The organism is Pseudoalteromonas sp. P1-13-1a, assembly GCF_001401875.1.
GTDB lineage: Bacteria > Pseudomonadota > Gammaproteobacteria > Enterobacterales > Alteromonadaceae > Pseudoalteromonas.
Genome location: NZ_LKDV01000005.1, coordinates 1 through 115343 on the forward strand (window position 1 = coordinate 1; position 115343 = coordinate 115343).

The window sequence follows — 115343 nt, forward strand, 5'->3', positions numbered from 1 at the left end:
GTTATATTCCATTACTTCAACCTTAAAAATTAATTATTACCTTATTTACATTAACATAAAGTAGCTAAGTAAACCTTATCTCACGATACACATATCGCTCCTGATACAGGAGCAAAATTACTTCAAGCCAGGAAAATTTTAAATGCATTTGATATAAAAAGGTGACCGTTGGCTATCGCTCAAATAAGATCTAGAAACGGAAGTTTGCTTCCGTAATATCGCTATATAAGCTTACAAACCGTGAGTTTACTCACGTTTTGTACTTTTAGATTATAATCCTGTATCTATTGAGCACTGGGAAATACAATTTGTTATTTAACCTATACTACCAGCCATAAAATCAAATAGTGCTGGCTACAATTTGCCAACCATCCTCCGTGAAGGCGTTATAAATATTGGAAAGTTTAAGCAATTAAACCACGCAATGTACAAAGGGTTAAAGTGGTGATTAAAGCTGGACTTAGTAGAGGTAATTTACGAATTAAACCTGCAACATCTACAGTGCCAATAGGTGCTCGTAAAATACCATAAACTGAGTTCCTGAATTTATGATTTATTAAAGTACGCTAGCTAAATCATACAATCTAGGTAAAGGGTTTAAGTGAGTGTTGTTTCAAATTTAACGTGTATTTTACCAAGTCCTTCATACGTAATTTGTATCGGTTTGTTCATCTCCACCTCCATAAGGCCATTATATGAGCCGGTTATAAACACTTGGTTTTTTTCTAACTTAAAGCCATTTGCAGATAAAAAATTAATGGCCCAATAAAGTGGAAGTTGCGGTAACTTGCCTGGATGCTGCCCTGCAACATTAACGCTATTGTCGCCTTCCTGCTCCACTATAAGCGTTATATTATTACTCTCATAAGCTTTTTTCTGGCTTATTTCTGGGCCGATATACACACCTTGATTAGATAAACCGTCGGCAAGTTTTTCAAACTGTGTAGCTTCGTATTGCTTGCTAAACCTGTTTTCAATAAGCTCTAATGCTAGATGTGCACGACCTATAGCATTATCTATTTGTTCATTTGTGTATGGCTTTAATGCACTTAAGTCTTTATTTAAAACAAAAGCAATCTCTGGTTCTATCAGCGCTTTGCAATTTTCACTATTTATCAAGCACGTGTCAGTGCCTTTAATAGGTTTATGAAGCAATGGGGCTAGAGTAATTACGCCATTGCTTGATGGAAGCATACATTTCCAACCGTAAACGCTCTCATCATTGAGCTTTATCATCAATTTTTGAATTACTAAAACGTCTTCAATCGAGTCAAGCGTAAAACCTTTAGGAAGATCTGAAGCGCCACTACCGCACTTTCTTTTGCTCAATAAATGCTCTGCTATATGTTGAAGTTTTTCTGAGTTGTTCATTTTGTTGCCTTCGGGTAATACACTACTTGTGTCATGATGAAAAATTAATAATACATTGAACACACCAAAAAACATACTACCTTTGCATTTATAATATATTAGTATTTATTGTAATCTTTCAAGCAAATGTGCCCGCAATTTAGAGCTATGGATTTGCTCAATTAATTCATTCATATTTGCGCTAGATGTGCCTGTATAGTCGATATAGCTTTTGATAGCGAAATACTTCGATTGTTCGCCTTCTAGGGTAAATATCCATTCTCGTGCATCACTTAATTCATGTTCTGGCCATTGACTGATAACAGAATAAGCTAGATTAGGTTGAAATGATGAAGGATAACTATAAAACTCATCTTGTACCTGCTTCGAGTTATTTTTAGTAAGAGTTTGCGCTAGTTGGTGTTGAATAATATGTCGATTGTTACCGGCTATCTCAGTGTGGACTTCAAGGTAATTTAATAGCTGCATAGGGCCTAATTTAGCCCAGGTTTGTAAAAGCCTAAGCTCTGCCTCTTGTTTAATTTTTTCATTGCTTAAGTTATTCAACCATTCGATCCCATCATAGGGTGATACAGCCACTTGACTGCTCAAATAGTCATCAACAATACTTTGATCTGAATGAAGTATTTCAAAATTTAAAATAATATCCCCAGCGACAGGTAAATTATCTGTAATTAAGAAATGTATTACTTGGCTTATATATAACATGTGCTCTGGCGCTTTATATTGCTCACTCAGCCAATGGACACATTCTAATGGCGCTTCTTTGGCCCAATTAAGTAAATGGTTACTTATGGTTTTTATACGTAACTCTTTATCTCTAATTAACAAAGCCTTATCAAGTATGGCCGTATAGATTGGCTTTTCTGTTTCAACATCTTCGGCAGGTGAAGCTTTAGGCTTGAGCGTTTCTATTGCGTGTTTTGTATTATTTATTTCAAAATGCATTTGCGCAGAAGTTTCTTCGATGACTTGCTTATTGTCGTTTACTTGTATTAAATAAACATAACCGCAAATGATTAGTAAACTAATGCTAATTATCCACTTGCCGTATAAATTTACCTTTTTCATACCCCCTCCAAAAAGTAGAAGCCTGAGACTATAAATAAAGTGCCTCAATCCTTCGAGGCTAATTTAAGTTAGCTTAATTCACCGTGATGGTTAATTTATCTAATTTACCTTTATTTTTAGTTTTAACCGTAATCGTCGCAGTACCTTTACTCCTCGCTTTTACAACACCAGCACTGTTCACAGTTGCCACATTTTTATTGCTTGATGAATAAATGACTTTTTTATTGGTTGCACAGTTAGGCAGTACTGTACTTTCAAGTGTTATAGATTGACCCTTTCTAAGTGTCTGTTTTGCTGAACTTAGTTGCACACTATTGACAGCGACAAAGGTGTTCGGACATGACTGTCCCTCGCCAGGATCAGAGTTGTTATTGCCCACCTTTACCCAGGTTCTTACATAATCAACTTCCATTGAGGTTGGGAAGCCTTCTGCTGATTTATTCGCTGATGGGTAAAATTGATTACATTTCCATTGTGTATGCGGCGCGCGTAAGCCTTGTGATAATGTGAGGTTCATTTGACGATGCCAGTATAAATTTTCCTTTTCACCTACTACTTTACCATCAACATACCAAGTGATCTTGTCTTTAGTCACATTGACACCATAAGTGTGAAAGTCATTTCGAGGATCGAAAGGTAAATGGTATCCGTTATGATTCGTTTGCGGAAAAGACCCTGGACGCATCCATGTTGGTTTACCATTTTTTACTACAATATTGTGTAAGTCATGATCAGATTCTCTCACGGCACTTTTTTGAGTAAGTTCTACTACGTCTATTTCGCTATATTGAACATCCCCTTCTTTCGTTAATGAACGGTCAATGGTGCTATACATCCAAAAAGCAGGCGATACGCCAGGAAATGTACTCGCTCCTTTGATTCGAGCTTCGTAATAGCCATAATTACCTGTAGCTCTTGATTTAGCGACTCCCGATGTATAATAAAGTGGGTAATTTGCAACTTGCTGCTGATTACAGCCATCCCAGAATGTACGCTGATGAGATTCTCGCTTAGTGGTTAATTTTAGTTTGCCATTAGATACTGTCGCATTTTCATTTTTCCATGACCAAACCCCATAGTTTTCTGTTTGAAAGTTCCACTTTGTCGCATCTTTTACGTTAAATTCGTCAGAGCGTTTGGCTTGTAAAATCCATGTTTCACCAGGTTTGGCGATGGGAGGTTGCATAGATGCTGCTTGCGATGCTGCACTTAAAAAAAGCATACTCATAGCTGATATAGGGAATGCCACGATACTTATAGGTTTCATTTATTTATCCATCCTTTGTTGGTGTGAACTGAGCCGCAGCCCAGTAATAGTTGCAGTGTTATAATCGATGAATTTGAATTTACAGATATGTGCTTCTTACCTGTCAGTCTAACTCTCGTTACTCGCGCAAAATTAAGCTGAGCGAGTGGAGATATTTAATATTTATATACAACACCAAACCTCAAAAAATGGTTTTACTGTTCTCTAAAAATGGCTTTTAATCGTTATTTAGTTGTAGTTTTAGCTGGAAAAAGTACGTTTAAATTGCTTCGGCGTGTAGTTTGTTCGTTTTTTAAAAACCGTAGCAAAGTAGTTTGAATTATTAAAACCGACCTCGTAAGCGGTTTCTGTAACAGATTTTTTTAGTAATACTTTTTTAGCCTTTTCTATTCTTATTTCAATAATTTTATTATTGATTGTCTCATCCGTAGCTAACTTAAATTGCTTTACAAGGTAGGAGCGACTTACGCCAACGGAAAGAGCAATCGTGTCTATATTTATATCTTTGAAGTAATTGTTTTCTATATATAAAAGTGCATTGTTTACAACACTATTATTAATATGAACCTGCTTTGCTTTACTATTAATGCACTCATTTTTATCGTCTTGTTGCTGGCTACTGTTATAAAGCGCTGTGTTTACATTCCCGCTGAAATTAACTTTATTAGCGTTAGAAGAGGAACTAAGTATTTGGCTATTCTGATAAGTGGTTATTTCTAAAGGGTTACTAAAATGACTTTTATTTTTAACAGCATAATTTGCTATTTTTATATCTTTTAACATGGTACCTAACCAAATCAATCCACATAGACTAGTACCTGAATAGTACATAACCCAATGCGCTGATGTACTGCCTAAAATGGCGATACAACCTAAACTAATTGCGCTGTATATATAACCTTTGTTTTGTGCTTTTGGTGTGTGCAACAATAAATAGCAACATGGTGTAATTAACAAAACCATAAAGGTAATGCTCTGCAAGTAGTAAATATGAGTGAGTTTAAGCCAATCAATAGGCGGTATTATTACCCCAAAATCTTCAAGCACGTTAATTTTAGGATGCTGTAACTCTGTTAAAACTAAAAAGCACAATGAAAAAGCGATGCCAAAGCTATAGCTAAAACAGGTAACAGATTTGGGTAATCTAACATCGGAAAATTTAAAAAGTGCAATTAACAGTGAAGGTAAACCTAACCCAAAAAATAAAATTGTTCGCCCTAATTGGATGTATGGTTTGGCGTGTTCAATAGGAAGAATATTGAAAGCGGGACCACATAAATAAAAAATAAAGGTTGCGAAAAACACAGCAAAATAGTTATACGACGAACCAAAACGCCGTCGCTCTATAGAAAAGTACACAATTGCAGTAAAAAAAATAGTCGCAACTAACATCGGCACAATGCAGCGCAAAAATACGCCCCACGTCAATAAATTGTCTAACACGCCCTTTCGCCTTATACCCAAAAAGAATACATAGTATGTTTATATAAATATAACAAATAGGCCAGATATAAATTGTAACTAAGTAGTTAATTTATAGTTATTCAACTCTGATAATTTTTAAAAAGCAGCTGACTGGAACAACAAAATATTGAAGCGAAATAAATTCTTTACTTGACGCATAAACATATGATGTTTAGATTCGTAAAATGTTACCTGTTTTTTATTTATACACTGACTTCTATCTATAACAATAAGGAGAGTTACAATGCACACTAAAAAGAAACTAGTACTTGCTATATTAACGTCACTATCAAGCTATTCGTACGCGCATGCGTCCGATGTTTCTGCTACCGCTAAGGACAATGATGATACAGAAATAATTGTCGTAACTGGTGTACGATCAAGTCTCGAAGCCGCATCATCACTAAAACGCTACAGTGATAGTGTTCAAGATAGTATTGTTGCTGAAGATATTGGTAAATTTCCAGACCAAAATGTTGCCGAATCCTTACAGCGTATACCTGGTGTTTCAATTAATCGCGTTAATGGCGAAGGCTCAAAAATAACAGTGCGTGGTTTTGGCCCCGAATTTAACGTTGTTACTTTAAACGGACGCACACTGGCAACGTCTGAAATTGGCCGCTCTTTTGATTTTCAAGTATTAGCTGCAGAGCTTATATCGGGTGCAGACGTCGTAAAATCTCCTACAGCTAAAACGCCTGAAGGGAGTATTGGCGCGTATGTTAACGTTAAAACAGCACATCCATTAGATAACCCCGGATTGCATGTACTGGGTTCAATTAATGCTAAATACAGTGATCTCTCTGGTGAGAGTAGCCCTGAATATTCGGCTTTGTTTAGTAATACCTTTGCAGATGATACTCTCGGCTTTAACATTGCGCTGTCGCAACAAAAAAGTGATAACCGATATGACTCAATGGGTACAACTCGTTGGTTATTACTTAACAATGAGCCAGGGGTTATTGAAGGTGATATTTATAATTTAAATGGGAATGTGGTTACACCCAGTATACTCCGCCATGCTGGGCGAATTGAATACGCCTTGGGTCAAGAAAGCCGTGAGCGCATAGGTGTTAACACCAGTTTACAATGGGCGCCAGATTCAAGTTTTACCAATACATTTGATTACATGTATACCGACCTCTCAGTAGAAACGCAAACGCAAGGTTTACAAGCGGGTCTACAGTATCCTAATTGGCGAAATGTAGTTGTGTCAGACAATGGCACCATTTTATCGGGTACTAAGTTTTCAGGTAGAACACAGGGAGGAACCGGTGAGAATGTTGATTTTAGAATTGATGGTTTATTCCAAGAGCTTGAATCAAAATCAAAAACGCAGGCATTTGGGTTTAATTCTGTAAAGGAATTTGATGTATTAACGCTTGAATTCGACATAGCCCATTCAACATCTAAATCAACGCCGCGTAGCGATCTATTGGTCCCTAATTATATTTCACCAGAGCGAAACGATAGTTTAAATTTTGATTTTAGAAACACAGATACCGTCAATTTAGATACCACGATCGATTATGCTTCGCCTTCAAGCGTAAGAGCACACTGGAACTTAGTTTCACATTATGAATTAGAAGACACAATTACGGAGCTACAAACAAAAGGTAAATACCTATTCGATTTAGAGTTTACTGAAAGCCTTACCTTGGACTCAATCGATTTTGGTATTGCGTATTCGGACCGTGAAAAAATAAGAGATCGCTATGAAACTTTCCATGAAGATAACTGTGGTTTAATTGTTCCTGGTGCCGATATTTGCGGTGAGCTTAGAGACATGCCAGATGATATATTTTCAGCAAGCCCCTATTCAGACTTTTTAAGTGGCGAGCAAGGTAATTTCCCTCGTGATTTTTTATTTGCAGATATCAATAAATATCATAGTGCAATTGCCCAAATGACAAAAAACCCCAATTGGCCAAATGAGCAATATAATGAGATCGCATCATCAAAAGTAACTGAAGAAAAAATAAGTGCTTATAGTCAATTTAATTTTAGCGGCTTGGTTAATGATTATGATTGGCGTGGTAATTTCGGTGTTCGTTATGTAAAAACTGAAACAAAATCTTCGGGATATGGAAAACGCCGCTTAGGGTATACAGGTGAGCTTGATAATGGCCAACCATTATTAGTTGTAGAGTATACAGATTCAGGAATTCTTGAAGCAGAAAATAGTTATACCAATTGGCTACCCAGCGCTAATTTTAGTATTAACTTATCAGATAATTTATTAGTCAGAGCAGCAGCTGCAAAAGTGATGTCTCGCCCTGCCATCGACGATATTGGTGTGCAAACAACCTATACTGATATGCAAGCGGGCAGTTTTTCGCAAACAGGTGGAAACCCTTATTTAGCGCCTTATAAAGCCAACCAATATGACTTATCTTTTGAATATTACAGTGACAGTGGGGATGCATACGCAATTAACTTTTTTAGAAAAGATATATCGAGTTCAATTGGGCAAGTTACCTACCTAGATAGTACCCCTGATATTTGGGATGGAGAGCAATATGTTGATTCTTCAGTTAGTATCGATGGGTACGGAAATGTTAACGAAACGATTAATACTAAACAAAACCAACCTGGCGGAACAATTAGCGGGGTAGAGTTAGCTTTACAACATAATATGGACTATTTACCGCGCTTTTTAAATGGCTTAGGGATACAAGCAAACTATACGTGGGCCGAGACTAAAAACAATAACACTCAAAAAATAGATCTCCCAGGTGTAACTGACCCAGGTGATAAATTAGAGGGGTTTGCCGAAAACTCATATAACATTGTCGCCTACTACGACAAAAACGCATTTCAGGCACGCTTAGCCTACAACTGGCGGGATGACTTTTTAAGTAGCCGAGCTGGTGTAAAAAGTGGCGGATTACCCGAGCATACTGCAGCCTATGGTCAGCTTGACTTTAGTATGTCTTATGCACTAAATGATAACTTTACGATCACAGGTGAAGCAATAAACATTACTGATGAACGCGTTTATCAGTACGCGGATATAAAAGAAAGAGTGATAAATGTGCAGTACACAGGCCCACGATATCGAATAGGCTTACGCGCCAAGTTCTAAGTACTAAAATAAATATTCCAAATTGCAATAAAGATCGCTTTTACGCGATCTTTTTTCGCAAAAGCAATAGGCTTAAATTATGTATATTAGCCATCAATATAGGCTTTTATCCCCGCCCCTGTATTTAAATCCATAGAATTAATATTCTATATAATAGGTTATGTTACGTTGACTATATAAACATATTATGTTTATATAGTAAGTATGAGTGAACTTATATATTACGACCTTAAACAAACATCTGGAATGGCAGCAAGCCTTTCTGTGCAAGTTGCTAAAGAAATAGGCAGACGCATCGTCTCTGGCTCATTTGAAGCTGGTAATTTAATTGATGATGAAGATGCATTAGCTAAACGCTACCAAGTGAGTCGTGTAGTTGTGCGCGATGCTGTTAAAATTTTAGTTAGCAAGGGGCTCTTAGATGTACGCAGAGGCATTGGTACGCGCGTGCTACCTCGAGATAGATGGAATATGCTCGACGATGATGTTTTAGCATGGCATTTATCAGCGCCACCTAATCGCAAGTTTTTAGAGCAATTAATGGATGTGCGTTTGGCTTTTGAGCCAAAAGCTGCTCGCTGGGCTGCAGAGCGCGCACGCCCTGAAGATTTGATCGAAATAGCCGCTGCTTGCGAGCGCATGGCTAAACCCGACAACAGCGCTGAAGATTTTATTATTGCAGACTCCCTTTTTCATAAAGCCATTATAAAAGCCGCTCAAAATAGCTTTTTAGCTTCAATGGAAGGCGTTATTTATTCCGCTCTATTAGTGAGTATTAAAGTAACAAATAAAGATCCACGTGATAACGGTGCATCTATTCCATTTCATCGTGAAGTGTACGAAGCCATTGCAGCCAAAGATGGTGAAAAAGCTGAGTTACTTACCGAAAAACTCCTCAAAGACGCCAGCTTTCGTCTTTCTGCGACAGTAAATAATAAATAGCCATTGTTTATTGTCGCGAATTCGTATAAATAGTACGTATAAATAAATTATACGGACACTAAGATACTATGAGCGAACTAACGTACTACGATCTAAGACGCAGCAACGCGATGTCACCGAGTCTACCTGTTCAGGTGGCAAAAGAATTAGGCCGTAGAATAGTCGCTGGCACCTACACTCCTGGTTCACTTATTGATGATGAAAACCGTTTAGCTGAACGCTTTCAAGTAAGTAGAGTCGTTGTTCGAGATGCTGTAAAAATTCTTGTTGGTAAAGGCCTTTTAGACGTACGCAGAGGCATAGGAACCCGCGTAAAAACCCGTGACAACTGGGCTTTACTTGATGACGATGTATTGGCTTGGCATTTAAGTGCCCCGCTTAACCCTGAGTTTTTAACTCAATTAATGGAGTTTCGTTTAGCATTTGAACCAAAAGCGGCAAGTGTTGCTGCTCAGCGTGCAACCCCTGAAGATGTTAAAGCCATAGAAGATGCGTTAAATGAAATGCAAAGCTCAGTAAGCGATTTAGATAAATTTGTTATTGCTGATGCACATTTTCATGGTGCTATCCTTCGCGCTTCACACAATGAATTATTTATATCTATGGAGTGTGTGATTTTTTCAGCTTTACTTGTGAGTATTAAAGTAACTAACCAAAGTGCAGAAAGTAACCATGCTTCTATTCCATTTCATAAAGAAGTGTTTGATGCAATTGCAACAGGTGACAGCAATAAAGCGCATGCTTTAACCGAAAAACTATTAGCAGATGCTAAAGCTAATTTAGCCAAATTAATGAATATCTGAATTAAATAGCGGCACTAACAAATCATTTAAAGTGAGAGGAATGATTAGCTAATGCCGCAAACACACAACGCTTTTAAAACTTAATTACTTACAGGTAGTATGCTGCATACTTCTTGGCATTGGCTGTAAATTCTTCTAAGCCCATGCCTGCTTTGTACAAGCCACTACCTAAGCCAAAACCAGATGCCCCCGCATTAACAAATTCATCTTGATTTTTCGGTGACACACCGCCAACAGGGTAAATATTAATACCCGAAAGCACGGCAGTAATTGCTTTTAAACCTTTTGGGCCGGCTGTATCTGCTGGAAAAAACTTAAGCGCGTCTGCACCGGCATGTAATGCAGCAAACCCTTCAGTCGGCGTGTAAAACCCTGGTACGCAGTACAGTCCTTTTGATTTACTAAAACGGATCAGCTCTACATCGCTGTGTGGCGAAATAATAATACGCCCGCCCGCTTCAATCACTTTTTCAACTTCGTTTTTGGTAACAACGGTGCCTGCACCAATAATCGCTATATCAGCGTATTTCTTGCTTAACAGTTCAATGCTTTTAAAAGCATCTGGAGAGTTTAATGGCACTTCAATAACGCGGTAACCGATATCAATAAGCACCTTTGCATAATCGAGTACTTCGTTGGGTGTAATACCGCGCAAAATAGCAACTAATGGTAATTGCTTCATTGCTTGTGTGAGTGAAATTAATGACATTTTTGACTTTCCTTATCAGTGATAAACCCTGCTTTTACAGCAAGCGTAAACATGCCTATTGTAGAAGCGGTTGCACTGCTTAAAATAGAAGACGTAAATCCGAGCTCTTTTAGGGCTTCGCAATAAAGTGTGTTTAAACTTGAATTACCAATCAGATAGACATGTTTAATATCGTTAAGCTGGGTTTTGATACCCGCAAGCTCGGCGCCAATCAATAAACCCGAAAGGTAACTTGGCACATGTTCTGCTAATAACTGCTTATCTAATTTTAATGTACGTGCACTAAATAAAGCGCTCAATAAGCTAGTTTGAGTTTGACTAACACCTACTCCTTTTATAAAGCTAGGTATGTCTGTCTGTGTAATATCTAATGAATCTAGGCCATCGCTTAAAATGCTATGCTTAGACAACAAATTAAACATTTCGCCAGTCATATATGTACTTAAACTCGTTATAACCGTTTTTTGCTGAGTATCCTTTGCAACTTCAACCCATTTTGAATGCGTCCCAGGTAAGCAAAACATAGTTTCACTTAATGTTTTATTGCTAAGCTCCCCAGATTGCTTTTCCACAGCTAAAACAGCCCCAAAAACCTGCACCTCTTCACCACGCATTACATCGCAAACGTTATTTTCCATCACATACTTTACGCCAGGAACAATACGAATATCTAAGTTAGATTTATTTTTTGCAAGTTGTAAATTATTTGCCATGTCAGCTGAGGTACAAGGCGCATTTACATAACCTGTATCTTGCCAGCCGATTGCGCCACCCACCATGCCAGCCATCATTATGGGTAGCTTTTTGTTTGCTATCCACGGTGAGATATAACCGAGCAACACGGTTTCTATACAGCCGTTTTTTATATTTAATACACCAAGATCGCCGTTTACGGTATCTAAAATAGCGCCTTCGTTATTGATTAAAAAAGCTCTAAAATTAGAGCTTCCCCAATCAACAACAATCAGCACCGGTAAGTTACTATTGCTGTTGTTCATCAAGCTGTCCTTAACTATTAAATTGATACTTCGTAATGTTTAATAAAGTCAAGATCTGGCTCTATTCCAAGACCTGGGCCTTTTGGAAGTGCAACAGTGCCATTGTTATTTTTAACCTGCTCGTTTATGTTTAACGACTCTTGCAGTAACTGCTCTCTGAACAAGTTAGGTGTTGTATCGTATTCCAGCATAGGCTGTACAGGGTGTGCAGCCCCAGGTAAGTCTGGAAGTGCTGCCAATAAATGAAGGTTTGTGCCTACCGCAATTGCTGAGCCCCACACATGATTTACTACAGGAACAAAATGCGCATGCGCTATAGCCAATACTTTTTGATATTCGGTAATACCGCCAAGCGCACATACTTCGGGTTGTAATAAATCAACACATCTATTTTTAATTAAATCTCTGAAGCCCCAGCGAGTAAATTCAGCTTCGCCACCGGCAATACTCATATCTAGGGCTTCACACAAGTCACGGTAGCCTTGGTGATCTTCTGGCGCAACCGGTTCTTCAAACCAGTAAACACCTAAGTTTTGTAGTTCACGACCTAATGGAATAGCTTCACGCGCAGTATAGGCATGGTTTGCATCAACCATTAAGCGCATATCACTCCCAATACCTTTACGTACGGCCTCAACAAGCTTTACATCACGCTCTGGAGAGAGACCAATTTTCATTTTCATTGCCGTAAAGCCCATTTCTTTAATGCGTTGGCTTTCTTCGGTGAATCGCTCCTCTAAATTAGGAAACTTTTGTAACATCATACCGTAACCATAAGCAGGTATACGCTCTCTATAAGCCCCCCCTAACAGTTTATAAACGGGCTGATTTAAAAACTTACCTGCGATATCCCACAGCGCAATATCAACGCCAGATAACGACTGAATTGGCATGCCTTTTTGGCCATGATCGCGTAATAAGTTGTAAACTTTGTGCCAAATAACGTCCCTATCAAGCGGATCCATACCCAAAATCATCGGTTGAATGACATGTTCAACGATTGTTTTATTGGCAAATGCAACACCGCCACCACCGAAGCACTCGCCCCAACCAGTAATACCTATATCAGTACGTACTTCAACCAAATGTGCAGTGCGTTTTGCATAGTACTGCTGAGAATAACCTAGCTCTTCATCTAGGTCGTATTGTAAAACGTGGCTAATAATTTGAGTTATTTTCATTGTCTGTTCCTTAAACCTTTAACGCACGTGAAACACGTTTGTAGACGAGGTAATCATCTAAAGCTAATAACGAGCAATCAGCCCCAACACCCGATTGTTTAATGCCAAAGTGCGGTAAATTAATACTGTACTTAATCCCGTTTACTTGTACTTCGCCAAAGCGTAAATGCTTAGCAAAATAAGAAATAGTGTCTTCGTTGTTGCTAAAAATAAATGAGCTTAAACCAGCATCTGTGTCATTAGCATCGCTAAGCACTTGCTCGTTATCACTAAATATAATAATGCTAATAACAGGGCCAAATATTTCGTCTTTGTAGATTTTCATGCTCGAATCAACATTTGTGAGCACGGTTGGTTCGTAAAAATATCCAGTAACGCCAGCAGGCTTTTTACCCCCTAATTGTAATTTTGCCCCATTTTGCTGTGCATCCTTCACTAGCTCATCGATACGTTGCCATGAGTTGGCATCCATAACAGGGCCCATATCAATAGCCTCGTTTTTATCAAAACCAACCTTTACTGCTTTTGCACGTGTAAGTACTTTTTCAATAAATTCATCTGCAACGCTTTCGTGTACAAATACGCGGTTTGGGGTCACACAAATTTGCCCTGCGTTGGCAAATTTAACGCCACAAATTACATCTGCCGCGTTATCTAAATTTGCATCGCTACATACAATAGCCGGTGCATTACCACCAAGTTCCATTGAATAACGCTTAATTGAGGTAGCGCCTGTTGCAATGACATGCTTACCTACATTAGTAGAGCCAATTAAAGTAAGTATTGAGGGAATAGTTGATGCTGAAATGGCATCGCCTACAGCGCTATCAGCGCCCGAAAGTATGTTAACCACACCTGCTGGCAAGCCTATTTGCTGACATAATTCACCTACTGCATATGCAGACAAAGGGGTTTTGCTTGACGGCTTTACTACAAGTGGACAGCCTGCTGCCATTGCTGGGCCTAATTTATAAGCTAAATTTAATAATGGAAAATTCCACGCTAAAAAGGCAGCGGCTACACCCGCCGGCTCGCGGCTTAATGTATGACTATGTGTGCCTTCAGTGTCATTTAATTCTTCGTCAACCATATTAACAATAGCGTTGGCATAGAAGGTCAGGCTATCAACCAACATTTGATAGTCATCAGCGGTTGAGTCCCACGGTTTTGCCATTTCTAAATGAACGCATTCACGTAGGTGCTCTTCATTTTCAATTACAGCATCACGCAGTTTAAGCATCCATTGTGCACGCTCTTTTGCAGGCGTCGCTGACCAAGTTGCAAACGCGCTTTGCGCAGCATCAAGTGCTAACGACGCTTCATTTATACCTGCTGCTGATATTTGCCCAACAGCTTCAAGTGTTGCAGGGTTAATAACATCAGTTGAAACATCACTGGTTATCAATTTACCGCCAATATACAGTTGTTTAGAAAGCATTCTGTCGCTCCATTATTATCTACAACACCCACAAGGGCTAAATGATCAAAGAAAGGCACGCCGGCCTTAATACATAACAACTATTTAAACATATGATGTTTGAATGAGCAAACAGAAAATACATTTAGTTAACAAAAAATACTAGTCGCCAAAACTTAGTTTGGCCTTTTTCCACTATGCCATGTTCACTATTTTGAATTGAATGTTGTAAAGAATCGCTATTACCTATACACGGCTCTATCCCCAGTACAAAAGGAGCTGAAGCTCCAGTGGCAGACCAACCATTGTAATTAAACCAAAGCCCTAAGTGACTTATGATTGCTGATGAAAATTCAAACCCACAGCTTTGTTGGGCTTTATCATCTACTAGTTTTACAATTATATTTTGATCTTTATGACTACCCGTATTTAAGTGTTTGCTAAAAATCTTACTTGCAAAACCACTACTATAGGGCATAACTTCATTTAGCGGCGGGACTTTAGTTGAGTACTCACTCCATTTAATAAAAGCACTATTAACGTTATAAAAGCGACTAAGCCCTTCATCAACTTTAAAGTCTATATGTTTGCTATTTATCAAAATACGCATTTGGGGTTCTACGGCAAAAATAGGATGCGCTGACCAAACAAATGGAAGATTATCAGTTGTGTTATTTTTTATTTGGTAGTCAACAAGTAGTCGTTTACTGTGTTTTTTTAAGGTAAACGTTCTTATAAATGTAAACGTAGAGTCAAAAACCTCAGCTTGTAAGTTAAGTACTATTTCTTCATCGCTAATATGAGTATTCGTTATTTGCCATGCTTGGCACCACAGCTCACCATGATCATGTGAAAAATACGTTTTATCGGGGATGTGTTCATACACCTGAGGAGAAATACCCGGGAAACATTCATCCCAGCCACCGTTATCATGCTCAGAAAAATCATTGTTTTTTGTAATTTTTAAAGTGATTTTTTTATCGTCAGCAAGCCACTCTCTATTGTGCTTTAAGCTTACAATAGAGGTGACTTTCGCACCCAGCTGAGGAATAACTGTAATAGCAAGCTCACTATTTTTTAGCAAAATAGCCTCAAACCCATGAGCTTTACAGTGTGTTAAGTTAAGCACCTCAATCGTGATAGATTACAGAACGGCCGCCATCAATAATGAGGCTTTGCCCTGTCATAAAACTCGAATCTGAACTGGCTAAAAACACGGCTGGATAGGCAATTTCTTCAGTTGTCCCATTTCGTTTTAAAGGATGTACGTCCCCCATTGCTTTGCGTGATGCTTGAGGATCGTCTGTTTGCTCCCATGCTTTAAATGCCATAGGTGTTTCTATCATCCCTGGGCACAGCGCATTCACTCGTATGTTGTGCTTTGCGTATTCAACGGCTAAGTTTTTAGTAAGCCCTATAACGGCGTGCTTTGTTACCGCATACGGAAAATATCCCGGTACAATTTTATATGAATGCACAGAACCTACATTTATAATACTGCCCCGGCCTAACTCTTTCATATGCTCAAGCACGGCCGCTGCACACTGCCACATACCTTCAACATTGACCGAAAAGCTATCACGCCACATTTGTGGAGTAACATCATCTACGTTTCGCCCAGGGCTAATTAAAGCGGCGTTATTAACTAAAATACTGGGCTTGCCAAGCTCATTGACTACTTTTACAACCATGTTTTTTATAGCCGTTTCGTCGCTAATATCAGTATGCGCAAAAATAGCATCAAACCCTTTGCTTTTTAGCTCTGCTACAACGCTTTCGCCCATTTCTTTATTTATATCAGCAACACACACTTTAGCGCCTTGCTCACAAAATACGCGTGCTACTGTTTTTCCAATTCCATCGGCTGCGCCAGTGACAATAGCAACTTCGTTTAATAATCGTGATGACATAGATATGTTCCTTATTTATTAAGCCCTGGGACCAAATCGCGTTCAATGGCCTCAATAGACTTGCCCTTCGTTTCGGGAAGTATAAATGCCATAACAATACAGCCCACAATAGCGACGCCTCCATAATATAAAAACGTATTTGCTGCGCCCATGTTCTCTAACTGCCAAGGAAAAAACTGCTGAATACTCCAGCTAGAAATACTCTGTACTAACGCGGCAAAGGGCAATGCAACGCTGCGTACTCGACTTGAAAATATCTCCGAAAATATCACCCACATAATTGGTCCTATCGACATATTAAAAGCGGCTAAAAATGCAAATAATCCAAATAGAACATACGCAGGGCTAATATTTATAGAAGCATTAATAATTGCACCGGTAACAACTGGTAGCTCTTTTTTACTGTAAATAGTGGCTAAATCAGCTTTTAGCGCAACATCAGTGCTGTATATTTTATTTTCGAAAACGTGCAGCTTTGTGATATCTACTTTTTGATCTGCAACTTTGCTTATTGCTTCACTGTTTAGTGAGTAGGTGGCATTCTCAAAGCCATACCAAATTGACATATGTGCAACAGCAATCAGCAGCAAACCGGTAATTGTTAAAGTTCTTCTGCCAAGTTTTTCAACAAAAAATATGGCGACCAATGTAAACAGTACAGATACCGCACCAAGTACTATTGTTTGTAAAAATGAGTTTTCGACACTCATTCCTATTTGTTCAAACACGGTAGGTGCATAAAACAATACAGCATTCATACCGGTTGCACCTTGCACTACTGCGTAACATACAGCAAGTAAGACAACAAAACGCATTGGCTTACTAAATAACACCCTAAGTTGCTCAAGCGCACTGTTTTTCGAATCTTCTTGAATAGTTGCTTTAATATCATTAAGTACAAGCTCGGTATCGTCGTTATTTATTCCCATACCTTTAAATACAGTGCGCGCCTCTTCATCACGCTTTTTGCTCATTAACCAGCGTGGCGATTCTGGAATTGTCAGTAGTAACGAAAACCAAATAATATTAGGCACAATCTCAAAGCCAAGCATATAACGCCAAATATTAACCTCATTTAACCATTCAATTGAGCCCATATATTTAACAAAAAAGTAATTAACAATAAACGCAAATAAACTACCTAAGGTTATAAGCAACTGATTAACTGATACAAATTTCCCTCGTTTATTAGCGGGTGCAATTTCACCAATATACATGGCTGAGACGGTTATGGAGGCAAATGCGACCCCTCCTATAAAGCGGCCAACAACCAGCATGGGGTAACTTACCGCAAAAGCAGAAATAACAGTAGAGAGTGAATATGTTAAAGCAATGCCAACAAGTACCTTTTTACGACCAAATTTTTGGCATAAAGTACCAGTAAAAAACAGTGCGATGATTACGCCAACAATGGCGCAACCCACTACATTACCGGTTTGTAAACTAGTCAGCTCAAACTGCGAGCTAACATAGCGTAACGCGCCGGATATATTGGCCGCATCTAGGCCAAATACAAACCCGCCAAATGCGGCAATGAGAGAGTATTTAATTGCTTTTGTGGATTGTGTGTGTGTGTCTTTCAATGTATTACCCTTAGTTTTATTTTTATGCTTTTACTGTGCTGCTAATCAATGCATCGCACATATAAAAGAATAATACCAATAGAAAAAGTAAAATAATGCAAACATATGATGTTTAGCTATACGATGTACTTTTCATCTCATGTCTAAAAAATGTAAGAGGAAAAGCAAAATTAATATTTAAACTTAATACTTAAAATTAAAAGCCATCTATTTTAACGCAAGGTTCCAGCGCCCCTTTTACGGCATTTTTAAATACAAGCGTAGCGCCGTGAGGGATAGCATCAAATGGCGTATCTTCTAGCCCACATTGCGCTGACGTTACGTAAAGCGTTGTTCCATCATCACCAAACGCTGGGCAGGTAGGGCGAGGTGTTTGCGTCTCTAAGCTTCGAATTACTTTCGCATCTGGCGAAATACAATCTACACGTGCGCCATCCCAAAGTGCTGTCCACATATTGCCTTCGCTATCAATTACCGCACCATCAGGCGAAACCTGTGTATTTGAATAATCAAAAAATATCACAGCATCACCTATCGGGGCTCCTGTATCCGAGTTTACATCCAAACAGTAAATTTTTTGAACTGCGGAGTCTGCGTAATAGGCTTTAGCGCGTTTTTTATCAAAGCAAATGCCATTCGGTATAGTTAAATCACTAACAACTTGAGTAACTACGCCGTTATAAAAACGATATATAGCCCCTTTATTTTCTTTTGCATCGGTATGCATTGTGCTTATCCAAAATCCACCCCAAGGGTCAGCACGCCCATCGTTACTTCTGTTATCGGGTTTATCTGCTTCAACGCTGCACAAAAAAGTGTGCTTATGCGTACTGGTGTTATAAGTATTTAGGCCTTTATCACTTGCTAGTAAAAGGGTTTCGTTGTTTACCCATGCCAGGGCGGTAACCATATCATCTAAGCGTTGCACAGCTTTATGGTCGCCTTTTTTACTGTGCAAAATATGGTTTGGAAAATCGACCCAATAAAGCGTTTGTGTGATCGGGTGCCACAAAGGGCCCTCGCCTACAAAATTTAGTGTGTTATCAAAAACAGTTGCTGTAAGTGTATTCATATAATTCTCTGCGCAAGTTACCAGTTAGTATGTGAGCCATCACGCTTTGATAAATGCGGCGCTTCGGTTTCTACAGGGGTTGCTAATCTGAACGCGGCTTCGTTCACTTCAACACCTAAACCAGGTACTTCAGGAATAGTAAACTTATTACCTGTTAATACATGCTGCTTAGGAAAAAGAAGTGGATCATGGGCGCCAAACTCACTAAACGGACCTTGATGTGTTTCCATTAAGCCTAAATTTGGTAGCGCTGCAGCAAAATGATTTGTGGCCGCTGTGCATACAGGGCCAAGCGGGTTATGTGGCATAACATCTATATAATGTGCCTCAGCCCAACCAGCCACTTTCATCGCCTCCGTTAAGCCACCAATGTTACACACATCAACACGTAAGTACTGAGTTAGCCCCTGCTCTATATAAGGCTTAGCCGCCCATTTAGAGCTAAACTCTTCACCAATCGCAAAAGGAATATGCGTTAAAGTACGCAGCGTTTTATACGCATCAGGGGATTCATGGCGAATAGGCTCTTCAATAAAATCGAGTGTATCGGGCTTTAAACGTTGGCAAAACGAAGCAGCTTCAGCCACGCTTAATCTGTGATGGTAATCAATACCAAGTGTAATATCAGGTCCCAGCACTTTACGCAGTTCATTTAAGCAACGGGCTGTTCTGGTAATAGATTCTTGAGGCTCAAAAAATGCTGGGTCATCAAAACGACTCGGTATCACTCTTATTGTCGTCCAACCAAGTGCAACAAGTGCTTTAGCTTCTTTTACTAAATCATCAAATTTATCTGGGTCGGCCTCAGTATAACAACACGCAAAACATTCTATATGCTCACGTTGTTTACCGCCTAAAAGTTGATACACCGGCACTTGTAAAGATTTAGCCAATATATCGTAAAGCGCAATATCAATTGCTGAAATTGCAGCCGTAATCACACGGCCACCTTCAAAGTAATGGCTTCGATAAAGCTCTTGCCAAATACGACCAATTTTACGTGGGTCTTGACCTTTTAAAAAGCCTGCAAAATGCTGTATGGCACCAATGACTGCATGCTCACGATTTGAAAGACCAGACTCGCCCCAACCAACAATCCCACACTCGGTTACAACTTTAACTAAAAGCTGGTTACGTTTGCCAACGCAGCCAAGCAATGCTTCAACAGATTCTATTTTCATTTATTATTACCTATAAATTGTTAAGGCTGAGTGGCTGGTAAACGGTATTTGTCCATGCGGTCAATATCGTATTTTTCGTATTTTCTTTTTAATAACCAACGCGGACGCTCAAGTGTAAGTTCCCACTCAAATAATGATTTAAACATAGATTTAACGCGTTGCGGATTTTTTGCTGCTAAATTTGTTTGCTCACCAACATCTGTACTCAAGTCGTATAATTCTGCAGGGCGGTCTGGGTATCGAATAAGCTTCCAATCGTTCTCACGAATAACCGCTCTGTTTTCTTTTTTCCAATACATCACTTTGTGCGGGCGCTCTGTATTTTTACCTTGTATATAAGGTAATAAGTCAACGCCATCAATATCACTACCTAACGCTTTACCTTGTGCCGCACTGTAAAAGGTGGGCAGTAAATCGAGTGTACTAACCGGGTAGTCGTAAACAGAACCTGGTTTAATATGCTTAGGCCAACTCATTACAAACGGTACCCGAATACCGCCCTCTAGCTGGTTAGACTTAGTACCCGCAAGAGGTGCATTATTTGATGCGTTTTTATCAGATGGGCCGCCATTATCGTTTGAAAAAACGACAATCGTATTCTCATCTAAACCAAGCTCTTTAAGTTTATCAAGTACGTAACCACTGGCTCTGTCTAAACCTAATGTCATGGCTGCAAGCTCTTTGCGTTTACCCGTTAAATGAGGGAATTTTGCTAAGTCTTTAGGGTCTGATTCAAGCGGGGTGTGTACTGCATTGAATGCTAAGTAGATAAAAAATGGTTCATCTTTATTTGCTTCAATATACTTTACAGCTTCTTTACCTAACTCATCGGTTAAATACTCTTTTGGCTCTTCGTAATTACCAAAGTCGCGTTCTAATTTTTTATCAAAAAAATGTTTGTTTCCATTTTCCATTTCTTGTTCTGAATAGCTAAAGTAGCTTCTGTCACCACCTCTAAACCCTAAAAAGGTATCGAATCCACGGTTTAGAGGATGAAACCTGTCGGCATCACCTAAATGCCACTTACCAAATACCGCTGTTTTATAACCTTGCTCTTTGAGGTAATCTGCCATTGTTTTTTGATCTAGCGGCAAGCCCATATCGGCACCTTTTAGTGCAGAGTTATCACTCATAAAACCCGGTACATTAATTTCTTCATAGCCAAAGCGTTGTTGATATTTTCCTGTCATCAACCCAGCGCGTGAAGGGCCGCAGGTAGAATCACTCACATAGCCTTGAGTAAAGCGCACACCACTTGCAGCTAATTTATCTAAATTAGGCGTTTTAAGTTCGGTACTACCTTGAAAGCCAAAATCACCAAAACCTGCGTCATCTGCAAAAATTAAAACAATATTAGGTTTTTCTGTTTGTACTTTTGCCATTGCATTAGGACTAACGCAAAAGCCTAAACATACACAAAGAAGAACAAGTAGCTTATTCATCATAGTTTCCTATTTAATACCCTGTTTTTGTACATAGTTAAAAAGCATTAATTACACCATCGCTAATATATTGATTGCTTTAAATTATTACGCACAGTTAATTTTATAGTTAAGTTGTAAAAAATACGTTTATAAATCACAATATCGCTACACTAAACAAAACATAGCAATATTGCAAACATATGATGTATGATATTTTAAAATAATTATCACAGCACATCAGTTTAATTGCAGCTCGATTTGAATACTCAGTGATTAGCTGGGTCTATTACCTAATTTATATCATGCAATGAGTGTGTTTGAAGGCAGATTAAAATATGATAAATATAATAAAACGCTTAGTTAGTATGCTTTTTTTATGCTGTTGTTTTTCAGCTATTGCGAACGAGGAATGCCAATCTTGCCATCAACAACAGACACATGATTGGGAACAGTCAGACCATGCTCGTTCAATGGCTATAGCTAACAACGATACGGTGCTTGGTGATTTTAGCAATGCTACGGCGACCCACTTTTCTCAAAAAGCCGTTTTTTATAAAGAAAAAGATACCTTTTTAATTGATTTGACCGAGCAAGGTACTAAAAAAACGTACACCGTAAATTATGTTTTTGGCTTTGACCCACTGCAACAATATTTAATTGAAGTTGAAAAAGGCAAATACCAAGTATTTCCTTTTGCATGGGATAGCCGCGCTAAATCACTAGGCGGCCAGCGCTGGTATGCCAATTACGCTAACGAAGATGTAAAACCTGACGATCGTCTCCATTGGCTGCAACCTCTACAAAACTGGAACGGCATGTGTGCCGATTGCCATTCAGATAATTTAAAGCGTAATTTCAATAGTGAAAAGGAGCGCTTTGATACACACTTTTCAAACATAAATGTGGGTTGTAAATCATGCCACAGTGAGATTACGGATGAACATAAAACTAAAAAAGTGACTAAATCGGCCCAAACAAGCCCCACCAATATGTCGCAGTGGAAAATAACCGGCGATGACACAATCGCCACGTGGCAAGGTGAGCCCCGCGATAACAGCTTTATGCAAGGTTGTTATGCGTGCCACTCATTACGTAGCCCACTAACGGATGGTTTTGACAATAGCCAAGCGTTTTTAGACCAGTTTAGCCCTTCCTTTTTAGAACCGAATTTGTATCATGCTGATGGCCAAATTAAAGAAGAGGTGTATGTATTTGGCTCTTTTGCGCAAAGTAAAATGTACAAAGCCGGTGTTAACTGCCTTGACTGTCACGATAAACACACCATGAAAGTTAAAACAAAAACGAATGGGCTGTGCTTACAGTGCCATAGTGCCAGCGAATACAATAAACCCGAGCATCATCGCCATAAAGAACAGTCAGCCGGTGCACAATGTGTTAGTTGCCACATGCCAACAAACAGATACATGGGCGTTGATGACAGGCGCGACCACAGCTTTAAAATTCCGCGCCCTGACATATCAATAAAATACGATACACCCAATGCGTGTGTGCAATGCCATGACGGCCAAACAAACGAATGGGCAGCAAGCACGCTTGAAAAGTGGCACGGTAAACCGCCTGAATTAAGTGCAAGCGAGCACAGTATGCTTGAACTACGCTCATTAAAAGCGATATCGAAAAATGCACATATGAGCTTGATTAATGATTTTTCGTTAAACGAAATAGACCGTGCCAGTGCAATAAGTTATTTAGGCGGCTCAACTACAGAGCTTAGCGATAGTGACGTAAAAAGTTGGGTAAACTCACCGCTTCCGCTTATCCGCCTAGCGATTGCTAAGGTAGGCTTTTTGCTGCCCGAAGCAGAGCGTTTAAAAAGTTATAAGCAACTATTAACCGACAAGTTAAAGTCGGTGCGAGTTGCTGCAGCACAAAATCTAAGCCAAACAAAAGCGCAGCTAGATGGGCTTAATCAATCAATTAGAGAACTTGCATATGCCAATAAGGTAAATACATGGCGCGGTGAAGGAAATATAAATCAAAGTATGCTCGCACTTAACAAGCAAGACGTAAACGGCGCTATTAAGTCATTACAAAAAGGCATTAGCGTTGACCCTTACTTTGATGCAAGTTATGTAAATTTAGCCGACATTTATTACCGACTAGGCCAAACAGAAAAAATGCAAAGCGTGCTTAATAATGGTTTAACAGCAGTGCCGAGCTCTGCGCCGCTGCATTATGCAAATGGTATGGCGCTTATTAGAAGCGGTAACAAACCCGCTGCTGTTGACTCGTTTAAACACGCAATGACACTTGAGAGTAATAACGTGCAATACGCTTATCTGTACTTTTTAGCACTCGATAGCATTGGCTCAACAGCCAAAGCCATAATAGAGTTGAAATCAAAAATCAGTACCTATAACAATGCAACACAATTAAAAAGTTTAGGGATGAGTTTTGCTCAGAAGCTAAAAAATGCTGAAGATTATCACTTTTTTGCATCGTTAAAATAAGTTTGAATATATAGGGCAAGCTGACTTTTCGTGATTAACTCTGTAATTATGCGTTGGGTATTTAAGAAAAGCAGTCCCTATTTGCACTTATTTTCATACGTAAGCGCAAACGTTACATGTTTATCGTATATACGCTACTCTTTTCTTTCTAGGGGCGAATAACGCAATAGCAGCTCTAAAGTCCACTTGGTTAATTTCTCGAGCCGTGATTGAATAGCCCCTAGGTTGAACAAATTTCAGTGCATACAGTTCACCTCCCTAATAACAACACGACTAATTAAGCCAGCTTTGATGAGCCAAATTAAACTTGTCGATGTTTATACCAATTCACTTAAATAATTGGGCGGTTTTGAACTTATAAAAGTGAGTTGAATAACCGTTACAAACCATTACTAATTTGATAAATATAGTTTTTTAAAAAATCAGCGCGAGTATTTGCCTTTTAAAGTCATCACGTATTATTACTCGTTTTTAAAACTACACATTGCTTATCCATAATCTTAATCTCTTTTAACTAAAGTCATTAATTAACGCTTATCTATCAGAACACTTGCCTCTAACTAAAACAATATTTAATAAACAAGTGATTAACATATTGCAACTGCAAACATCATATGTTTAAATTGTTAGAATGAATTGCGTTGCTTATTTTTATTGACTGTTAATGGTCTTTAAACCACCAACAATGTCTTTTAGTCAACTCGATTCTTCATGATAAGTACTGCAAAGTACTACCTGCACACTGACAACTATAAAGAAATGGAGTGGTTAAAATGCTTAAACACAGTAAATTGCACACAGCTATATTGCTTGCATGCTGTTCTTTATCAACTTTCACACACACAGTCTCGGCCCAAGAGGAAGTTAAGAAGGACGACGATAACTTTGAAATAATCTTAGTGAGCGCGCAAAAACGTGATCAAGCACTAAAAGAAGTGCCCTCTTCAATTGAAGTATTGAATGGTGATTTAATTCAAGAGACCCAGATTGATAATGGTTTTGATTTAGTAACTTACCTCCCAGGCTTTGGCATTGATGACAGCAGCGAAATAAGAACAACGACATTAAAAACGCGTGGTATAGGCACTTTTACAAATTCTATTGGCTTACAATCATCAAACTTAGTGGTAATTGATGGTGAAGTACTCCCCCGCCAATCAATGCTCAATCTCCCGGTATCTGACGTTCAACGTGTAGAAGCTATGCGCGGGCCACAAGGTACACTATTTGGCCAAAATACATCTACCGGTTTACTACATTATGTCACTAAAAAGCCGCAGCTAGATGACCGAATTTCAGGCACTGTTAGAGCACAGGTTACTGAGTTTGATGGCACTGATTTTAGCGGCACTGTAAATGTACCACTTAACGAAAATTGGGCAGCTCGATTTAATGCTCAATACAGCGATATAGATGGTTGGATAAAAAACACCATGCCAGGTGAAGAAAACTATGACATTGGCGCCAAAGAAACTAAAGCAGGCCGCGGACAGCTCTTATACGACAATGGTGAAGAACTCAATGTGTTATTTCGTCTAGAGTACTCAGAAACAGACACTAACTGTTGTTCACTTATCCGTTTAGGTGGCATTAATCCAGATTTTGGCCCACGACCAATCGTTAATGTAAAAGACGACGGCACTATTGAAGGCACTACATATAATCGCATAAACCCAGAGTCGACCTTTGAAGAAGCAGGCGGCCCAGTAACAGCACGAAACGCTGAAGCCAATTACGGTAAAACTGAAAATTTTGGTTTTTCTATGTCGGCTGACTACTATTTAAATGATGAAATTACACTTAGCTATAATGGTAGCTATAGAGACTTTGATTTATATAATAGCTCTGCATTTTTTACAGTAAACTTTCCTGTGCAACGTTCGGCATTTGGCGGTAACGAGTCCGTAGATGTAATTCAACAAGAATTTAGGGTATCGTCATTTAATAATGAAAAATTTGATTGGGTATTAGGCCTCTTTTATCATGATACCGACGGCCAGCGCTCTGAAGTAAGAGATGGTTGTATTGCGGGTAACCGTGGTTTTATTGAAGGAGGCGAGCTAGTTGGTTGTTACTCAGGACCTTCAACAAATGCCTACTTAGATAACTACGCTACAACTGGCGAAGACGACCGTTCTTTGTTAGTTCCATCTCGCTTACTTAACAGTGGTGACTTTACCACCAGCTTTGAAAACATTGCCATTTTTGGTCAACTTGAATACCAAATTACCGAGCAGTTAGATGCCACATTTGGCTTTAGGCTACTTCACGAAAAAGGTGAAGCAACATTTGCACGTACCGATCTTGCGACTCCATCTAATGGAGTCGGTATGGACACCTACGCCGATGTTTTTGAGCTGGCTAAAACTGATCCATCGCTAATAAAACGTCAAGATGATCCTACTAAGTTTTCTGATTCAGATACTGCCTTTATATATAAAGCAGTACTAGGGTATGACTTTACAGCTGATATTCGTGGTTATATAAATTATTCCACGGGCTATAAAGGGGCGTCTTACTTTGTAACAACAAACACAGACCCTGCTGAAGCTGATAACTTTCCTACTGCGCCTGAAAATTCGTCGAACTTTGAGGTAGGCCTGCGCTCTGCTTATTTTGATAACGATTTGCTATTTAACTTTACTTATTTTGATATGTCAGTTGATGATTATCAGGTGCGAGCAACCCGTGTAATTGACGAAGAAAATAACATTGTTTTTGCAGGTTATGTTAACGCAAATGAAGCACGTTCTACCGGTATTGAAGCTGATGTAGTAGTAAAGCTCACAGATAACCTTAAATGGTCGTTTAACTACGCTTATTTTGATGCACGCTACGAAGATTTTGCAGATACGCCTATTAATTGCCCTGCAAATGATGGTGGCTTACTCGCTGCGCGTTGTACAACCGATGAAACAGGCCGTCAGAGTTTTGATCAAACAGGCCTATCTTTCCCTAATAATGCTGAGCAGCAGTTTTTAAGCACTATTTCGTATAGTACTGAAATAGCGGATACTGGATGGCAAGCTAATACTCGTGCTGTTTGGCGGTACAACGGTAGCCACACACAATCAATCAATGAGCTTGCTTTTGGTGAATCAGCAAATCCATCGTCAAGCATTTGGGATGGCTATTTAAGCGTGAGTAAAGAAAACATCAAAATGAGCGTATTTGTTAAAAACTTATTTGATAAGTCATACACTACACGTCAACGCATAAACTCAGAAGGCTTTGGTGAAGCGTTCTATCCACGCGATTGGCAGCGTTATGTAGGTGCAAGCATTGAGTATAGTTTTTAGTAGATTAAGAAAAAATAGCGCTAATTTAGCGCTATTTTTTTCCTAACTTTATTACTTACAACGGCTCTTTTCTTCCAACTAACTCCCCATCAGCATCATTAATAACCGCATTGCTAATATCTACATGTTCATTATTACTCCAACGAACCGATACATTATTTATCTGTGTACACGTACCTAAACCAACGTGTAACTTATTATTTTCGCTTTGTGAAAAGCCAGCACCTGTTGCGCCTACAACACGCTTATAAGTTTGCCCACATGCTTTTATAGTCGCAGTAGCTCCCAATGCCGACACACCAGCTTTAGGCGAGTAACCAATATTTGTGACTAGAAAATTATGCTGCGCGTCTAAAGCTGTGCTGTTGGTGAATAAATGCCAACGGCCGCGCTCATTTGAGTAAATTAAGTCAAGGTCGCCGTCATTATCGTAATCAAAGGCCTGTGCACTGCCCCCTGTTGCTCCAAGTTCAGTTGAAATAACACCATGATTTTTTAAAGCCTCAAAGCCTTTACCTTGCTGATTTAAATACAGTACCTGCTTGTTCGCTTTTGCTGGGTTACCATAACGTAATACAAATAAGTCGCTCCAGCCATCATTATTAAAATCCCCGGTTACAGCACTGGTTGTAGGTTCGCTTAAATTAACATTGAGCTTGGCTGTTGCATCAACAAACTTACCTTGTCGGTTTTCTAATAACACCGCTGGTAATGGCTCAAGCCCTTTTACTTTGGGTGAATTGGTCACTCTTTTAATAACACCAGCGGTCGGCGATTTAGTATCGCCAGCTACGCGCCAAGTGTCGTTACCTAAGTAACCTATATATAAACCTTTGTTATTTAGCTTTTTAGGCCAGCCAGCAGCTTGTTCTTTTGTTACCTGTACCGTACGTTCACTACCGCCATGACCTTTAAGTTTTAACGGCTCACTATTTTTACCAATAAACACATTAAAATGAGGATATGCCATTTGCAGGTTTTCTATTTCAAAATTACCTTCGATTTTAAAGTCTTCAAATTTAAATGCTTCGTTACGAGTAAAGAAAGCAAAATTTTGAGATTGAGCATCATAAAAGGTGTGTTGTTCAAATTGATGTTTAGCGCGGGTTAAAAATAAATCGAAGTCACCGTCATTATCAAAGTCGATTTCGGTCATGCTGCTTACATGGCTAATATTGCGATTATCCCCTAGGACAGTCTTACTTTTATTTTTATAACCTAAATCAGATTTACTCTGCGCTACAACAATGTCATCTCCGCCGTAAAAAAATAAATCATCGTGCCCGTCATTATCAAAATCACTAACTAAGGCCTTATATCCAAGCCATTTTGCAGTAGGTAAGTAATCGACAAACTTAAACTGATTATGTCCTTCGTTTTGATATATGTGGTTGGCTCCCTTTTTTTGCTTCTTAAGCGGAAAAGCTGAGAGCATTAAATCTAAGGTGCCACTGTTATTGCCATCTATTAATTTAACCGCACGGCCGCGTGTACGTTCAAAATCATTAAATGTTTCTCCACCTTCAACAGTTCGGTCGTGATTTATTTGAAACGATACAGGTAAACGAGGTTTTAAGCCGCCACCACCGCCTTGAGCAATTATTAAATCCATTCTTCCATCAAGGTCATAGTCAGCAACAGCGACGCCGTGAGTGTCGCCTTTAATAATTATCTGAGGTGCTGAAAAGGTATTGTCTTTGTTATTCCAGAAAATTTTTACTGCGTGGGTGTGCTCAGTAATTAATACATCTTGATAGCCGTCTTTATCAAAGTCAGCAATGAGTGCACTATCCCATTTACGTCTCGACAAAGGTTCAAAAGGAATAACATTTTTAGTTTCCGAGAACATATTCCCCTTTGTGAAACTATTTTTGTAGGGGTCAACTTTCATATAGCTGCAACCGCTAAGGACAATACTTGTAGCAATAAAAGTTAAGTAAAAAGTTTTATTTACTGGCTTATAATTATTTTTCATTTCTTTAATCCTTAATTAGCTAATTGAGCCGGCTTTTTCTGCCAAACACGGACATACTCAATTTCAAAATCAACCACGCCATCCTCTTTTTTTCCTTCAGGGCTATTACGCTCAAGCTCCTCTTTGCTGGTCGGTACACCATGCCAAGGAAATGTTTCCTGATCGAGCCATAAAAATAACGGCTTAGTGGCTACATAACCTTTATCAACCCCACGATGCTCTTTAGCCCATGCATCTGCTTGTTCAGCGCTAACTTCACTAAATAACTTACCATCAACATAATACTTAATCCCATCAGCACTCCAATCAATTCCATATACATGAAAGTCATCAGCGACTCTAAATCCTAAGTCTTTGCGCTCTGTATAAGTGGGCTTCCCCATTACCTCTTTATTCCAATCGCGAATTGACCACCATAGTTCACTGTCTATATGGTCTTTTTTCGGGTCAAGGGAGTCTCCAAACAGTTCAAAAAAATCAACTTCTAGCTTTTCACCCATTGACCAAAATGCACTGCTTATTTGCGCATCAGCGGCTTTACTTTTAATTTCTATATATCCGTATTGAAATGATCTGCGGCCAATAAAACACGCTGTTGTTATATTTTCGTATTTAAGTGCATCACCAAAAACAGGTTTGTGAATTTTTTCTTCAAAAGGAAAATCGGGCTCCCAACGGGTCTCAAGTTTTAATTTTCCATCTTCTAAGCGATAGTTATTACCCGAAAACTGCGAAGGTGCTCGCCCTTTCCATACTTTTTTATTTGGCTTATCTGGGTGCTTATAAACGGGTTTGCCGTTTTCTAGTTTACCTACAATGTACCAACGCTCTTCATCGATGGCACTGCCTTCAAATTCATCGCTTACTTGGGTGTTAAGTATCCATTTACCTGTATTTTGTGGATCCGATAATGGCAGGAGGTTACTCATAGCTTGGGGAGGCCTTTGCATATTAGCTGTCGAATCGCTGCTACAACCACCAATGGTTATTACCGACAATAATGCTGCTGTGAGCATCAATTTATGTGTTTCTATTTTTTTTTGTGCGCTGTTCATGGTGTCTCATTATTTTGTATATAAATTTGTGTGAAAGTTAAAAATTAATGCGTAAATGAATAGATTTAGTGGCTCATAAGCAGAACGGCTTTAATCCGATAAGTTTAAAGCCGCTCTAATTGATATTATGTTATGCGTTGATTACTCGCTTAAATATCGGTACGCGTAACTGCATAATCGTCAATCAAGATTGAATCACCCGCTGGCAGTCCATACACTTCCCAAAGGGTAAACACATCAGTAACTGAGCTCCACGTTGCTGGAATTGCCCACTCTCGTGTGTTAGTTGAATCTTCTGTAAATTCAATATATTGCCACTGAGTAGTTGCATCCAGTTCAGCGCTGAATAACCCCGCTTGTGAATAACGCCCTGTAAAACCTTGTGCATCATCAGGAATTCCCTCATAAACCCAAGGCACTACAACATGGCGAAGCGTTATAGGCTGTTCAGGTAGTTGATTTAATTTAACCCATGCTGAAAAGCGATACGTTTTACCTACAGACTCAGCACCACGACCATAATTGGCGCTATACCAATTACGTTGTTTATTCCAAACTTGCTGAGTTGCAAAAGAGTACGGTGTATTCGCTTCACCTTGAGTTGCAGTGCCCGCTGTAATTTCAAGCGAACGGCCATTACCCGACACAGAGGTTGCCGATACACTATAAGTGGCATTCCCTTTATAGGGCGCACCCTCTGCATCTAAATTAAAGTCAGTATTAAAACCTGCGGGGTGTTCAGACACGCCCGGCTCACACATTTGGTTATTAACGGTATTTATCGTAATACTTTTTTGTGAAATGAGTGATAAAGGTGTACTTGCTGTATCGCCATCAATAAGTTCAACCGTGACCGTATTTGAGCTGTCTATTGTTGTAGGTGCTTTAACGGCAAGTACTTCTCCAAAGCCACTTTTTGAGGTTAAGCTTTGCGTAAATGAAACTTCATCGTTAAGTGTCCAATCAAAAGTATATTCGCCGCTTAACTCTGCGTTTAATAAAGCCGGTTGTACTTCTATACCGCTTGCTACGCAGATTGGAACGTCCTTGTTTCCGGAAGATGCGCCTAACTCGTTTTTATCATCGTTTGTTATTGCAATACTAAAAGCACCCGTTACTGTAAGCGTGGCGTTTGCTGTTACTTCTGGGTTATCAACACTTGTGGCTGTAATAGTGGTTTCACCCGTATTTTTAGCGCTAATAAGACCATTTTCATCAATGGTTGCAATATCTTCATCTGCAATTGAGTAAACAAGTGCGGGGTTGCACGCGTAACTAGGTATTGCTGATGCAAACACACTTGCCTGCCCACCTACAGGTACTTCTATGGGTGAAATAGTGACTTCAGATACAGGGTCATCAATTGCATTGATGGTTAATTGCAATGTACGGCTAGGCAGTGCCTCCCCTGGTATGCGATTTGCGCCATTATCAATAGAATAGGTAATGTTATAAATAACTTGGCTTGGAAAATCTAAATACCCATCCGCAATGGGGTTACCATCACTGTCGAGTTGACCTCTTATATCTGTTTGATCGCATTGCCTTAATGCTTGTGAAAACGCATCTGTATCGACCACTAATTTAGTGCTATCACTTGATTGCGTGAAAGGTGAAATCCGGTGTGATGCAATGGTATTAGCACTTGTTTGTGGGGTAATGAAATTATTATTAGCCACAAACTCTAACTCACTTACGTTTATGGTTGCTCCTGACTCAGAAGCTGGTTTACCGTCGATTGTTACGCCTTGCAGTAAATCAATTTCATGAACTGCGGACTCTTCATCTAATGCGCTTGTGATCACTGCAGTATCGATTACAAGTGCTAAATCAGATTTAAACTGAGGATCGTAACCTTCATCCGTACCGCCGCACCCTGTTAATACTGAAAATATAACACTGCTAATCGCTGTTTTTATTAGTAAGTTATGTTTCATCTTACTCTCCAAAATCTGTATGACAGCGCGCCTAACGTGGCCCGCTGCTAATAGTTTCTCAATCAAAAGGTACCGCGAAGACCAACACGGAATTGACGACCTGTTTTCCAAACTGATGCTGTACGCGAAGTAGTTACACTGCCATCTTCAATTGCATTACCTTCATCAAGCACAACTTCTTGCGAGTTAGCTTCAAACGCGTTGCGCGTAAAAGAACTGGTGTAATAAATTCGGTTAGTTTCATCAGTTAAGTTAAGTGCCTGAAAAGTTAGACTAAAGTTTTTATTAATTTTATAACTTGAGCTAAAGTCCAAACGATGGGTTGCCTCTTGCCATGTAGCACCGCCAACTAAACCTCGGTTTACTAACTGCTCCCCGGTGTAGCGACTCGCTAAACGTAATTGAATCCCTTTTTGTTCCCAGTACAGTGTTGTATTTAGGGAATGCTTTGGCGTGTAAGGTTGTGGTAGTGGTTTTAAAAATATATCGGTATTACCTACCTGCTGACGGTCAGATTCTGAATCTTGGTAGGTATAGTTCATGTTTAAACCTAAGCCACCCCAATAACTTGGTAAAAAGTCATAGTTTTGGTTGTAACCTAGTTCAACACCTTTAATATCTGCGCCCTTACCATTGGTTACTGTGGTTACGTTTACAACGTCACATTCAATGCGCCATTGGTCAAAAAAGCCCGCAACTTGCCTAAGTGGCATACAGTCTTCTTCGTTACCCGGCGCTCGGTTTTCATCGTAATCAAGCAGTAAGTCTGCCGTTTGTAAATTGTATTCGGTCCTAACGTCTTTGTAGTGATAAGGAACAACTACTGTTTCTTCAAAGTCTTTCATATCTTTGAAAAAAAACGCTGTAGACAGCAAGCCTGAATCACTAAAGTACCACTCGAAAGACAAGTCTAGATTGGTTGATTTAAGCGGTTTTAAATTTGCATTACCTGCTGAGCCATTTGCAGAATCCCATTGTTGCTCAAAAATTTGTGTACGTGGGTTTAATGAATCAAAACGAGGACGCGTCATTGTTCTACTAACAGCAAAACGTGCAATCATTTCGTCGTTAACTGCATAATTTAAGTTTAAGCTAGGTAAATAAGCGTCATGTCCGCCCTTTTTAGTTACCCATGCAACGCGGTCTTGTACTTCTCGACCACTGCCTTGAGGACCAGTGAAAGCGGTAGTCCTATCCAAAAATGGCCATATTTGCCCATTACTTGCAAAATGAGCCCATGCATTAGCAGAGGTAGGAACCAAGTTCCCGTTGCTGTCGTAAATTAAAGAAGGCAAAGCATTGTTAGCTATAATGTTGCCATTTTCATCTACAAACACTTGCTGATTTACACCCAGCCCTGTGTTGCCATCAGCCCCGGGAATTACAAATTGACCCGTTTGAGGGTCAACAGGAAAAGTAGCTGGGTTTGAGCGGTTATACGCATGAGTGATTTGCCATGCCCAACAATTTTGTAGCTCAGCATCGTTTGCGGGTGTGTAACGATGATCAGGCTGACCCGTGTCAGATACCCCCATAACAGCAGCAGGGCATGGTTCTAAATTAGTATTAGCTAAACCACGTTCAACTAACAAATTATACGCATCAACCATTTGCGGAAAGCGGATAAAGTTAATGCCGCCTACACCTGTTGCCGTTGTGTCGTCTTTCACATAACGCAGGCCTAGGTTACCGGTTAAGCGGCCATCCATGAGTTCAAAGTTTGCCTTAAAGTAGGCAGCTTTAGTATCCGTTTCTATATTTCGGCTACCGGTAATTGTTTCACGTATACCGACTTCACCCGCATCTTTACCCGATACAATCTCAAGTGCTTTTTCTGCGTCTAGCAGTGGCCAGCCATTAAAAAATTGTGCTGAACGGTCCGATTGAATATCTTCACCAAAGTTATCATATGGGTATGCACTATTTGCAACTATATCGGCTAAGCGAATTGTACCAAGTCCACGTACTTCAAACGCTTGACTGGGGTCTTCTAAATCTATTAAGTCACTGCCATTTGTGGTTGCTCTATTTTGAATAGAGACATCTTTTTTACGATTTGTCCACTTAACACCAAACTCAAGAGAACGTAAAAAATCTCCCTCAAGGGCATAGTCAAAATCAACAAATAACGACTTGTTTGTATCCGCTAACTTATTTTTACGAAGCACTAAACTTCCTAAGTGATTGTGCTGCATGTCATACGGATTAAAACGGCTGTACACCGCATTAGACGTACCATCAAAAGCATCAAACTCCCCTGGTGTAACACCCGTTGAGTAACTACATTCTCCATTAGCGCCGCAGTCGTAGCCAACCATTTCGTGGCTGCCATCAGGCATTGATTCAACTATTTGCCGACCTGCCGTGCCCCATGTAGCTGTACTAATAGAGATGAAACGATCTTTCTCATCATCGTCTGGTGTTTCATCTGTCGTTTTAGAAAAACCAGCGCGCACATTCATATTTAATGAGTCAGTTACCTGATAATCAATATCAAGTGACGCTACGTTTGTATCTATTTCACGTAGACCGTAAGAGCGAACAAAATTTCCCCCCGTAGAACGACTGCTTGACTGCTGTAAGGTATTGGTTGATAAATCAACACCATTGAGTGATGTGTTATCATCTCTTGGATGAATCAAAGGTGTAACAGGCCCCATGTTTAAACGCAGCCTTTGGCTATCAGTGAGTACATCCTGCTCTGTATGGGTAATATCAAGCTGAATATCGAGTGTGTCTGTTGGCCTATATTGAAACCCCGTCGATACTGATAGACGATCTCGTTGGTCGTTATTTAATGTAAAATCAATAACCTCACGCGCTAAAACAAATAAATCACCTTCATGCAATAGTTGTGTTTCAGGATCGTAATTATTGAGCGAGCTAATTGGATTTAATAGCGCTTGGCCGTCATTGCCAAACAGCTTGTTACCATCAGTATCACGTTGATAGCCCAATACTCTAATCGGTTTACCTGTTGCTATATCATGAGCTGTTCTTCCAGTTGCACTATCTAAATCAACAATGGGAATTGCACCATTAGCCCAGTCAGTATTAATACGATCTTGTCGTGTTTTTTGTGTATCTTTAGAAGCAGTTATAATAAAACCAAAGGTGTCGTCGAAGTATTTATCAGAAAAGCTAAAGTTGATACGTGAATCATTTTCATCGGAAAATTCGTTATAACGTCCTTCAACAGTAAATGAACGTCGTGGCTTAGCTAAATCTAAAGGCTTCACAGTACGTAAAACAACAGTCGCACCAAGTGAACCTTCATCGTTATCAGCTGAGGATGTTTTAATAACGTCTATTGATGATAAAATATCTGATGAAAAAGAACTTAAATCTACGCTGTTATCGTTAGTGGCACCTGCACTAGAACCATCGGTGCTAAGCCCACCTGTTAGTGCTACACCATTCATAGATATTTGGTTTAAAGAAGGCCCTGCACCACGCACTGAAATACGTGTCCCCTCTCCACCTTCTTCTTGAATGGAAACGCCAGTTACCCTTGAAAGTGCATCGGCAATGTTTTGATCTGTTGATTTACCTACATCTTCAGCGTGAATTGAATCACTCACGTTCTCGGAAAAGCGCTTTGCGTTTACCGCTTTTCGCAAGCTACTTTTGATACCCTGAACCTCTATTATTTCAATATCTTTTTCTAGTTTAGTCTTCACTTTTTTTTCGTCCTCTTGTGCAAAAGCAGAGGTTGAAATAAGTGAAGCAATGATAGCTGCAGAGACTGCTGATAACCTAAAGTTATGCTGCATTGTGTGCGCTCCTGTTTATCGGCATCGTGTGTCTTAATGCCAGTGTGATGATGTCGTCTATTTTTATAGTTAGTTAAGCGACTCAGAAGAAAGGTAAGGACGATTCGAAATGCTAATTTTTATTTCTGCATAGTGCCTAACTTGCGATCAAGTTAAACATATGATGTTTGTATTTACAAGTTGTTTACTTTAAATTTTACACTTTTGTTTCTAATTTAGAAAATTAGAGTTATGCAATTGTATTCACATGAATTTGATTCAGCGGTCGTAGTAAAGATTGTTTATAAAAAATAAGAATGAGATCTAAAGCCCCTACTAATTAAAAATAATGAGGCTAAAAAAGAAAATTTTTTTGCTTAGGAAGTGGCTTTCTGCAGTTGTAATATTAGTTTTTGTTTTAGCATGCTCAAACTATTAACATGGCCAATTAGTCTTTTTAGAAGTCGATAGCTATATGTATTATCAACGAATAAAGCTCATTTATACAGGCACTTAAAATAAGCCATTTAGTTGAAACGAAGCGCTTAGTCAACTATCAACCTATTTTCTAATTCGCTTATAAATAGTTTCACTGCTTGGCTTCTTAATGTACTAGGCGGGCTCACAATATAAATTCCTCCTTCACGCAGTTGCCAACTTGGTAAAAGTTGTATCAATCTCCCGTTATCCAAATCTTGCTGTATAGCAAAGTCTGGCATGATCCCAAAGTGGTGCCCTTCTAGTAATGCCTGTCGAAGCGCTGATGTAACGTTAAATGTCAGGTTTGAATGAAGCTGTACTTCCGTTCTTTGTATTTGGTTATTGGTTTTATTTTTTTTCGTAAATACACGAGCAGAGTGATCAATACCATAATACGCAGCAAAGGGAAGTTGCTTAAGGTCGCTAGGGGTCTCAGGATACCATTCATTTGCTTTGTTAGGAGCACACACCAATACTTCTTTAAACGTTCCTAGTTTTCTTGCGCGGTTAGAGGAATCACTTAGCCAGCCAATTCGAAAAGATAGGTCGAAGCCCTGACTAACTATGTCGACAATATCATCGTTCAAGCTCAATTCAATCTGAATTTTTGGGTACTTTTGGCAAAAATTAGCTACAAAGGCAGATAATTTAGCTACGCCAAAATCAATAGGAGAGGTTATGCGAATTGTGCCTGTAGGCTCTTGGCTTATCTGAGCTAAGCCTTCGTAGGCAAGCTGTGCATAATTTAGTACGTCCCTACTCTGTAAATAAAATACTTCCCCCGCTTTTGTTGTGTGCATATGCCTCGTATTGCGCACAATAAGGTTAACGCCGACCTCCTCCTCAAGTAGCTGTAATTGTTTACTTACTACGGCTTTGCTCAGCCCTAAACGCTGAGCTGCTGCGGTTATGGTTTTTTCTTCGACTATTGCGACAAAGTAAGCCACGCGATTTAGGTTGTACTTAAGGTGATTGTTCATTGTAAGTAAAAAGCTGACAGTGTTTATTTAAAGTCAGTCTATTACAAACAGTCTCGTAAGCGTATAGTTTTTTACATCAACCAGAGCGATTTTATACAGAGATGCGATATGAGCAAAAACAAATTCATCATCATCTACGACACCTATTGTGGATGGTGTTACGGCGCTGCCCCAATTTTTGATGCTTTGTTAGAAAGCGGCGCAAATGTAGAAGTGTTACATCGTCATCTTTTTCAAGGAGCAAATGCGCCGAGAATGCGAGATGGGAAAGGCGATTATATCGTTGACATGGACGCGCGTATCGCACAGCTCACCGGGCAACAATTCAGCGAAATTTATACGCGTAATGTTATTAGATCGAAAGTCGAAGTTTTAGACTCCAGCTATTCAGCACTCGCCGCTGCGCTTGTGCATGATCAAGGTGCAGAAAAAGAATTTTCTCTTCGTCGTAGGTTAGAAAAATTGCGTTTTGTCGCGGGGACGTCCGCACAAGATAAGCAAGCAGTGACCAATGCGCTTGTTGATGAAGGTGTTGATTACGACCAAGCTGTACAGCTTGACCACCCTTCAAATACTAAAAAAGCGCAGAGCATTTCTCAGCGCGCTGTCGAGCTAATGCGTCTTGTTGGTTCTGCTGGCGTACCAACGATACTGCAAGTTAAAGATAAAAAGATTGAGCAGGTAGATCACAGCGCATTTTATGGTAGACCAGAACTAATTTTAAGCCTCTTAGAAACAAGTGCTTAAAGGTATTTATAGATTTTATTAACTAGGAGTTATATATGAACATTCTTTTAATTGGTGCAACTGGCATGATAGGTAGCCGAATTTTGAACGAAGCGGTAGAACGAGGACATACGATTACAGCGCTAAGCCGTAATATTGAAAATGTACCCGCTCTTGCAAATGTAAACGTGGTAAAAGGCGATGTTTACAATGTTGAGTGTATATCCGAACATGCAGCGCAAGCCGATGTTATTGTCTCAGCACTAAGTCCACGCAATACCGATGATGGTGTAGCTGAAGCCGAAGCCTTCACGCAAGCACTTATCGCAATTCAGCAGAAGTCTAACAAACGCTTGCTGACTGTTGGAGGCGGTAGTTCATTACAAATGCCAAATGGACAAAGTGCGCTGGAATTAACACCAGAAAGCATTTTGCCGGAGGCTACCGGGATGCGCAAAAGTTTTGCTCTGATGACCCTTGCAGACATTGATTTTACTGTATTAGCACCCGGTGGAATGATAGCACCAGGTGAAAGAACAGGCACCTTTCGCATTGCAGGAAGAACCATGCTAACTAACCCTCAAGGCGGCAAAAGCAATATCAGCGCAGAAGATTTTGCTATCGCAATGTTAGATGAAATAGAAAACCCAGCGCACTTTAGAACAATTTTTAATGTTGCATACTAAATAAACTGAGGAGTAATACCAATGATTACACTATACGGTCACCCTATTTCAGGTAACAGCCATCGCGTTGCTAACTTTTTAAATATTCTGGGGGTGGAGTATTCAGACAAGGTTGTTGATCTTTCCAAAGGTGAGCATAAGGCCCCAGAGTACTTAGCGAAAAACCCTTTAGGTCAGGTTCCCACATTTACGCATGACGATGTAACGCTGCGCGATTCAACAGCAATTCTTATTTATCTTGCACGAACGTTTGATACATCCAATAGCTGGTATCCACAAGAGGCATTGGTCCAAGCACAAATTCAACAATGGCTGTCTGTTGCTGTGCACGAAATAATGAATGGGCCATTTGTCTTACGGGCAATTCAATTGTTCGGTATGCCAGCCGACGAGGCTGCAGCAAGAGAAAAAACCGAAAAGTTATTTAATGATTTGTTTGAGCCCCACTTATCTAGCAACAACTGGCTAGTAGGTGAGCATGCGACCATTGCTGATATTGCTTGTTACAGTTATATCGCGCGAGTAAATGAAGGGAACTTTAGCCTTGATGCGTATCCTTCAATTCAAAAATGGCTTCGCGCTGTAGAGGCTATTGATGGCTTCAAAGCAATGATGCACGCCAATTAAACAATAGTGAAAATGAGGAGAGTACTATGCCGGTTTCAACTTATCATTCAGGGGAACTAACCGCACAAAACAAGGCAGGAACTAAAGGCGTGGCTGCTGAACTTGCGGCGGGTAAGCGTAGTGCTCTCAGTTTTGCTTCTGGCCATGACGTATTCTTAGCTGCTCAGTCATTCGCAGTGCTAACCAGTGTTGATGTGAAAAGTGAGTCTGTATGGGTGACCCCGCTATTTGGCAAGCCTGGCGATTTAGCCGCTATCTCACAAAAGCAAATCGCTATCTCTCGCGATTGCATTCCAAATTTAGACATCCTTAATTTCATAGAGGCTGGTATACCATTGTCACTGCTAGGTATAGATCTAAATCGAAGAATGAGGCACCGAATTAACGGGTATGCTGCCACGGCACAGAACAATGCTAAGCATAGTGTTGCTTTGCAAGTTGATGAATATACACCTAATTGCCCTAAATACATTAATCGTCGAAATATAATTCCAGCTTCTGGCGGCATGCCTGCGTTAAACAAAAATGCTAGAGCTGAGACTCGTACTAAGCTTAGTGAGGATGATCAAAAATTTGTCCGAAATATGGATACCTTATGGATAGGTAGCTACGCACCAGGCATAGGTGCTGACAGCAATCACCGAGGAGGCAAACCTGGCTTTATCCGAGTCGTGTCACCTTCATCAATTGAGTGGCCAGAGTACAGAGGTAATGGCATGTTCTTTACCTCGGGCAATTTGGAATCTTATGATAGAGCTGGGGTAACACTTGTTGACTTTGACACTGGCAGCATGATTCAAATGACTGGCAGAGCAACGGTTGATTGGGAGCACGATGGTCGCTATGAGGGAGCCTCAAGAAAAATAGTTTTTCACATTACCAGCCTTGTTCGAACGAATGAGGTGACTAATCATCGTTGGCAACGGTTAGATTACTCACCTTATAACCCTGCGGTGTCGGGGGTAGATATCACAAAGAGTGAAAGTGACTTTCCTCAAGTTGCAACACTTGCCAAAATTGTAGACGAAAACGCCAGTATAAAGACTTTTCGCTTTGTTGTTCCTCGGCGCATTACTTTTTTACCTGGGCAATATGCTACCTTTGAGTTTGCCAATCTTCGCGGCGGTGAGCCTATCGAAGTTCGTACTTGGACGCTATCGGAAACACCCAATAGTATTAATGGTGATAACACATTAGATATCACTGTAAAACGTATCCCAAATGGATTAGTAACAAATTGGCTTCATGACCATGCAAAAATAGGCATGGAAGTGAAGTTACTGGGTATTCAAGGTGAGATGACTGCTCTTACAGTAGATGAAAATACGCAGATACCTACGGTGCCTGAACATCTATTATTATTGAGTGCAGGGATTGGTATTACGCCAAATTTAGCGATGGTACGAGGCATTGGCGCCTTTTCATTGCAGCATAAAACGAAGATTACAATGATCCATATCGAGAGGAGCGAACAAAACTTAATTGCGCAATCTGAATTGCTGCGTCGCTCAATGGAATACCCTCACTTTAACTACACTACGCTTATTAGTCATCGTGATGGGCGACTAACAAAAGAGTCTTTAGCTGGTTTAGTGGCTAATGCTGCATATCAACATGCTTATATATGTGGACCTGCACAGTTTATGAGAGATATGACAGAGCATTTAGTCGATATTGGTGTGCCTGTAGAACAAATTTTTACCGAGAGCTTTACGTTTTAACCTAGCTAGATAGGTAACGTTGAATGTATTGATTAGATTATCACTCTTATAGGTTATTAATTTTTTTAGAAAAAAAAGCAAGGCCTGTTACCAAACCTTGCTTTTTACCTCTCATAGTTAACTCTGTTACCTTAAAGATTAATTACGCTATCTACCCTAACCTTAGTTGTACTTATCACTTCGCCATTGCTGTAACGCAAACTCACACTATCGATTTCGTTACACTGGCCTAAACCAAAATGAACGACGTTATTAAATGATTGTGTATAGGGTGCTGCATCAGGTGATACCCGTCTTGTTAGGGTTTTACCACAGGCTTTAAGTGTGGCTATAGCTCTAATTGCGCTGGCATTATGCTTGAGTGAATTACTTATACGCAGTAATGCATAGTGATTACTGTTATTTGCTTGGTTACTAAATAAGTGCCACTGACCTCTGTCGTTATTCATAATAATATCGACCTGACCGTCTAAATTGTAATCAAGTACATTTGCGCCTGAGCCTATGGTGCCTAAGGTATTTGTTATTAACCCCGAATGAGTAGCTTGGCTAAATGTGTTATCGCCATTATTAAAATACAGTATTTGCGATGTAGGCGTTACCAAGTTGCCTTGTTTAACAACAAACAAATCTTGGTAGCCGTTGTTATCAAAATCTCCCACGCTTACGCCGGTCGTATTTAAATTTGTTTTAATGCCGGCTTTTGCGCTCACATCCACAAATTTTCCATCGTTATTTTTAAGCAGCAAATCCGATGGTGCTATAGGCTTTTTATTTACGGTATAATGTTTAACATCGGTTACTACACCCGTTGTAGGTGAAAAGGTATTACCCGCCATACGCCATTTATTATTACCTATATAACCAACATATAGTCCTTTATTAGGTTGAGTATCCGGCCAGCCTAAGCCGTTACTACTTACAATATTGATATTTTGACCACTATGTCTTTCACCTTCAAACTTGTATTTATAAGCCCCCTCTCCAACAAAAACATCTTGGTTTGGATAAGGTGATTGGTAATTAACTAAATTAAGCGTATCGCCAATAAGTAAGTCGTCGAACTTAAATGGACCACGTTTAGTATAAAAACCAAATGTGTGGCTTTTAGCATCAAAAAACGTATCGCCTGCTTGTAATGGATTAGCTCGACTTATATATAAATCAAAGTCACCATCGTTATCAAAATCGACTTCGCTTACACCCGTCGCATTCATTATTTTATAACGTAAAACGTTGGCGGTTACGTCACTAAAGGTAAAGTCGCCATTGCCTTTTAAAACACGTAAAGCGCCGTCGCCATATATCACTAAATCGTCAATTTTATCGTTATTAAAATCTGTAATAAGAACTTTTTGACCATCTCGATTAGTTTTTGGTAAATCAGTTGCGTGGGTTATATTGCCAGTGCCATCGTTTTTATAAATAAAATTACTGGTTTGTTTACCACTATTCGCCTGCGGGAATCCCATTAGTAATAAATCTAAATGACCGTTGTTATTGGCATCAAAAAACTTACTAGTACGCCCACGTAACGTTGGCAGTTTGGGTGAAAACTCGCCGCCTTCAATAATTTCTCTTTTGTTAAAATGAAACAATTTAGCATTGCGTGCGTTACTACCCGAGCCACCACCACGCGAAAGCAAAATGTCCATTTTGCCATCTTTATCGTAATCGCCTACGCCAATACCGTGCATATCACCCACAATTAGGTCACGGCCTTCATCGTAAACGCCTTTATTGTTCCAATACAAACGGATGGTATAACCATGATCAGTAAGTAATAAATCTGGGTAACCGTCTTGGTCTAAATCGCTTATTAATGCGTTATCCCATTTACGCCGGTTTTTGTTTTCTAATTTAATTGCTTGGTGCTGCTCAGTAAATAATGTACTGCCAGGTATTATCTGAGCGCCCGCTAGGGCACTCGCTTGCTGACAACCTAGTAAGCTTGCACCCATGCATAACAAAGACACATGCCATACAACTGCTTTTACTTTCATAAAACCTCCGTGAATTTGATAAAACTTACTTAGTTGTTTTAAACGTTTTATCAAATCGTGGCATAGCATCTAGCCGCCAGTTCACACCCTCTGTAGTTTCATGGAACCAGCTAGGCTGCTGGTTATCCCAGCTCCATTTTTCCATTTCGCGGACCATGTCGGTTAACAGTGCTTTATTAGATTTACTTACATCGTTTTTTTCAGAAATATCGTTTTCGATATTAAATAACTGCCACGGTTGCTGGTTAACTTTCAAAGCTTTCCATTGATTTAAGCGTATCGCTGCATCACTGTAACCTTTACGATGACGAAGAGCATAAATTGGCTCATCTTTATGTGGGTTTTCATTTTTAATAAATGCAGGCCACATATTAGTGCCATCTAATTGTTGGCTCTCTTCAATTTTAGCGCCCGCTAAAGCTGCAAATGTTGGGTATAAATCAAGTGCCGATACAGGGTGCGAAAAACGCTTGCCCGCAGGTACATGTTTAGGCCAATGAAACAACATAGGTACTCTAAAGCCGCCTTCTTGTGTACTTCCCTTACCGGCTGTGAGTGGGAAGTTATTAGCGCCTTTACTTAATTTTCCACCGTTATCGCTCATAAATACGATAAGCGTGTTATCTAACTGATTATTTTTTTTAAGAGCGCTAACTAATTTACCAATACCACGGTCGAGGGCGAAAACCATACCCGCGTATGTTTTACGATCTTTATTTTTTATATTAGGGAACATTGCCATATCTTCATCTTTAGCTTGTAGTGGTACATGCGGGGCGTTGTACGCTAAATATAAAAAGAACGGGTTAGTTTTTTCCGCTGCTTTATCTACAAAATTTACGGCTTCGCGTGATAGTGCATCGGTAATATATTCTGTTTCTCTAACTTTTTTACCGTTATGTTCAAGCGGTGTTAAGTATTCAAAAATATTTTTTAAACCTTGTGCTTTTTGCTTTTCATAAATTGGCTGGTATTGACTTGGAAAATAATTATGCCCGCCCCCTAAAAACCCATAGTATTCATCGAAACCGCGTTGATTAGGATGATATTTCGGCGCATCACCTAAGTGCCATTTACCAAGAGCACCAGTGAAGTAGTTATTTTCATTTAGTAATTTACTAATAAACTTAGCATCAGTAGGCACGCCTACGTTTGAGCCGCGTGTCGGTAAATTAAATTGTGAGCCAATTTTATGTGGATAACGACCTGTCATTAACGCAGCTCTGCTTGGGCCGCAGAACGGGTGCGCTACGTAAGCGTCTGAAAAGGAAGTTCCTGATTTAGCAAGATCATCAATATTTGGGGTAATAATATCTTTAGAGCCATTAAAACCTACATCTGCATAACCTAGGTCATCTGCAACAATAAGAATAATATTGGGTTTTTGTTCACTTGCATGTATACCCGCAGAGCCAACTAATAGCGCAAGCGATGATAAAGCGCTCAATAATTTTGTGTGTATTTTCATAGTGCCAGTCTCAATTTTGATAATAAAAAATAGTAGGCCAATTAAGGCCCACCAAAGGGCATTTCTCGGCTATAAAAAAGCTTTCATATGATGATTAAATTTAGTTAATGATGGGTCCTCAATACGCTTCAGCTCCCCAGCCATTTTATTAACTAAATCAGTAAGCTGTTTTTTGTATTTAGGATTATCTATTTGGTTTGTGATTTCGTAAGGATCATTTTTTAAATCGTATAATTCATCGCGGCTGTCGCCGGGATTCCATACAAACTTCATTTCAGGGGTACGTATCGCTCTAATACCAAACCAGCCGCCGTTGTACCACTCGTATGCATAAAGTGCTACATCATCTTTGCCAGAATCCGCGCTATCACCCTGCTCCATTAACGGCACGAGTGAACGTCCATCCTCGTCACCATCAAGGGGTAATGACATCCATTGACGAAGTGTAGGTGCAATATCAAGCATAGATACCTGACGATTAATTATTTTAGGCTCAATATTTGGCGCACGAATAATAAGCGGCATACGCATTAATTCGTCATACGCGTAGGGGCCTTTGTCGTACAGGTTATGCTCGCCTAGCATGCTGCCCTGATCGCCGACTAAAATAATGTGCAGGTCGTCGTATAAACCTTCTTCTTTGGCGGTATTAATGAGCTCGCCAACAGCATGATCTATCATGGCGATAGCCCCATAGTAAAAACTGTGTGCTTTGCGCCAATCAGTTTCAGTCATATGGCTTACATCATGCCAAGGCCACCAAATATCGTCTTGTGCCATTGGTTTGTTTTTACGTTCAATACCAAAATTGGGAGGAAGTTTTATATCTTTGTAGTCGTACATGCTGGCGTAAGGCTCTGGTACGCGGTACGGCGGATGAGGTTGCTCAAAACTAACAATCCCAAAAAATGGTTTGTTTGATTTAGCTGCGTTTCTCAGCATTAGTTTGCCTTCGTTTACTTCTTTAGCCGTTACCGTATCAGCATAAGTGCCAGGCAAAGTTTTATAGTAGTCGTGTTTTTCACCGTTTTCATCTCGCTCCCCAGCGTTCATTCGCTCTACATTTTTTTTAGTACCATAAGGTGTAAAGGGCCGGCCATTACGCTCTTCATCTTTATCGTGACCCCACATAAAGTTAGCACCTCGAAGGGTGGGACCTTGAGCGCCTAAGTGCCATTTACCCACATAACTAACATCGTAACCTACGCTAGTTGCACGTTTAATAACGCTTCCCTCACTTAGTGATAGTTCAGAGAGTCTTGAATGATAAAGCCCTACGTTATCGTCAAGCCCCGTTTTATGCCCCCAACGCCCAGTAAACATAGCCGCGCGAGAAGGCGAGCATAACCCCGTAGATGTCATAGCTTGATCAAAGCGCGTACCCTCATGTGCTAACGCATCAATATTTGGCGTCGAAACGGGGCCATTTCTATAGGAGAAAGTGTCGAATCGCATATCATCAAACATTAAAATAAGTACATTTGGCTTTTTCTTTTGCGTATGTTCTTTCCCCGCGTCATTGGCATATACAGTAGATGCAAACAGTGCGCAGTACCCTATTATCATCAGTGATTTAAAATTGAATACTTTCATTATGTGTGTCCTGTCAGGTGAAAGGTTTTACAAATTAACTTACTAAGCATTGTTAAAATAGTTATCCATTTAGCACAATGGTTAGCTTAGCAATATTAATACAAACAATATAAACATATGATGTTTAGGTTTTCAATAAAAAAAAAGGGTTTGTCCCTTTTTTAACAGTTAGAACCTGTGTGAAATATACACAGGTTCTAAGCAGATTAATTAGGTGTAACTTCGAGTAGCAGAACACCCTCAGATGGAATATCAAAAGTACTTTTAAGCTTATTGCTGGTCATCAAGTTTTTAATATTTACATTCTTACTGCCTTTAAGAGATAACTCTATATCTGCATTGCCATGACCTAAATTTAAGATATTAACAAGATATTTCCCATTTTTTTGTTTAACAGTACGCCATGTTACCGTTTTAAAATCTTCCCCATTATCCGCCGTTATTGATACATCTGGTAGACTGTCTGATACTTGCTCAAGTGCCATTTTTTTAATTGCTTTAGTATCAGAACCCTTAGGCATAACAATAAGCTTACCTTTTCCTGGTGCTAACTTAACTTTACGTGATTGGCCATATTCATTTAAAGACAGGCTCTGTTCAGAGTCTAAAATAACTGTACCACCATTATTTAAATAGCCTTGTAGTGTCTTAAATTCATCATCAGTAACAAATTTATTACGATAGACAAGTATCGCGTCCCAATTACTATTATCTTGTTTTTCGATTATATTTTTTGTAGCAAAGCCAAGCGGAAAACCTTCAAAAAACAAATCTTCATAGAGCGCGTAACCTTTACTCATATAGTCATCAATATTAATAGCCGTGGTTTCAGAATAAAATAAGCGAAGCGGACGACGCTGTTCTCTGAGCTCTACAATTTCCTCAGAAAAACTATTAAGATCAAACATTACTTGAGTAACTTCGTTAGTTACATGGGGCTGCATATTGTTAGAACCCGCAAATGCTCCTCCCAAACCTGGGTCAAAAAAGTCTAAGTCACCTTCTAATCGATCCTCTGGCGAACCATCAGGATCGCGTGCCCAAAACCACCCCATATTGGCATCCATACCAAGTAAAGTGGCAAGCCAGTAAACACTTCGTACATAACTAGTACGTGTATCCAAATCACGCCACTGACCCGATGATAAAAAGTGGGACTCTGAATTAACATTAATTTTATTTGGTGCTACTGATTCCATAAAATCATGGAACATAGCCACAATGCCCCAATTATAAGCGTATTTTTCGATCCATTTAGACGATTTACCAGGGCGAATGTTTTCGCTACCAAATGATTTGGCATCGTGCCCAACCATAGTTGTCAATTCAGCTAGAGCTTCGGTATCTATACCTCCAGAGCGAGAGTCTTCCATGAACATACGAGGCATAATTTTAATATGAGTATCGGCGTCTTCATTTACAGAGTGCAGTTCGTTTTGAACATACGTAAACCAATCCGTACTTCTATCCATATTATACCGCGTCCAGTCGTACCAGATGGGTAAGCCTTTTAACGCCGGATCAATAGGGATTTCTATTGCAACACTTTTAAAGTTTTTAAAATTAGTATCCCAATTTTCATTAAGCTTAGTTATATTTCCCTGATATTTAGTGCGCAACCAATTTCTAAATTTATTTAACGTGTACGAAGAAATACTCGTCATTTCTTGGAAATTTTGTGTCCAATGTCCTTTTTCAGCATACCAATGTGGTTCGTTAGCAAGCACAAAACCCACCTCAGTGACTTTTTTACCTTTGGTGAGTTCACCCGTTTTACGAATTATCTTGCCCCATACTTCGCGTGCTAATGGGTTGTCAATATCGAACCCAGTAAATAAAGAACGCCCTTTTCTAACCTCGGGTTCTCGCTCTTCAACCCACTGTGGGATACCCATTAGCCAATAAACTAAAAAACCAATGTTAGTGTCTGGAATACGGGTTAACTCTTTCATTAGCTCCTCGTCAAAGGTACCATCCTCACGCACTAAAAAAGAATTAATAGCGCGATCATGATCAACAGGGTATAAATCTTCACCACCATGATAAAGCGCACCTAAATGGTCGTTGTAAATATCTTTATTTGTAAGCGGTTGCCCCACCGTTTTTGAAAAATAGTCATATAGAAATATTGGCTTACCATTACTTACAAACATGTTGTCTTGTGCTTTAGTATTTTGCCAATCAACTTTATTTACAGGACGACGCTTTATCTCACCAGCCAGCTCTTTAGACAAATCATCTATCCCTTTATCTAAAATTTGAATGACTTTCTTTCGCTCAAAATCAGGAAGGTCTTTTGCTAACTGCTCTTTTTTGTCTTTATAATAACGTTCATAACTAAATAGCTTAACAACAGCGTCGTAATTGTTCTCATCCCAATTAGCAAACTTTAAAAACTGTTCTGCAAACCACACAACGCTCTGCTCACGTGTAACATCTATTTGCTTACGCTTAGCTTTTGCCATTAGCTTTTTAAGTTTATTAATTTTTAGTTGTGCTGCTTTTTCGTAGCTATTCAACGAAGTACTTGCTGCACTTAGCGTTTCAGTGTTTTTTGAGTCTATAACACCTTCTTGCTGTGAACACGCTGATGTAAGTAAAAATAATGGGGCTAGTGTGAAGCCTAATAGATGTTGTCTCATGCTATCTCTCGTTTAGAAAAGTTATTTATAGATCGTATTTATTATGTTTCTAAGGTTTATTAATGACAACATACATCATATGTTTGCATTTGTAATTTGTTTTTTACAACTAAATACTATTTTTCACATAAAAATTAACTTTTATCAAAACGCCAAATTTTCAAAAGTACGTGCTTATTAAAGCGCAAACGACGCTTTTAAAGTTTTTGCTTTCACCATACTGCACGTGTATCTCGGTAATATAATTTTTAGGCACTCTATGGACTCCCCATAGTTTGCTAAAAACCCAATGAGTTTTCTATTGTTGCGATGTGTAAACTATTTAAGCTACACCGTAGTGGCGTTTATGTGTGGTTAAAAAAGCCATTGAGTGACAGAGCAATCGAAGATAATCGTTTGCTTAAGCTTATTAAAGTTTTACGTTGCCTGTGGTGGCACTTACGGTAGTCCTTAGGTACACGAAGATTGACGTGAAGCTGGTGAGTATGCTGTGTTAATCGCGTAGCTAAAATCATGCGCCAACATAAACTCAAAGCGCAAATAGGTTATAAACGTCGCCCTATTAAAGGCGGTAAAACATCGCGCATTGCAGATAACTTGCTAGCTCGACAGTTTAATCCTCCTGCGCCGAATCAAACTTGAGTAAGTGATATTACTTATGTGAGAACCTATGAAGGCTTCTTGTATGTAGCCACTGTCATGAATTTATTCTCTAGGCGCATCGTAGGCTGGTCGATGGATAAAAACATGGACAAACACTTAGTAATTAAAGCATTGCTCATGGCAGTTTATCAGCGCCAGCCGAAAGCTGACGTAATGGTACATAGTGATTAAGGAAGCCAGTATGGTAGCGCTGATTACTTAGCCTTTATGAAAGAATATAACCTTGTACCCTCAATGAGTCGAGCTGGGAATTGTCACGATAATGCAGTTGCTGAAAGCTTTTTTGTAACGATTAAAAAGCGAATAGTTAAGCGTAAGATATATTCGACAAGGGAAGATGCGAAAGCTGAGATATTCAATTTTATAGAAATGTTCTACAATCCAAAAAAACGCCATTCACACACAGGCGGTGTTTCACCTGCTAAGTTTGAGGAAGCGTATTTTTCTGAGTTAGAAACGGTCTAGAGAAAGCTGGGAAGTCCAAGTAAGAGAAACTCACCAGGCTCGACATTCATACTGTATACTTTATTAAATTTATATGGCATTAAGCATTACCTTGAGTCAATAATGAGATACGTTTTTTAAATTGAAAATCTCAGAAACGATTCATTTTTTACAAATATTAAGCAGTGCAGTAACAACCACTGGTTTTATTAAGTAACAGCTGGCTGTTAAATCCAGCTACAAGATTATTTATAACCGTTTCGACAAAACCACTGCCCTGCGCGCAGCCAAGCCCTTGAGAAAGAGGGCCTGCATAAACAAAGTCACCCTTGTCATTAATAACTACTGCCGCGGGGGTAGATGGGAGCAACTTTTGTAAAGAGGCTGTTTGCTCAATATTGATAAGCGCAAAGTTGTGCGCTTTAGAAAACGCCGCTAATTGCTTTAAGTGAGGTTGAGCTTGCTTGGTACAGCCGCAGTCAGGGTCGGTGACTATAATCAACGCATTTTTATTAGTGGTTATAAATCCTATGTGTTGCTTAAAATTGGCAAACCACCCAGTTTGCTCAAGTACACCCACACTATCAAATACACGTAACTGGTTGTATTGATAATAAACCAGCCCTGAGACAGTCACAACTAGCCACAAAACTATTACTATCCTCGTTTTTATGGCTGATTTACTTAAACTTGGCAATGCTCTGCTCTAACACGGCAATACTTACATCTATCATTTGAACTTTGGCGGTTAACTTTTCGACCACCTTGGTGTCTTGATATTGGCTTTGCTGCATTTGTTCTGTGCTTGAGGCTATTTGTTTTGTGTTAACCGCTTGATCAGCAACAACTTGTGAGACAGAGTGAGCACTGTGGTTTACAGCTTTGATTTGCTCACTCATCGCACTTATGTTTTCTTTCAAGGTGGTGCTTATATGCGTTAAATCAACCACAAAATCAACACATTGACTCATAGATTGGGTTGAGGTTTTACTGTTAGTAACTAAATCTTTTAGCGTTAATGCAATTTTGTCTGTCGTCGCTTTACTGCTTGTAGCAAGGGTTCTTACCTCATCGGCTACAACAGCAAACCCTCGGCCATGTTCACCGGCCCTTGCAGCTTCAATGGCTGCATTTAGCGCAAGTAGGTTAGTTTGCTCTGCAATACCTGATATCTCATTGAGTAAACCTGATATTACATCGCCTGCTGCCACTAAATGATTTATTTGCTCTTCGGTATGATTAAGTAAATTAAGTAACTCTGTGCTTTTAGTCGCAGTTTGCATAACATCATTAGATGCATTGTTGGCAGCTTGAGAAATGCTATCTACCTGTTGCTTTAACACATTACTTTCATGCTCAACTGAACTAAAGCCTTGGGCAACTTGCGCGCCTGAGTCAGCTATATCATTAGTTTGTTGCTTTCTTTGCTCAGCCCCGCTTGCTAACTCATCATGTACGTTTATTAATTGCTGAGAGTTTTTCTGCAGTGAAAGAGACTGGGTTTGTACTTGACTAATCACATCCGATAAATAACCTAATAAGGTGTTAAAACCCGCCACGGCATTGCTATTTTTGTCATCCGCTCTGAGCGAAAGTTGTATATGTTCTGGGTCGTGCATAATAGCTTCTGTAGCTTTGGTTAAAGACAGCCCAGCACGCCGCTCCTGTTGCAATGTTTTAGCAATATAACCGGCTACAAACACCTCTACTATTGCATAACCGGCATGTATAAGTACCGTAGTAAAGGCGAGCCTATCTGGGTCAAATACATAAAAACCAGTGTTTTGTATTTGTAAAAAATAAAAGCTTAAATGATGAATGGCCACAAAAATAATGGCAGTGATAAACACGCGCCAGTTCACAAACATGATTAACATGGCCATTAAGATGAATATTTCGAAGTGTATTTCTATTAATCCAAAGGCTTGTTGTATGTGCAAAAAAGAAAACATCATGATTGCTGCTGCAACCACGTGCCCAGTAACGGGGTTATTTTGCTGAGTTTTAAGTAACCAAATGGGCAATAAGCTTAAAGGTAAGCCAACAATAAATGCTTGTGCAAGTGTGCCAAAGTACACCCCTAGAGCTATTGACTCTACAAACAAAAAAATGAATATTATGGTGAATAAACGACTTACACTATTCATAAATACCTTTAGTTATTAGTTTTATAATATAATCGGGTTTTGTACGTATTAGCCGATAATTTCGACCACATTTTATTACTATAGCTTAGCCTGCAAACTTTACTTAATAATTGATAAAACCGCTTTAAATTCTGGCGATGCGGCGTTTTTTGTCCATTGAAAAATAATACTTTCTACGCTGGTAATGATAGCACCTGCTTGTTGTAGCTGCATTAAAGCTAATGATTTATGCTCCGGATCTCGTGAGCCTACCGCATCAGCAGCTACATATACTTCAATCCCTTGCGCTATTAAATCTAAACAGGTTTGTAAAACACATACATGTGACTCTGTGCCTATTACTATAACTTGCGTGCGTGTAAGTTGTTTAAACGTAGCATTAAATGTCGGCTCGTTACATGCACTAAAATGTGTTTTTTCAATACTCTGCGCATTTAAAAGCGCGTCTTTTAATCGTCTATTTGTGCTACCTAGTCCTTGTGGGTATTGCTCTGTAACAATGCTAGGAATTTTAAAAATGGCACTAACTTTGGCAATTTTTATTGACCACTGCAGTAAATCAGAAAATTCGCTAATTGCGGGAGAGAGGTTATCTTGAATGTCTATTACTAATAAAATGCTTTTATCAGCAGATAAATTTTTGTGACTCATCATAACACCCCGTTTTTTACGTAATTATAATTAGCAAGCCTAGCTTAAGTAATTATTAATGACTAAGTTTAGTTGATATAAGTTGTAATCCACAATTCAAAAAAGTGTGCTATATTTAATTTTTAAATGTACATTCCCCCTGCCCTAGAGCGAGTTTATTAGTGCGATTGAGTATTCTGTTTTTTCTCTTCACCACTGTTTATTTTCTTTGTATTAATAGCGTATCGGCCACCACAAATTATGCTCAACAACTACAACGAATATCTACCGATGAAGGTTTATCCCAAAACTACGTAACTAAAATTCTACAAGATGATTTAGGTTACATTTGGATAGCCACAGCGCAAGGCCTAAACCGCTTTGATGGTTACACTGTCACTCCCTTTGATGGCGGATTTAACCTTAACGAAAATTTCATTACTACGCTTTTTAAAACCCATGAAGGCAATATTATTGTGTCAACTGAGCTTGCAGGCGCTTTTTTGGTTGATCCTAAAACGTTAGCTACTCGCAATATATTTTCAGGTAGCCTTGCTGGCAATACAGCAAACTACGCCTCAATTGAAGCTGTTGAACAGTATCAGGATACTTTTTACTTTGCCATTTTAAACAACGTGTATTCACTGAGTTCTAGTACAAACTCACTCACCTTAGAGTTTACAGCACAAAGTGAAGAGACCATGGTACGCGCGCTAAAATATTACCAAGGCACGCTTTTTATAGGCACACAAGCAGGTTTATTTAGTTACGACCTAAAAACAGAATCTTTACGCTCTCTTAGTTTACAAGCCCCCAATAAACAAACAGCCGATAATAATAATGTTAAGTTTTTAGCTATCGACCCCATGCTAGGGTTATTAGTCGGCACAGTTGAAGGCATGTACGCGTTAAGTTTAGATAAAAAAGCTCATACGCCTGCATATCAAAGCACTAAACGTGTTATTGCTGATTACAATATTTGGGATTACACCAATACACCTTATGGCGAATTTATTGCCACAGAGCATGGCTTGTTCGAATTTAAGCGAGCAAAAGGGACGACTGAGCTGGTACTTAGCTTTGATCAAAGCAAATTTAATATTACCGAAAATACCATTAACGATTTAATGGTTGACTCAAGCGGCGTGTTTTGGCTTGCATCGCGCACGCAAGGTGTGCTTACTTGGTCAATAAACACACGACGTTTTAAAAAAGTAACCTTACCCAAAAACAACCATATAAATAGTATTTTCCAAGATGCTGACTTAACTATGTGGTATGGCACCGATAATGGCCTCGCTCATGTAAATGCTGACAATCACACCACTTATCACTTAACCTCGCGAGACCCTAAAGCGGTGTATGGCGAATACGCAATTTTTGCCATTAATAAAGCACATTTAGAACCCAATTCGCGGTACTTATGGCTAACGGGATACTACAATTTAATTTTATTTGATAAAAAAACGGGGACCACGGTTGCAAAAAAAGATTTAAATAACGTTATGTCCAAAGATGCAACTATTTATGGTGTGTCAGAGATAGCTCCAGATACATTTGCGTTTTATAATGATCACGGCTTTTATGTTTATAATGGTAAAACGGGATTAACACGCGAAATTAAAGGCTTAAAACAGCATATAGACCCTCTAAATGCGTACACTTTTCATCGTCCTTTTAACGATTACCCCAATGAGTTTGTAATAAGCACAACCACCCATTTTTATCGATATAACGAGCAAACAAACACCTTAACCGCTATTTATAAAACCAGTAAAAAAGGCAACCAAAGTTACCACACAGTAGAAAACTGGTTGATTGATAAAAACAACATTTTATGGCTTGCCACAACCAGTGAAGGCTTAGTGGGAATTGATGCACAAAGCTATGAAAAAAAACACCACTTTAACGTCACTAATGCGCTAAAAACGCAGTCTATTTATTCACTTATTAGCGATGACTATGGGTATTTATGGTTTAGCAGCAAAAATGGTTTGTACCGCTTAAATACCGACACGTTAAGGCTGCGAGTTTTTACGGTAAAAGATGGTTTGTCGGTTAATTCATTTAGTACCTTAGGGGCCATTACGCTTAAAAATAACAATATTATGTTTGGCAGCAGTTATGGTGCGATTTCGTTTGACCCAGCTGAGTTTTTACAGCAAAGCAAACAAACAACCACGGCAATAACCGATATTAGGTTAATGTCGCGCGACTTAAACTATAAACCCAGTCAGTTTGCCGTCTCTGCGTTGGAATTAACACATGAAGATATGGGCTTAGAGGTAAGCTTTTCAAATTTTGATTTTCAAAATAGCGCGGAAACACGTTACAAAATTACGCTTCAAGGGCCTACTTCACTCGAGTATGATAATTTAAAGACAAATAAAATATTTTTTACAACGCTACCGCCAGGTAATTACCAATTAACGGCCAGCGCGTATAATTTTAATAGTGCGACAGAGTCGAAGCCGGCGCTGTTAAATTTTAAAGTGGCGTACGCGCCATGGAAGTCTCCTTATGCGTATGCGGCTTATATTTTAATTATAAGCACTATATTGTGTTTACTTTTTTGGCAATACAGAAGCAGGCAGCTAGCTATCGCTAATGCGCAAAAAGCGACTATACATTCGCAAAAACAAACCGAGCTTGCCCTTACAAACAATAAAAGTGGCATTTGGGACTACCACTACCACGACGAGTCGGTAAATACTAACCGTGGTAGTGAACTTGGTTATACAAATTTACCAAAACGCATACCACTAAAGCACTATTTAGCTTTGATTCACCCTGAAGATAAACCACGCGTGATTTCTCATTGGTTAAATTTTACAAAGCAAAAAAAGCAAGAGCATTGGCAAGCAACATACCGGTTAAAGCACAAGTTGGGCCATTGGCTATGGTATCAAGATTTAGGGCAAATTATTTATGATGAACAAACACATAAGCCTGTCTCTGTATCTGGTATATACACCAACATTACTGAGCAACGTGCCAATGAACAGCAAGCCAACATTTTAGGTGAGGCGTTTGGACAGATAAATGACTGGTTGCTTATTTTAGATAATAACTTAGTGCCGGTTTCTGCAAACAACAGTTTTATAAAAACCTTCTCACAAAGTCATACGCAACCACTAAGCTTAAAAGTGTTTGTTAAAGCGATAGGTAAAGCGCAATGTAAACGCTATGCCAACACATTAAAAACCTTAACCGCTAAGCAAAACTGGCGAACTGATACCATTATTAAAACCGCGACTAATCAGCACCACCCGATCCATATAAGTGCTACCGCAATCGCGAAAGAAGCAAACAGCATTAGCTATTATGTAATTGTTATATCCGATCTAACCGAGCAAAAAAAGGCCGAAGATGAGCTACGTTATTTAGCTAACTTCGATCCGCTCACACAGTTGCCTAACCGCAGTTTAATGCATCAAAAAATCAGTCAATCTATTGAGATTGCGCGTGAACAACTAACGCAAAGCGCATTATTATTTATTGACTTGGATAAATTTAAACCGGTAAATGACACGTTTGGCCACGCTGTTGGTGATCAGCTTCTATGTAATATTACCCAAAGGGTAAGTTCAATGCTGCCAAGTAATGCCACACTTGGTCGCCAAAGCGGTGACGAGTTTTTAGTCCTTATAGATAAAGTTGAAGACATTTCGATTCTTAATCAAACAGTTAAAGGCATAAGCTCAGAACTTGCTAATAAAGTGATTATTGAAGATTTTTCTATAAATATATCTGCAAGTATAGGCGTCGCTTTATACCCGTATGATGCCAGTTCAACAGATTTATTGATCAGAAATGCAGACGTAGCCATGATGCACGCAAAGCAGGCTGGCAGAAACGGCTTTAAGTTTTTTAATGACTCGATGAACGAGAAAATAAAACAAAAACTCATCCTTGAAAACGATTTAAAAGATGCCGCTAAAGATCAGCTGTTATTTAATCATTACCAGCCCATTATCGATACGCAAGCGCAAACAATTAATGGCGTTGAATTACTAATGCGCTGGGAAAATAACGGTCAATTTGTCTCACCGGCTTTATTTATCCCATTAGCAGAAGAAACAGGCCTTATTGAAGCGTTGACTGAACAAGCTTTAGAGCGTGCGCTATCTGAACTAGCACCTACTTTAGCTAAAAACCCATTATTTTATATCTCGCTTAATTTGTCACCAAAACACATTTTGAGAACCAATATAGCCACCAAACTGATTAATATTTTAAAACACCATAAAATGAGCCCAGTGCAGCTGCGCTTAGAAATAACTGAAAACATATTGCTCGAAGATAAGCAAAAAGCCGCTAAACAATTACAAAAATTAAAGGCTGCTGGCTTTAAGCTTTTACTGGATGATTTTGGTACTGGCTACTCATCACTCACCTATCTAAGTCAGTTCCCTATCGATGTTATTAAAATAGATCAAAGCTTTGTTAACAGTATTGGGAGTGATAAGAGTGATGAGTCTATAATCAAAACCATTTATACTTTGGCCCAAAACCTTGGGCTTTATTGCATAGCCGAGGGCGTTGAAACTAAGCAACAAAAAGCGTTTTTAGAAGGCTTAGGCTGTCATGTTGTGCAAGGTTATTATTTTGCAAAACCAATGCGCGCACAGCAATTGCAAAGCCCAGAAACCATTGAGCATATTCAGAGTTTAATAAACAATTAGCTATGAATATGTTGGCATTCGTGGCTTTCTATTTGCAATACACTGCTTTTAACATTAAAACGAGCCGCAAGGAGCTTTTCTATTTTTAAGCGACAAGCTTCGTCGTGCTTTTCGATAGTACAATGCTGTTTTAACACTACATGAGCGCCGACAATAATATCATTGTCTTTACGCAGTACCGTCACATTATGTACATTATGTACATGCTCTAAGTCGGTAATAGATTGCTCAATGTCTTTTACTTTAGGCAATTTAGCGCTATTAAAAAACAGTCCTTTAATACAACTAGTAATTACTTTACCGCCTGTAAAGAGCACAAACGAGGCTATCAACATGCTCGATAAAATATCAATAATGCTCCAACCTGTATAGTAAATGAGTACACCGGCTATAAACGTAGAAATGGTCGATATAATATCGAAAAACGAATGTAAAAACACAGCGTAAACATTAATGCTCGCTTTGCGCCCTTTGTAAAGTACCCACGCTGCGGCGCCATGAAATAGAAATCCTACAGAGGCAATACTCGACATTAAAAAGCTGTTTATTTCTAAATCATGGCCATCGTTATGATGGGAGATTCTTTCAATACCTTCATATAAAATAACGGAACTAATAGCCAAATACAGCAGACCATTTATAAGACCACCAATAAGTTCAGCGCGTTGGTAGCCATCGTTATAAGTTTTAGCAAAGTGAATGGCTAAGGTAGAGGCAATAAGAGCAATAAATAGCGAGCTGTTATGCACAAATAAGTGCCCCGCATCAGCAAGCACAGCAAGCGAATTTGCGTAATAAGCGCCAATAACCTGAATTACCATAAATGAACATGTGATCGCCAAAGCGATAAGTAGCCGACGACGAGACGCTTGGTGTGTAGTGATTTCTGTCATGAAAAGCTTGAAAAACCTATACTTAAATTGCAAATAAGCCGGCAGATGGCTTAGAGTAGAAAAGGGCAATGATATACAGTTGCAATTGTAATACGAAGCACCTTTAAACGCACTAAAAACTTAGCAAAATTGCTAAAACTGTACTAAACAATACATAAAGGGAATAACACATTCTATAAACAAGCAACTGGAGCAATGAGTGGGCTTAAAACAATTAGAGGATATTTGGAGTACTGTTAAGCTTATTCCATTTGCTGTTGTACTTTATGACGTTAAAAAACACACCTATAAAACAAACTCGCAAGCACAGCTTATATTTGACCTACCTGAAAAACACACCCTAAACAAGGCTGATTTTAAGCACCTTAAGCTCAGCAGCCCTGAGAGTAGAAAACAATTTACGATTGAGCAATTGTTTGAAAAATACTTGGTGATAAATACTAACTGCCACGTATTATTACAAAAACAAACCAAAAGCCTGTTGCTAAATGCCAAACTCGCCCAGCTAAATAAACACTTACATATAGCAACGTTTGAAGTTATTGAGCACAACCAAGATGCGCAATATAACTTTGATAAAATAATCTCAAAAATTTCTACTGATTTAATAGATATCCAAAATGACAATATTGATACGCATATAGGGTTTGCACTTAAAGCCATTGGCACTGTTTGCCATGCCGATAGAAGCTACTTATTTAAATTCTCTGAAGATGGTAAGTCAATGCGTAATACTCATGAATGGGTTAATCAAGGCATTCAGGCGTTTAAAGAGCAGCTACAACATGTCCCAACAAACTCACTCCCCTACTTCGCTAATTTAATGGATACCACGCACTTATTTAAAGTAAATGATGTTGCCAGTCTCCCAATAAAAGCAACTAAAGAAAAACAAGAACTAGAGCGTGAAGGAATTCAATCAGTATTATGTATTGGCCTTCGCTACGATAAAGAGCTGGTAGGCTTTATAGGTTGTGACTGTGTAAAACAAAAACGCGAATGGACAGACCTAGATTTAATTAGAATAAAGCTTGTAGGCGAGATAATTGCTAACGCATTTAAAAATTTAAATTACAAGCAAGAACTTCAACGCATACAACAGCAGCTAATAACTGCGAATCAAAAGCTCAACCAACTTGTAAATACCGACAGCCTCACCTCAATTGCAAACCGGCGATGTTTCGACAAAGCACTAGAGAGTGAAATTAAGCGCTGCGCACGTGCTGAACAACCCGTTAGTTTAATTATGTGCGATATAGATTTCTTTAAAAACTACAACGACAGTTATGGCCATCAGCAAGGCGACGAAGCCTTAGTAAAAGTAGCAGCTGCGCTTAAGGCGCAATGCCGACGCGAGGGCGATTTAACCGCACGCTATGGAGGTGAAGAATTTGCCGTAATTTTACCGGCAACTAATGAGCAAGACTGCCTGCAATTTACCCGCTTAATTCAACAAACAATTAAAGCGGCAGGCATAAAACACAATAAATCTAGTGTAAGTGAGTACCTAACGTTAAGTATTGGTTTTTATTCTGCCATGCCGGATAAAAACAGCACACCGCAATGCTTTATAAATAAAGCCGACCAAGCACTCTACAAAGCAAAAGAAACAGGACGAAATAAGGTGTGCCAATTTAAACCCACTCACTAAAAGCTTGTTTTTGTGGTACAAAAATTTAAGTAGTGATAACCTATACATGCTGACATTATAAACAATACAACAACTCAGCAAGTCCACTCTCATAAGGAATTTTTAAATGGATCCAATCAATCAAATACTAAATATGGTATTTACTGTTGAAGCATTTTTACTTGTTTTTGTAATTGTACTTCTAAAAAGTAGTGTTAAGTTTGTACCTCAAAACCGAGCATGGTTAATAGAGCGCTTTGGAAAATACCAATCAACTAAAGAAGCCGGACTCAATTTTATTGTGCCATTTATAGACCGTATTGCTGCAGACCGTAGTTTGAAAGAACAAGCTCAAGATGTTCCCTCACAATCAGCCATCACAAAAGATAATATCTCCCTAATTGTTGACGGTGTATTGTACTTTCGTGTACTTGACCCTTACAAAGCAACATACGGCGTGGATGACTATGTATTTGCAGTTACTCAATTATCGCAAACAACCATGCGTTCAGAGTTAGGTAAAATGGAACTAGATAAAACATTTGAAGAACGTGACTTATTAAATACCAACATTGTGGCAGCGATTAACCAAGCAGCAGAGCCATGGGGCATACAGGTTTTACGCTATGAAATAAAAGATATTGTGCCGCCTCAATCAGTTATGGAAGCAATGGAAGCACAAATGAAAGCTGAGCGGGTAAAACGCGCGCAAATATTAGAATCCGAAGGTGACAGACAAGCAAATATAAATGTTGCAGAGGGTAAAAAGCAGGCGCAGGTACTTGCCGCAGAAGCAGAAAAAGCAGAACAAATACTCAGAGCAGAAGGTGAAGCCAAAGCCATTATTGCGGTAGCTGAAGCTCAAGCAGATGCTCTGCGTGAAGTAGGTGCAGCAGCAGATACAGAACAAGGACAAAAAGCTATCCAATTAGACCTTGCAACTAAGGCTATCGCTGCAAAAGAGGCCATAGCTAAAGAGTCATCGGTCGTTTTACTTCCCGATAACGCCACCGATGCAAGCTCGCTCGTAGCGCAAGGTATGTCTATTATCAATACATTAAATAAAACGCAAAACCTGCAATAAAGCCTATTAGCTTAATTTAGGAGAATATATGGACCTAATTTCGCAAAACTTACCACAAGCTTTAATGGTTATAGGTATTATTGCATTAATAATAGAAGTCACCGTTTTAGGGCTATCTACTATTATTCTGCTTTTCTTGGGGTTGTCTTTGCTTACTTCTGGGTTGTTAATGGTTGCAGGAGTACTACCCGAAACTATTACAGCGGCACTTTGGAGCAATACCATCATTACCGCTGTTTTGGCACTACTTTTATGGAAACCCATGAAACGTATGCAAGAAAATGTAGATTCTAAGCAAATAAATAGCGATTTCGCCGATCTTACTTTTGTATTAGCAAAAGATGTTTCAGATAAAGAAATAACAACACATCAGTATTCTGGTATAAGTTGGCAGCTCAAAAGTACACAACCTATTAGTGCTGGCACCAAAGTAATAGTGGTTAAAAAAGAGGTAGGTGTTATGTGGGTTGCCCCTGCCCCGTAACGTTTTATATTATTACGGGCGGCTCTAGCTGCCCGTTTTTTATACCTGATATTTTAAATACACTGCCTTGTAATGACTGGTTAGTTTTTACATTACTGTCATCTGCAGACGTTACAAATAGCCACTGTGCGTTATTGCCACCAAACGCCACGCTTGTAGGCTTTTTAGCGGGCAATGGTTGTGTTTGTAAAACTTCCCCATTTGGGGATAAACACATAACGCAGCCCATATCCCACACTGCAAGCCATAAATTCCCTTGTGCATCAATCACACAACCGTCTGGGTCTACTTCAGTGTTTTTAAATTGATAAAAAACACTTGCTGGTAAAATAGGCTCACCACTTTGTGGATTTACATTCAAAGAAAAAATACAACTGGCTTTAGAGTCGCAGTAATACGCGCGTGAGCGTGCTTTATCAAAACATAATCCGTTAGGAATGCTTAACCCTTGCACCACACAATTAAGCGAATTTTGATAAAATCGGTAAATTTTTCCCCCGCCTGAGCGGGCGCTTTTATCCATAGTACTTATCCAAAACCCTCCCCAAGGGTCGGCTCGGCCATCGTTAGCGCGTCGTGTAGGCTGGGTGTTTTCTAAAAATGTAAGCGTTTGGCGCACCCCAGAAGCTATATGGTATTTATAAATACCCGTACTGGTGCCAATAATAAGGTGTGCCTTGTCAAGCCACGCTAAGGCCGAAACCGTATCTTGCATTTCAACTTGAGCTAACGAGTCTGGTTTTGTCAGACACATACTCAGCAAGAGATTTTTTTCTATGTCTACCCAAAATAGCGTTTCAAGCAAAGGGTGCCAAAGCGGGCTTTCACCTAACTTATTTTGTAGATTACTAAATACGGTCACATTTGAGTCAGTCATAAATAACGATTCTTTATTATTAACAAAGCCTTGTATTAATATATACCTTATCAGAAATACCCGACACTTACGATTAATCAAAACACATTAACAACTAGGCACGTTTTCTAAGCTAAACAGTGCACTAATACTAAATAGCTTAATTAAGTGGCTTAGTCTCAAATAATAAACATGTAGATGACGGGGTTAAAGTTTCGTAATTCGTCTGTTTATATCAAAATTTTTAGCGCCGTTATCATCACGTTTCATTCCTTAAATGAATTAAGTAATATGTCAGATGGGTATAATTATTTTAAGCATTTGATCGCGCTTTACTTAGTTAGTTGGTAATATCATCTAAAGGGAGGTAATAGTATGATTAATAATAACAATAAACATTCTTTAGTCGTCGAGGGAGGGGCAATGCGCGGTATTTTTGCCGCCGGGGTGCTTGATGAGTTTTTAGCGCAGCGTTATCAGCCTTTTACTAATTATTTTGGGGTTTCTGCTGGCGCTACCAATATAGCCGCTTATTTATGCCAACAACCTAAACGAAATTACCATGTGATTACCGATTTTTCGTGTCGGCCAGAATTTATTAACTTAGCGCGCTTTATCAAAGGCGGACACTTGTTTGATTTAGATTGGCTGTGGCAAGCAACCATTGATGAGATCCCGCTAAACACAAACACTTTTGCAAAAGCGGCTCATGAATTTTATATCGTCTCCACCGCCATCACCACAGGGCAACCTCAATACCTAAAAGCAACGAGCGATTTAATGATAGAGCAACTTAAGGCATCGTGTGCTATCCCTATTGCGTATCGCAACTACCCTATTATTAATGATATTGCGATGACCGATGGCGGCGTAACAGACTCTATTCCTGTTATAAAAGCTTACGAAATGGGTGCTAAAGAAATAACCGTCGTACTTTCTCAGCCATTAGGTTATAGAAAAAAGCCAAGTAGATCCCAGTGGTTAACTAAAAAACTATATAAAAACTACCCAGCTCTCATAAAAAGCGCGACGAACAGAGCGCACGTTTACAACAGGAGCATAGATTTTATTAATAACCCGCCTAAAGATTGCAAAATCAATGTCATTGCCCCACCGCCTCAATTTAGAGTGGGCCGTACAACCAAAAACGTTAAACGACTCAACGATGGGTATAAAATGGGAATTGATACAGCCAAAGCCTTTTTAACTTAAGCGCTGTTTACCTAAATACACCGTAACCAGTATGCCCATTACGGTAAACGCTGCAATGGTGCATACAACACCCGCTATTATAGCGTAAACATGTATAAAACATGCCAAGGCAATAGCTGTTAAAACAAAACAGTACAGCCATTTATGGGTTACTTTGTAGTGCTTACTTCTCATTAATAATAAAGCAGCTAGTAAACACATTAACGCAATCACTATCGCCAAAGTATTCATGCTGTTTTTACCTCTGTAAGTGGCGTTGCTGCAGAGTGTGTTTTTAAGTACCCCCATAAAAACGCCAGTCCAACAATTAAAAAGCTGATATCGGTAACTACTACCAAGGTACTGTTTGCGTTAATAACATTATTTACACCTAACACGCTATTAAGTGGTAAAACACTCATTAGTGACAGAGCGCAAAATAGCACAGTGGCTTTAAAGTAGCTTTTATAGTTTTGCCAAAATATGGCAATTACTAGCCAAACTAACCACGAGTAAAAAAATAGCGGCCCAAAGTAAGCGTTGTGCTCAACACCTGCCACGGCATAATTTAAAAGTATTTGCATAGGGAATAATACACAACAGGCAAGCACTAAACCGCCGCAACTGCCTATAATAAAGCGGTTCCACTTTGCATATGCGCCAGCGCTAAGCGTTGGTGTGCTACCTCTGCTACGCTTTGCTAACCACATCATCATGCCTGAAAGTGGCATTAAGGCACATGCTAAACCAAGCATTACCCAAAGTAGTTTCACAAATAATCCAGCAAAATTACCAAAGTGTAATGGGAAGAGTATTTCAATAATTTTAATTGATACCCCTGCTATATCGCCAAAGCTACTCATTGAAGCGATGTACTCCCCTTGTCCATTGTAATGCAATAGCTGAGAAGCCACAGCCTCGCCTCCTAAAAGACGTAAATACACTTGTGAGTTTGCATCGTTATGCGCCATTACCGTGGCATCTAAAATTACAGCATGTGGGTAGCGTTGCTGCGCATCACCTAAAATAGCGGTTATGTCAGTCGGCTGATTTACATGACTAATTATAGGTTCAGGAATAGCTGTAAAGGTTTCTATTAACTTATCTTGGTCGCCACCAAAACTAACAAAAGCGGCGGCAGGTAGTAAAATTACGGTGGCCAAGCCTAAAAATGCGCCGCTAAAGCCAATTACAATATTAAAAATACTGCCCCAAATACCCATTACTTTGTGGCCGTCACTAATAGTGACATCAAAACCTTTGAGCCATCTAAAGGTAAACAGTTCTTTAATTAATTTACGATGTATAAATAGCCCCGTTACCGTACTTACTAATAACGTTAAGCCCAAAAAGCCAGTTAAAATAAGACCTATAGGGCGCCCTAAATGTAAGTCAGCATGAAACTCAGCAATGTAACTAGCTGCATCTGTTTTTCTGTTGGCATAATATTGCTTACTTGGACCATAGTAGGTATTTACCAATGCTAAGCTTGCTGGGTCAAATTCAAATGCTCTAAGTACTTCTTGCTGGTAATTTTCATCACCATGGTGAGACTCGAATACTAAAGCAAGTAAGTGAAAATTATGCCCTGTCGGCATAAATACATGAATATTTTCACCAAACTCTTCAGGTACTTGTGCGTGGTAGGTATTTACTAACGAATTAACTTCACTATTAGGAATATGTTGAGTTTGATGCAACGATTGGTTAGCCCAAATTTTAAGCTCTGGTCTGGCAAGTACTGCAAGCGCACCAGTAAAAGCTACAATAAATAATAGAACAGCTGTAACTACACCCACCCAGCTATGTAATAGGAATAGCTTTTTTAATGTAATTGATTTCATCCTTGTCCCTGCACTAATGCTAAATAACTTAAAACTCCATGCACTAAACACAAAGTGATCATGAGTAAAAATGGTTGCCATGCTTTTTCGCAAATGTAGGCATAGATAAACAGCCCTACCCAAATAATGGGAAACAGTAAAATAGGCAGTAAAATTTGTTCACTCATTTGAAAGGGTAAATAGGTAGTCATACCGGTGATCATTACCGTAGCGGTCACCAGTGCTAATACGCACGCCATAAAATGGCGACGCTTTGTAGCGCTAAATGTTTTTTTATTATTCATTTTTAGCTCGTTTAAAAAAGTAGCAAGCGCACATCTTTGCGCATGCAAATAACAATTGTTCGCATTATATTGCGTATTTGTGAATATATGCAACAACTTATCGTTCTAATAAAAAACAAGCATACAATTACCCCTCAATAGCAAACTAAATGCACTTAAACTAAAAGTAGGTAACAGTCCAACACCAACTACAACAATAATGACCAGTCAGGGCTTGACTGCTTTGTAAGTTGTTAGACAACAATGCATGGGGCAGCTACTTTTAAATAGTACAAAGTATGTACCTTTAATGGGCTTAAATAGTATGGCGCTATCGAGCACATTAAGAATCCACGTTAAAAGGTAAGCTTTAATTTTTAGTGTCACTATTACTAATAATTGTTACGTTGTGAGCGCCTAGGCAATAAAAGCCACTGGGCTACGCCTTAAATAAGCTGTAAAATTAACCGTTATACATTTGATTATATGAGAAAAAATTATGAGCGATAAAATTAATCCAGAAGCGTTACACGCGCTAAAAATTGCATTCACTTACATGCCACAAGCGATTGAAGTAACAAAATACGAATATGGAGAGCGCTATCAAACGGTGCTTGACCATATTGAAGCTGTGCGCGAAGTACTACTTATTAACGATGTTGATCCGGAGGAAGTCGGGGGCGACATAAACCCAGAATACACGCCTAATTCAACATATTAAGTAAGGTAAATTTTACTAATGACATACATCCATTAAGCGCGTGTATTAATTTCATAACCGTCTTTACTTCATAAATTTTTCAACGGTTTGTCTCTATTAGTATAAACTGTAACAAACTGGCTAAACAATTATGCCTATCTGCCGATACGCATAGCGATATAAAAAAAAACGAAGGTAATTGCAGTGAATTTTTTAAGGCGTTTTCACGATATAGTCTCAAACCAAACACTAGATTTTGACTCCAAAATAAAAAGTCTACTTGCGTTTGGTCTAGAAGTGTTTAGCCTTGATATAGCAATAATTAGTAAAATTGAAGCCAATACCTACACAGTACTCCACGCCATAACACCCGATAACAGTTTAGTTACTGGTACACAATTTGAGTTAGACGGCACCTATTGTGTTCATACTTTATCTGCAGGCTCAGCGCTTTCGTTTCATAAAGCCTCACAAAGTACGATTGCAAACCACCCTTGTTACATAAACTTTCAACTTGAATCTTACATTGGTGCACCCATAAAAATAGCTGATGAAACATTTGGCACCGTTAACTTTTCATCCCCTAACGAGTCAACTGCATTTAGCGACGAAGCGTACGATTACATAGAGCTATTTGCACAGTGGCTAGGCTCTGAATTTGCAAAAATAGACACCAAAGAGCAGCTTTTAAAAAATAGCTACACCCTATCTAAGCTTGAAAACATCGCTAACATTGGCACTTGGGAAGTCGATTTAATCGAAAATAAAGTGTATTGGAGTAAGCAAACTAAACGTATACATCAGGTTGCCGATGACTATCAGCCAATCATGGATAATGCAATTGAGTTTTACAAAGACGGCTCAAGCAAAGATGCGATAAATCAAGCAGTTGAAAATGCCATTAACAAAGGAGAAAAGTGGAATTTAGAGCTTGAGGTTATTACTGCACAAAACCAAGAAATTTGGATCTCGACCTTTGGAGAAGCCGAATTTCATGAAGGCAATTGCATAAGGCTATTTGGTACATTTCAGGACATAACCGAATCTATATTACTTAGAGAAGAACTTAAAAAGAAAAAAGCCGAAGCAGAGCATATGTTAGAAGATAGAAGTATGCTATTTGCTAAAATTAGCCATGAGTTACGCACCCCTCTAAATGGCATAACAGGCATGCTCACCACCCTAATAGATGAAAAAAACACTGAAAAACGAGACGAAAAAATAAAAATAGCGCTACGCAGCGCTGACATTTTACTTAACATAATTAATGAAGTACTCGATTTTTCTAAAATTAATCATGGTGAGTTAAAGCTAGAGCCAACCGATGTACTGCTAAAAACCATATTTAGTGACTTAGCCTCTTTATATACCCCCTTGTTTAAAGAAACCAGTGTTGAGTTAATCATAGAAAATACGATTGATGATAGCTGCTGGGCTTTTTGCGACAGTACCCGCCTTAGCCAAATTACCTCTAACTTATTAAGTAACGCATTAAAGTTTACCGAGCAAGGCCAAGTAAAACTCAACACCCAGCTCATAAATAATAACGATGCGTTATCTCTTGGTATCACAGTTTCTGATACTGGCCGCGGAATGACCCCCGCTTTTTTAGAGTCTTTATTTTCGCCATTTACACAAGAGGTTGATGCTAAAAACAATAAAGGGGGCACTGGTCTTGGCCTAGCAATTATAAAAGAGCTTGTAGAATACATGGGCGGCACAATCACTGTGACGAGCGAGCTAACAAAAGGCTCTACGTTCAGTATTAATATTCCGCTAGAGCTTGGTAAAGAACAAATAATAGATGATATTCAATCAAAAATTGAGCTAAACAACCACTCGCTCAGTGTGCTTATTGTAGATGACAACGATATAAACCGCCGTGTGCTTGATGCCTCTCTTGATAAGTTAAACGTAAAAGCCGACTGCGCCATTGATGGTCAAGACGCTATTTTTAAGTGCAAGCAAAAGCATTACGACCTTATTTTTATGGATTGCATTATGCCGATTTTGGATGGCTTTGAAGCGACCAGAACACTAAGAACGCAGCGTATTTGCCCTAAAGAAAGCACCTACATTGTAGCCCTTACAGCCAACACCTCCTCGCAAGACAAGTTAGCTTGCCAACAAGCGGGCATGGATATGTTTGTCTCTAAACCGTTTAAGCTGCCGCAGATTGAAAAAGCGCTTGCCAATGCGCTCGAGCATACAACTAACGTTAACTCGCTTTAATTTAGTAAGGACATACTATGAGAAATATAATAAGAACATTACTTTTTACTGTACTGCTGTTAGCCATATTTAAAGGCATTTCTACAGGGCAATGGGGTTCATCAATAACCGTTGTTATTGTATCAAGCGTATTGCTATTAGTTACGTTTATCAGTGGTAAGGCATCACAAGGCCGTTCAACTTATACAAGCACTGACTCTTCAATTTATGCTAGTAATAACTCACACTCTAATAATGATTGCGGTGGGGATTCTGGTGGCTGTGATTAATAGAGATATTGTTATAAACATTAAAAAAGCCGCCTTTGGAGAGGGCGGCTTGGGTTAACAAACAGCATTTGGGTGTACCTTTTGCTGTTACATCAAGAGACGATTTGCCTATTAAGCTGCATTTTGGTCTTGATTACTTTGCTCGCTGTGGCGAATTAAGTAATCAAACGCGCCTAAGCTTGCTGTTGCACCACTACCCATTGCAATAATGATTTGTTTAAATGGCGTATTTGTCGCATCACCCGCACCATAAACGCCCGGTAACGAGGTTGCGCCTTTAGCATCAATTTCTATCTCACCAAATTTGCTTAGTGTAAGGTCGCTCTCTTTTAACCATTCGGTATTAGGGATCAAACCTATTTGTACAAAAATACCTGCAAGTGCTAATGATTTTTCCTCGCCTGTTACACGGTCAGTGTAATTAAGTCCGGTTACTTTTTTACCATCGCCTACCACTTCAGTGGTTTGTGCATTTTTAATAATAGTAATGTTACTTAAGCTATTCGCTTTGCGAACGAGTACTTCATCAGCGCGCAGCGTATCTGCAAACTCGAGTACAGTTACATGCTCTACAATGTTGGCTAAGTCGATTGCCGCTTCAATACCTGAGTTACCACCACCTATAACGGCAACTGGCTTACCTTTAAATAAAGGGCCGTCACAATGCGGGCAGTAAGCGACACCGTGGCCGCGGTATTCTTGCTCGCCAGGTACATTCATTTCACGCCAGCGTGCACCGGTGGCAAGTACTAACGATTTAGCTTTTAAAGTCGCACCGTTTTCAAGGGTAATTTCATAACCATTAGTACCGCGACCAAGCCCTGCTGCGCGTTGGTTATGCATTACATCTACATCATATTCCTTAACATGCTCTTCTAGCTGAGCAACAAGCTTTGGACCCTCAGTGGCTTTAACCGAAATAAAGTTTTCGATAGCCAACGTATCGGCAACTTGACCACCAAATCTATCGGCTACAATACCGGTGTTTAAACCTTTACGAGCAGAATAAATAGCGGCTGAGGCACCCGCAGGGCCACCACCTACGACAAGTACATCAAACTCATCTTTTTCACTTAGTGCTGCAGCTTGCTTAGCTGCGCCCTTCGTGTCTACTTTATTTAAAATGTCGGTCAAGCTTAATGCACCTTGGCTAAATGGTTCGCCATTTAAGTACACAGCGGGTACTGCTAATATATTGCGCTCTTCCACTTCATCTTGAAATAGTGCTCCGTCAATCATTGTCGCTTTAATTTTGCTGTTTGTTGCGGCCATTGTATTTAGCGCTTGCACTACTTGCGGGCACGTTTGGCAACTTAAGCTTATATATACTTCAAAATTAAGTTCTTGTTCGAGTGATTGTATTTGTTCAATGTCTTCGCTTTTGGCTTTACTTGCGTGACCGCCAGTGTGTAAAAGCGCTAACACTAAACTTGTAAATTCGTGGCCCATAGGTACGCCAGCAAACGTAATGTGGGTGTTTTTTTCAGGTGAATGCACAACCATAGATGGGCGACGTGCGCTCGAGTCTGGGTTGTTAATTACCGTGAACTTGTCACTTAACGAAGCTAAATCGTTTGCTAAGCTTTCTACTTCTGCTGATTTTTTGCTGTCATCCAAGGCAATAAGCAGCTCAACAGGTTGAGTAAGCGATTCAAAATGGCTTTTTAATTGATTTTTAATGTTGTTATCTAACATGGCTTAACCCTTTTTAGGAAAATTTAAACAGCAAGCCTCCCATGCCAACTAATGCATGTGCTAATGAGTCCGAGTTGAAATAGGAGGCACCAACAAACGAAATGATGTTGGTTTAAGGGCAGTTGCCTGCCCCTATAAAAGTGGGTAAACCTGTATTTAGATTTTACCAACTAGGTCTAGTGAAGGAGCAAGTGTGTCTTCACCTGGCTGCCAAGATGCAGGGCAAACTTCACCGTCATGCGTTGCAATGTATTGTGCAGCTTGTACTTTACGTACTAACTCTTTAGCGCTACGGCCAATGCCTAGGTCATGCGTTTCGATTACTTTGATTTCGCCCTCAGGGTTCATTACAAACGTACCACGAAGTGCAAGGCCGTCTTCTTCAATCATAACGCCGAAGCTGCGAGTAATACGGCCAGTTGGGTCGCCAATCATTGGGAATTTAATTTTACCAATGGTGTCTGACGTGTCATGCCATGCTTTGTGCGTAAAGTGAGTATCAGTTGATACTGAGTAAACTTCTACGCCCATTTCTTGTAGTTGCTCGTAGTAATCAGCAACATCGCCAAGTTCAGTAGGACATACGAATGTGAAATCTGCAGGGTAAAAGAAGAAGATTGACCACTTACCTAGTACGTCTTTTTCAGACACTTCTACAAAGTCACCATTGTGGTATGCAGTTGCGTTGAAAGGTTGAATTTTTGTGTTGATCAATGAAGTGCTCATAGTATTCCTCATTTATATTTAATGTATTAATTTAAGTTACCAAGCAAAGCTAAATTTATCGGCTAGCTCTGCTGGCTTGATTAATACAATAAGCCCATTGATAAATTAAATAAAATTGATTGTTTAGATTAAAACAATCGATTTTTAGGATTGAACTATCTGGCTGTACTATTCGTAAGTGATTAATTAGCTATAAGTGATAAGAATACTGCTACAATAGCGGAGCTTAAAACATACAAACATAAGGCATGCTGTAATGGAAAAATTTGTTAATCATATTCAACTTGGCTATTTGGGGTTACTGCCCTTTTTAGGCTGTATAGCGTGGCCGCTTATGTTTGGTAGCAACAGTATTAATCTTGAGTTTTTTACTTTTTATAGCATTGCCATATTGGCATTTATGGCGGGCAATTTATGGCGCGCTGGATTGCAAAGTTACGGCGATGCAATTAAAGCGGTTTTGCCCGTTATACCCATACCATTTTTATCGTTTATTCCGCTGGAGTGGGCGCTTGCCTGGTTAGGGGCAAGTTTTTGGTTAGTGCTTATCTTTGAGAAAGCCACACCACAATGGCAAACCTACCATCGTGATTATCAAAAAATGCGCTTTATTCTTACTTCTGTGGTATTTGTGTGCCACATACTCACCATTGGTATGAGCCTTTACCCAAAATAACCTTGCGCTGCTTAACCTACTAGTCGTAATAGTGTAACATCCGCGCACTGCTATTTAAGGACGCACCATGATTGATACATTACGCCAGCAGCTTAACGAGCTTGGCGAAAACTACGTAGAAAAAAACGCCGCTTTTAAAATTAAAGTTATTCCGTTTTTTTGCGCTATTAGCATTAAAAAAGATCACAAAAATGAAGGCCGGCTCAGCTTTTACTCAAATCAATTAATAGAAATACTGTTAGTGGTATTATTTATGTTGTTTGGGCTTACGCTTTATAACCCAGAAGCGGGTTTTACACATGGCCCTGTTCATATTGTGTTTGCTATTTTAATTACCTTTAATTTAATTTTAAAACAAATAGCCATTGAAGGGCTCAAAACACGCCTTGCGTTTTATCGTTTGCAGGGTGCTAATACAGCGCAACATGCGCAAAGTTCAGATCAAAACTCTCACACACCTAATTAAGTTATGTATTTAAATCCTAATTGGCGAATTCTCACCGTAGGCGATGGCGATCTATCGTTCTCACATGCGGTGGTTAACCATATAAAACCGACAAAGTTAGTCGCATCTACTTATGATAGCGCCGAAACAATAGAACAAAAATACCAACATAATGCGCTCAGTAGTTTAAAAAAATGCAATGTTAAAGTTATTAATAGCTTTGATGTAACTGACCCTTTATGTTGGCAAAAACTAGCGGCCCACCAACACAGCTTTGATTTGGTTATTTTTCAGTTTCCGCTTATTCCTGCTTTTGTAGGGCGCGAAGCATTTGAAAGCAACACGCAAAAAACCAGTATGAACGTGCTTAATCGTGCCCTGCTTCATCAATTTATTAAATATGCTAACCATTATGCGCTCGACAAAAGCGGCCCTATGCTATGCTACATAACCTCAAAAGATGTAAAGCCCTACCGCGAGTGGAATATTGAAGGCAGCTTAAGTATTGGCCTTGAAGCTAAATACGCGGGCCAAATGCCTTTTGATATTAACCAGTTCGATGGCTATAAAATAAGAAATGTAGACCGTGATAAGCACGTAAAAGACACCAGCGGCATTACGTATGTGTTTACGCCTAAAGCAACCTCGCTACACACAAACGAGCTAAGCACTCACCTTAAAAAACCTGCGTACTTAGGTGAAAATTATTGCTCGCTTTGTCGGGTAGGCCCTTTTATTGCCACCGAAGATGAAAACAAACACCTTAACGCTAAAAAGCATCAACAAATGCTTAAACTAGAAGATGACTGGCAGGCGTGGCTTACTGACTTTTACAACCGCACCTTATAACCCTGTTTTATAGCTCAATTTAATTAAATCAGCGGCCTTTTCAGCAATGGCGATAACCGGCGCATTCGTATTACCTGTTACTATGGTTGGCATAATCGAAGCGTCAATAACCCTTAGGCTGCGTATACCGTGAACTTGTAGCTTACTATTGACTACCGCCATCTTGTCGTTGCCCATTTTACAAGTGCCAACGGGGTGGTATTCGGTATCGGCCGTTTGGCGTATAAACTCTATAAGTTGGGCATCGTTGTTTACATCAAGCGGGTAAACCATATTGCCCCGAATTTTATCAAAGGCACTGCTTTGCAAAATATGTAACGCTTTTTTAAGCCCCGCAAGCATAAGCGATAAATCATCTGGGTGGCTTAAATAATTAGGGTCGATAAGTGGCGCACTGCGTGGATTGCTATTGGCAAGCCTTATTGTCCCTCGGCTTTTGGGGCGCATAATACTGCTGTGAATACTATAACCATGACCTCGGTGAAGCTTGCGGCTATGATCGTCCACCAGCCCAATAACAAACTCAAGTTGAATATCTGGCGCGGGCGAATTATCCCACACATTAATAAACGCATGTGACTCAGCAAAATTACTGGTTAACACTCCCCTACGTTTATTAAACCACTGCGCACATCCTTTAATAATACTTGCAGCGCCTTTAACGCTTACCCCAAAGGTGCCTTTTGCTGTATTTGCTTTACACAAAGGCACCACAGTTAGGTGATCTTGTAAGTTAGCCCCAACGCCCTCTAGTGCATGCTTAAGCGCAATGTTATGCGCCTCTAAGTGCGCTTTAGGCCCAACGCCTGATAGCATTAACAACTGAGGGGAGTTAATCGCCCCAGCACTTAAAAGCACTTCTTTTTTTGCTAACAACGTCGTGGTTTTACCGCCACGTTCAAGCTCTACCCCGCAAGCAATATTGTTATTGATTATAATTTTGTTAACGTGACTGTGGGTATACACGCTAAGATTTGGCCTGTTTAAGTTTGGTGTTAAGTACGCCTTAGCAGCACTACAGCGCTCACCATTATGTTGTGTAACTTGCGAAAGCCGCGCTCCATGTTGTTCAGCGCCATTAATATCCTCGTTTAGCTGTATACCTTGCTCAACACAGGCGCTTAAAAAACAGTCATTTACAGCACTTGGCTTAGTTAGCTCTTGTACATGCAATGGCCCTTGCGTGCCATGTAACGCGTTATTAAATGTTTTATTATTTTCGGCTTTTATAAAGTACGGTAATAAACTGTTATAGTCCCAGCCTGGGTTGCCATTTTTTGCCCAATTATCGTAATCGTATTTATTACCGCGTATATACACCATGGCATTAGTAGAGCTAGACCCACCAAGTACTTTACCCCGTGGCACAAAGCCACATCGGTTATTTAGCGCCTTTTGCGGTACCGTATTATAATGCCAACTATTTATGCCATATGGCACACTGGCCGCAATACCCGCGGGCATTTGTACTAAAGCACTCTTATCGCTCCCGCCCGACTCGATTAAACATACACTTATATGCTGATCCTCTGATAGGCGTGCAGCCAGCACGCATCCTGCACTGCCTGCGCCAATAATAATGTAATCGAATGTCTGCTTAACCATAGGCACCTTTAAATTAACACTGCACAAAACACTATAGTGCATAGATTAATGCCACAAAACTTGATATTTTTAGACACCCCCTTAATTTACAGCACCAGTGTATGAGCAGCCCAATACGTGCCACCTCTTTATATTCAATCGATTCGTTAATTAAAGAGCTTGGAGCAGAGCCAGCAAGCATACTGGAAAAATGTAAGGTCAATGTCGACTTTAACAACCTCGAAAACCTCTATTTACCCTACCTCAGCTACGCAAACTTATTAGAATACTGCAGCCACACACTTAACTGCCCAAGCTTTGGACTTAAATTAGCAAATAAACAAAACTTTGATATTTTGGGCCACATAGCCATAGCCGCTAAAAGTGGCACTGACTTAAAAGAAGCGCTCGATTGGGTTGTAAAATATTTACACTTACACAGTCCAGCATTATGTTTAACAACCCACGCATTAGATAATGACGATACCTTATTTTTATCATTTGAATTTAACTTAAAGCCACTACCACAAATAAACCAAGCGATAGAGCTGACGTTAGGCTTAGCCATGAGCATAATTAAGAAATTAAGTAATAATCAGTGCAAGCCCCGCACTGTATTTTTACCGCAAAAGCTACCTGCTAATACACACGCATACAAAACCTATTTTGGCTGTAAAGTAATAGAGCACCGGAATAGCGCTGGCATTGTAATAAACAAAGCCGACTTATCAATTAAACTTAGCCACAGTAGCCTCAATAAAACCGATGCCGCGTTAAGCTTTTTAGCTAAACGCGGTGCGCATAGCCATTCGTTGCCTGCCCAAGTAAGCGCATTAATAAGACCAATGCTGCCTATTTATCAGTGTTCAAATCAAACTATCGCCGCGGCTCTTAACATGCACCCACGTACTTTGCACCGAGAATTGGCAAAACATAACACCAGTTTTGTAAAGCTCAAAGACACCACACGTCGTGCGCTGGCGGCGCATTATTTATTACAAAAACACTATTCTATCAGCACTATTTCAATGCTTTTAGGCTACCAAGAACAAGCAACCTTATGCGCAAGTGTTAAACGCTGGTTTGGCGACTCTCCTAGGGCGTGTCGAACTTTGTGGATTGAAATTTATTCAATCTAGGGGCGATTTAATCGCGGCGCGAGGTTTGTAACCTAGTGGGCTAAGTAAGAATCGAGCAACAAAGAGTCAATCGTCCCTAGAAAGAACCCATAGGGCAGCGCATGTTTGGTCTTTATGCTGCGTTATCGCCTATTTATGGGGAATAACCACACTACATAGGCTCTGCCTTGCCTAAAAACCAAACATACTGCTGTAAATTCAACCACCAAAGGTCAACACGCCCTAAAGCATACAGGGCTAAAAAATGTTAAAGTAACGGCTCTTATTATTTAAGCTAAGGAGCAGGCATGAACTTTGTCATTGTCGGTACAAATTTTATTAGTGATACCTTATTAAACGCAGCTAATACGTTACCTGTATTTAATTTATACGGTGTGTGCTCTCGCAAGCAATCAAGCGGCGAAGCCTTTTTATCTAATCACCCTAATACCGATGTAAAAATTTTCACCTCTGTTGAGCAGGTATGCCAAGATCCCAATGTTGATGCGGTTTACATTGCAGCGCCAAACAGCCTACACAAGCAATATGCAGTAATGTGCCTAGAGGCAGGCAAACATGTACTAGGCGAAAAACCTTCAGCTGCAAATAGCCAAGAGCTAAACGCTATTTTAACTGCAGCCAAAGCCAATAAGCGCCTTTATATGGAAGCAATGATGACCACGCATTTGCCAAACTTTGCGCGACTTAAAAGTGCGCTTGAAAAAATTGGTACACCGCGCAAGTTTATTGGGCAATACAGTCAATACTCATCACGATACGATAAATACAAAAACGGCGAGCGTCCAAATACCTTTTTACCCGAATTTGCCAACGGCGCTTTACTCGATTTAGGCGTGTATCCACTTTACCTACTCATCGCGCTTTGGGGCGCCCCACAGCGCGTGAGTGCCAGTGGTGTGCTATTAGATACGGGCGTAGATGGTGCAGGCGACGTATTATTAAATTACGATGATAAACAAGCCGTTATTAGCTATTCAAAAATTTCTCAAGGCGATAACATTACCGAAATACAAGGCGAGCGCGGCCGTTTGCGAATACATGCCGTGTCGCAGTTAAAACACATAGAGTTTGTTTCTAATAGCGGAGAAGTTGAAGTTATTTCTGATGAGTTTGATGAGCACTTTATGAAGTACGAAGTTGCGCACTTTATACAAACCGCCAACGCTAAAAAGCTAGAGTCAGATGTTAATACACATAAGCTTGCCCGCGACGTAATGAACGTACTTGATACCGCAAGAAAACAGCTTGGGGTCGTTTACCCTAATGACACAAGCGCTTAAGCTTACTAAAGTTGACCCCCATCCGTGGGCAATCAAGGTTAGGGCAAATATAAAATTATCGGCTTACTTATTTTTATCGAGTACAGATAATTAATACGCCCTAACTTCTCTTTACTAAAAGAGTAAAGCTAACTTACCACATAAAAACATGACCAATCAAGCTAGCCAATTATTAAAATTTATACTAAATTGGTAACATAAACAGGTTAACACTCATTTATAATATTATATGACCGTTACAACACTTTAGAATTTTGACATAATAGTGAATTTTGGGGTAACCTCTGCTAATAACAGTAGGTTTGGGCTATTGAGGCCTATTAGCCGCTATTCCTTAAGGTAATAAAGGTAGAATATGGGAAACCGTCGCTTATTTTGGCGCATTGTTGATAAAGTTGAAGCTTTGATAAACCAAGGAGAGTTTTCTGCTGGGAGTCGTTTACCACCAGAGCGAGAACTTGCCGACATGTTTGACGTAAGCCGCCCAACAATTCGTGAAGCTATTATTGCATTAGAAGTACGAGGCCGCGTAGAGGTTAAAACCGGCTCTGGCGTCTATGTAATAGAACAACAAGAAACATCTGTAAAAACTAAAGAGATCAGCGCGTTTGAACTAACCCAAGCCCGCGCACTCATTGAAGGTGAAATAGCCGCACTTGCCGCTCAATCAATCACCGATGAAGAACTAGCTCAATTAAAGCAAACGCTAATAGCCATGGAAAAAGGCTTATATGTAGAACAAGCAGACCGAGAGTTTCACGAAATAATAGCGCGAGCTACACGTAACAAAGCCCTTGAGTATGCGGTGGCAAATTTATGGGATTTACGTTTAAACAATTCACAAATTGTGGCTGATTACGGCAGTGTGTGTAAAAACAATAACGATTGCGTAATGGATGAGCACACCGCTATTTATAATGCGCTGCAAACCCACGATGCAAGCGCCGCACGAACGGCAATGCATAAACACTTTAACCGTTTAATTAATGCATTATTTGATGCTGTTGAAGCACGTGCGCTTGAAGAGATCAAACGTAAAAACGATGAAAAACGTGGCCTTTATTCTTTAGATGGCCTAGTTAAAAGTGCTAGCAAAACACACTAAAACAGCCTAAACGTTTTTAAGCCAGTGATCTATTCGCTGGCTTTTTTATTTTAAGGGCACCCAGCCTTTGCTTTTGGTTATTTATCAGTAGTTACGCAAATTCATCGCACATATTAGTTACTCCCTCCCAAATTTAATTTGTACGCCATATAAGCTATTACTTAGCTAATAAAAAACAGATACACTGCGCAAAACTAGACGATTGTTACCAAGGAAAACAATGCAATCATCCACTAAAAACTTTTTGCTCGCGCTTGTGTGCGTAATTTTAGCTATGATCACAATTCAATCTGGCGCTTCATTTGCTAAGCAGCTATTTCCGATTATAGGCCCTGAAGGCACCACAGCGCTTAGGCTTGGCTTTTCTGCACTTATTCTGTGTTTAATATTTAAACCATGGAAAAAGCTGCCGGCTAAAGGTAATCGACTTTCAATTGTAATATACGGTTTAAGCTTAGGCGGAATGAACATTTTATTTTATTACGCCATAGAGCGTATCCCTTTAGGAATAGGTGTTGCGCTTGAATTTACCGGCCCACTCGCTGTGGCGTTATTTAGCTCACGCGCAAAGCGCGACTTGTTTTGGGTAGCGTGTGCCATTGCGGGTATTTTACTATTACTACCGGATATGAGCAGCCAAGAGAGCCTAGACCCAATAGGCGTAGTACTTGCGCTAGGTGCTGGTGCCTGTTGGGCAGCCTATATTTTATTTGGTAAAAAAACAGGCACGCAAAGCTCGGGCGGCGCAACGGTTGCTTTGGGTATGACTGTTGCAGCCATTGTACTTGTACCTTATGGCGGCATATTACAAAGCAGTGCGTTTACATGGAGTGTAATACCGCTGGGCATTGGCATTGCTATTTTATCAAGCGCGCTGCCCTATACGCTTGAAATGGTTGCCCTGCGCAATATGCCCGCTCAAGGGTTTAGTATTATGCTAAGTTTAGAGCCTGCATTTGCTGCTCTTGCTGGGTTTATTATACTTGGCGAGTTATTAACCCTGTGGCAATGGTTGGCTATTTTATTGGTGATTATAGCCTCGGTGGGTAGCTCATTTTCGAGTGTTAAAAAACAATAATCGCTTCTGTAAAAAGGCCGGCACATAACTGCGCTGGCCTTTTAAATAATAAACCCTTTTATGATTTATACCGCGCTACTTTCTACTTGTTATTAAATAGCCGATTAGTGATATAACTGGCATACCCGCTGCCACTAACGCCACGCTTTGCCAGCCACCAGCTTCGTATAGAGGACTTGCCATTAACGAGCCAAGCGCCCCACCTACAAAAATACTGGTCATGTAAATGGCGTTTAAGCGAGCACGGCTTTGTGGCTCTAATGAATATACCACTCGCTGGCCCAGCACCATATTTGCCTGCACAGCAAAATCAATAAACATACCCGTAAGCGCTAAAATAATTACGCCGTGTGGTAGCTCAAATATACTGGGTAAAAAGCACGCTGCAGCAATCACTTTTGCCGATAACGATAACTGATGTGTATAGCCTTTGTCGGCTAAACGCCCAACAATAGGGGCTGCAATAGCACCAGCTGCGCCTACTAAAGCAAATAAGGCTATTTGTGATTGCGATAAACCATACTCTCTGGCTAATACAACCGGTACACTGGTCCAAAATAAGCTAAAAGAGGCAAACATAAGCGCTTGATACAGCGCCCGTTGACGCAGCACTGGCTGCTGTATTATTAACTGCTTAAGCGATTTTAATAACTTAAAGTACGTTGTATTTTGTGTTGGTTGCCTGCTCGGTATCGCAAAATAGATAACACTGGCTATAAATGCCATACAACCTGCGGCAAAGTAAAATACAGCTCGCCAACCAAAGTGATCGGCTATTAAGCTTGAAACTGGCCTCGCTAATAAAATACCCAATAACAGCCCCGCCATTATATTACCCAGTACTTGCCCACGTTTTTCATCTGACGATAAATGCGCAGCAAGCGGTATTAATACCTGCACCGATACAGAGCTTGCCCCAACGAGTAAGCATAAAACTAACATTACACCTGGGCTTTGCGCCAAACCTGCGCCTATTAAACTTAAAAATGTTATCGCTAAAGTAATTAGCATTAAGCGTTTGTTTTCGACTAAATCAGCCAATGGCACTAAAAAAAACAGTCCTAACGCATAACCAATTTGAGTAAGCGACACAATAAAACTTGCGCTATGTGCACTTAAGCCAACATCGGGCGCTAATAACTCAATGATTGGCTGGGCATAATAAATATTTGCCACAATAAGGCCACAGCACAACGCAATAATGCTCACTAAGGTATTACTTATTTGCACAGGGTGTGCAGCAGTTTGGTTCATGAAACACTCTAATTTATAAAAATAAAACCCACTGCAAATAAATGCAGCGGGTAGCCATGGTAAATGTAAAAATATAAGTTACTTAATAGGTGAAGGCTGCCCATGCGGACTAGAGCGCAAATACTGCTTTGGTGCTTTAACAGTTGCGCCAAGCTCGGCTGCGGCATGCCAAGGCCAATGCGGGTTATATAAAATACCACGGGCAAGGGCCACACCGTCTGCTTGCTGCTCGCTAACAATATTTTCGGCTTGTTGTGGCTCGGTAATTAAACCAACGGCTATAACAGGCATGCTTACGGCCTTTTTAATAGCCGTTGCAAATGGCACCTGAAAGTTAGGTTTTACTGGTATTTGCTGTTTTGGGCTTAGCCCTGCTGTACTTACGTGAATAAAATCGCAGCCAAGCTCATCAAGTGCCTTGGCAAGCGCTATTGATTGCTCTAAATCCCAACCACCTTCAACCCAATCAGTCGCTGAAATACGAATACCCACGGGTTTGCTACTGTTAAACTCTGCGCGCACAGCATTAAATACGTCTAGCACAATACGCATACGGTTTTGCAAACTACCGCCATATTCATCATCGCGCTTGTTACTTAAAGGTGATAAAAACTGGTGTAACAAATAACCATGTGCAGCATGTAGCTCAATTAAATCAATGCCTAGCTCATCAGCACGTTTAGCCGCGCTAACAAAGTCGTTAATTAATGAGTCTATGTCGGATTGGCTCATAGCTTTTGGCACTGGGCTATTATCGTCATACGCAACTGCTGAAGGCGCGAGCGTTTGCCAGCCGTTTTCATCCGTTGGGTTTAATGCGCCACCACCATCCCATGGTTTTTCTGTAGATGCTTTACGCCCAGCATGCGCAAGCTGAATACCAATAGGCATAGGGCTATATTGTCTAACCGCTTTTAAACTTTTATCTAATGCTTGCTGAGTTTCGCTGTTCCAAAGCCCTAGATCGCCGTAACTAATGCGCCCCTCTGGGTTTACCGCGGTGGCCTCTAATATTAATACCCCTGCACCACTTAAGCTCAATTGCCCGAGATGGATGGTGTGCCAATCACTAGCAGCTCCATTGTGTGCTGAGTACTGGCACATAGGCGCAATAATAATACGGTTGTCTAGAGTGAGTTCACCGAGCTTTAAAGGTGAGAATAATTGACTCATAAATATTCCTTAATACGCGTACTTTAGTACGAAATGCTATAGCTTACGGTATGAAGGGTTAATGGGGATCAAACTTCACTTTTATAGTACTAAAACGTGAATAAATGCTGTTTAGTAAAATATTCAACAGGGCCTTATAGGTTTTTTAACTGTATTAACACATTTAGGTAATAAACCAATGCGAGCTGCTATTTACATTTACTCAACGAATAAAACATGCTCGCTTGTACCTTAATTAGCCAATTGTTTGGATGTTATACATATTTATATTATCTCCCGCTAAAGTTAACCTATATTTATTCTAAAAAAGTGAATTAAAATTCATTTTAGCATTCCCACCACTTTAACTCCCTGATAAACTAATTAACCTACATTAACTGGTGTTAAATTTTAAATCTGGGGATCACTTTTTATGTTTAAACCAAGCTTACTAACCTTGGCTATTTCGAGCGCTGTATCTGGCGCATTTATATTTTCTAATTCTGCAGTGGCGCAAGAAGAAGTTACCGCTCAAAACAAATCGCTCGAAGTAATCGAAGTTACAGCAACCAGACGCAGCGGCTCTGTACAAAATGCACCGCTAAACATTACCGCACTTGATGCCGATGTAATGAAAGATCAAAACATTGGCGAACTAGCCGATGTAGCGCGTTGGGTGCCTGGTTTAACAATTACCGATCAAGGTGGTCGCTCAGGCTCGCCTATTATTGTACGTGGTTTAAATACAAACTCGTCAGGTCCCTCATCAGATGGTGGTACCGTAGCCACATACGTTAACGAAATTCCAGTGTCAGTAGATATGCGTTTAGTCGACATAGAACGCGTAGAAGTACTTATTGGGCCACAAGGCACATTATATGGCGCTGGAACACTCGGCGGTGCAATTCGCTACATGCTTAAAGAGCCAGAGCTTGATTTTACCTCAGTAGAAGTATTTGGTGACCTATTTCAAACCCAAGAAAGTGACTCATTAGGCGGCGAAGGTGGCTTTATTGTTAACCTGCCAATTATTGAAGATAAATTAGCTGTACGTGCAAGCTTAAACGTATACGAAGACCCAGGCTTTATTGATTATGCTTATACAGTGCGCGAACCAGGTGTATCGCTACCGGACCCTGATTGGAGCAACGCCGACGAAGTAAACAACAATATTAAAAATGTTGAAGATGCTAACGGCGAAACCACCACGACTGGGCGCATTTCGGTACGCTTCAAACCAAGCGAAACATTTGAAGGAACGCTTAATTACTTTTATCAAAACCAAGACAGCGAAGGCCGTTCAATTGTTCATTACAACAGCCTAAACGATGATAACGGTTTAAGCGATATTGTAGGTAAGTACGAGTCGGCTTATCGTTATGAAGAGCCGCGCGAAAAAGAAGATCAACTACTAAGCCTCGAGCTAAAAGCCGACTTAGGTTTTGCAGAGCTTGTATCAGCAACCGGTATTTCGAGCTTTGATGCCGACGGCCAACGCGACCAAACCGATTTACTTATTCGCCTTGATTACGGTTATGAAGAGTTCCCTTCATTCTCAGCATTTACCCGAGAGGTTGATGAAGAAGATACCTTTACGCAAGAGCTGCGTTTAGTATCGCAAAGCGACAGCGACCTAAATTGGATTGTAGGCGCGTTTTACAACAAAACCGAAACAGAAGCATCAAGCAGAGAGTTTACACCTGGGTTTGACCAATTCGCTATCGATAACTTTGGCGGCGCGCAGCTAAGACCTGACTCATTAGAATACTTAGAGCTTACAAAAAGTGAAGTTACTGAGTCCGCACTATTTGGTGAAGTTGGCTATCAAGTTACCGAAAAGTTAGATATTACTATCGGTGCACGTTTTTACGAATACGATGTAGAGTCGCAAGCGGCTTTTGACTTCCCGCTTGCAAATACTCTTTATGGCGATGCAGACCCTGATGCAATCACCGTTGCTTACGAAAAAGACAAAGCCGACGATAACGGTAACTTATTTAAATTTAATGCTAAATATCAATTTACTGATTCAGTAATGGCTTATGTAACAGTGAGTGAAGGCTTTAGAATTGGCGGCTCAAACGGTTTAGTGTCTTGCCCAGATCCAATCCCTGAAGATCAACAAACAGGCTGTGGTAAACCTGACGAATTATTATTTGAAGCCGACACTACAACAAACTACGAGTTAGGCTTTAAAAGCACCTGGTTTAGAAGCCAATTACACTTTAATGCCGCGTTATTTAACGTAGATTGGGATGATGCACAAATTACGGGCGCTACTGATGTAGGCCAATTAACTTATCTTTCAAACGCAGGCAGTGCAAACGCAAAAGGGATTGAGCTATCTACCCGTGCTATTTTATCTGACTCGTTTACCGTGTACGCAACCTATGCTTATACAAAAGCAGAGCTAACCTCAGATGCACCATTTTTATTTAATGCCGATGGCACAGATGGCGCAGAAGACGGCGACCGTTTACCGGGCTCGCCAGAGCATCAGTTCTCAATGGGTGTAAACTACCAAACAGATGTATTTAGCGACAAAACCCTTGATATTAACTACGGTTTAACCGCGCAAAGCGATGTACTTTCAAAAGTAGGTTTGCATGACAGCGGTGAAACACTACCAGGTTATAGCTTAAGTAATATTTCTGCTAAGTTAACAGCCGATGAGTGGTCAACAACTCTTTATGTTGATAATCTATTTAATAAATATGCATTTACATCGGTTCGTCGCTCAGATGCAGACATAACAACTGCAAACGGTGCCGACATACAGCGTAACTACGGCCACTATGTTAACCGCCCGCTTACGGTAGGCGTTAAATTTAACTACAAATTTGAAATATAATTTATAGTCACTTTTAAACAATGTTGTAAGGCTCAAATTTATTTGAGCCTTTTTTCTTTATAAACGCGTAACTAAATAATAAAAATTAAACAATGCAGCCAAATTTAAAACATCTTCATCAAAGTGCAATTAAACATTTAAACCAAGGCAATATTGAGCTTGCTCATAAAGCGTTAGTTGAATTAGTAACGCAAAAAAGCGACTTTGCCGATGGCTACTTTTTACTGGCCATGGTTAATTTACGCGTAGGGCAAATACACAAAGCCATAAAGCTTATAGAAAAAGCCCTTAGCTTTGGTAAAAGCATTGAATACAGCGCCCAACTTGCAAAGTGTTACGCAATTACAGGCGAGCTAACTAAAGCCAAAAACACCGCTTTAGCCATACCCGTTGAGCAAATACAAAAGCCTCTTGATGCCGACACTCTAGGTGTTGCACTTACACAAGCAGGCCTTCACAAAGAGGCACTAAATTACTTTAACTGCGCAATTGAACTGGCTAACCATGCAAATAAACCACAACCACAGTTTTATTATAACTTGGGTGTAAGCGCTAAATTTGTAGGCCAATTTGAACAAGCAAAAAATGCCTTTGAAAGCGCCATTGCGCTCAATCCGCTGCACCATCAAAGCCATTTTGCATTAAGTGACTTAACCAAAGCCACTGCGCAATCTAATCATATAGCGCGCTTAAAAACCGTAGCTGAGCAAATCACTCATCCCGATGCAAAACTACACATTGGCCACGCACTTGCAAAAGAGTACCAAGACATAGGCAAGTTTGATAATGCGTTTAAAAGCCTAGAGCAAGGTAAAACGGCTAAACGCGCTACGCAGCCGTTTGATCATAAAAGATCAGCCGCATTATTTGAACACATTAAACATTTAAGCGAGCAGCATAAACACGCGCTCACACAGGGTAACCCAACACCAGAGCCTATTTTTGTATTAGGTATGCCCCGCTCTGGCACTACATTGGTTGAGCGTATTTTATCGAGCCACAGCGACGTACAATCAGCCGGTGAATTACAAGACTTTGGCCTAAGCGTTAAAAAGTTAAGCCAAACTCAAACACCCCATGTACTCGATACTCAAACACTCACTAAAGCGTATGAGCTTGATTTTAATCAGCTTGGGACAACCTATTTAAACGCAACACGCGTAACCACTGGCAGCCATAAACACTTTATAGATAAACTCCCGTTTAACTTTTTTTATATCGATTTAATAACTAAAGCCCTACCAAACGCTAAAATTATTTGTATGCTGCGCGATCCCATGGACACCTGCATTGGTAACTACCGCCAGTTATTTACAATAAATAACCCGTATTATGCTTACTCCTTAGACTTGCTCGACACAGCCAAGTTTTATAGCCGTTTTTACAAACTCATGCAGCACTTTAGCGCCCTGCACAACAATATAAAAATTGTGAAATACGAAGAATTAGTCGCAAAGCCCGAGCAGCAAATTAAAGAGCTAGTTAGCTTTTGTAATTTAGAGTGGCAAGCACAATGTATAGATTTTCATTTAAACACCGCGCCAGTATCTACAGCCAGTAAAGTACAAGTACGCCAACCACTTAACAACAAAGCAATCGGCCGTTGGAAGGCATTTAAGCCCCATACTGATGCAGCAGTTGAGTACCTTTTAAGCCAAGGTATAAGTGTTGAATAAGCGTTTTATTTTACCGATGGGAGGATTTAAATAGGCGACTTGTGTAAGTGTAGGTCGGATAAGCGAAGCGCCATCCGACGCAGTAAAATACCTTGCAAATTATTATCTCATTTTATGTTGTCGAGTGGCTAAAGAGTGCCAATATCAGACATTTATAACGTCTTCCATAACCGTCCGAGTTGATAAGTTTGTTAGTTATTTTTACCAATCTTTTCCCTCCAATTTTCAACCACTTCTAAGAGCTCATCTGGGATAGTTCCACCTTTATGCCTTTTAAAATAATTATCATTCGTTAAATCAAGAACCGTTCTTGCTGCACCTAACTGAGCCCATTTTATTAATGTATCAGAAACAGCATTTTCCTCTTTTTCTATTTCATCTAGGTAAGTAATAACAGATCGTACTGCGGAATTATAATCAGCTAAATCCATTTCAAGAGAAGTGATCTCACTCACCAGCTCAGATATATCGTTACTTTTTGCTCTATCAGGGAAGTAGTAATTAAGAAGCGCTTGCAAGCTATCAGTGTTGAGCTTATCGCGGGGTATAAACTGGTTCTCACCTTTACTATCAGGCTCGATAAAGCTCTCAGAATACATTTTTCTTTCTAATCTTAATCGTTCAAATTGTTCGTCCGCTAGCTCGAAAAGTGCACTTAACCTAAACAGGTCACGTCTAAATTTTTTTGGCACATCACGTTCGTGCTTGTATGATAATTTGTGGCTTATGGCTGCCCACCCATGCATTAGTATTGTTCTGGCTTGTATCTCAAACTTTAGGTTTTTTAGACCTCTATAATTTGGCGCATTAAGCCATTCTTCTTTTATAGTTGCGATAAAATGAAAAGACCTGTATCCAAAACGATCATCTTCCATTTCTTCTTCCTTGTTGGACGATTCAATCAAATCAAACTCATTTTTAAGAATTTCTTCAATGCTTTTCAAGTCAGAAGGGTAGTAATTAATTATTCTTAAACCGCATATATCTGTAATTTCAACTAAGGGTTCTTTATATCCTTTTCTTTCTATTTTGCTAACGAATGAATCAAATTCTTTAACTCTAGTTTCAATTTCAACAAAGTCTAAATTCTGCTCATTTAAAAATTGTATAAGGGCGGCCTTAACGTTTTCTGCAAGACGCATGTAACTTGGACGAAGTTTATCAAATTCAGTTTTTAAATCAGGTATATTCATATTATTCTACTGTTAACATTTCAAAATGTATGCGACACGTAGTTTATGTTACATAATCGCATGTTGGGCTGAACTGCTACCCGTTCGGTGTGTCAGAGTTGGTGTTGCTTATGTTAAGGGGGTTGCTTTTTAGAGGCTTGAGCTAAGTCAGCTTACCTATTGTAATTTTAAGCTTTCCCTGTATTGATCGGCTTTTATTATGTATCCATTACACCTAAATTCTGCTCGATAAGCAATTATATTTAGCTAATTTCAACGCCCGCTTCTCACTCATAGCGGCCCTTTAAAAACTTAATTTAGTTAGCCTGAGCACCCCACCACAACGCCCATTTACTTTTATGTCGGTTCAACTGCAAATAATGTCGATTCAGATAAACATTAATGAAGCAGGTTAAAAAGCTCGCTAAATTTGTCATCAACAAAACGCCAAATACCTATTTGATAAGGAATATAGTCATGAACATTATTACAAAAACAGTTATCGCACTGAGTTTAGTAAGCCACTTTAGTGCGTATGCCATCGACCTGCGAGTCGACAACATTCGTTTATACCAAAGTAGCTCGCAAAGCTTTTCTAAGCCAAGTTCGCTGTATATTGATGACGGTAAAATTGTAAGTATTACTAAAGCGAGCGACCCACTACAAAACGCCGACAATACTATTAATGCCAACAACCAGTATGCAATACCCGGTTTAATTGATTTACATGTACATTTGGGTTCATCGGGTAGTAACTTTTCTGAGTTTCAGTATTTGCCGGTTAAATCGCACTTTAATTCTAATTTGTATTTAGGCGTAACTAATATTGTTGATTTGTTTTCGTTTGAGCAAACCCTAAACGAAGCCGCACAATTAAAAAAAGCCCAAGTGACCCCTAACCTTTTTTACGCAGGTACTTTGTTTACCAACCCTGGCGGGCATGGCACGCAGTTTGGCGGGCAAGCTTATGAAATTGCAAAAGATGAAGACATAGAAGCGCTATGGGAAAAACATATAAGCACTCACCCCCATGTAACTAAAGCGGTGATAGAAACCTTTGGCGGTGTGGGTAAATCGTTAACTGATAGCCAGTTAAGCGAATTAGGTAAGCGCTCTAAGGCCGCTAATTTACCGTATTTTGTGCATGTTTCTACACTAGATGATGCTAAACGCGCTATTAAAGCGGGTGCAACGGCTTTAGCCCACGGTATTAATAGCGAAGCGATTGATGATGAGTTTATTACGCTTATGAAAAAGCATAACGTAACCTACATTCCTACCCTTGCGGTGTATCATAACCATAGCGATGAAAAGCATAATCATACTATTAGCTCACAAAAAGAGTTACTAAAAACCATTCCCGAAAAGCTTCAAGGGTGTTTGTTTGAAAACGTGCCTGCACCTTCAAAATGGAAAGAGCACGCGTGGGATGAACGTAACACCGCTTATACAAATATACAAAAATTACATAAAGCTAATATCACTATTGGCACAGGCTCTGATGCCGAAACCCTTACACGCTGCACGGTACTGGGTTACACAACGAGTTAGATGCACTTAAAAAAGCGGGCCTAACAAATGGTGAAATAATTAATGCGGCAACGGTTAACGGCGCAAAGGCTATTAATAAAGCCAATAGCATTGGCAAGCTGGCTAAAGGCTTTGAGGCAAGCTTTGTACTGCTTAAGCAAAACCCGCTTGATGATATAAACCATATTCACACTATCTCAGAGGTTTACAAATCAGGTATACAAGTAGACCGCCCAGCGCTTATTGCTCAAAACAAAGCCATAAAGCCAAAAGGCCCTGCTTGTAATGAAGTAATAAAAAGCAGCCAAGCGCAGCATGTTATTGATGATTTTACCGGTGATACACCATGGCAAGCCTTGAGCGACTCGGTTATGGGTGGTCAGTCTGTGGCAACACTTACTACGCATAAAAACAGCTTAACCATAGATACAACCATTACAAAACCAACCAGCTTTGGCGCGTGGGCAGGCGCTGAAATAAAATTTACATCGCCGGTTGATGCCTCTGCATTTAAAGGTATTCGATTAACCTATAAAGGTTCAACCACGCCTTTTGCTATGTCTGTTTATCATAGTGATGTAAAAGATTGGGATCACTTTAGTGTACTTTTAAAGCCGCGGGATGAGTGGACAACGCTTGATATTCCCTTTTCTACTTTTAAACAATTCGGCTTTGGTAGTCCCGTTACGTGGTCGGCCACTCAATTAACTGGGGTTAACTTAATGTGGCGTAAAATGCCAGGCACAAGCAATGAGCCACTAAAAAATACTTTACAAATCAGCGAGCTAACTTACTTTTAAATACGATGCAGTCAAAACACAAAGTCTTTGGGTTTTGACTGTTTTTTGTTATGGTTTAATCACTTACAAAAAGAAGCACCTATTATGCTCAAACATCCTTTCTATAAATACAGCTTTTTTATTCTACTTATAATAGATATTGCTTATGCCATTGGGCTCATAATTGCTAACTCTGCACCTTTTACTGCGGGTAGTGCACTTGCTGCTACCGTGTGGTTTGTTACTTTTTACTGGGTGCCGGTATGGAGTGCGGCAGCGGTTATTTTTTACATGCGCAATAAGCATATTCATAAAATAGCGTTTGAATGGGTAATTGCGGTTGTGTTTATGGCACTCGGTAATGTACTTACTGATACAGTGCTCACTGCGCTTTTTGAAGGGCATAAATCCATGGGGGTATTTGTTGTATTTAACGGCTTACTTTGGGGCTCGTGTATTTACTTTACCAGTATTTTTATTGAGAGCAAAAAGCGCGCAACAGCCGAAAAACACGCACTTAAACAAGCCCAACTTGCTACATTGCGCTACCAGTTAAACCCACATTTTATGTTTAATAGCTTAAATACAATTTCGGCTTATATTCATACAAAGCCCGATTTAGCCGATGAAGTACTGCATGAACTGGCTGATATTTTAAGGTACTCGCTTGATACTGCCGAGCAACAGCAAATACCTTTACAACAAGAGCTGACAATAATAGAAAAGTACCTAAATATTGAAAAAGCACGCTTTGGCGATAAGCTACAGGTTAATTACCACATTCCTAGTACGCTTAAAAACATATCGCTACCACCGCTGCTTATTCAGCCCATAATTGAAAACGCCATTAAACATAATGCCAAACAAACGTCGTTAATACTTAATATAACGCTCAGTGAGCTGCCTAACGGCGTTAAAATACAAATTAGCGATAATGGTAAAGGGTTTTCGAGCGAGGTAATAAAACACGGGCATGGCAGTGGTGTAGGGATGAAAAACATACTAAAACGCGTTAAACAACTTGGCAAAAGTAAGGTATTCCTCAGCAACAATAATGGTGCAGTGGTTACGTTGGAGCTAACACTATGAGCAATAAAAGCCAGCCAAATACAGCCGCTAAAATGCGCGTATTATTTGCTGAAGACGAGCTTCCCGCTCGCGAAAAATTAAGCCATCAATTAAGCTTAATGGAGCATGTTGATGTAGTGGGTATGGCTACAAATGGTAAAGAGGCCATAACATTAATAAATGAGCTAAAGCCTGATGTGGTATTACTTGATATACAAATGCCTGAAATTAACGGCTTAGAACTTATTGATTTACTTAACTACCAGCCCATTATTATTTACACAACCGCGTATGACCAATTTGCGATTGAAGCATTCGAGAACGCCTCAACAGATTACTTACTAAAACCTTTTCCTATTGCTCGGTTAAAAAAAGCACTCGCCAAAGCGCAGCAGCAACTTGAGCAACAGCGTGCCCACTGCCAAGTTAACAGCCAAGAACACGAGCAAACCTTTGCATTAACCGAAAACACATTAAATAAGTTAATTAGTAAAAGTGGTGAGCGTATATTTTTACTCTCCCCAGGTGACATTAAATTTATTAAATCGGAGCAAGGTAATAGTTTGGCATGGAATGGCGACACATTTCATCATTTAAGCGATACGCTCGACCAGCTTGAACATGCCTTAGTAGCAAAAAACTTTGTGCGAATTCATCGAAGTTATTTGGTTAACGTTGACCACATTAAAGAAATACAACGTTGGTTTAACGGTAAGCTAATGGTGATTGTAAATGATGATATTAAATCTGAGCTAAGCACAAGCAGAGCCGGTGCCGATAAACTAAAGCAATTACTACACATTTAACGTATCTAAAAATGCGTTACTGATCATTGCTCGAATACACACTTAAAATAGGAAACTTATATTCCGCAAACGATACCGTTACCGACTGTGTTTGGTTGCCATTAAAGCCTAACTTAAATTCATTGGGTGTTAGCCTGCTGCCATCTGCAAACAGCGCTAATAAATGATCCTGATTAAGTTCACGCTTGCCAGAGGCTAAATTAGTAAGGGTAATAACCGCCCAACGCTCCCCTTCTTCGTTGCTCATAAGTACATAGTTTACAATTGAAAAGTCAGACTTTTTAGGCGTTATATTGTTATCGTTTGGAAACGACAACTGCATACTATTTGGTATGGCTCGGTCTACGTTTAGTACATTATTTTGCGCTGCAAACACATTGGCGCAAAGTATTAATAAAAATAATAAGCTAAAGACAATTTTTGCCACACTTAAAGTCCTTTTAAATTTAGATGCTTGATTAAAATTTATACTCGCAGTTTTTACCTATTATGTAAACACTCTATTAAAAGCTCAGTAAATTAACTAAGCCCTCATTCAGTGTCACCCCATTAGTATTAATACTTTGCGGCACGTTAATAAACACACGGTTATTAAACAGGAGTAAATTACATGGCAACCACACCTAAAAATTCACATGAGGTTAGTAACGCGCAATCGGCTTTATTAAACCCAGAGCACAGCATTCAAGTACGAGGCGCGCGTGTTCATAACTTAAAAGATGTGGATGTAAACTTGCCCCGTAATTCACTTGTTGTTTTTACCGGTATATCAGGCTCGGGTAAATCATCGCTCGCCTTTGGAACATTGTTTGCCGAATCGCAACATCGCTATCTTGATTCGGTATCCCCTTATGCACGCAGATTAATAGACCAAGTAGACGAGCCTGATGTAGATTCAATTGAAGGGCTGCCACCCGCGGTAGCCCTGCAACAACAACGTGGTGCACCCTCGGTACGCTCATCGGTGGGTAGTGTGACCACTATTTCTAACGCGCTGCGAATGCTTTACTCACGCGCAGGCGAATACCCCAATGGGCAAAGCATACTGTACGCCGATGCGTTTTCGCCTAATACGCCACAAGGCGCCTGCCCAGAATGCCACGGTATTGGCCGTGTATTTAACGTAACCGAAGAGCTGTTAGTGCCCGACCCTACTAAATCAATTAAAGAGCGCGCTATAGCCGCATGGCCGCCAGCTTGGCAAGGTAAAAACCTAAGCCGTATTCTCACCTCGTTAGGCTACGATATTAGTAAACCGTGGAATACCCTGCCTAAAAAAGCCCGTGATTGGATTTTGTTTACCGACGACACACCCACAGTGCCCGTGTTTCCTGAGTACACGCTTGAACAAACCCAAGCGGCGATTAAAAATGAAGAAAGCCCTAGCTACATGGGTACATTTACAAGTGCTAAACGCTTTGTTTTACAATCGTTTGCCAGTACGCAAAGCCCACGCACTAAAAAGCGCGTATCGCAGTATATGCAAATATCACAATGCCCGCAGTGCGAAGGTAAAAAGCTTAAAAAAGAGTCGTTATCGGTTAAAGTTTCGGGCCTTGATATAGGTGAGATTTCGCAATTAACACTCAATGAGCTGGCAGATAAATTAAGATTTGCCGTTAATAACCCCGCTAAAAGTAACGCAGCAAACCCCGAAAAAGCCATAGTTGCAAAGCGTATAGCAGGCGACATTCTTAAACGCGTAGAAGCACTCACCAAACTTGGTTTAGGGTATTTATCGCTTGAGCGCACCACTCCATCGTTATCGCCGGGTGAATTACAACGCTTAAGGCTTGCAACGCAAATTCGCTCAAAATTATTTGGCGTTGTGTATGTGTTAGATGAACCTTCGGCAGGTTTACACCCTGCCGATACACAAGCTTTATTAGCCGCATTAGATGAACTAATAGCCGCTGGTAACTCAGTGTTTGTAGTTGAGCACGACGTAAGTGTTATTCGCCATGCCGATTGGGTGGTTGATGTAGGGCCAAATGCGGGCTCCCGTGGCGGTAATATTGTTTATAGCGGCCCTGTTGAGGGCTTAAAGCAAATTAGCAGCTCACACACGAGCCAATACTTATTTAAAAATAACGAATCTCAGCAAGCTCAATTACAAGGTAAACAACGCCCAGCAAAAGCATGGCTTACGCTTAAAAATGTTGAGCGTAATAACTTACAAAAGCTTAATGTAGAATTTCCGCTTGGGGTTATTACAAGTGTTACAGGAGTCTCTGGCTCAGGTAAATCAAGCTTAGTAAGCCAAGCGCTTGTTGAGCTGGTTTACGATGCACTAGGGCAAAAATTGCAGCCACAAATACCTACCGATGAAGCCGAACTGCTCGAGCAAGAGCTCGATATAACAACCGGCGGGCAAATAACTGGGGGCATTGAGCACATAAAGCGCCTAATAACGGTTGATCAAAAAGCCATTGGTCGCACACCTCGCTCAAATCTTGCAACTTATACGGGTTTGTTCGATCACGTACGTAAACTGTTTGCCAATACCAAAGAGGCAAAAGCACGTAAGTACGACGCAGGCCGTTTTTCGTTTAATGTTAAAAAAGGACGCTGCGAAAATTGCGAAGGCGTAGGCTTTGTAAGCGTAGAGCTGTTATTTTTACCTAGCGTGTATTCGCCTTGCCCTGTGTGTAACGCCAAGCGCTACAACCAAAAAACACTCGAGATTACCTATAAAGATAAAACCATTGCCGATGTACTTAATTTAACCGTTGAGTCTGCGCATACATTTTTTGCCGATGAACCCGCTATTTTACGTGCGCTCAATGCGCTTTTACAAGTGGGCCTTGGCTATTTACGTTTAGGCCAACCTGCTACTGAGCTTTCGGGCGGCGAGGCCCAGCGCATCAAACTTGCCACAGAGTTGCAACGCACACAGCGCGGCGATACGCTTTATATTTTAGATGAACCAACCACAGGCCTACACCCAAAAGATGTAGCTATGCTAATGACGCAGCTAAATGGCTTAGTTGATGCGGGCAACACCGTCATTATGGTTGAGCACGATATGCAAGTAGCCAGTAACAGTGATTGGGTTATTGATATAGGCCCAGGTGCGGGCGACGAAGGCGGAGTAATAGTTGCACAAGGTAAACCTGAAAGCGTCGCTAAATCCCCAAAAAGTAAAACGGCACCATTTTTAAAAGCGCAGTTAAATGACGCACGCGCTAATTAAAATGTTAAAAGCAATATGCATAATATAAAAAGAGCCTAGGGCTCTTTTTATTAGTCTAAGGCTAACCAAACGCCTACAAGCATCATTAAACTGCCTGCTATACGGTTCATCCATTTAATATTATCGCCTCGGGCTAAAAACAGACGCAGGCTTTTACCACCCGTTGCGTAAGCTAACATGCTTACAAATTCGGTTACCATAATTACGCTAAGTAAAATCACTAATTGTGGCGCAACGGCCTGATCAACATTAATAAACGGTGGGAGTAGTGAAATCATAAACGCCCACCCTTTAGGGTTAGAAACAGCGGTAATAAACCCTTGCGTAAAAAGCGACTGCCTACTTACATCGGTTGGGCTGTGTGTATTAACCGACATTTTACCTTTAGCGCGCCACATATTTACGCCAATATAAATTAAGTACGCGCCGCCTACCCACTTTAGAATAGCAAACGCATCAGGGTAATTTAGCATTACACTTGCTACACCGAGTACCGCAGCAACGGCAACGGTTGCTACGCCTAATAGCTCACCTATCATCATCCATAAGGTTCGGCGCACACCTATGCTCATGCCGAGTGTCATGGCAAGGGTCATACACATACCTGGAGTAATAGACACAAAAAAGAACGTTGGAATAAAAACCGCAAGTGCTGCTACATCAATCATTAAATTACCTTGTATTAAAAACAAAAAACGCGGCTATAAGTAGCCGCGTTGCTGCTTACTTATGTGATTACTCTTGCCCAGTACTTGCCACTGGCTCAGTAATTACTTCTACTGGCTCTGCTGTATCATTTAACAAATACTTATCTAGCCACTGCTCTTGTTCCCACAGTACATGTAATAAACTTTTACGTGCGCGGTAGCCGTGGGCTTCGTAAGGAAGCATTACTAAACGAGCGTCTTTACCTAGGCCTTTAAGCGCAGCGTACATACGCTCACTTTGCATTGGGAAGGTGCCCGAATTCGGATCTTCTTGACCATGGATCATCAGCATTGGCTCATTGATTTTTTCAGCGTGAAAAAACGGCGACATATTAGCGTATACACTTTGAGCTTGCCAAAAATCACGTTCTTCACCCTGAAAACCAAACGGCGTTAACGTACGGTTATACGCGCCACTGCGGGCAATACCGGTTTTAAATAAATCGCTATGTGCTAATAGGTTTGCCACCATAAATGCACCGTACGAATGCCCTGCTATAGCTATTTTGTTTTTATCGGCAACACCTTTTTTAACCAATACATCAACCGCTGCTTGTGCACTTGATACTAACTGTTTTCTAAAGTTATCGTTTGGTTCACTGCCATCAATGCCTACAATCGGCATTTTAGGGTCGTCAAATACGGCAATACCTTTTGCAAGGTAAGGCATAGGGCCCCAATAGCCAATGTAGGTAAATTCGTATGGCGACTCACGCACTTGTGATGCTACGGCTTTATCTTTGTATTCAAGCGGGTATGCCCACATAAGTACGGGTAACGGGCCTTGGGTTACATCGTAACCTGGCGGTAAATAAAGCGTGCCAGAAAGCTCAACGCCGTCATCACGTTTGTAACGTAGCTGCTCTTTTGTTACGCCTTTAAATGCAGGGTACGGATGAGCAAAGTTAGTTAGTTGGGTAAGTGTATCGTTATCTAAATCACGAATAAAAAAGTTAGGTTGCTCGGTTTTAGACTCGCGCACAGTTATAAAGCGCTCGCCTTCGTCGTCAAGCAATGCACGAACGCGCTCGTAGTATGGCGTTTGTGACTGCCATAAACGCTTGCTGCTATTTGTTTTTACATCGTACCTGTCTAAAAACGGAATATTACCTTGCTCTGATGCGCCATTGCCGCGCAGGTACATATAGCGCCCACCAACAATTTTAATCACGTTGGCGCCTAAATCGTTGCGCTCGTATATAAAGCTACCTGGGTTTTTATACGCATCGTTATAGCTTCGCTCTGAAAACAGCACGCGGTTTTTATCGGCATTACGCGGTTGAATAACAAATGTGCGTACTTGGCGGTCGCTAAAGCGCCAATCAACAAGCATGGCAACATTTTGGTTCCCCCACTCAATACCTGCAAAACGGCGCTCTACTTTAGCAAATAATTTAGGCTCGCGTTTAAATGGCGCACGTAAGCTGTAAATATAATCATGGTGCTTAACATCGGTTTTCATGTCACCGCCATCTTGCGCCTCGGCCCAAATAACTTCAGCGCCTTGATCCGCGCGCCATTCAAAGTTGCGTCGGCCAGTGCGGACACTGTCGTAGCCTTGTGGAATGTTATCGGCAAGCGGTTGTTTTACAAGTTCGGCTAATGCGTAACCGCGCATTCCCCATATTTGCCACGTACTGGCAAAACGGCTGTAAGGTACTTGATACGAAAACGGCTCGTTTATCGCAGCAACTAATATATTGGTTGAATCTGGCGATACCGAAAACGTTTTAAATAACGCTGGGCTACCAATAGCTTGTGTATTGCCATCAAGCGTTACATAAGCTAATTGCCCTTGGCCGTAAAATTTAAACTGTGCTTCGTCAAACGGGCTGGTTAATAAGTTTTGATAGGTACGCGCGGGGGCTTTTTCGCCGGTACTTTGCTGTATAACCGGCACTACATTTTGACTGCTGTTTTTTAACGCGGGTTTATCTATATTAACTGCTAAATTTGCCACAAGTGCGCTGCTATCGGGTAGCCATTGGTAAGGCGTAGCGGTAATAACCGAGTTAAGCGCTGCGTTTGAGAGCATTTTTGCTTGTTTTGTTTCTACACTGTAAAGCCATAAATTTGCTTGGCTTTGTTGCTCTACAACAAACGCTAAATATTTACTATTAGATGACCATTTAGGCGAGCGAATAATACCGTTTGGTAAATTGTTAATATTAATAACGGTGCCGCTTTGCACGTGCTTTAGCTCAACTGCGCTGTATTTTGCGCTAACACGTGAACGCGAAAAGTTAGTCGGGTTAAGTTTAATACCCGCAAGTTTGAGCTCATCTTTGGCAAGCTCATCTAGTGTTACTACGCGCTTTCGCTCAAATAAAGCAAGCCACTGGCCATCGCTCGATAAAAAACTAGTCGGTGCTAATTTGGCATCTACCACAGCAGCAAGCTCTGGCGAAGGTGTTTGATAGCCTTGCTCAGCATAACTGCTTGGCATTATTACAACACAACAAATAAAGGCAACTAACAGCCTAAATGCGTTCATGTTTTTATCCTTTTGTTATTTTTAAGATTATAAAAGGTATATAAACATGTTTTGCCCTGTTCATAAAGTATTAAGCTTTAAATTGCAGGGCTAAAAGATGACTTAAATGCATTATTTACGCTACACTACGCAGCTATTTACTCATTACTGTGCGCTTAAAATTCCATGCCTAATAAAGCTAAATCGGTCACTATTTTTGATGTTGCTCACCACGCGGGGGTGTCTAAATCGACTGTGTCGCTGGTGCTTACGCACAGCAATAAGGTAGCCGATAAAAGCAAACAAAAAGTGTTACAAGCCATTGAAGAGCTAGGCTATGTGTATAATCGTGATGCTGCAGCTATGCGCTCTGGGCGCACTAACTTAGTGGTTGTAGTAATTGACAATTTAACAAACCCGCTTATGGCATTGCTTGCTAAAAATATAGAGCAGGCTTTAAGCGAGGCTTTTTTTCAAGCCATTATTGTTAGTAGTAACAACAGCGTAGAGCGCCAAACGCAGCTAATAAATAATTTAAAAGAATACAAAGTAGCTGCATTTATAATTTGCCCTGTGGAAAATACCTGTGCACAGTGGCTCGACAACCTTACTACTGCCTACCCTGTCATTAGCCTAATGCACGAAGTGGCCTACAGCTCAGCCCCGTGTGTTTTGCCCGACTACACTAAAGCAAGCCACCTAGTCACATTGCAGCTAATAAATGAGTCGCCTAAAAACATGCTGTTTATAGGGGATGAAAGCTTATCGGCACAGGCTTTATTAAGTGGCTTTAATAGCGCGTGTCAAAAACACAATATAACCCCCGAGCCTGCAATTACGTGCACAAAAAGCACCCCATTACATGCTAAGCAAGTATTTAGTAACACATTACTTAATAAGCCGAGTATTGACGCGGTAGTATGCGCTAACACTGTTATTGCACATGGCGTTTTAAGCGCCGCCCCGCATTTAAAAAACAGTATAGTGAGTTGCTTACATATTCCTGATATTACCGAAATGCAGCCTCGCTTTACTAGCGCTAATATAAGCACACAAGAGCTTGCTAAGCGCAGTATTTTAGTGCTGCAAGAACAACTCCAAACACACACAGCACCAGTAAAAACGCTGGTAAATGTAAACCTTCAAATTAGAGAAACACCGTAATGAAAAAAGTGCTGGTAATTGGTTACGTATGGCCAGAACCAAATTCGTCTGCTGCGGGTACGCACATGATGTCGTTATTAAACGCGTTTAAAGCGCAAAATTGGCAAGTAGAATTTGCCACCCCAGCACAACGCACCGAGCACATGGTAAACCTAGACGAGTACGGTATTACCAGCCAAAGCATAGCCCTAAACTGCGAAAGCTTTGATGAGTACGTTAAAGCGTACAATCCAGATATAGTGATGTTTGACCGCTTTATGATGGAAGAGCAATTTGGCTGGCGTGTAGACAAACATTGCCCTAATGCCATTAAAATTCTCGATACAGAAGATTTACAATGCCTACGAAATGCGCGCCACGAAGCGCATAAAGGCGAGCGCGAGTTTACCACCAACGATTTACATTCCGACATAGCAAAACGCGAAATAGCGGCTATTTTGCGCTGCGATCTCAGCTTAATTATTTCAAGCTACGAAATGGAATTGCTCAATAGTGTATTTAAGGTCGAACCAAGCTTATTACACCATTTACCGTTTATGGTCGATTTAAGTGCATTACCTAAAACCACAAAAAGCTTTGATGAACGCGCGCACTTTATGACCATAGGTAACTTTAGACATGCCCCCAACTGGGACGCCGTGCTGTATTTACAAAAAATATGGCCGCTTATTCGCAAGCAACTACCAAAAGCCGAGCTACACATTTATGGCTCTTATCCGCCCCCAAAAGCAACTGCACTTAATAACCCTAAAACAGGGTTTTTAATAAAAGGCTGGGCCGACGACGCCTATGAGGTAATGCAAAGCGCGCGCGTGTGTTTAGCACCGCTTCGTTTTGGCGCAGGTATAAAAGGCAAGCTGCTAGAAGCGATGATAATGCAAACGCCCAGCGTTACCACTAATATTGGTGCAGAGGGAATGCACAACGATTTACCCTGGCCTGGTAAAGTGGCTAATAATACCGACGATTTTGCAAATGCAGCCGTTGAGCTTTACACCAATCAAGCCGATTTTGAACACGCGCAACAAGCTGGCAAAACACTACTTAATACCCTGTACGACAAAGTAAAATTAAGCACGGGGTTAATTAATAAAATTGACTCAATAAGCAAGGATTTAAAAGCGCACAGGGAAAAAAACTTCACAGGACAAATGTTAAAACACCATACTATGCGCAGTACGCAATATATGGCGCAATGGATTGCTGAAAAAAATAAAAAATTAGATTAAAAATGACTAGACTCCTACAAATTTGTGTTTAAAATCGCGCCCATTACAAATGGGCGTTTTAGCCTATACTTTTAGCTAATTTATTTACTCACTGGTCCATACAAGATTTGAAAACTGCAACCTTTACTGAAAAGCGCAAATTTATCGTTAAATTAGGTAAAATGCTACACAAGTACGGCACCCCTGCGTACCGTTTAGAAGCACACTTAATGGAAGTGGCCACCTACTTAGGGCTTAAATCGTCTTTTGTTATGTCGCCAACTTCAGTAACGTTTGTAATTTGGACTGATGGCCACGAAGACGAATACACCCACGTGGCACGCGTAGACCCGGGCGATCACGACTTAGGCTCACTAGCCGATACCGACGATTTGGTAAATCAAATGCTCGACGACAAGCTCACTTTACAAGAGGTTGATGCCCAGCTTGATGCCATTTACGACATGCCAAATCCGTACAACAAACTCGTAACCGGTATTGCGTTTGCAACGTCGGGTGGCGCGTTTGCTATGTTAATGGGCACCAGTTGGACAGACGTTATTTGGTCTGGGTTACTCACCTTAGTTGTATATTTATTTGTGTTATGGTCAAGTCGCTCTAAACGTGTTGCACATATGCTTGAGCCACTTGTAGCCATTATTTCAGCTATATTAGCTTGTGCGGTAAGTGTGTATATAACCCCCGAAATTAATATACGTTTAGTGGTGCTTTCAGCCATTATTGTATTTATACCAGGCCTAGCCCTTGCACTTGGTTTAGCCGAACTTGCAGCTAGGCATTTGGTGTCGGGAACTGCGCGGGTAATGGACTCGTTTATGCTATTGTTTAAATTGTACTTTGGTGCATTTATTGGCATAGGCATTGGCTTTGCCATTTTTGGCCAAGCAGACTTTGTGCAACCTGAGCCTCTTCCTAAATGGACTGCTTGGCTAGCAATACTTCTGCTTTGTAGCAGCTTAGTTGTTATATTTAGAACTAAAATTAAGCATGCGGGCTGGTCTATCGCATCTGGTTTTATAGCCTATGGCACGAGTATTGGCTCAGCAATGTACCTTGATTATACGTTAGGTACATTTGTTGGTGCGCTCTCGGTTGGTGTATTTAGTAACTTATTTAATCGCGTTGCAAATGCCCCAGCCTCCATTGTTGCCATGCAGGGCTTAATTGTACTGGTACCCGGCAGTAAAACTTATATTGGCTTAAACTCGCTTATTGAAGGCCAAGATTTTGTTTATGCTGAACATATAGGCCAGCAAACGTTTTTAATATTTATGTCGCTTGTAGCAGGGCTCATATTTGCAAACGTGGCTTTACCGCCTAAAAAAAGCTTATAAACTCGTTACAACTAATAAGCCCGTTAACTTTGTAACGGGCTGTGTTGTTTAAACTGCTATTCGTTATGGGGGATGGTTAGTACAATTTTTCCTACGTGTAGTTTTTGTGCAAACACCTTTTGCGCCGTAACAATTTCACTCAGTGGGAATGTTTGCGCCACTATGGGCTTAATTTTTTCTTGTTCAATAAAGTTAACTAAGCTTTTAAATACCTCAGGCTCTATAACTGTACAGCCAAAAAAAGTTAGATCTTTTAAGTACAAAGTACGTATATCAAGCTCTACTAATGCCCCGCCTATAGCGCCCGACACCGCATAACGCCCTTTTGGCTTTAATACTTCCAAAAGCGTCGGCCATTGCTCGCCAGCAACGAGGTCAATTACTACATCAACACTGTTTTTACCTATAGCTTGAATTAAATCATCTTCACGAAATATAACCTTATCGGCACCTAACTCTTCAAGCTGCTGTGCCTTACTTTTACTTGTAATAGCAATAACAAAAGCACCACGCGCTTTAGCTAATTGCACCGCCGCAGAGCCAACCCCGCCCGAGGCCCCCGTAATTAAAACAGTTTCCCTTGGCTGTGGGTTTGAGCGAAATAGCATGTTTTCGGCTGTAGAATATGAGCACGGAAAAGATGCCAGCTCAGCATCACTAAAGTTACTATTAATTTTATACGCATGAATAGTGTCAACGCGAGTAAACTGTGCAAAACCACCATCGCACTCTGAGCCAAAGTACCACGGTGCTTTTAGTGTTTCGCCGTTAGCTTTAATTAAACATGGCTCAACTATTACTCGCTCACCAATACGGTTTGGATCTACGTTTTTACCAACAGCCACAATCACACCGCACACATCTGCTCCCTGAATACGTGGAAAAACAAACGCATCACCAGACCAACTTGCATCGTCCTTACTGCTTTGTTTTTTAGCGTACCAAGCTGTGCGAGTATTAAGATCGGTGTTATTAACACCCGCCGCCATAACTTTTATTAGTACATCGGTTTGTGCAAGCGTTGGCAGCGGTAAGTTAGTTGCATACTTTAATACATCAAAATCGCCATGTTCGGTAAGCTGTACGCCATGCATTGTAGTAGGTAAATTTGCCATTAATAGCTCCATTATATTAATTTAAGAATACTGTTTTTTGCTGATGTTACCGCCTCATCGCCCATAACTGGCCACGCACTCGACACGCCTTCGTGTAACAAAAACAGGCTACTAGCCAATGATGAATTTAACCCTTGCTCACCTAGCAGTTTTTTTACGTCATTTTTATGAGTTTGCACCGCATGGCTAATAGCTTCATCCTCAGGAAACGCCGACAGCGCATTGATAGATAAACAGCCGTTAGGCGCAAATTCCACCATCCACCCTTTTAGCTGATCAAACATGTGCAAAACCGCCTCTAAGCCCGGAGCCGGCACATCTTTGAGTAAAAAATTAATATAGCGATTATGGCGGTACTCTAGCGCAGCAATGATCATTGCCTGCTTTGACGGATAGTATTTATAGAGAGTGCGCAAACTAACGCCACTGAGCTTTTGGAGCTTAGCTACGCTTGGCTCAGCAAAACCATGTTGACTAAAAGCCACCTCAAGCGCAGCTGCTATTTCTTGTTTTAGCATAGTGTTCAACCTGTGTAGAATGAATGCTCTACTTAATATGGTAGAGCATTCATTCTACATGTCAACCAATACAGATTTATACAAAATAATTACTTTGACACCCATCTTAAAATTTAAAAAATAATAACTATGACACCCATTATAAAATTAAGATGAGGAAAGCCCTCGAGTTCAAATATAAATAATAATATGATGACACCCATTCTAATTATTTATAACAAACAATGTAGTGAGAAATATTTGGTTGGGGCTATATGTTGAGATGTTGAGTGGTAATAGAGATGTTTAAATTTATAGACTTGAGCTTTTTATCGTAATCTTATGGCCATTAAGAAACTTAACGCAGCGTAAAAGCTCAGCAAAGCTAAGTGACATACTATTTATTTAATGGTTTTATTAGGCTAATAATTTTTTACTGTTTGAATAGCTAGGCCTTCGCTTAATAGCTTGATGTTTACAATAACTATCTAATGAGCTTACACGCCCCACCGCTCCATAAAAAATGTTGCCAAATTTAGTTGTAAGTTTTAACCAGTTCTCTGGCGCTATATTCAAACGTATCAATAATTCAGGTGTTGAATGCGCAATAAAACCTATTTTATTAGCACGAACACACCGGCCTGTTAATTCAACTAACTCTAAATATGTTTTTAATTCGAATGGTAAACCTTTTGGCATGTATTTTTTGGGTTTACCCGCAAAGCGTAATAACTGTTTTGGCTGCTTAACTTTTAACGACTGGTCGCTTTTAGAAGCAATTAATTGTATGCGTTGTTTTACGCTTGTAAAGTGCGAACCCTCAGGCGTGACAGCCGCTTTGGCGCGTATTGGGTTTAAATCTACATATGCCATGCACGCTAACAAAGCAGCTTCATCTAGTAACGCTTGAGATTTAAACCGTCCTTCCCAAAACCGGCCTGTGCAGCCATCTTCTTTGTTAGCTCGCCTTGCAATATTTTCATTCAATACACGCATAAACCAACTAATACTACTTAATCGTTCACGGTACTGTTTTATGCTTTCGTTTAAAAACCAACGCTCGGTAGCCGATAGCTTCTCACCACTTGTAAATTTATGTGTGATAGCAGTGCCTTTAAAAAGCTTATGCCAACGAATTGCTATTGCTCTATCGTTTAACCTATTCGCCTTATTATCATCTACATGCAACACTATATGAGTATGATTACTCATAACGGCATATGCACATACATCTATACAAAAAACCTTTGCGAGGGTGATAAGCTTTTCCTCTACCCATTCTCTTCGATGCGCATAACTTTGCCCAGTAAAGGGGTCTTCACCACACAAATAGGCACGGCGAACACAACGGGAAATACAGTGATAATATTTTGTATCTGCCAAACTTATTTGGCGCTTACGAGCAATAGCCATTACAAAACCCTGTTTATCATTTAATCTAAAGCGTAGTTTGAACCAGTGTTTTATACAATTATCTAATGGGTGTCTTTTTATTATTTAGGTAGGTGTCTAAATTAGTTTTTAGATGGGTGTCATGACTATTATTTTTAGATGGGTGTCATGTCTATTATTTTTAGATGGGTGTCATGACTATTATTTAGTAAATCCCATACTTATTTGCGAGATAAGGCTATATTTAATGTTCGCGATGAGACTGTCCGAATAAAGTATTAACTTATTATTTACAAGCAATGCTATAGTTAGCCAATTAGATTTAAGTTTTAATTCAGAAAACAATAAATGACGAACAATACAATAACAAAAATCAACCCGTTATGCCTTTGCTTGTTCGGGCTCGTTTTATTTTTAATTACCAGTTACTCATCATTTGCTAATAGTTCTTCACTAATTTCATCTGATATAAAGTCAATCCAAAGCCTGCTGGCTGATATAAAATCCAACAAGCTAGATTACCTTTTGCACCAAAAAGAGCTAACCTACGCTTATAATTTCACTAAACATACAAAGCACAAACAGTTGCACCTTGAAGCGGCAGCCTTATATTCAGAGCTACTTTTTAGGCAAGAAAAATACACCGCACTGAGTACTCATTTACTTGAGTACTTAAATAATACTGATCTTATTAATTATAAAAGTAGTCACCTGCTACTTTTAGAGGTTCAGCTTAAGCTTTATGCAATTAACAAAGAGCTAAGTAATGCGCAATCGCTTGCTAAGCAGCTTCAAATCCAGGTAAAACAACTCGCTCCTAACGAGCAAATTATTGTTTTTCGGGCTATGGCCTATTACTACACCGAAACCGACGAACTTAAAAAAACATTAAGCGCAGCATTAATAGGGTTAGAGTTTGCTATAAAAGAAGAAGACATAGCCTCGCAGGGCTACTTTTTCAGAAAAATTGCCGACGCTTATAACTACCTCTATAAAGATGATAAAGAAAAAGCCATTTATTATGCCCAAAAAGCGGTCGATGCCTACGAGCAAACAAACGATGGTCTATTTACTGCAAAGGCTTATTGGAGCTTAGGAAATGTATTACTAGAGGTCGGTCAGCCTAAAAACGCGCTTGTATACTTAAATAAAGCGCTGGCTTATTTTAGTAAAGTTAATATGAAAAAAGGGTTAGCCTTTGCTCAATATTCTATTGCAAATATTCAATACCTGCAGGGTAATTACGATACGGCTTTAATACTCGCAAACAAAAACATTGCACTTGCAAGCTCCGCCGGCATTAACGATATGCATTTAGCCTCAATGATTTTATTATCAGACATTTACATTAAACAAAATTTATTAAATAAAGCCAACCAAGTAAACGACGAGGTATTTTTAAATCTCGATAAATTTAGTCGCAGCATTTATAAGGCTGATTTTTTAAGCAAACGCTATAAATTAAAGCGTCAACTTAACTACACCGAGGATGCCTTTCACGCCATTGAAGATGAGCTTGCTTATACAATAAAACATTACGAAGCCACCAGCGAAACCAATATAAAAACCTTGCAGGTTAAATTTGAAGTAAAAGAAAAAGAAGACAAGATTTTACAGCTAGAATACGAAAAAAACATAAACAAATTGCAAGCTACAGAAGAACACCAACAAAAAATAATTTGGCGGTTAAGTGCATCTATTGCCTTTATTGTGGTGTTCGTATCGCTATTTTTATTTTACCGACAAATGCGCCAACGTAAAAAATACCATGCTATAGCATTAACCGACTACTTAACTAACAGCCTAAACCGACGTGGCATTTTGCAAAAAGCTGATGAGTGCTTATCCCAGCAGAGCCTAGCAATAGCTATTGTCGATTTAGATTACTTTAAAGCTATTAACGACAAATTTGGCCACGATATAGGAGATTTAGTACTTATAAACTTTGCTCAAGCAGCAAAAGACACTCTAAATACTACTAACAAGTTTGGACGCTATGGCGGCGAAGAGTGGCTATTTGTTTTAAAAACGCAAAATCGCGATAAAATAAACAACTTTTTCAAAAATCTTGAAAATAAGTTAGCGCAGTACTGCAGCGATATTGAAGCATTGCCAAGTAAAACATACATTACCTTTAGTGCTGGTGTGGCAATAAGTCATGCTAAAAGCGACTCACTAAGTGAGCTCATTAAACGTGCAGACCAACAGCTCTATAAAGCAAAAGAAAATGGCAGAAACCAAATAGCAATCGCGTAAATATACGTTATTACTGCCCTTCTATAATCATTTGTTTTATTTTTATCGCTTTTTCAAAGTGATCTAACTTATGGGTGTGTATCCACCACGTAGCGGCTTGCATCAGCAGCTCTGGATTGTCGTTTTTATTTGCAAAAAAAGCGTAAAAAGAAAGACCTACGTTTTCGCCTTTGGCTGCTATTTTTTTATCGCATACAGCTATAATTTTTGCTTTTAGTTCTTCCTGCATACATACCTTATTTAATTGTATTTTAATTATCTAAATATACCGTTTAAAAAACTAACAATTAGCTGTAAAAGACTTCTATCAACAATACTATGATTCTCAAACTCTTTATTAGGCGTATTTACTTTTGTAGCTTTGCATTCATTATTTAGCGGCTCATTTTTATGTATATTGGTTTCATAAGCTATATCAGCTTGCTCCATACATTTTGCAGAGCCCGCATAAGGCTTTGCCGCACAGCCCGTTAAAAATATACTCAGCAATAATAAAGCTAAAACCGCTTTCATCATCAATCCTATTTTATGCACCCTTTTGCTTTAGATTATAGCTGTAAGTTTGCTTAGTTAGTCGGTTATCAAAACAAGTAGATCAATAAAAAACACACCTACTTCATCTACAAAAGCGTCGTCTTTAGCATCCTTTTTTATTTGAGCGCTAATACATTCATTGTAAACCTTTAAGCTTGTTTGAATTCCCTTTAGCTCGGTCATTTCAGCTTCTTCTCTACATAAACGGCTACTGTAATGCGATGCTGTAGTACATGCATTTAATAACACACACAATATTAATGCTGTAGTGGGGCTTTTTAAGTTCATCCTTAAACTATCCTAATATCTAAAGTTTTATAAAAAATATATAAGGCGAGTATTTTCAACTCGTACCTAAATAATGCGCCACTTTAACACCCCTTTAAAATACCCAACCAGTAAAAATATGTAAGCTTATGTAGCGTGATAAGCAACCTTCTTCTTTTAATCTGAAAAAATTGCAGCTTTTTATGTGTAAAAGTTACAGAGCAATTCTATAGCAAGCATTTATAATTCATTTAATTCATATATATCAACAACTTAAACTTTGGCATTTCGCTTGCTTTTAAGTTTGTAAAGCAATTACAGCAAGGAAAGAGTTATGAATATTTTTGAAGCACTACGTCACGATCACGACAAACAACGCGAGTTAGTAGATGCTCTTATTCAAACGCACGGCGATACCACTGAACGCCACAAGCTAATGGACAAGCTAAAAACCGAATTAGAAGATCACGCAAAATTTGAAGAGCGTTATTTTTATAACCCACTTATGTTTGAAGATTTAACACATGAAAAAGCACGCCACAGCGTTGCCGAGCATCATGAAATTGACGAACTAATAGAACAACTTGAAGACACCGAAATGAGTTCATCGGCGTGGTTAGTTGCAGCTAAAAAACTGCACCACTTAGTACATCACCATTTAGATGAAGAAGAGCATGAGGTATTTCAATTAGCGGGTAAAGCCCTAACTGAGGGGCAAAAAGAAAGCCTAGCTAAACAATATAACGATGCCATGCATTAGTTTTAACTTAAACCAACTTCCATACACTCCCTTGTGTACTTATTGGTTATAAGCCTTACGGCTTATAACCATTTTTTTTGCTCTGCTACTTAATTGTAAATTTAACGTCTTGCTCGCGTAATAGGTAAAGTGCAAAACAGGCTGCCCACATTGGCCACGCTGTAAAAAACAATAAATTATTAAAGCCATCAATATACTGATTATAAGATGAGAGCGTAGATAAGCCGTGCATTACAAATATAACGCCATAAGTAAGGCGTTTTTTAATACCCGCTAAAAAAGCCAATACTAATATAAGCTGTAACGCCCCCAGTACATACGCAACCATATCTGTAGAGCCGCTGATCCCATAAAAGTGCTCAAAAATTCGTGCGCTGTGCCCTGGGTTAACAAACTTATCGAACGTCCACATAATCATTACAATAAATACGCCAAGGCGTAGCGAAAAAAGCGACCATTGCAGACGATTTTGAAAGTCAGTACCTGTTGTACCCGTCATAAAATTTCCTTAAAACTAAATAATCTAATGTGAAACTAGCAAGACCGCTTAACACATATTTTATTTCATTTTATGCATAACTTTTTAATAAATTGGGTGCGCTGCATTGTGCTTAAATGCGTATAAAACCGCTATTTGTAAGTTACAACCTTATTAAGACAATAACTAACTACAGCATTTATTAAACAATAAATAGTGCTTAAAACTGAATAACGCTTTAAAGCAATATGCTAGACTTTTAACGTTTCGTTCTAAAAAACAAAAAGAATTAATAATTGCTGAAAGTTATTCACAAACCTACAGGTCTTTATTGCCACATTAACACTAACCAAAATGAGAACCCTTTTGAAACATTCATATTTGGCACTTTTTATAGCTGCTTCACTCACACCTAATTTTTATGCTTATGCGGCACAATCTGTAGCTAATACCGACTCAATTGAGCGTATTGAAGTAGCGGGCCAAACGATTAAATCTCAAGGGCTTTCTGTAAAAGATGCCACTATTAACGGCCCCTTCGGCGACAACCTAGCATTGCAAGATATAGCTCGCTCAGTTACGCCTATTTCAAGCGAGCTGATAGAGCAATTAAACATTACAACCCTACAAGACGTACTAGCAGTTAGCCCAAACACATACTCTGCAAGTGGCTTTGGTGCGCCAAGTTTACCGACTATTCGTGGCCAACTGGGTGAGCTTTATCAAGATGGTACACGCCGCCAAGCAGGTAATAACGGCTTTGGTGTGCCGTTATCGTTCAACTCTATAGAACAAATAGATGTAATAAAAGGTGCCCCGCCGGTTTTATTTGGCTCAAGCCAACGTAACGGTGGTTTTGTAAATTTACATTCTAAAGCTGCTTCTACAGATGAAAGTAAGGGTAAGGTTAAGCTCTCTGCAGGACGATGGGATCAATACAGCGCCCAAGTAGATTACACAGCGCCGATTATAAAAGACAAAGTTGGCCTTAGAGTAAGTTACGAGCACCTCGATGAAGGCAGTTACTACGATTACTCAGGCACTAAAAGCGACAGCTTCTTTGCAGCACTACGGATATTACCAGACGACAAAAGCAGTTGGGATATTAACTTTGAGCTATACCAAGTTGAATTTACCGATAACGCCGGTATTAACCGCCCTACCCAAGCCTTAATTGATGATGGCCTTTATATTACCGGCCAAGGCGTGCAAGCCAATGGCAGTACCGTACCCGCAGCGGGTTCTATTGTGTCGCCTACTGGGCAAGTAAAAATAGATCGCAGCACCGTACTTACCGACCCTGATAACCAAAACGAAGCAACAACCTACTTAATTCACAGCATTTATAAGCGTGAGCTAAGCGCTAATGCCTCACTTAAAAACATTACGTATTTTCAGCATTTACAGCGTGAAGAAATAGCCCAAAACAGCTTTGTAGAAATTATAGACGGCGCTGATACAGCGCAAAACCGAACGGAGCTTACGTACCGCTGGAACAGTGACCAGCAAACAATTTTTGCTTTTGACGTGCGCTACAATAAAGTGCTCGGCTACAGCCAATTTACTACCGAGGCCGACTTACCAATTGATTTAACAGGCCCACTTTCAAACCGCCGCATTCCTTTAACCGATGCACAAAAGGCGCGTTTAGTAGAGCTAAGTCCTGGTGTATTTGTATCGCCTGGCGGCCAATACGATTTAGATAACGATGGCAGCGGCGACTTTAACCTATCAGACACCACCGACTCACGTTCATGGCAAACAGGGCTTGCTATTCAACAAGACTCAGATTGGGGCGATAAACTTCATACTAGCGTGGGTTACCGCGTTGACTTTTACGATGTAGCAGCAAACGACCCTATTGCACCACAAGGCCAAGTTGCTGCAAGCGATAGCATTAACGAAACCCTGCATTCTGGCCAAGTTAGCTTTAATTATAAATTAAATGCCGATTACACCACCTATGGTACAGCAAGTTATAACGAAGCAACATCAAACAGTATGGCTGGCGGTACATCGCTTGGCAGCGATAACACCATTAGCGCACAAAATTTTGCAACCGAAAACACATTAGTTGAGTTTGGTTTAAAGTACGCCCCAACCGACAGCGATTGGTACGCTGATGGCGCGGTATTTAGCCAGCGCCGCAGTTTACGTAATCGCGACGGCAGCAATACAGGTATTCGTACTACAGGTTTTGAAAGCCAAATATTTTACGATGCTTACCCTTATTGGCTAAGTGCGGGTTATAGCTACATAGATGCTCGTTACGACAATTCTGCAAGCAGCCAAGATTCTGCTCAGGTAATCGATGCGTTTGACAATTCGCGTCCAGATATTATTGCAGGTACCGGTGTTGGCGCGCCAAGTTTTACCGCGTTTGCACCTTCAAACCGCCAAGTTCAGGGCATTCCTGAGCAGTCGTTCAGTTTTAACGGAAATTATTCAATTAATTCGAAATGGCAAATGGGTTTTTCAGGTCTATATACAAAGAGTTACCCATTAGACTTTTTGGCAACAGTTAAAATTCGTGATCAATATACACTAAACGTTAATACTAGCTACGCATTTACGCCTAGCACTAAGTTGCGATTAGATGTAAACAACGTCACTAATCAAAAAAACTGGCGCCCAGTATTTGAAGGTGGTTACTTTGGCGCAACGCTGGCTTTTCCAGAATTACCAATTAACGCAAAACTAACACTTTCACATAATTTTTAAGGACGTTTTAAGAGAGAGAACATGATAAAAAAACTATTTTTGATATTGATTGCAGCGGTCGTAATAGGCATGTTCTTTCACTTTAATTTACACCAGCTACTTACGCTTGAAGGCTTAAAAGGGTCGATGGATCAATTTAGCCAATATAAAGCGCAATCACCATTATTGGTTTTTGGGGGCTTCTTTTTATTATACGTAGTGGTAACGGCTCTTTCTTTACCGGGTGCGGCTATATTAACACTGGCCGCAGGTGCGTTATTTGGCTTAATTGAAGGCTTATTGGTTGCATCGTTTGCCTCTACGGTAGGTGCTACACTTGCCTTTTTAGTATCGCGTTACTTACTGCGCGATACAATTAAACAACGTTTTCCTGAGCGCCTAGACGCTATTGACGCAGGCGTTGAAAAAGAAGGTGGCTTTTACTTATTTACGCTTAGGCTAGTGCCAGTATTTCCGTTCTTTTTAATTAACTTATTGATGGGTGTTACTGCAATTAAAGCATGGACCTTTTACTGGGTAAGCCAAGTAGGCATGCTGGCGGGTACATTTGTATTTGTAAACGCAGGTACGCAACTTGCGCAAATTGAAAGCTTATCTGGCATTTTATCGCTCGATCTTATTTTGTCGTTCGCTTTATTGGGTGTGTTCCCATTTATTGCTAAAGGAATCCTAAACGTGTTTAAAAAACGTCGCGTATACAAAAATTACACTAAGCCTAAAAAGTTCGACCGCAACATGATTGTTATTGGCGCTGGAGCTGGCGGCTTAGTAACAAGCTACATTGCAGCAGCCGTTAAAGCCAAAGTAACCCTAATTGAAGCCGGCGAAATGGGCGGCGACTGTTTAAACTATGGGTGTGTGCCAAGTAAAGCCGTTATTAAAAGTGCTAAAATTGCTGAGCAAATTCGCCACGGGGAACACTACGGCCTTGAAAACGCGACGCCGCAGTTTTCGTTTAAAAAAGTAATGGCACGTGTACATAAAGTTATTGCCGACATCGCACCACATGATAGCGTTGAGCGTTACACAAACTTAGGTGTAGATGTGGTTAAAGGCTACGGTAAATTATTAGACCCGTGGACTGTAGAAATTAAACTTAACGATGGCGGCACGCAAACGTTAACTGCTCGTACAATTGTTATTGCAACCGGCGCACGCCCATTTGTACCTCCACTTCCTGGTATTGAAGAAACAGGCTATGTAACAAGCGATACATTATGGACTAAATTTGCTGAGCTAGATGAAGCCCCTAAAAAACTGGTTGTACTTGGCGGCGGCCCAATTGGGTGCGAACTTGCTCAAAGCTTTGCCCGTTTAGGCTCAAGCGTTACGCAAATTGAAATGGCTGAACGCATTATGATCAAAGAAGACCTAGAAGTGTCTACCTTTGCTCACGAAGCGCTAACCGAAAGTGGCGTAAACATTTTAACCTCGCATCAGGCACTGCGCTGTGAAGCACGCGATGGTAAAAAGTTCATTGTGGTAAAACATAACGATACCGAAATCGATATTGAATACGACGAGCTCCTATGTGCTGTTGGCCGAAGCGCTCGTCTTAAAGGGTACGGCCTTGAAGAGCTTGGCATAGAAACTAATCGCACTGTAGTCACTAACGAATACCTAGAAACGCTCTACCCTAACATTTTTGCGGCAGGCGATATTGTAGGCCCGTATCAATTTACGCATGTAGCCGCTCATCAGGGCTGGTACGCAGCAGTAAATGGCTTATTTGGTAACCTTAAAAAGTTTAAAGTCGATTACCGTGTTATTCCATGGACCACATTTATTGACCCTGAAGTAGCACGTGTTGGCTTAAACGAACAAGACGCTATTGATAAAGGCATAGATTATGAAATCACTCGCTTTGAATTTGAAGAGCTAGACCGCGCCATTACCGACAGCGCAACAAAAGGCTTTATAAAAGTAATTACCCCTAGGGGTAAAGACAAAATACTCGGTGTTACTGTGGTCTCTGAGCACGCTGGCGATTTAATTGCTGAGTTTGTACTGGCAATGAAACACGGTTTAGGCCTTAACAAAATACTAGGCACTATTCACAGCTACCCTACGTGGGCTGAAGGTAATAAGTACGCAGCGGGTGAGTGGAAACGCGCTCACGCACCTGAAAAAGTACTTAACATGCTTGAAAAATACCACACATGGCGCAGAGGCTAATATGTTTAAAACACCTTTAAAAGCGCTCTTATTAGGGTCTGCTTTGCTTGCAACATCGTTTGCGAGCAATGCCCAAAACATGCACGACAGCTGGAATGCGTTATTAAACAATCATGTTGTAGCTATTAATCATGGCCACAGCACAGAGGTTGATTATGCAGCAATTAAAGCTAAGCACAGCGAGCTTAAAACCTATTTAGATTCGTTATCGGCGGTTACGCAAAATGAGTTTGATAAATGGGAAAAACCAAAGCAGCTGGCGTTTTTAATCAACGCATATAACGCCTTTACTGTTGAGCTTATATTAACAAAATACCCAAACCTTAAATCGATTAAAGATTTAGGCAGTTTTTTTAGCTCACCATGGAGCAAAGAGTTTGTGCCATTACTTGGTAAAACGCGCAGCCTTGATGATATAGAACATGGTTTAATACGTGGCAGTGGTAAATACAACGATCCACGTATTCACTTTGCTGTAAATTGTGCAAGTATTGGCTGCCCTGCACTTCGTGAAGAAGCGTATACTGCTGATACATTAGAAGCACAACTACAAGAGCAAACGGTACGTTTTTTATCAGACACAACCCGTAATATAGCGCAAGATAACACGCTCAGTGTGTCTTCAATATTTAAGTGGTACGGCGATGATTTTGAACAAGGTTTTAAAGGTGCAAACACATTGCAGCAGTTTTTTTTGCAACACCCTAAAGCACTTAACTTAACCCCTGCACAGCAAATAGCCCTTAAAAACGATAACATGAAGATTAAGTTTTTAGATTACAACTGGGATTTAAATGCTCGCCAATAAATTATGGCAAACATTATCGCGATACAGCTTATGCTGTGTCGCGTTTTGCATTTGCCTAGTTATTAGCTTTAAAAGCCTAGCAAGTACACAATTACAAAGCCGTTGGCAGCAAGTTGAAAGCTTAGGTAAAAACCAAAGCGTGTATTTTTATGCGTGGGGCGGTGATGCGCAAATAAATGCGTATATCCAATGGGCTGCAAAACAAGTAAAAGCTAAATACAACATTAACTTAGTACACGTAAAGCTCAGTGATACCAGCGAAGCTGTAAGCCGCGTACTGGCCGAAAAATCAGCAAATAATAACGATAAAGGCAGCGTAGATTTAATTTGGATAAACGGTGCTAACTTTTCCACCATGAGCGAGCACTCATTATTACTTAAACAATGGGCTAATAAGCTGCCTAATTTTAGCTACACCGACCCTAGCAATAACCCTGCGGTTAATTTTGATTTTGGAATACCCACTA

At 40.0% G+C, this 115343-nt stretch carries 90 protein-coding genes and 1 pseudogene (1 of these 91 running past the window's edge); 44 read left to right on the forward strand and 47 right to left on the reverse strand.

The features are described 5' to 3' along the window. Positions 1 to 597 precede the first annotated feature (597 nt). The 4 genes from AN391_RS05230 to AN391_RS05245 form a co-directional block, all read right to left on the reverse strand. Positions 598 to 1371, reverse strand: a complete 774-nt coding sequence (locus AN391_RS05230) for a 2-keto-4-pentenoate hydratase (RefSeq protein ID WP_055014530.1) — start codon at positions 1369 to 1371, stop codon at positions 598 to 600. Positions 1372 to 1476: 105 nt separating this feature from the next. Then, the gene (locus AN391_RS05235; RefSeq protein ID WP_055014416.1) at positions 1477 to 2442 is read right to left on the reverse strand and encodes a hypothetical protein; all 966 of its coding nucleotides are present in this window, start codon (positions 2440 to 2442) and stop codon (positions 1477 to 1479) included. Positions 2443 to 2515: 73 nt separating this feature from the next. After that, on the reverse strand, positions 2516 to 3628 hold the full coding sequence (locus AN391_RS05240) for a family 16 glycosylhydrolase (protein WP_161804102.1): 1113 nt from the start codon (positions 3626 to 3628) through the stop codon (positions 2516 to 2518). Between the two features lie 321 nt (positions 3629 to 3949). Beyond that, complete coding sequence (locus tag AN391_RS05245) at positions 3950 to 4756, reverse strand: helix-turn-helix transcriptional regulator (protein ID WP_161804103.1); 807 nt, start codon at positions 4754 to 4756, stop codon at positions 3950 to 3952. 661 nt (positions 4757 to 5417) lie between these two features. On the opposite strand from AN391_RS05245, the gene AN391_RS05250 reads away from it, so the two are divergent. The 3 genes from AN391_RS05250 (at position 5418) to AN391_RS05260 (ending at position 10003) form a co-directional block, all read left to right on the forward strand. Continuing rightward, positions 5418 to 8258, forward strand: coding sequence for a TonB-dependent receptor (locus AN391_RS05250; protein ID WP_055014419.1), 2841 nt, complete (start codon positions 5418 to 5420; stop codon positions 8256 to 8258). A 204-nt stretch (positions 8259 to 8462) separates the two neighbouring features. Continuing rightward, the gene (locus tag AN391_RS05255; protein WP_055014420.1) at positions 8463 to 9200 is read left to right on the forward strand and encodes a FadR/GntR family transcriptional regulator; all 738 of its coding nucleotides are present in this window, start codon (positions 8463 to 8465) and stop codon (positions 9198 to 9200) included. A gap of 68 nt (positions 9201 to 9268) precedes the next feature. After that, the gene (locus tag AN391_RS05260; protein ID WP_055014421.1) at positions 9269 to 10003 is read left to right on the forward strand and encodes a FadR/GntR family transcriptional regulator; all 735 of its coding nucleotides are present in this window, start codon (positions 9269 to 9271) and stop codon (positions 10001 to 10003) included. Between the two features lie 88 nt (positions 10004 to 10091). On the opposite strand, the gene AN391_RS05265 is transcribed toward AN391_RS05260, so the two are convergent. The 10 genes from AN391_RS05265 to AN391_RS05310 all read right to left on the reverse strand — a co-directional run bounded on the left by AN391_RS05265 (position 10092) and on the right by AN391_RS05310 (position 21496). Beyond that, entirely contained in the window at positions 10092 to 10712 is a 621-nt protein-coding gene (locus AN391_RS05265; protein WP_055014422.1) for a 2-dehydro-3-deoxy-6-phosphogalactonate aldolase, read from the reverse strand. Then, positions 10703 to 11710 (reverse strand): 2-dehydro-3-deoxygalactonokinase, encoded by a 1008-nt coding sequence (locus tag AN391_RS05270; RefSeq protein ID WP_055014423.1) that lies wholly within the window; start codon positions 11708 to 11710, stop codon positions 10703 to 10705. The genes AN391_RS05265 and AN391_RS05270 overlap by 10 nt, the downstream gene beginning before the upstream one ends. Positions 11711 to 11727: 17 nt before the next feature. Beyond that, entirely contained in the window at positions 11728 to 12891 is a 1164-nt protein-coding gene (locus AN391_RS05275; RefSeq protein WP_055014424.1) for a mandelate racemase/muconate lactonizing enzyme family protein, read from the reverse strand. A gap of 10 nt (positions 12892 to 12901) precedes the next feature. Beyond that, the gene (locus tag AN391_RS05280) at positions 12902 to 14329 is read right to left on the reverse strand and encodes an NAD-dependent succinate-semialdehyde dehydrogenase (protein WP_055014425.1); all 1428 of its coding nucleotides are present in this window, start codon (positions 14327 to 14329) and stop codon (positions 12902 to 12904) included. 124 nt (positions 14330 to 14453) lie between these two features. Beyond that, positions 14454 to 15392, reverse strand: a complete 939-nt coding sequence (locus tag AN391_RS05285; protein ID WP_161804104.1) for a hypothetical protein — start codon at positions 15390 to 15392, stop codon at positions 14454 to 14456. A gap of 46 nt (positions 15393 to 15438) precedes the next feature. Next, on the reverse strand, positions 15439 to 16218 hold the full coding sequence (locus AN391_RS05290) for a glucose 1-dehydrogenase (protein WP_055014427.1): 780 nt from the start codon (positions 16216 to 16218) through the stop codon (positions 15439 to 15441). 11 nt (positions 16219 to 16229) lie between these two features. Then, positions 16230 to 17801, reverse strand: a complete 1572-nt coding sequence (locus AN391_RS05295) for a sugar porter family MFS transporter (RefSeq protein ID WP_055014428.1) — start codon at positions 17799 to 17801, stop codon at positions 16230 to 16232. Positions 17802 to 17997: 196 nt separating this feature from the next. Continuing rightward, positions 17998 to 18873 (reverse strand): SMP-30/gluconolactonase/LRE family protein, encoded by an 876-nt coding sequence (locus tag AN391_RS05300; RefSeq protein ID WP_055014429.1) that lies wholly within the window; start codon positions 18871 to 18873, stop codon positions 17998 to 18000. Between the two features lie 17 nt (positions 18874 to 18890). Beyond that, complete coding sequence (locus AN391_RS05305; RefSeq protein ID WP_055014430.1) at positions 18891 to 20054, reverse strand: mandelate racemase/muconate lactonizing enzyme family protein; 1164 nt, start codon at positions 20052 to 20054, stop codon at positions 18891 to 18893. A gap of 20 nt (positions 20055 to 20074) precedes the next feature. Beyond that, a complete protein-coding gene (locus tag AN391_RS05310; RefSeq protein ID WP_055014431.1) occupies positions 20075 to 21496 on the reverse strand; it encodes a sulfatase in 1422 nt (473 codons plus the stop codon). 317 nt (positions 21497 to 21813) lie between these two features. Between AN391_RS05310 and AN391_RS05315 the strand changes: the two genes are divergently transcribed. Beyond that, on the forward strand, positions 21814 to 23949 hold the full coding sequence (locus AN391_RS05315) for a multiheme c-type cytochrome (protein WP_055014432.1): 2136 nt from the start codon (positions 21814 to 21816) through the stop codon (positions 23947 to 23949). 773 nt (positions 23950 to 24722) lie between these two features. After that, positions 24723 to 27248: a TonB-dependent receptor gene (locus AN391_RS05320; RefSeq protein ID WP_055014433.1), complete on the forward strand. Its 2526-nt coding sequence runs from the start codon at positions 24723 to 24725 to the stop codon at positions 27246 to 27248. 55 nt (positions 27249 to 27303) lie between these two features. On the opposite strand, the gene AN391_RS05325 is transcribed toward AN391_RS05320, so the two are convergent. The 5 genes from AN391_RS05325 to AN391_RS05345 all read right to left on the reverse strand — a co-directional run bounded on the left by AN391_RS05325 (position 27304) and on the right by AN391_RS05345 (position 37427). Beyond that, positions 27304 to 29097, reverse strand: a complete 1794-nt coding sequence (locus AN391_RS05325; protein ID WP_161804105.1) for a CRTAC1 family protein — start codon at positions 29095 to 29097, stop codon at positions 27304 to 27306. A 137-nt stretch (positions 29098 to 29234) separates the two neighbouring features. Further along, on the reverse strand, positions 29235 to 30278 hold the full coding sequence (locus AN391_RS05330; protein ID WP_055014435.1) for a family 16 glycosylhydrolase: 1044 nt from the start codon (positions 30276 to 30278) through the stop codon (positions 29235 to 29237). Positions 30279 to 30427: 149 nt separating this feature from the next. Then, positions 30428 to 32215 (reverse strand): Ig-like domain-containing protein, encoded by a 1788-nt coding sequence (locus tag AN391_RS05335; RefSeq protein ID WP_055014436.1) that lies wholly within the window; start codon positions 32213 to 32215, stop codon positions 30428 to 30430. A gap of 62 nt (positions 32216 to 32277) precedes the next feature. Continuing rightward, the gene (locus AN391_RS05340; RefSeq protein WP_055014437.1) at positions 32278 to 35988 is read right to left on the reverse strand and encodes a TonB-dependent receptor; all 3711 of its coding nucleotides are present in this window, start codon (positions 35986 to 35988) and stop codon (positions 32278 to 32280) included. A gap of 524 nt (positions 35989 to 36512) precedes the next feature. Beyond that, positions 36513 to 37427 (reverse strand): LysR family transcriptional regulator, encoded by a 915-nt coding sequence (locus tag AN391_RS05345; RefSeq protein WP_055014438.1) that lies wholly within the window; start codon positions 37425 to 37427, stop codon positions 36513 to 36515. 108 nt (positions 37428 to 37535) lie between these two features. On the opposite strand from AN391_RS05345, the gene AN391_RS05350 reads away from it, so the two are divergent. Genes AN391_RS05350 through AN391_RS05365 form a run of 4 tightly spaced genes read left to right on the forward strand, consistent with a single transcriptional unit; the run spans position 37536 to position 41187 of the window. Next, positions 37536 to 38174: a DsbA family protein gene (locus AN391_RS05350; protein ID WP_055014439.1), complete on the forward strand. Its 639-nt coding sequence runs from the start codon at positions 37536 to 37538 to the stop codon at positions 38172 to 38174. Positions 38175 to 38209: 35 nt separating this feature from the next. After that, complete coding sequence (locus AN391_RS05355) at positions 38210 to 38839, forward strand: NAD(P)-dependent oxidoreductase (RefSeq protein WP_055014440.1); 630 nt, start codon at positions 38210 to 38212, stop codon at positions 38837 to 38839. Positions 38840 to 38860: 21 nt separating this feature from the next. Further along, positions 38861 to 39466: a glutathione S-transferase family protein gene (locus AN391_RS05360; RefSeq protein WP_055014441.1), complete on the forward strand. Its 606-nt coding sequence runs from the start codon at positions 38861 to 38863 to the stop codon at positions 39464 to 39466. 26 nt (positions 39467 to 39492) lie between these two features. Next, the gene (locus AN391_RS05365) at positions 39493 to 41187 is read left to right on the forward strand and encodes an FAD-binding oxidoreductase (RefSeq protein ID WP_055014442.1); all 1695 of its coding nucleotides are present in this window, start codon (positions 39493 to 39495) and stop codon (positions 41185 to 41187) included. A gap of 131 nt (positions 41188 to 41318) precedes the next feature. Here the strand turns inward: AN391_RS05365 and AN391_RS05370 are convergent, their stop codons facing one another. The 4 genes from AN391_RS05370 to AN391_RS05385 all read right to left on the reverse strand — a co-directional run bounded on the left by AN391_RS05370 (position 41319) and on the right by AN391_RS05385 (position 48893). Beyond that, on the reverse strand, positions 41319 to 43190 hold the full coding sequence (locus AN391_RS05370) for a CRTAC1 family protein (protein ID WP_055014443.1): 1872 nt from the start codon (positions 43188 to 43190) through the stop codon (positions 41319 to 41321). 25 nt (positions 43191 to 43215) lie between these two features. Continuing rightward, positions 43216 to 44658: a sulfatase-like hydrolase/transferase gene (locus tag AN391_RS05375; RefSeq protein WP_055014444.1), complete on the reverse strand. Its 1443-nt coding sequence runs from the start codon at positions 44656 to 44658 to the stop codon at positions 43216 to 43218. Positions 44659 to 44727: 69 nt separating this feature from the next. Beyond that, positions 44728 to 46251 carry a sulfatase-like hydrolase/transferase gene (locus tag AN391_RS05380; RefSeq protein WP_055014445.1) on the reverse strand — a complete coding sequence of 508 codons (1524 nt, stop codon included), beginning with the start codon at positions 46249 to 46251 and terminating at the stop codon, positions 44728 to 44730. A 206-nt stretch (positions 46252 to 46457) separates the two neighbouring features. Beyond that, positions 46458 to 48893: a hypothetical protein gene (locus AN391_RS05385; protein ID WP_055014446.1), complete on the reverse strand. Its 2436-nt coding sequence runs from the start codon at positions 48891 to 48893 to the stop codon at positions 46458 to 46460. A 513-nt stretch (positions 48894 to 49406) separates the two neighbouring features. Here AN391_RS05385 and AN391_RS20875 point away from each other — a divergent pair. Genes AN391_RS20875 through AN391_RS20725 form a run of 3 tightly spaced genes read left to right on the forward strand, consistent with a single transcriptional unit; the run spans position 49407 to position 50021 of the window. After that, positions 49407 to 49535: a hypothetical protein gene (locus AN391_RS20875; RefSeq protein WP_268795558.1), complete on the forward strand. Its 129-nt coding sequence runs from the start codon at positions 49407 to 49409 to the stop codon at positions 49533 to 49535. A 9-nt stretch (positions 49536 to 49544) separates the two neighbouring features. Next, a complete protein-coding gene (locus AN391_RS20720) occupies positions 49545 to 49727 on the forward strand; it encodes a DDE-type integrase/transposase/recombinase (protein WP_327077725.1) in 183 nt (60 codons plus the stop codon). Positions 49728 to 49763: 36 nt separating this feature from the next. Then, complete coding sequence (locus AN391_RS20725) at positions 49764 to 50021, forward strand: IS3 family transposase (RefSeq protein ID WP_200910089.1); 258 nt, start codon at positions 49764 to 49766, stop codon at positions 50019 to 50021. Between the two features lie 157 nt (positions 50022 to 50178). Here AN391_RS20725 and AN391_RS05395 read toward each other — a convergent pair whose 3' ends face one another. The 3 genes from AN391_RS05395 to AN391_RS05405 form a co-directional block, all read right to left on the reverse strand. After that, positions 50179 to 50649, reverse strand: a complete 471-nt coding sequence (locus AN391_RS05395; RefSeq protein ID WP_408003229.1) for a DUF6436 domain-containing protein — start codon at positions 50647 to 50649, stop codon at positions 50179 to 50181. A 31-nt stretch (positions 50650 to 50680) separates the two neighbouring features. Next, the gene (locus AN391_RS05400; RefSeq protein WP_055014448.1) at positions 50681 to 52147 is read right to left on the reverse strand and encodes a methyl-accepting chemotaxis protein; all 1467 of its coding nucleotides are present in this window, start codon (positions 52145 to 52147) and stop codon (positions 50681 to 50683) included. Positions 52148 to 52246: 99 nt separating this feature from the next. Then, entirely contained in the window at positions 52247 to 52801 is a 555-nt protein-coding gene (locus AN391_RS05405; RefSeq protein WP_055014449.1) for a hydrolase, read from the reverse strand. Between the two features lie 158 nt (positions 52802 to 52959). On the opposite strand from AN391_RS05405, the gene AN391_RS05410 reads away from it, so the two are divergent. Further along, on the forward strand, positions 52960 to 57462 hold the full coding sequence (locus tag AN391_RS05410) for an EAL domain-containing protein (protein ID WP_055014450.1): 4503 nt from the start codon (positions 52960 to 52962) through the stop codon (positions 57460 to 57462). On the opposite strand, the gene AN391_RS05415 is transcribed toward AN391_RS05410, so the two are convergent. Next, entirely contained in the window at positions 57459 to 58355 is an 897-nt protein-coding gene (locus AN391_RS05415; protein WP_055014451.1) for a cation diffusion facilitator family transporter, read from the reverse strand. The two genes, AN391_RS05410 and AN391_RS05415, sit on opposite strands and share 4 nt — an antisense overlap. Positions 58356 to 58554: 199 nt before the next feature. On the opposite strand from AN391_RS05415, the gene AN391_RS05420 reads away from it, so the two are divergent. From AN391_RS05420 to AN391_RS05430, 3 genes are all read left to right on the forward strand, one after another. Further along, entirely contained in the window at positions 58555 to 60006 is a 1452-nt protein-coding gene (locus tag AN391_RS05420; protein WP_055014452.1) for a diguanylate cyclase domain-containing protein, read from the forward strand. Positions 60007 to 60112: 106 nt separating this feature from the next. After that, positions 60113 to 61069 (forward strand): SPFH domain-containing protein, encoded by a 957-nt coding sequence (locus AN391_RS05425; protein WP_055014453.1) that lies wholly within the window; start codon positions 60113 to 60115, stop codon positions 61067 to 61069. Between the two features lie 28 nt (positions 61070 to 61097). Next, complete coding sequence (locus AN391_RS05430) at positions 61098 to 61553, forward strand: NfeD family protein (protein WP_029774440.1); 456 nt, start codon at positions 61098 to 61100, stop codon at positions 61551 to 61553. 4 nt (positions 61554 to 61557) lie between these two features. On the opposite strand, the gene AN391_RS05435 is transcribed toward AN391_RS05430, so the two are convergent. Further along, positions 61558 to 62430: an SMP-30/gluconolactonase/LRE family protein gene (locus AN391_RS05435; RefSeq protein WP_055014454.1), complete on the reverse strand. Its 873-nt coding sequence runs from the start codon at positions 62428 to 62430 to the stop codon at positions 61558 to 61560. A gap of 354 nt (positions 62431 to 62784) precedes the next feature. Between AN391_RS05435 and AN391_RS05440 the strand changes: the two genes are divergently transcribed. Next, a complete protein-coding gene (locus AN391_RS05440; RefSeq protein ID WP_055014455.1) occupies positions 62785 to 63621 on the forward strand; it encodes a patatin family protein in 837 nt (278 codons plus the stop codon). Here the strand turns inward: AN391_RS05440 and AN391_RS05445 are convergent. The 3 genes from AN391_RS05445 to AN391_RS05455 are packed head-to-tail and all read right to left on the reverse strand — an operon-like array spanning position 63613 to position 65728. Further along, on the reverse strand, positions 63613 to 63852 hold the full coding sequence (locus tag AN391_RS05445; protein WP_055014456.1) for a hypothetical protein: 240 nt from the start codon (positions 63850 to 63852) through the stop codon (positions 63613 to 63615). The genes AN391_RS05440 and AN391_RS05445 overlap by 9 nt on opposite strands. Beyond that, positions 63849 to 65444, reverse strand: coding sequence for a PepSY domain-containing protein (locus AN391_RS05450; protein WP_055014457.1), 1596 nt, complete (start codon positions 65442 to 65444; stop codon positions 63849 to 63851). Before AN391_RS05450 ends, AN391_RS05445 begins: the two co-directional genes overlap by 4 nt. Continuing rightward, positions 65441 to 65728 carry a hypothetical protein gene (locus tag AN391_RS05455; protein WP_055014531.1) on the reverse strand — a complete coding sequence of 96 codons (288 nt, stop codon included), beginning with the start codon at positions 65726 to 65728 and terminating at the stop codon, positions 65441 to 65443. The genes AN391_RS05450 and AN391_RS05455 overlap by 4 nt, the downstream gene beginning before the upstream one ends. Before the next feature lie 478 nt (positions 65729 to 66206). Here AN391_RS05455 and AN391_RS05460 point away from each other — a divergent pair, with 478 nt between their 5' ends. The 3 genes from AN391_RS05460 to AN391_RS05470 all read left to right on the forward strand — a co-directional run bounded on the left by AN391_RS05460 (position 66207) and on the right by AN391_RS05470 (position 68908). Beyond that, positions 66207 to 66428 (forward strand): hypothetical protein, encoded by a 222-nt coding sequence (locus AN391_RS05460; RefSeq protein WP_055014458.1) that lies wholly within the window; start codon positions 66207 to 66209, stop codon positions 66426 to 66428. A 183-nt stretch (positions 66429 to 66611) separates the two neighbouring features. Further along, entirely contained in the window at positions 66612 to 68639 is a 2028-nt protein-coding gene (locus tag AN391_RS05465; RefSeq protein WP_055014459.1) for an ATP-binding protein, read from the forward strand. A gap of 17 nt (positions 68640 to 68656) precedes the next feature. Beyond that, positions 68657 to 68908: a hypothetical protein gene (locus AN391_RS05470; protein WP_055014460.1), complete on the forward strand. Its 252-nt coding sequence runs from the start codon at positions 68657 to 68659 to the stop codon at positions 68906 to 68908. Between the two features lie 111 nt (positions 68909 to 69019). Here the strand turns inward: AN391_RS05470 and ahpF are convergent, their stop codons facing one another. Both ahpF and ahpC read right to left on the reverse strand, forming a co-directional pair. Further along, positions 69020 to 70603: an alkyl hydroperoxide reductase subunit F gene (gene ahpF, locus AN391_RS05475; RefSeq protein ID WP_055014461.1), complete on the reverse strand. Its 1584-nt coding sequence runs from the start codon at positions 70601 to 70603 to the stop codon at positions 69020 to 69022. A 156-nt stretch (positions 70604 to 70759) separates the two neighbouring features. Then, on the reverse strand, positions 70760 to 71329 hold the full coding sequence (gene ahpC / locus AN391_RS05480) for an alkyl hydroperoxide reductase subunit C (RefSeq protein ID WP_055014462.1): 570 nt from the start codon (positions 71327 to 71329) through the stop codon (positions 70760 to 70762). A 256-nt stretch (positions 71330 to 71585) separates the two neighbouring features. On the opposite strand from ahpC, the gene AN391_RS05485 reads away from it, so the two are divergent. The 3 genes from AN391_RS05485 to AN391_RS05495 all read left to right on the forward strand — a co-directional run bounded on the left by AN391_RS05485 (position 71586) and on the right by AN391_RS05495 (position 73299). Beyond that, complete coding sequence (locus tag AN391_RS05485; protein ID WP_055014463.1) at positions 71586 to 72005, forward strand: DUF3429 domain-containing protein; 420 nt, start codon at positions 71586 to 71588, stop codon at positions 72003 to 72005. Positions 72006 to 72072: 67 nt separating this feature from the next. Further along, positions 72073 to 72471, forward strand: a complete 399-nt coding sequence (locus AN391_RS05490) for a hypothetical protein (protein WP_055014464.1) — start codon at positions 72073 to 72075, stop codon at positions 72469 to 72471. Positions 72472 to 72474: 3 nt separating this feature from the next. Next, entirely contained in the window at positions 72475 to 73299 is an 825-nt protein-coding gene (locus AN391_RS05495; protein ID WP_055014465.1) for a class I SAM-dependent methyltransferase, read from the forward strand. On the opposite strand, the gene AN391_RS05500 is transcribed toward AN391_RS05495, so the two are convergent. Then, entirely contained in the window at positions 73294 to 74904 is a 1611-nt protein-coding gene (locus tag AN391_RS05500) for a GMC family oxidoreductase (RefSeq protein ID WP_055014466.1), read from the reverse strand. The genes AN391_RS05495 and AN391_RS05500 overlap by 6 nt on opposite strands. 101 nt (positions 74905 to 75005) lie before the next feature. Here AN391_RS05500 and AN391_RS05505 point away from each other — a divergent pair, with 101 nt between their 5' ends. The 4 genes from AN391_RS05505 (at position 75006) to AN391_RS05520 (ending at position 79485) form a co-directional block, all read left to right on the forward strand. Further along, a complete protein-coding gene (locus AN391_RS05505) occupies positions 75006 to 76022 on the forward strand; it encodes an AraC family transcriptional regulator (protein WP_055014467.1) in 1017 nt (338 codons plus the stop codon). 287 nt (positions 76023 to 76309) lie between these two features. After that, the gene (locus AN391_RS05510) at positions 76310 to 77302 is read left to right on the forward strand and encodes a Gfo/Idh/MocA family protein (protein ID WP_055014468.1); all 993 of its coding nucleotides are present in this window, start codon (positions 76310 to 76312) and stop codon (positions 77300 to 77302) included. A 355-nt stretch (positions 77303 to 77657) separates the two neighbouring features. Next, entirely contained in the window at positions 77658 to 78407 is a 750-nt protein-coding gene (locus AN391_RS05515) for a FadR/GntR family transcriptional regulator (RefSeq protein ID WP_004587131.1), read from the forward strand. A gap of 220 nt (positions 78408 to 78627) precedes the next feature. After that, positions 78628 to 79485 (forward strand): DMT family transporter, encoded by an 858-nt coding sequence (locus tag AN391_RS05520; RefSeq protein ID WP_055014469.1) that lies wholly within the window; start codon positions 78628 to 78630, stop codon positions 79483 to 79485. 75 nt (positions 79486 to 79560) lie between these two features. Here the strand turns inward: AN391_RS05520 and AN391_RS05525 are convergent, their stop codons facing one another. Both AN391_RS05525 and AN391_RS05530 read right to left on the reverse strand, forming a co-directional pair. Further along, on the reverse strand, positions 79561 to 80739 hold the full coding sequence (locus tag AN391_RS05525) for an MFS transporter (RefSeq protein ID WP_055014470.1): 1179 nt from the start codon (positions 80737 to 80739) through the stop codon (positions 79561 to 79563). 78 nt (positions 80740 to 80817) lie between these two features. Beyond that, a complete protein-coding gene (locus tag AN391_RS05530; protein ID WP_055014471.1) occupies positions 80818 to 81912 on the reverse strand; it encodes an NADH:flavin oxidoreductase/NADH oxidase in 1095 nt (364 codons plus the stop codon). 412 nt (positions 81913 to 82324) lie between these two features. Here AN391_RS05530 and AN391_RS05535 point away from each other — a divergent pair, with 412 nt between their 5' ends. Together AN391_RS05535 and AN391_RS05540 are read left to right on the forward strand one after the other, a co-directional pair. Continuing rightward, positions 82325 to 84742: a TonB-dependent receptor gene (locus tag AN391_RS05535; RefSeq protein ID WP_055014472.1), complete on the forward strand. Its 2418-nt coding sequence runs from the start codon at positions 82325 to 82327 to the stop codon at positions 84740 to 84742. Between the two features lie 92 nt (positions 84743 to 84834). Beyond that, positions 84835 to 86418 carry a sulfotransferase gene (locus AN391_RS05540; protein ID WP_055014473.1) on the forward strand — a complete coding sequence of 528 codons (1584 nt, stop codon included), beginning with the start codon at positions 84835 to 84837 and terminating at the stop codon, positions 86416 to 86418. Between the two features lie 191 nt (positions 86419 to 86609). Here the strand turns inward: AN391_RS05540 and AN391_RS05545 are convergent, their stop codons facing one another. Next, positions 86610 to 87611, reverse strand: coding sequence for a GTP pyrophosphokinase family protein (locus tag AN391_RS05545; protein WP_055014474.1), 1002 nt, complete (start codon positions 87609 to 87611; stop codon positions 86610 to 86612). Positions 87612 to 88067: 456 nt separating this feature from the next. Here AN391_RS05545 and AN391_RS05550 point away from each other — a divergent pair, with 456 nt between their 5' ends. From AN391_RS05550 to AN391_RS05560, 5 genes and pseudogenes are all read left to right on the forward strand, one after another. After that, the gene (locus AN391_RS05550; RefSeq protein ID WP_268795559.1) at positions 88068 to 89141 is read left to right on the forward strand and encodes an amidohydrolase family protein; all 1074 of its coding nucleotides are present in this window, start codon (positions 88068 to 88070) and stop codon (positions 89139 to 89141) included. 38 nt (positions 89142 to 89179) lie between these two features. Beyond that, positions 89180 to 89275, forward strand: a pseudogene (locus AN391_RS20880) (hypothetical protein); the annotation flags it as partial. Between the two features lie 201 nt (positions 89276 to 89476). Beyond that, complete coding sequence (locus AN391_RS20760) at positions 89477 to 89920, forward strand: CIA30 family protein (protein WP_235576472.1); 444 nt, start codon at positions 89477 to 89479, stop codon at positions 89918 to 89920. A gap of 27 nt (positions 89921 to 89947) precedes the next feature. Continuing rightward, complete coding sequence (locus AN391_RS05555; RefSeq protein ID WP_055014475.1) at positions 89948 to 90988, forward strand: histidine kinase; 1041 nt, start codon at positions 89948 to 89950, stop codon at positions 90986 to 90988. Next, on the forward strand, positions 90985 to 91773 hold the full coding sequence (locus AN391_RS05560; RefSeq protein WP_055014476.1) for a LytTR family DNA-binding domain-containing protein: 789 nt from the start codon (positions 90985 to 90987) through the stop codon (positions 91771 to 91773). Before AN391_RS05555 ends, AN391_RS05560 begins: the two co-directional genes overlap by 4 nt. Before the next feature lie 16 nt (positions 91774 to 91789). Here the strand turns inward: AN391_RS05560 and AN391_RS05565 are convergent, their stop codons facing one another. Continuing rightward, positions 91790 to 92200 (reverse strand): hypothetical protein, encoded by a 411-nt coding sequence (locus AN391_RS05565; RefSeq protein WP_055014477.1) that lies wholly within the window; start codon positions 92198 to 92200, stop codon positions 91790 to 91792. 183 nt (positions 92201 to 92383) lie between these two features. Here AN391_RS05565 and uvrA point away from each other — a divergent pair, with 183 nt between their 5' ends. Beyond that, positions 92384 to 94966 carry an excinuclease ABC subunit UvrA gene (gene uvrA, locus AN391_RS05570; protein ID WP_055014478.1) on the forward strand — a complete coding sequence of 861 codons (2583 nt, stop codon included), beginning with the start codon at positions 92384 to 92386 and terminating at the stop codon, positions 94964 to 94966. A gap of 50 nt (positions 94967 to 95016) precedes the next feature. On the opposite strand, the gene AN391_RS05575 is transcribed toward uvrA, so the two are convergent. Together AN391_RS05575 and AN391_RS05580 are read right to left on the reverse strand one after the other, a co-directional pair. Next, on the reverse strand, positions 95017 to 95634 hold the full coding sequence (locus AN391_RS05575; RefSeq protein WP_055014479.1) for a LysE family translocator: 618 nt from the start codon (positions 95632 to 95634) through the stop codon (positions 95017 to 95019). A gap of 67 nt (positions 95635 to 95701) precedes the next feature. After that, positions 95702 to 98167: a prolyl oligopeptidase family serine peptidase gene (locus AN391_RS05580; protein ID WP_055014480.1), complete on the reverse strand. Its 2466-nt coding sequence runs from the start codon at positions 98165 to 98167 to the stop codon at positions 95702 to 95704. 165 nt (positions 98168 to 98332) lie between these two features. Here AN391_RS05580 and AN391_RS05585 point away from each other — a divergent pair, with 165 nt between their 5' ends. The 3 genes from AN391_RS05585 to AN391_RS05595 all read left to right on the forward strand — a co-directional run bounded on the left by AN391_RS05585 (position 98333) and on the right by AN391_RS05595 (position 101873). After that, positions 98333 to 99310 carry a LacI family DNA-binding transcriptional regulator gene (locus AN391_RS05585; protein ID WP_055014481.1) on the forward strand — a complete coding sequence of 326 codons (978 nt, stop codon included), beginning with the start codon at positions 98333 to 98335 and terminating at the stop codon, positions 99308 to 99310. Continuing rightward, positions 99310 to 100539: a glycosyltransferase gene (locus tag AN391_RS05590; RefSeq protein WP_055014482.1), complete on the forward strand. Its 1230-nt coding sequence runs from the start codon at positions 99310 to 99312 to the stop codon at positions 100537 to 100539. The genes AN391_RS05585 and AN391_RS05590 overlap by 1 nt, the downstream gene beginning before the upstream one ends. 107 nt (positions 100540 to 100646) lie before the next feature. Beyond that, positions 100647 to 101873 (forward strand): threonine/serine exporter ThrE family protein, encoded by a 1227-nt coding sequence (locus AN391_RS05595; RefSeq protein WP_082422665.1) that lies wholly within the window; start codon positions 100647 to 100649, stop codon positions 101871 to 101873. A gap of 56 nt (positions 101874 to 101929) precedes the next feature. Here AN391_RS05595 and AN391_RS05600 read toward each other — a convergent pair whose 3' ends face one another. The 3 genes from AN391_RS05600 to AN391_RS05610 all read right to left on the reverse strand — a co-directional run bounded on the left by AN391_RS05600 (position 101930) and on the right by AN391_RS05610 (position 104898). Further along, positions 101930 to 102988 carry an alcohol dehydrogenase family protein gene (locus AN391_RS05600; protein ID WP_055014533.1) on the reverse strand — a complete coding sequence of 353 codons (1059 nt, stop codon included), beginning with the start codon at positions 102986 to 102988 and terminating at the stop codon, positions 101930 to 101932. A gap of 11 nt (positions 102989 to 102999) precedes the next feature. Beyond that, positions 103000 to 103506, reverse strand: a complete 507-nt coding sequence (locus AN391_RS05605; protein WP_055014483.1) for a TetR/AcrR family transcriptional regulator — start codon at positions 103504 to 103506, stop codon at positions 103000 to 103002. Between the two features lie 396 nt (positions 103507 to 103902). Next, positions 103903 to 104898, reverse strand: coding sequence for a transposase (locus AN391_RS05610; protein ID WP_055014484.1), 996 nt, complete (start codon positions 104896 to 104898; stop codon positions 103903 to 103905). Between the two features lie 327 nt (positions 104899 to 105225). Between AN391_RS05610 and AN391_RS05615 the strand changes: the two genes are divergently transcribed. Next, the gene (locus tag AN391_RS05615; RefSeq protein ID WP_055014485.1) at positions 105226 to 107133 is read left to right on the forward strand and encodes a tetratricopeptide repeat-containing diguanylate cyclase; all 1908 of its coding nucleotides are present in this window, start codon (positions 105226 to 105228) and stop codon (positions 107131 to 107133) included. A gap of 10 nt (positions 107134 to 107143) precedes the next feature. Here the strand turns inward: AN391_RS05615 and AN391_RS05620 are convergent, their stop codons facing one another. From AN391_RS05620 to AN391_RS05630, 3 genes are read right to left on the reverse strand one after another with little or no spacing between them, the layout of a single operon-like run. Continuing rightward, positions 107144 to 107362, reverse strand: a complete 219-nt coding sequence (locus AN391_RS05620) for a DUF6500 family protein (protein WP_055014486.1) — start codon at positions 107360 to 107362, stop codon at positions 107144 to 107146. Positions 107363 to 107388: 26 nt separating this feature from the next. Further along, complete coding sequence (locus AN391_RS05625) at positions 107389 to 107646, reverse strand: hypothetical protein (protein ID WP_055014487.1); 258 nt, start codon at positions 107644 to 107646, stop codon at positions 107389 to 107391. Between the two features lie 57 nt (positions 107647 to 107703). After that, entirely contained in the window at positions 107704 to 107955 is a 252-nt protein-coding gene (locus tag AN391_RS05630; protein ID WP_055014488.1) for a hypothetical protein, read from the reverse strand. A 313-nt stretch (positions 107956 to 108268) separates the two neighbouring features. Here AN391_RS05630 and AN391_RS05635 point away from each other — a divergent pair, with 313 nt between their 5' ends. Continuing rightward, positions 108269 to 108694 carry a hemerythrin domain-containing protein gene (locus tag AN391_RS05635; protein ID WP_055014489.1) on the forward strand — a complete coding sequence of 142 codons (426 nt, stop codon included), beginning with the start codon at positions 108269 to 108271 and terminating at the stop codon, positions 108692 to 108694. A gap of 85 nt (positions 108695 to 108779) precedes the next feature. Here the strand turns inward: AN391_RS05635 and AN391_RS05640 are convergent, their stop codons facing one another. Beyond that, positions 108780 to 109193, reverse strand: coding sequence for a hypothetical protein (locus AN391_RS05640; protein WP_055014490.1), 414 nt, complete (start codon positions 109191 to 109193; stop codon positions 108780 to 108782). Positions 109194 to 109538: 345 nt separating this feature from the next. Between AN391_RS05640 and AN391_RS05645 the strand changes: the two genes are divergently transcribed. The 4 genes in view from AN391_RS05645 to AN391_RS05660 are tightly spaced (at most 21 nt apart) and all read left to right on the forward strand, a layout consistent with a single transcriptional unit that may run on beyond the window. Next, entirely contained in the window at positions 109539 to 111893 is a 2355-nt protein-coding gene (locus AN391_RS05645; RefSeq protein WP_055014534.1) for a TonB-dependent siderophore receptor, read from the forward strand. A 21-nt stretch (positions 111894 to 111914) separates the two neighbouring features. Then, positions 111915 to 114068 (forward strand): FAD-dependent oxidoreductase, encoded by a 2154-nt coding sequence (locus AN391_RS05650; RefSeq protein WP_055014491.1) that lies wholly within the window; start codon positions 111915 to 111917, stop codon positions 114066 to 114068. Position 114069: 1 nt separating this feature from the next. Then, positions 114070 to 114876: a DUF547 domain-containing protein gene (locus tag AN391_RS05655; protein ID WP_055014492.1), complete on the forward strand. Its 807-nt coding sequence runs from the start codon at positions 114070 to 114072 to the stop codon at positions 114874 to 114876. Beyond that, positions 114863 to 115343: the 5' end (the start) of an ABC transporter substrate-binding protein gene (locus AN391_RS05660; RefSeq protein WP_055014493.1), read on the forward strand. 797 nt of this gene lie beyond the right edge of the window; only the first 481 of its 1278 coding nucleotides appear in the window; the start codon lies at positions 114863 to 114865; the stop codon falls past the right edge of the window. Before AN391_RS05655 ends, AN391_RS05660 begins: the two co-directional genes overlap by 14 nt.

Excerpts from the sequence above, each read along its gene's own strand:
- AN391_RS05230 (WP_055014530.1), bottom strand. The coding sequence starts at position 1,371 with ATGAACAACTCAGAAAAACTTCAACATATAGCAGAGCATTTATTGAGC.
- AN391_RS05235 (WP_055014416.1), bottom strand. The coding sequence starts at position 2,442 with ATGAAAAAGGTAAATTTATACGGCAAGTGGATAATTAGCATTAGTTTA.
- AN391_RS05240 (WP_161804102.1), bottom strand. The coding sequence starts at position 3,628 with ATGCAACCTCCCATCGCCAAACCTGGTGAAACATGGATTTTACAAGCC.
- AN391_RS05250 (WP_055014419.1), top strand. The coding sequence starts at position 5,418 with ATGCACACTAAAAAGAAACTAGTACTTGCTATATTAACGTCACTATCA.
- AN391_RS05255 (WP_055014420.1), top strand. The coding sequence starts at position 8,463 with ATGAGTGAACTTATATATTACGACCTTAAACAAACATCTGGAATGGCA.
- AN391_RS05260 (WP_055014421.1), top strand. The coding sequence starts at position 9,269 with ATGAGCGAACTAACGTACTACGATCTAAGACGCAGCAACGCGATGTCA.
- AN391_RS05265 (WP_055014422.1), bottom strand. The coding sequence starts at position 10,712 with ATGTCATTAATTTCACTCACACAAGCAATGAAGCAATTACCATTAGTT.
- AN391_RS05270 (WP_055014423.1), bottom strand. The coding sequence starts at position 11,710 with ATGAACAACAGCAATAGTAACTTACCGGTGCTGATTGTTGTTGATTGG.
- AN391_RS05275 (WP_055014424.1), bottom strand. The coding sequence starts at position 12,891 with ATGAAAATAACTCAAATTATTAGCCACGTTTTACAATACGACCTAGAT.
- AN391_RS05280 (WP_055014425.1), bottom strand. The coding sequence starts at position 14,329 with ATGCTTTCTAAACAACTGTATATTGGCGGTAAATTGATAACCAGTGAT.
- AN391_RS05290 (WP_055014427.1), bottom strand. The coding sequence starts at position 16,218 with ATGTCATCACGATTATTAAACGAAGTTGCTATTGTCACTGGCGCAGCC.
- AN391_RS05300 (WP_055014429.1), bottom strand. The coding sequence starts at position 18,873 with ATGAATACACTTACAGCAACTGTTTTTGATAACACACTAAATTTTGTA.
- AN391_RS05305 (WP_055014430.1), bottom strand. The coding sequence starts at position 20,054 with ATGAAAATAGAATCTGTTGAAGCATTGCTTGGCTGCGTTGGCAAACGT.
- AN391_RS05310 (WP_055014431.1), bottom strand. The coding sequence starts at position 21,496 with ATGAATAAGCTACTTGTTCTTCTTTGTGTATGTTTAGGCTTTTGCGTT.
- AN391_RS05315 (WP_055014432.1), top strand. The coding sequence starts at position 21,814 with ATGATAAATATAATAAAACGCTTAGTTAGTATGCTTTTTTTATGCTGT.
- AN391_RS05320 (WP_055014433.1), top strand. The coding sequence starts at position 24,723 with ATGCTTAAACACAGTAAATTGCACACAGCTATATTGCTTGCATGCTGT.
- AN391_RS05325 (WP_161804105.1), bottom strand. The coding sequence starts at position 29,097 with ATGTTCTCGGAAACTAAAAATGTTATTCCTTTTGAACCTTTGTCGAGA.
- AN391_RS05330 (WP_055014435.1), bottom strand. The coding sequence starts at position 30,278 with ATGAACAGCGCACAAAAAAAAATAGAAACACATAAATTGATGCTCACA.
- AN391_RS05335 (WP_055014436.1), bottom strand. The coding sequence starts at position 32,215 with ATGAAACATAACTTACTAATAAAAACAGCGATTAGCAGTGTTATATTT.
- AN391_RS05340 (WP_055014437.1), bottom strand. The coding sequence starts at position 35,988 with ATGCAGCATAACTTTAGGTTATCAGCAGTCTCTGCAGCTATCATTGCT.
- AN391_RS05345 (WP_055014438.1), bottom strand. The coding sequence starts at position 37,427 with ATGAACAATCACCTTAAGTACAACCTAAATCGCGTGGCTTACTTTGTC.
- AN391_RS05350 (WP_055014439.1), top strand. The coding sequence starts at position 37,536 with ATGAGCAAAAACAAATTCATCATCATCTACGACACCTATTGTGGATGG.
- AN391_RS05355 (WP_055014440.1), top strand. The coding sequence starts at position 38,210 with ATGAACATTCTTTTAATTGGTGCAACTGGCATGATAGGTAGCCGAATT.
- AN391_RS05360 (WP_055014441.1), top strand. The coding sequence starts at position 38,861 with ATGATTACACTATACGGTCACCCTATTTCAGGTAACAGCCATCGCGTT.
- AN391_RS05365 (WP_055014442.1), top strand. The coding sequence starts at position 39,493 with ATGCCGGTTTCAACTTATCATTCAGGGGAACTAACCGCACAAAACAAG.
- AN391_RS05370 (WP_055014443.1), bottom strand. The coding sequence starts at position 43,190 with ATGAAAGTAAAAGCAGTTGTATGGCATGTGTCTTTGTTATGCATGGGT.
- AN391_RS05375 (WP_055014444.1), bottom strand. The coding sequence starts at position 44,658 with ATGAAAATACACACAAAATTATTGAGCGCTTTATCATCGCTTGCGCTA.
- AN391_RS05380 (WP_055014445.1), bottom strand. The coding sequence starts at position 46,251 with ATGAAAGTATTCAATTTTAAATCACTGATGATAATAGGGTACTGCGCA.
- AN391_RS05385 (WP_055014446.1), bottom strand. The coding sequence starts at position 48,893 with ATGAGACAACATCTATTAGGCTTCACACTAGCCCCATTATTTTTACTT.
- AN391_RS20875 (WP_268795558.1), top strand. The coding sequence starts at position 49,407 with ATGCGCCAACATAAACTCAAAGCGCAAATAGGTTATAAACGTCGCCCT.
- AN391_RS20725 (WP_200910089.1), top strand. The coding sequence starts at position 49,764 with ATGAAAGAATATAACCTTGTACCCTCAATGAGTCGAGCTGGGAATTGT.
- AN391_RS05400 (WP_055014448.1), bottom strand. The coding sequence starts at position 52,147 with ATGAATAGTGTAAGTCGTTTATTCACCATAATATTCATTTTTTTGTTT.
- AN391_RS05405 (WP_055014449.1), bottom strand. The coding sequence starts at position 52,801 with ATGATGAGTCACAAAAATTTATCTGCTGATAAAAGCATTTTATTAGTA.
- AN391_RS05415 (WP_055014451.1), bottom strand. The coding sequence starts at position 58,355 with ATGACAGAAATCACTACACACCAAGCGTCTCGTCGTCGGCTACTTATC.
- AN391_RS05425 (WP_055014453.1), top strand. The coding sequence starts at position 60,113 with ATGGATCCAATCAATCAAATACTAAATATGGTATTTACTGTTGAAGCA.
- AN391_RS05430 (WP_029774440.1), top strand. The coding sequence starts at position 61,098 with ATGGACCTAATTTCGCAAAACTTACCACAAGCTTTAATGGTTATAGGT.
- AN391_RS05435 (WP_055014454.1), bottom strand. The coding sequence starts at position 62,430 with ATGACTGACTCAAATGTGACCGTATTTAGTAATCTACAAAATAAGTTA.
- AN391_RS05440 (WP_055014455.1), top strand. The coding sequence starts at position 62,785 with ATGATTAATAATAACAATAAACATTCTTTAGTCGTCGAGGGAGGGGCA.
- AN391_RS05445 (WP_055014456.1), bottom strand. The coding sequence starts at position 63,852 with ATGAATACTTTGGCGATAGTGATTGCGTTAATGTGTTTACTAGCTGCT.
- AN391_RS05450 (WP_055014457.1), bottom strand. The coding sequence starts at position 65,444 with ATGAAATCAATTACATTAAAAAAGCTATTCCTATTACATAGCTGGGTG.
- AN391_RS05455 (WP_055014531.1), bottom strand. The coding sequence starts at position 65,728 with ATGAATAATAAAAAAACATTTAGCGCTACAAAGCGTCGCCATTTTATG.
- AN391_RS05460 (WP_055014458.1), top strand. The coding sequence starts at position 66,207 with ATGAGCGATAAAATTAATCCAGAAGCGTTACACGCGCTAAAAATTGCA.
- AN391_RS05470 (WP_055014460.1), top strand. The coding sequence starts at position 68,657 with ATGAGAAATATAATAAGAACATTACTTTTTACTGTACTGCTGTTAGCC.
- ahpF (WP_055014461.1), bottom strand. The coding sequence starts at position 70,603 with ATGTTAGATAACAACATTAAAAATCAATTAAAAAGCCATTTTGAATCG.
- ahpC (WP_055014462.1), bottom strand. The coding sequence starts at position 71,329 with ATGAGCACTTCATTGATCAACACAAAAATTCAACCTTTCAACGCAACT.
- AN391_RS05485 (WP_055014463.1), top strand. The coding sequence starts at position 71,586 with ATGGAAAAATTTGTTAATCATATTCAACTTGGCTATTTGGGGTTACTG.
- AN391_RS05490 (WP_055014464.1), top strand. The coding sequence starts at position 72,073 with ATGATTGATACATTACGCCAGCAGCTTAACGAGCTTGGCGAAAACTAC.
- AN391_RS05495 (WP_055014465.1), top strand. The coding sequence starts at position 72,475 with ATGTATTTAAATCCTAATTGGCGAATTCTCACCGTAGGCGATGGCGAT.
- AN391_RS05500 (WP_055014466.1), bottom strand. The coding sequence starts at position 74,904 with ATGGTTAAGCAGACATTCGATTACATTATTATTGGCGCAGGCAGTGCA.
- AN391_RS05505 (WP_055014467.1), top strand. The coding sequence starts at position 75,006 with ATGAGCAGCCCAATACGTGCCACCTCTTTATATTCAATCGATTCGTTA.
- AN391_RS05510 (WP_055014468.1), top strand. The coding sequence starts at position 76,310 with ATGAACTTTGTCATTGTCGGTACAAATTTTATTAGTGATACCTTATTA.
- AN391_RS05515 (WP_004587131.1), top strand. The coding sequence starts at position 77,658 with ATGGGAAACCGTCGCTTATTTTGGCGCATTGTTGATAAAGTTGAAGCT.
- AN391_RS05520 (WP_055014469.1), top strand. The coding sequence starts at position 78,628 with ATGCAATCATCCACTAAAAACTTTTTGCTCGCGCTTGTGTGCGTAATT.
- AN391_RS05525 (WP_055014470.1), bottom strand. The coding sequence starts at position 80,739 with ATGAACCAAACTGCTGCACACCCTGTGCAAATAAGTAATACCTTAGTG.
- AN391_RS05530 (WP_055014471.1), bottom strand. The coding sequence starts at position 81,912 with ATGAGTCAATTATTCTCACCTTTAAAGCTCGGTGAACTCACTCTAGAC.
- AN391_RS05535 (WP_055014472.1), top strand. The coding sequence starts at position 82,325 with ATGTTTAAACCAAGCTTACTAACCTTGGCTATTTCGAGCGCTGTATCT.
- AN391_RS05540 (WP_055014473.1), top strand. The coding sequence starts at position 84,835 with ATGCAGCCAAATTTAAAACATCTTCATCAAAGTGCAATTAAACATTTA.
- AN391_RS05545 (WP_055014474.1), bottom strand. The coding sequence starts at position 87,611 with ATGAATATACCTGATTTAAAAACTGAATTTGATAAACTTCGTCCAAGT.
- AN391_RS05550 (WP_268795559.1), top strand. The coding sequence starts at position 88,068 with ATGAACATTATTACAAAAACAGTTATCGCACTGAGTTTAGTAAGCCAC.
- AN391_RS05560 (WP_055014476.1), top strand. The coding sequence starts at position 90,985 with ATGAGCAATAAAAGCCAGCCAAATACAGCCGCTAAAATGCGCGTATTA.
- uvrA (WP_055014478.1), top strand. The coding sequence starts at position 92,384 with ATGGCAACCACACCTAAAAATTCACATGAGGTTAGTAACGCGCAATCG.
- AN391_RS05575 (WP_055014479.1), bottom strand. The coding sequence starts at position 95,634 with ATGATTGATGTAGCAGCACTTGCGGTTTTTATTCCAACGTTCTTTTTT.
- AN391_RS05580 (WP_055014480.1), bottom strand. The coding sequence starts at position 98,167 with ATGAACGCATTTAGGCTGTTAGTTGCCTTTATTTGTTGTGTTGTAATA.
- AN391_RS05585 (WP_055014481.1), top strand. The coding sequence starts at position 98,333 with ATGCCTAATAAAGCTAAATCGGTCACTATTTTTGATGTTGCTCACCAC.
- AN391_RS05590 (WP_055014482.1), top strand. The coding sequence starts at position 99,310 with ATGAAAAAAGTGCTGGTAATTGGTTACGTATGGCCAGAACCAAATTCG.
- AN391_RS05600 (WP_055014533.1), bottom strand. The coding sequence starts at position 102,988 with ATGGCAAATTTACCTACTACAATGCATGGCGTACAGCTTACCGAACAT.
- AN391_RS05605 (WP_055014483.1), bottom strand. The coding sequence starts at position 103,506 with ATGCTAAAACAAGAAATAGCAGCTGCGCTTGAGGTGGCTTTTAGTCAA.
- AN391_RS05610 (WP_055014484.1), bottom strand. The coding sequence starts at position 104,898 with ATGGCTATTGCTCGTAAGCGCCAAATAAGTTTGGCAGATACAAAATAT.
- AN391_RS05615 (WP_055014485.1), top strand. The coding sequence starts at position 105,226 with ATGACGAACAATACAATAACAAAAATCAACCCGTTATGCCTTTGCTTG.
- AN391_RS05620 (WP_055014486.1), bottom strand. The coding sequence starts at position 107,362 with ATGCAGGAAGAACTAAAAGCAAAAATTATAGCTGTATGCGATAAAAAA.
- AN391_RS05625 (WP_055014487.1), bottom strand. The coding sequence starts at position 107,646 with ATGAAAGCGGTTTTAGCTTTATTATTGCTGAGTATATTTTTAACGGGC.
- AN391_RS05630 (WP_055014488.1), bottom strand. The coding sequence starts at position 107,955 with ATGAACTTAAAAAGCCCCACTACAGCATTAATATTGTGTGTGTTATTA.
- AN391_RS05635 (WP_055014489.1), top strand. The coding sequence starts at position 108,269 with ATGAATATTTTTGAAGCACTACGTCACGATCACGACAAACAACGCGAG.
- AN391_RS05640 (WP_055014490.1), bottom strand. The coding sequence starts at position 109,193 with ATGACGGGTACAACAGGTACTGACTTTCAAAATCGTCTGCAATGGTCG.
- AN391_RS05650 (WP_055014491.1), top strand. The coding sequence starts at position 111,915 with ATGATAAAAAAACTATTTTTGATATTGATTGCAGCGGTCGTAATAGGC.
- AN391_RS05655 (WP_055014492.1), top strand. The coding sequence starts at position 114,070 with ATGTTTAAAACACCTTTAAAAGCGCTCTTATTAGGGTCTGCTTTGCTT.